86 protein-coding genes, 1 tRNA gene, 1 other RNA gene and 1 riboswitch (2 of these 89 only partly in view) are annotated in these 115343 nt (G+C 54.9%); of the genes, 39 read left to right on the top strand and 49 right to left on the bottom strand.

Translation table 11 applies throughout. From position 1 onward, the window contains the following. The 3 genes from SynBIOSE41_RS01190 to SynBIOSE41_RS01180 all read right to left on the bottom strand — a co-directional run. Positions 1 to 3844, bottom strand: partial view of a thioester reductase domain-containing protein gene (locus tag SynBIOSE41_RS01190; protein ID WP_186539333.1) — the 5' portion only. The gene continues 2684 nt to the left of window position 1, outside the view; the window shows 3844 of its 6528 coding nt (coding positions 1-3844); its start codon is at positions 3842 to 3844; its stop codon lies beyond the left edge, outside the window. Between the two features lie 340 nt (positions 3845 to 4184). Then, the gene (locus tag SynBIOSE41_RS01185) at positions 4185 to 5507 is read right to left on the bottom strand and encodes an MFS transporter (RefSeq protein ID WP_186539332.1); all 1323 of its coding nucleotides are present in this window, start codon (positions 5505 to 5507) and stop codon (positions 4185 to 4187) included. A 105-nt stretch (positions 5508 to 5612) separates the two neighbouring features. Further along, positions 5613 to 6740, bottom strand: a complete 1128-nt coding sequence (locus SynBIOSE41_RS01180; RefSeq protein WP_186539331.1) for a hypothetical protein — start codon at positions 6738 to 6740, stop codon at positions 5613 to 5615. Between the two features lie 85 nt (positions 6741 to 6825). Between SynBIOSE41_RS01180 and galE the strand changes: the two genes are divergently transcribed. Together galE and selD are read left to right on the top strand one after the other, a co-directional pair. After that, positions 6826 to 7890 carry a UDP-glucose 4-epimerase GalE gene (gene galE / locus SynBIOSE41_RS01175; protein WP_186539330.1) on the top strand — a complete coding sequence of 355 codons (1065 nt, stop codon included), beginning with the start codon at positions 6826 to 6828 and terminating at the stop codon, positions 7888 to 7890. Continuing rightward, on the top strand, positions 7887 to 10025 hold the full coding sequence (selD, locus tag SynBIOSE41_RS01170; protein WP_186539329.1) for a selenide, water dikinase SelD: 2139 nt from the start codon (positions 7887 to 7889) through the stop codon (positions 10023 to 10025). Before galE ends, selD begins: the two co-directional genes overlap by 4 nt. 12 nt (positions 10026 to 10037) lie before the next feature. Here selD and SynBIOSE41_RS01165 read toward each other — a convergent pair whose 3' ends face one another. Next, a complete protein-coding gene (locus SynBIOSE41_RS01165; protein WP_186539328.1) occupies positions 10038 to 12431 on the bottom strand; it encodes a UvrD-helicase domain-containing protein in 2394 nt (797 codons plus the stop codon). Beyond that, a complete protein-coding gene (locus SynBIOSE41_RS01160) occupies positions 12431 to 13642 on the bottom strand; it encodes an O-antigen ligase (protein WP_186539327.1) in 1212 nt (403 codons plus the stop codon). Before SynBIOSE41_RS01160 ends, SynBIOSE41_RS01165 begins: the two co-directional genes overlap by 1 nt. A gap of 92 nt (positions 13643 to 13734) precedes the next feature. Between SynBIOSE41_RS01160 and SynBIOSE41_RS01155 the strand changes: the two genes are divergently transcribed. Next, on the top strand, positions 13735 to 14721 hold the full coding sequence (locus tag SynBIOSE41_RS01155) for an SIS domain-containing protein (protein ID WP_186539326.1): 987 nt from the start codon (positions 13735 to 13737) through the stop codon (positions 14719 to 14721). A gap of 14 nt (positions 14722 to 14735) precedes the next feature. Continuing rightward, positions 14736 to 15299, top strand: a complete 564-nt coding sequence (locus SynBIOSE41_RS01150; protein WP_186539325.1) for an HAD family hydrolase — start codon at positions 14736 to 14738, stop codon at positions 15297 to 15299. Positions 15300 to 15343: 44 nt separating this feature from the next. On the opposite strand, the gene SynBIOSE41_RS01145 is transcribed toward SynBIOSE41_RS01150, so the two are convergent. From SynBIOSE41_RS01145 to SynBIOSE41_RS01135, 3 genes are read right to left on the bottom strand one after another with little or no spacing between them, the layout of a single operon-like run. Continuing rightward, the gene (locus tag SynBIOSE41_RS01145; protein ID WP_186539324.1) at positions 15344 to 16591 is read right to left on the bottom strand and encodes a CCA tRNA nucleotidyltransferase; all 1248 of its coding nucleotides are present in this window, start codon (positions 16589 to 16591) and stop codon (positions 15344 to 15346) included. Between the two features lie 3 nt (positions 16592 to 16594). Beyond that, positions 16595 to 17416, bottom strand: a complete 822-nt coding sequence (gene kdsB / locus SynBIOSE41_RS01140; protein ID WP_186539323.1) for a 3-deoxy-manno-octulosonate cytidylyltransferase — start codon at positions 17414 to 17416, stop codon at positions 16595 to 16597. Between the two features lie 7 nt (positions 17417 to 17423). Beyond that, positions 17424 to 18137 (bottom strand): hypothetical protein, encoded by a 714-nt coding sequence (locus SynBIOSE41_RS01135; protein ID WP_186539322.1) that lies wholly within the window; start codon positions 18135 to 18137, stop codon positions 17424 to 17426. 79 nt (positions 18138 to 18216) lie between these two features. Between SynBIOSE41_RS01135 and kdsA the strand changes: the two genes are divergently transcribed. Together kdsA and SynBIOSE41_RS01125 are read left to right on the top strand one after the other, a co-directional pair. Then, entirely contained in the window at positions 18217 to 19068 is an 852-nt protein-coding gene (kdsA, locus tag SynBIOSE41_RS01130) for a 3-deoxy-8-phosphooctulonate synthase (RefSeq protein WP_186539321.1), read from the top strand. 144 nt (positions 19069 to 19212) lie between these two features. After that, positions 19213 to 21072, top strand: a complete 1860-nt coding sequence (locus SynBIOSE41_RS01125; protein ID WP_186539320.1) for a hypothetical protein — start codon at positions 19213 to 19215, stop codon at positions 21070 to 21072. Here SynBIOSE41_RS01125 and SynBIOSE41_RS01120 read toward each other — a convergent pair. The 9 genes from SynBIOSE41_RS01120 to SynBIOSE41_RS01080 form a co-directional block, all read right to left on the bottom strand. Further along, entirely contained in the window at positions 21030 to 21914 is an 885-nt protein-coding gene (locus SynBIOSE41_RS01120) for a sulfotransferase (RefSeq protein ID WP_186540654.1), read from the bottom strand. The genes SynBIOSE41_RS01125 and SynBIOSE41_RS01120 overlap by 43 nt on opposite strands. After that, positions 21907 to 23085 carry a glycosyltransferase gene (locus SynBIOSE41_RS01115; RefSeq protein WP_186539319.1) on the bottom strand — a complete coding sequence of 393 codons (1179 nt, stop codon included), beginning with the start codon at positions 23083 to 23085 and terminating at the stop codon, positions 21907 to 21909. Before SynBIOSE41_RS01115 ends, SynBIOSE41_RS01120 begins: the two co-directional genes overlap by 8 nt. Then, positions 23082 to 24362: a glycosyltransferase gene (locus SynBIOSE41_RS01110; RefSeq protein ID WP_186539318.1), complete on the bottom strand. Its 1281-nt coding sequence runs from the start codon at positions 24360 to 24362 to the stop codon at positions 23082 to 23084. Before SynBIOSE41_RS01110 ends, SynBIOSE41_RS01115 begins: the two co-directional genes overlap by 4 nt. After that, a complete protein-coding gene (locus SynBIOSE41_RS01105; protein WP_186539317.1) occupies positions 24355 to 25494 on the bottom strand; it encodes a glycosyltransferase in 1140 nt (379 codons plus the stop codon). Before SynBIOSE41_RS01105 ends, SynBIOSE41_RS01110 begins: the two co-directional genes overlap by 8 nt. A 7-nt stretch (positions 25495 to 25501) precedes the next feature. Further along, positions 25502 to 27712, bottom strand: a complete 2211-nt coding sequence (locus tag SynBIOSE41_RS01100; protein ID WP_186539316.1) for a glycosyltransferase — start codon at positions 27710 to 27712, stop codon at positions 25502 to 25504. Between the two features lie 6 nt (positions 27713 to 27718). Next, complete coding sequence (locus tag SynBIOSE41_RS01095) at positions 27719 to 29536, bottom strand: ABC transporter ATP-binding protein (RefSeq protein ID WP_186539315.1); 1818 nt, start codon at positions 29534 to 29536, stop codon at positions 27719 to 27721. Between the two features lie 93 nt (positions 29537 to 29629). After that, positions 29630 to 30718 (bottom strand): glycosyltransferase, encoded by a 1089-nt coding sequence (locus tag SynBIOSE41_RS01090; protein WP_186539314.1) that lies wholly within the window; start codon positions 30716 to 30718, stop codon positions 29630 to 29632. Then, a complete protein-coding gene (locus tag SynBIOSE41_RS01085; RefSeq protein ID WP_186539313.1) occupies positions 30718 to 31431 on the bottom strand; it encodes a heme oxygenase (biliverdin-producing) in 714 nt (237 codons plus the stop codon). The genes SynBIOSE41_RS01090 and SynBIOSE41_RS01085 overlap by 1 nt, the downstream gene beginning before the upstream one ends. 70 nt (positions 31432 to 31501) lie before the next feature. Further along, complete coding sequence (locus tag SynBIOSE41_RS01080; RefSeq protein WP_186540652.1) at positions 31502 to 31957, bottom strand: hypothetical protein; 456 nt, start codon at positions 31955 to 31957, stop codon at positions 31502 to 31504. Positions 31958 to 32028: 71 nt separating this feature from the next. Between SynBIOSE41_RS01080 and SynBIOSE41_RS01075 the strand changes: the two genes are divergently transcribed. Next, positions 32029 to 33303, top strand: coding sequence for a ChbG/HpnK family deacetylase (locus SynBIOSE41_RS01075; RefSeq protein ID WP_186539312.1), 1275 nt, complete (start codon positions 32029 to 32031; stop codon positions 33301 to 33303). Here the strand turns inward: SynBIOSE41_RS01075 and SynBIOSE41_RS01070 are convergent. Further along, entirely contained in the window at positions 33291 to 34229 is a 939-nt protein-coding gene (locus tag SynBIOSE41_RS01070; protein ID WP_186539311.1) for a glycosyltransferase family 2 protein, read from the bottom strand. The two genes, SynBIOSE41_RS01075 and SynBIOSE41_RS01070, sit on opposite strands and share 13 nt — an antisense overlap. Positions 34230 to 34319: 90 nt before the next feature. Here SynBIOSE41_RS01070 and SynBIOSE41_RS01065 point away from each other — a divergent pair, with 90 nt between their 5' ends. From SynBIOSE41_RS01065 to dld, 4 genes are all read left to right on the top strand, one after another. After that, complete coding sequence (locus tag SynBIOSE41_RS01065) at positions 34320 to 35744, top strand: NADP-dependent isocitrate dehydrogenase (RefSeq protein WP_186539310.1); 1425 nt, start codon at positions 34320 to 34322, stop codon at positions 35742 to 35744. 69 nt (positions 35745 to 35813) lie between these two features. Next, positions 35814 to 37643: a hypothetical protein gene (locus SynBIOSE41_RS01060; protein WP_186539309.1), complete on the top strand. Its 1830-nt coding sequence runs from the start codon at positions 35814 to 35816 to the stop codon at positions 37641 to 37643. Between the two features lie 551 nt (positions 37644 to 38194). After that, a complete protein-coding gene (locus SynBIOSE41_RS01055; protein WP_186539308.1) occupies positions 38195 to 39136 on the top strand; it encodes a hypothetical protein in 942 nt (313 codons plus the stop codon). Between the two features lie 326 nt (positions 39137 to 39462). Further along, positions 39463 to 41154 carry a D-lactate dehydrogenase gene (gene dld / locus SynBIOSE41_RS01050; protein ID WP_255475889.1) on the top strand — a complete coding sequence of 564 codons (1692 nt, stop codon included), beginning with the start codon at positions 39463 to 39465 and terminating at the stop codon, positions 41152 to 41154. 18 nt (positions 41155 to 41172) lie between these two features. Here the strand turns inward: dld and SynBIOSE41_RS01045 are convergent, their stop codons facing one another. The 3 genes from SynBIOSE41_RS01045 to SynBIOSE41_RS01035 form a co-directional block, all read right to left on the bottom strand. After that, positions 41173 to 42648: a four-carbon acid sugar kinase family protein gene (locus SynBIOSE41_RS01045; protein WP_186540650.1), complete on the bottom strand. Its 1476-nt coding sequence runs from the start codon at positions 42646 to 42648 to the stop codon at positions 41173 to 41175. Between the two features lie 68 nt (positions 42649 to 42716). Next, on the bottom strand, positions 42717 to 43574 hold the full coding sequence (locus tag SynBIOSE41_RS01040) for a galactose mutarotase (RefSeq protein ID WP_186539306.1): 858 nt from the start codon (positions 43572 to 43574) through the stop codon (positions 42717 to 42719). Positions 43575 to 43610: 36 nt separating this feature from the next. Further along, positions 43611 to 44543: an alpha/beta fold hydrolase gene (locus SynBIOSE41_RS01035; protein WP_186539305.1), complete on the bottom strand. Its 933-nt coding sequence runs from the start codon at positions 44541 to 44543 to the stop codon at positions 43611 to 43613. Positions 44544 to 44613: 70 nt separating this feature from the next. Here SynBIOSE41_RS01035 and SynBIOSE41_RS01030 point away from each other — a divergent pair, with 70 nt between their 5' ends. Continuing rightward, positions 44614 to 44922 (top strand): hypothetical protein, encoded by a 309-nt coding sequence (locus SynBIOSE41_RS01030; protein ID WP_186539304.1) that lies wholly within the window; start codon positions 44614 to 44616, stop codon positions 44920 to 44922. Positions 44923 to 44948: 26 nt separating this feature from the next. Here the strand turns inward: SynBIOSE41_RS01030 and SynBIOSE41_RS01025 are convergent, their stop codons facing one another. Further along, positions 44949 to 46343, bottom strand: coding sequence for a cation:proton antiporter (locus SynBIOSE41_RS01025; RefSeq protein ID WP_186539303.1), 1395 nt, complete (start codon positions 46341 to 46343; stop codon positions 44949 to 44951). Between the two features lie 56 nt (positions 46344 to 46399). Then, a complete protein-coding gene (locus SynBIOSE41_RS01020; RefSeq protein WP_186539302.1) occupies positions 46400 to 46552 on the bottom strand; it encodes a hypothetical protein in 153 nt (50 codons plus the stop codon). 24 nt (positions 46553 to 46576) lie between these two features. Between SynBIOSE41_RS01020 and SynBIOSE41_RS01015 the strand changes: the two genes are divergently transcribed. Continuing rightward, on the top strand, positions 46577 to 49099 hold the full coding sequence (locus SynBIOSE41_RS01015; protein WP_186539301.1) for a glycogen/starch/alpha-glucan phosphorylase: 2523 nt from the start codon (positions 46577 to 46579) through the stop codon (positions 49097 to 49099). Positions 49100 to 49184: 85 nt separating this feature from the next. On the opposite strand, the gene SynBIOSE41_RS01010 is transcribed toward SynBIOSE41_RS01015, so the two are convergent. From SynBIOSE41_RS01010 to SynBIOSE41_RS01000, 3 genes are all read right to left on the bottom strand, one after another. Continuing rightward, positions 49185 to 49640 carry a hypothetical protein gene (locus SynBIOSE41_RS01010; RefSeq protein WP_186539300.1) on the bottom strand — a complete coding sequence of 152 codons (456 nt, stop codon included), beginning with the start codon at positions 49638 to 49640 and terminating at the stop codon, positions 49185 to 49187. Positions 49641 to 49677: 37 nt separating this feature from the next. Then, on the bottom strand, positions 49678 to 50034 hold the full coding sequence (locus tag SynBIOSE41_RS01005) for a hypothetical protein (protein ID WP_114993610.1): 357 nt from the start codon (positions 50032 to 50034) through the stop codon (positions 49678 to 49680). Positions 50035 to 50241: 207 nt separating this feature from the next. Beyond that, positions 50242 to 50315, bottom strand: a tRNA-Arg gene (locus tag SynBIOSE41_RS01000). Positions 50316 to 50337: 22 nt separating this feature from the next. Here SynBIOSE41_RS01000 and rnpB point away from each other — a divergent pair. Then, positions 50338 to 50723, top strand: an RNA gene (rnpB, locus tag SynBIOSE41_RS00995) — RNase P RNA component class A. A gap of 44 nt (positions 50724 to 50767) precedes the next feature. Further along, positions 50768 to 54382, top strand: a complete 3615-nt coding sequence (locus tag SynBIOSE41_RS00990) for a plasmid replication protein, CyRepA1 family (protein WP_186539299.1) — start codon at positions 50768 to 50770, stop codon at positions 54380 to 54382. A gap of 624 nt (positions 54383 to 55006) precedes the next feature. Here SynBIOSE41_RS00990 and SynBIOSE41_RS00985 read toward each other — a convergent pair. The 4 genes from SynBIOSE41_RS00985 to SynBIOSE41_RS00965 all read right to left on the bottom strand — a co-directional run bounded on the left by SynBIOSE41_RS00985 (position 55007) and on the right by SynBIOSE41_RS00965 (position 64261). Beyond that, positions 55007 to 62986, bottom strand: coding sequence for a S8 family serine peptidase (locus tag SynBIOSE41_RS00985; protein ID WP_370594164.1), 7980 nt, complete (start codon positions 62984 to 62986; stop codon positions 55007 to 55009). Positions 62987 to 63196: 210 nt separating this feature from the next. Further along, positions 63197 to 63394, bottom strand: a complete 198-nt coding sequence (locus SynBIOSE41_RS00975) for a hypothetical protein (RefSeq protein ID WP_186539296.1) — start codon at positions 63392 to 63394, stop codon at positions 63197 to 63199. 169 nt (positions 63395 to 63563) lie between these two features. Then, positions 63564 to 63917 carry a hypothetical protein gene (locus SynBIOSE41_RS00970; protein ID WP_186539295.1) on the bottom strand — a complete coding sequence of 118 codons (354 nt, stop codon included), beginning with the start codon at positions 63915 to 63917 and terminating at the stop codon, positions 63564 to 63566. Next, positions 63917 to 64261, bottom strand: coding sequence for a hypothetical protein (locus SynBIOSE41_RS00965; protein WP_186539294.1), 345 nt, complete (start codon positions 64259 to 64261; stop codon positions 63917 to 63919). The genes SynBIOSE41_RS00970 and SynBIOSE41_RS00965 overlap by 1 nt, the downstream gene beginning before the upstream one ends. Positions 64262 to 64429: 168 nt before the next feature. Here SynBIOSE41_RS00965 and SynBIOSE41_RS00960 point away from each other — a divergent pair, with 168 nt between their 5' ends. Next, positions 64430 to 65074 carry a hypothetical protein gene (locus tag SynBIOSE41_RS00960; protein ID WP_186539293.1) on the top strand — a complete coding sequence of 215 codons (645 nt, stop codon included), beginning with the start codon at positions 64430 to 64432 and terminating at the stop codon, positions 65072 to 65074. Here the strand turns inward: SynBIOSE41_RS00960 and SynBIOSE41_RS00955 are convergent. From SynBIOSE41_RS00955 to SynBIOSE41_RS00940, 4 genes are all read right to left on the bottom strand, one after another. Continuing rightward, positions 64968 to 65618, bottom strand: coding sequence for a hypothetical protein (locus tag SynBIOSE41_RS00955; protein WP_186539292.1), 651 nt, complete (start codon positions 65616 to 65618; stop codon positions 64968 to 64970). The genes SynBIOSE41_RS00960 and SynBIOSE41_RS00955 overlap by 107 nt on opposite strands. A gap of 123 nt (positions 65619 to 65741) precedes the next feature. After that, a complete protein-coding gene (locus SynBIOSE41_RS00950; RefSeq protein ID WP_222930563.1) occupies positions 65742 to 67076 on the bottom strand; it encodes a hypothetical protein in 1335 nt (444 codons plus the stop codon). An 81-nt stretch (positions 67077 to 67157) separates the two neighbouring features. Next, positions 67158 to 68042, bottom strand: coding sequence for a hypothetical protein (locus SynBIOSE41_RS00945; RefSeq protein ID WP_186539290.1), 885 nt, complete (start codon positions 68040 to 68042; stop codon positions 67158 to 67160). Between the two features lie 107 nt (positions 68043 to 68149). After that, on the bottom strand, positions 68150 to 69259 hold the full coding sequence (locus SynBIOSE41_RS00940; protein ID WP_186539289.1) for a site-specific integrase: 1110 nt from the start codon (positions 69257 to 69259) through the stop codon (positions 68150 to 68152). A gap of 308 nt (positions 69260 to 69567) precedes the next feature. Here SynBIOSE41_RS00940 and SynBIOSE41_RS00935 point away from each other — a divergent pair, with 308 nt between their 5' ends. Together SynBIOSE41_RS00935 and rnc are read left to right on the top strand one after the other, a co-directional pair. Next, positions 69568 to 69819, top strand: coding sequence for a hypothetical protein (locus tag SynBIOSE41_RS00935; RefSeq protein WP_186539288.1), 252 nt, complete (start codon positions 69568 to 69570; stop codon positions 69817 to 69819). Positions 69820 to 70115: 296 nt separating this feature from the next. Then, positions 70116 to 70817 (top strand): ribonuclease III, encoded by a 702-nt coding sequence (rnc, locus tag SynBIOSE41_RS00930; RefSeq protein ID WP_186539287.1) that lies wholly within the window; start codon positions 70116 to 70118, stop codon positions 70815 to 70817. Here the strand turns inward: rnc and SynBIOSE41_RS00925 are convergent. Together SynBIOSE41_RS00925 and SynBIOSE41_RS00920 are read right to left on the bottom strand one after the other, a co-directional pair. Beyond that, positions 70799 to 71626, bottom strand: a complete 828-nt coding sequence (locus tag SynBIOSE41_RS00925) for an ion transporter (protein WP_186539286.1) — start codon at positions 71624 to 71626, stop codon at positions 70799 to 70801. The genes rnc and SynBIOSE41_RS00925 overlap by 19 nt on opposite strands. A 5-nt stretch (positions 71627 to 71631) precedes the next feature. Then, the gene (locus SynBIOSE41_RS00920; RefSeq protein WP_066910270.1) at positions 71632 to 71814 is read right to left on the bottom strand and encodes an NAD(P)H dehydrogenase subunit NdhS; all 183 of its coding nucleotides are present in this window, start codon (positions 71812 to 71814) and stop codon (positions 71632 to 71634) included. 36 nt (positions 71815 to 71850) lie between these two features. On the opposite strand from SynBIOSE41_RS00920, the gene rimM reads away from it, so the two are divergent. Continuing rightward, positions 71851 to 72432 carry a ribosome maturation factor RimM gene (rimM, locus tag SynBIOSE41_RS00915; protein WP_186539285.1) on the top strand — a complete coding sequence of 194 codons (582 nt, stop codon included), beginning with the start codon at positions 71851 to 71853 and terminating at the stop codon, positions 72430 to 72432. A 63-nt stretch (positions 72433 to 72495) separates the two neighbouring features. Then, positions 72496 to 73968: a mannose-1-phosphate guanylyltransferase/mannose-6-phosphate isomerase gene (locus tag SynBIOSE41_RS00910; RefSeq protein ID WP_186540648.1), complete on the top strand. Its 1473-nt coding sequence runs from the start codon at positions 72496 to 72498 to the stop codon at positions 73966 to 73968. Here the strand turns inward: SynBIOSE41_RS00910 and glmS are convergent. Both glmS and psaC read right to left on the bottom strand, forming a co-directional pair. Next, positions 73955 to 75859, bottom strand: coding sequence for a glutamine--fructose-6-phosphate transaminase (isomerizing) (gene glmS / locus SynBIOSE41_RS00905; RefSeq protein WP_186539284.1), 1905 nt, complete (start codon positions 75857 to 75859; stop codon positions 73955 to 73957). The genes SynBIOSE41_RS00910 and glmS overlap by 14 nt on opposite strands. 64 nt (positions 75860 to 75923) lie before the next feature. Then, entirely contained in the window at positions 75924 to 76169 is a 246-nt protein-coding gene (gene psaC, locus SynBIOSE41_RS00900) for a photosystem I iron-sulfur center protein PsaC (RefSeq protein WP_006850103.1), read from the bottom strand. A gap of 169 nt (positions 76170 to 76338) precedes the next feature. Between psaC and acpP the strand changes: the two genes are divergently transcribed. From acpP to SynBIOSE41_RS00840, 12 genes are all read left to right on the top strand, one after another. After that, positions 76339 to 76581 (top strand): acyl carrier protein, encoded by a 243-nt coding sequence (gene acpP / locus SynBIOSE41_RS00895; protein ID WP_066910276.1) that lies wholly within the window; start codon positions 76339 to 76341, stop codon positions 76579 to 76581. 11 nt (positions 76582 to 76592) lie between these two features. Then, positions 76593 to 77840 (top strand): beta-ketoacyl-ACP synthase II, encoded by a 1248-nt coding sequence (fabF, locus tag SynBIOSE41_RS00890; protein ID WP_186539283.1) that lies wholly within the window; start codon positions 76593 to 76595, stop codon positions 77838 to 77840. A gap of 86 nt (positions 77841 to 77926) precedes the next feature. Next, positions 77927 to 79936, top strand: a complete 2010-nt coding sequence (gene tkt / locus SynBIOSE41_RS00885) for a transketolase (protein WP_186540646.1) — start codon at positions 77927 to 77929, stop codon at positions 79934 to 79936. A gap of 187 nt (positions 79937 to 80123) precedes the next feature. Continuing rightward, positions 80124 to 81797: a hypothetical protein gene (locus SynBIOSE41_RS00880; RefSeq protein WP_186539282.1), complete on the top strand. Its 1674-nt coding sequence runs from the start codon at positions 80124 to 80126 to the stop codon at positions 81795 to 81797. Then, complete coding sequence (locus SynBIOSE41_RS00875; protein ID WP_186539281.1) at positions 81798 to 82730, top strand: decaprenyl-phosphate phosphoribosyltransferase; 933 nt, start codon at positions 81798 to 81800, stop codon at positions 82728 to 82730. Next, positions 82727 to 83443 carry an SDR family NAD(P)-dependent oxidoreductase gene (locus tag SynBIOSE41_RS00870; RefSeq protein WP_186539280.1) on the top strand — a complete coding sequence of 239 codons (717 nt, stop codon included), beginning with the start codon at positions 82727 to 82729 and terminating at the stop codon, positions 83441 to 83443. The genes SynBIOSE41_RS00875 and SynBIOSE41_RS00870 overlap by 4 nt, the downstream gene beginning before the upstream one ends. 17 nt (positions 83444 to 83460) lie before the next feature. After that, complete coding sequence (locus SynBIOSE41_RS00865; RefSeq protein WP_186539279.1) at positions 83461 to 84828, top strand: FAD-binding oxidoreductase; 1368 nt, start codon at positions 83461 to 83463, stop codon at positions 84826 to 84828. A 15-nt stretch (positions 84829 to 84843) separates the two neighbouring features. Continuing rightward, on the top strand, positions 84844 to 85782 hold the full coding sequence (locus SynBIOSE41_RS00860; protein ID WP_186539278.1) for an NAD-dependent epimerase/dehydratase family protein: 939 nt from the start codon (positions 84844 to 84846) through the stop codon (positions 85780 to 85782). Beyond that, positions 85782 to 87086: an NAD(P)/FAD-dependent oxidoreductase gene (locus SynBIOSE41_RS00855; protein ID WP_186539277.1), complete on the top strand. Its 1305-nt coding sequence runs from the start codon at positions 85782 to 85784 to the stop codon at positions 87084 to 87086. Before SynBIOSE41_RS00860 ends, SynBIOSE41_RS00855 begins: the two co-directional genes overlap by 1 nt. Beyond that, positions 87083 to 87517 (top strand): GtrA family protein, encoded by a 435-nt coding sequence (locus SynBIOSE41_RS00850; protein ID WP_186539276.1) that lies wholly within the window; start codon positions 87083 to 87085, stop codon positions 87515 to 87517. Before SynBIOSE41_RS00855 ends, SynBIOSE41_RS00850 begins: the two co-directional genes overlap by 4 nt. Then, positions 87492 to 89048, top strand: coding sequence for an HAD-IB family phosphatase (locus SynBIOSE41_RS00845; protein WP_186539275.1), 1557 nt, complete (start codon positions 87492 to 87494; stop codon positions 89046 to 89048). Before SynBIOSE41_RS00850 ends, SynBIOSE41_RS00845 begins: the two co-directional genes overlap by 26 nt. 55 nt (positions 89049 to 89103) lie before the next feature. Continuing rightward, entirely contained in the window at positions 89104 to 90051 is a 948-nt protein-coding gene (locus SynBIOSE41_RS00840; RefSeq protein ID WP_186539274.1) for a UDP-glucuronic acid decarboxylase family protein, read from the top strand. Between the two features lie 72 nt (positions 90052 to 90123). Here SynBIOSE41_RS00840 and thiC read toward each other — a convergent pair whose 3' ends face one another. The 5 genes from thiC to SynBIOSE41_RS00815 all read right to left on the bottom strand — a co-directional run bounded on the left by thiC (position 90124) and on the right by SynBIOSE41_RS00815 (position 94528). Next, positions 90124 to 91524 (bottom strand): phosphomethylpyrimidine synthase ThiC, encoded by a 1401-nt coding sequence (gene thiC, locus SynBIOSE41_RS00835; RefSeq protein WP_066910189.1) that lies wholly within the window; start codon positions 91522 to 91524, stop codon positions 90124 to 90126. Between the two features lie 45 nt (positions 91525 to 91569). Further along, positions 91570 to 91678, bottom strand: a riboswitch (TPP riboswitch). Between the two features lie 31 nt (positions 91679 to 91709). Further along, a complete protein-coding gene (locus tag SynBIOSE41_RS00830; protein ID WP_186539273.1) occupies positions 91710 to 92336 on the bottom strand; it encodes a HEAT repeat domain-containing protein in 627 nt (208 codons plus the stop codon). Between the two features lie 13 nt (positions 92337 to 92349). Next, complete coding sequence (locus SynBIOSE41_RS00825; protein WP_186539272.1) at positions 92350 to 92571, bottom strand: DUF3188 domain-containing protein; 222 nt, start codon at positions 92569 to 92571, stop codon at positions 92350 to 92352. Next, a complete protein-coding gene (locus tag SynBIOSE41_RS00820; protein WP_186539271.1) occupies positions 92568 to 93740 on the bottom strand; it encodes an amidohydrolase in 1173 nt (390 codons plus the stop codon). The genes SynBIOSE41_RS00825 and SynBIOSE41_RS00820 overlap by 4 nt, the downstream gene beginning before the upstream one ends. Beyond that, positions 93737 to 94528: a tetratricopeptide repeat protein gene (locus SynBIOSE41_RS00815; RefSeq protein ID WP_186539270.1), complete on the bottom strand. Its 792-nt coding sequence runs from the start codon at positions 94526 to 94528 to the stop codon at positions 93737 to 93739. Before SynBIOSE41_RS00815 ends, SynBIOSE41_RS00820 begins: the two co-directional genes overlap by 4 nt. 302 nt (positions 94529 to 94830) lie before the next feature. On the opposite strand from SynBIOSE41_RS00815, the gene SynBIOSE41_RS00810 reads away from it, so the two are divergent. From SynBIOSE41_RS00810 to SynBIOSE41_RS00795, 4 genes are read left to right on the top strand one after another with little or no spacing between them, the layout of a single operon-like run. Beyond that, positions 94831 to 96300 (top strand): TolC family protein, encoded by a 1470-nt coding sequence (locus SynBIOSE41_RS00810; protein WP_186539269.1) that lies wholly within the window; start codon positions 94831 to 94833, stop codon positions 96298 to 96300. Next, positions 96297 to 97655, top strand: coding sequence for a hypothetical protein (locus SynBIOSE41_RS00805; protein WP_186539268.1), 1359 nt, complete (start codon positions 96297 to 96299; stop codon positions 97653 to 97655). Before SynBIOSE41_RS00810 ends, SynBIOSE41_RS00805 begins: the two co-directional genes overlap by 4 nt. A gap of 11 nt (positions 97656 to 97666) precedes the next feature. After that, positions 97667 to 99772 carry an ATP-binding cassette domain-containing protein gene (locus SynBIOSE41_RS00800; protein WP_186539267.1) on the top strand — a complete coding sequence of 702 codons (2106 nt, stop codon included), beginning with the start codon at positions 97667 to 97669 and terminating at the stop codon, positions 99770 to 99772. Further along, on the top strand, positions 99769 to 101904 hold the full coding sequence (locus tag SynBIOSE41_RS00795) for an ATP-binding cassette domain-containing protein (RefSeq protein WP_186539266.1): 2136 nt from the start codon (positions 99769 to 99771) through the stop codon (positions 101902 to 101904). Before SynBIOSE41_RS00800 ends, SynBIOSE41_RS00795 begins: the two co-directional genes overlap by 4 nt. Positions 101905 to 101997: 93 nt before the next feature. Here SynBIOSE41_RS00795 and ruvB read toward each other — a convergent pair whose 3' ends face one another. Continuing rightward, complete coding sequence (gene ruvB, locus SynBIOSE41_RS00790) at positions 101998 to 103062, bottom strand: Holliday junction branch migration DNA helicase RuvB (RefSeq protein WP_186539265.1); 1065 nt, start codon at positions 103060 to 103062, stop codon at positions 101998 to 102000. 64 nt (positions 103063 to 103126) lie between these two features. Between ruvB and smpB the strand changes: the two genes are divergently transcribed. Further along, entirely contained in the window at positions 103127 to 103621 is a 495-nt protein-coding gene (gene smpB / locus SynBIOSE41_RS00785; RefSeq protein WP_186540644.1) for an SsrA-binding protein SmpB, read from the top strand. A 27-nt stretch (positions 103622 to 103648) separates the two neighbouring features. On the opposite strand, the gene SynBIOSE41_RS00780 is transcribed toward smpB, so the two are convergent. Continuing rightward, on the bottom strand, positions 103649 to 105715 hold the full coding sequence (locus SynBIOSE41_RS00780; RefSeq protein WP_255476081.1) for a protein kinase: 2067 nt from the start codon (positions 105713 to 105715) through the stop codon (positions 103649 to 103651). A 94-nt stretch (positions 105716 to 105809) separates the two neighbouring features. Between SynBIOSE41_RS00780 and egtB the strand changes: the two genes are divergently transcribed. Continuing rightward, the gene (gene egtB / locus SynBIOSE41_RS00775) at positions 105810 to 107030 is read left to right on the top strand and encodes an ergothioneine biosynthesis protein EgtB (protein ID WP_186539263.1); all 1221 of its coding nucleotides are present in this window, start codon (positions 105810 to 105812) and stop codon (positions 107028 to 107030) included. A gap of 2844 nt (positions 107031 to 109874) precedes the next feature. Here the strand turns inward: egtB and SynBIOSE41_RS00770 are convergent. From SynBIOSE41_RS00770 to SynBIOSE41_RS00755, 4 genes are read right to left on the bottom strand one after another with little or no spacing between them, the layout of a single operon-like run. Then, on the bottom strand, positions 109875 to 110876 hold the full coding sequence (locus SynBIOSE41_RS00770) for a P-loop NTPase (protein ID WP_186539262.1): 1002 nt from the start codon (positions 110874 to 110876) through the stop codon (positions 109875 to 109877). Positions 110877 to 110923: 47 nt separating this feature from the next. Continuing rightward, complete coding sequence (locus SynBIOSE41_RS00765; protein WP_186539261.1) at positions 110924 to 111901, bottom strand: HEAT repeat domain-containing protein; 978 nt, start codon at positions 111899 to 111901, stop codon at positions 110924 to 110926. 8 nt (positions 111902 to 111909) lie between these two features. After that, positions 111910 to 112137 (bottom strand): ferredoxin family protein, encoded by a 228-nt coding sequence (locus SynBIOSE41_RS00760; protein WP_186539260.1) that lies wholly within the window; start codon positions 112135 to 112137, stop codon positions 111910 to 111912. Positions 112138 to 112151: 14 nt separating this feature from the next. Continuing rightward, a complete protein-coding gene (locus SynBIOSE41_RS00755; protein ID WP_186539259.1) occupies positions 112152 to 113858 on the bottom strand; it encodes a fumarate reductase/succinate dehydrogenase flavoprotein subunit in 1707 nt (568 codons plus the stop codon). A 186-nt stretch (positions 113859 to 114044) separates the two neighbouring features. Here SynBIOSE41_RS00755 and SynBIOSE41_RS00750 point away from each other — a divergent pair, with 186 nt between their 5' ends. Beyond that, positions 114045 to 115343: the 5' portion of an iron uptake porin gene (locus tag SynBIOSE41_RS00750; RefSeq protein ID WP_186539258.1), read on the top strand. It continues 375 nt past the right edge of the window; only the first 1299 of its 1674 coding nucleotides appear in the window; its start codon is at positions 114045 to 114047; its stop codon lies off the right edge, out of view.

Below are 115343 nucleotides of genomic sequence, written 5' to 3'. Positions count from 1 at the left end.
CGAAGACCGCCTCCACGCCTTGCTCCAACAATCCAGCCTGTTTGGCCTCACTGGCGGTGGCCAGGATGCGAGCACCGCAGCGCAAGGCCACCTGCACAGCTGCCTGCCCCACACCACCGGCAGCCGCATGAATCAAAACCGTTTCTCCAGCTTGAAGCCGGGCCAGCTGCTCAAGCCCATGCTCTGCCGTGAGATAGGCCGTTGAAAGGCTCGCCCCCAGCACGGGATCCAACTCTTCCGGCCAGGGCACGCAGAGCACTGCTCTGCACGTCACATGGCTTGCCAGGCTTCCAAGGGTGAGCGCGGCAAGCATTCGCTGGCCCACCAACGAGGAATCCACCCCAGGGCCGACAGCGACCACCCTCCCGACGGCTTCACCACCGAACGGCAATTGAGCATTGGCTCTCAGCCCGAGGGATTGATTGTGACTTTGCAGAAGCCCCAAAGCGTTGAGAACATCGCGAAAGTTCAGCCCCGTGGCCTCCACCGCCAACTCCAGCTCTCCTGGCAGAAGACGCGCCAGCGGCAAGGGCGCCTTCAGCAGCCCCTCAAGTCGACCAGTTCCATCGGAGAGCATGCGAAAACGCTCTTGATCAATCGGCTGAAAACTGCGGGTTTCAATGCGATCAGGACCACACCAGCGGACCTCAGCATCACCGGCGGTGGCAGCCAAAAGCTGGTGCCACTCAGCGGATGACAGCCCTGCAGCCAGGGCAGGAAGGGACGCTGTGATCGTGCTGCAACGCCATGCGGAACAGTCCTGGGACAAGGAACGCACTGCCGCCTGGACCGCCTCAGCAGCAGGGGTGGAGAAAGCCGACATCCACAACAGCACCTGGCGCGGCTGAGTTAGAGCAAGCGCCTGGAGTTGTTGCACCAGCGCTGAAGTCACCGATTGAGGATCCGCTTGTGGATCCAGTTCAAAAGGCGTGATCGCCTGCTGCTCGCTCCATTCCCTAACGGCATCTGGCAGTGGACCAATCGCAATCAGGCTGATGGGCTCAGCCGCTCCTGGGCTCCAGTCGCTGAGTGCATGTGCCGCAAGGGGTTGCCAATGCTCCTCCAGGAGTTGCGCGGCAGGTCTGGAAGGATCCTCAGGCAACATCAACTCCAGCAACGTTCGCGTCAGACGCCGGAACTGCAGGCCACGGATCGCACCGATCAGGTCCCCGGAGAGATCAAGAACATCCAAGTCAGCGGTCAAGTGCGCACGACTTCCGTCATCTCCCTGGCTGTGATCGTCCTTGCGAAGTTGTAAGCGACAACGCAGCTGGTCAGGCAATGGCCATCGCAACATCTGCATCTGCTCCACTCCCACAGGGAGTAGTAATTGGCCATTGGCATGCGTTTGGGCAAGAACCGCAGCCACCAGTTGAAAAAAACCATCGATCAGGCTGCGATCAGCCGCCGCCTCAGGACGATGCAGCAGGGCTTCGGCGCCAGTGGCGTTCGCTTGCATAGCAACAAGCGGCCGGTAGCAGTTGCCGTAATCCAGCCCAAGACTCTTCAGGGAGCGATAAAAGCTGGAGATATCAAGGTCGGCACCACCGTCAAACACCAATACCGGCAGTGGGTGGATGGATTGATCAGCAGCTGTTGTCAGCCGAAGCTGGCCATGGAGCTGCCAGCTGCCGCCGTCTTCGGCCTGAGGGGAGCGGGCATGGAAGCTGAACGCATCACCGTCGCGTACAGCCTGCAGCTGGACCGATCCAGCGTTGAGCCACAGCGGACGATCGAGATTGAAATCAGCACATTGAAGTGGCTGTTGTTGATCGTTCAACCAATCCATGAGAAGGGCGAGATAACCCGCTGCCGCAAACAGGGGATAGCCGCACAACGCATGGTCAGGAAGGTCGCGAGCATCAGCCGGATCCAACACTGTTTGCCAATGCTCTGACGCTCCTGGAAGGTCCAACTTCTGTAAAGCCAGTCCAGACTGCTCAGCGGTGACACTGCTGCCAAAGCCGACGTGATCCAACCAAAGACTGGCTTTACCTTGATCCAGCCCGTGATCACGTGGCGTCCACCAAAAACGTGAACGCAGAAAGGGATGACCTGGCGGCCGCAGCTGATGCCAGGAAGCACCTTGATGCCATGCCAACCAATCTATCGGGGCTCCCTGAGCCAAAGCCTGAACAAGCTGCTGGAGCTGCTCAAAACCAACGGCACCCTCAGACAGAGTCTGTTGTTGCAGATCTCTCAACCTCTCTGGCAACACCCCAGGTCCACGCGCAGCAACGACACCAGTCCACGCCGCAGGCTCTTGCCCGCGCAACTGGCGTACCAGGTCTTGAACACTGCTCGCAATCAACCCCAGCGCATGGGGACATTGGGAGCGTCGCAGATGAATGCTGGCGCAGAGGTCCTGCAAGCGAAAAGCAGCATGATCTTCAAGCCAATCCGCTGTTTGTGGACGAAGCAGATCAAGTGCTTCCTCGTTGCGCGCGCTCAACCAGAGCAAATGCCACGAAGGCGCTGATAACGACGTTGACGTGGGTTGAGAAAGCTCAACAGGAGCACTGCTCAAAACAGCATGAGCGTTGGTGCCACCAAATCCAAACGAGCTGACACTGACCACCAGTTCCTGCTCAGGTCTTGGGAAAGGTTGCAGCGTTGTCGCAACCTTCAGACCTAGAGCAGGCAGATCCACGCTGGGATTAGGCCGCTTGTAATGAAGGCTGGCAGGCACCATGCGCTGCCTCAGACACAACACGGCTTTGATGAAACCCGTAATGCCTGCAGCGGTTTCCGAATGACCCACATTGGTTTTCACTGAGCCCAGCAAACAAGGGTCAGTGCTTGGCCGCTCCTGCCCCAGCACCGCTCCAAGGGCCCTAAGTTCAATGGGATCCCCCTGGCGAGTGCCGGTGCCGTGGGCTTCAACCAATTGCGCTGAAGCCGGGGATAAGCCAGAGCCCTGATAGGCGGCTTGCACACAAGCGATCTGCGCTTTTTTGCTGGGTGCGGCCAGGCCCTTACTGCGCCCATCGGAATTCACCGCCGTACCACGAATCACAGCTTCAATCGGATCACCATCACGCAAAGCCGCCGCCAACGGCTTGAGCAGCACAGCCCCCGCCCCTTCAGAACGCACATAACCATCAGCCGCCGCATCAAAACTGCGGCAACGCCCCTCGGGCGACAGCAAACCGGCTTTGCAGAAACTCATCTGAATGGCGGGGTGAATCAACGCCTGAGCACCGCCAGCCAAGGCCAGCTCCGACTCACCCCTCCTCAGGCTCTCGCAAGCCAGATGCAACGCCACCAACGACGAGGAACAAGCCGTATCCACGGTGAAGCTGGGCCCTTTGAGATCAAAGGCATAGGAAATCCTGTTGGCCGCAATGGAACCGGTGTTGCCGGTAAGAATGAAAGGTTCGTTATCAGGCGTGAGGTATTGATTTTCAGAGGCCCAAAGCAGAGCTCGGTAATCCGAGCTGGAAATGCCCATAAACACTCCCACTGAGCGTCCACGCAACTGCTCCATGGGCTGGGCTCCCGCCTCCATCGCCCTCCAGCACACCTCAAGCAACAGGCGCTGCTGAGGGTCCATGCATTGGGCTTCCCTGCTGCTAATGCCAAACAAGGCTGGATCGAACTGGTCGATCCCATCCACCAAGCCCGCTCGGCGTACATGCTGGTGCAACGGCGTGCGCGGATCAGGATGATGGTGAAGCTGAAGATCCCAGCGGTCTGAGGGAATCTCAGCGATCGCCTCCCGTCCTTCAGCCAACAGTTGCCAGAACTGTTCAGGACTCTCGACCCCGCCAGGCAGACGGCAGCCCATCCCCAAAACCGCGATGGGCTCGTGCACTGAGGAAACCGGACGGATCTGCTGATTCATGCGCCGGGGACATGCAGCCCGTTCAGGCGCATGGAACGAACATCCTCACGGAAACCATTCAGTGGGTGGAGCCAGCGAGGCGAGAGCGGCAGGAGCTCCTCGACATTGCCCATGCAGCAAACAATCCCACTGACTGGCAAAGACTGAAGAGCCAACGTTCCTTGAGCCTTTTAGATCCGACTCCATTGAAAACCAGCGCCCCCCCCAGACGCCCATGCTTTGGTCACTGCGCTTGGTCGAGGAAACTTCAGGAACATCCAAAACAGTTGTTGGTAAGGGCGATTTCGGTGATCTGAGGCACTTAGCTACTACAAAGGCTGATGCAGATGCTGCATCAACTTCAAAGACCTTCCGCCTGGACATTGGATGGTTTTGCACCCAAACAAAGGTGTTTCCAAGACAGGCCGCCGGCAATCACCCAGCCAAGACCACCGATGGCAATCGCCATCACACGACCCTCCCCGGTGCCAAGACTCTCTGTTAACCAAGCTGGCCACAGAGGCCAATTGAGTGCCGGGCGCAATCCATGGTCAACCAGCAGAGGTACGCCCAGAAAGGCGCACAAACGGGTTGACCATTCGCAGCCATAGCGCAGTGAAAAGTAGCGAGGCAGTGCGTCCCGGGGAGCCAGGGTCACCCAGGCCTGGTGAAGTGCTGCCATCACAACGGGCAAGGCCGCACTGAACACCAAGACAGCTCCAAACCAAACCACGGGTCGATGCGCAAAGGCTTGCAATCCAGTGCCCATCAAGATCAGCGCCTGGATGATCAGGCTCAAGGGCAGGACAGTTCGCCACTGCTGCCCCAATCGCCATCGCCAGCCAGCAAACCCGATCAAATACCCCAAGCAGCCTGTGATCAGAACCCAACCCATCCGCTCAGGCGCATAGGCCAGCGCCACCCAAGCAGGAAAAAGCACTTCCAGAGAGGCATACACAAATGCCGTGAGCGCTGTGAAAACAAGAGCTGAGCGGGCTGGGAAGGAACGCTGCCAGAGCGCAAGCAAACGATTCCAAGTGCCAGGAGCCATGAGCTGATTGGACGCCTCAGGGACGGCCCAATCGTGCTGCTGCATGGCCTGCGACCAGGGAGCGACCAGAACACTCAGCAGGGCCAACAAAAAACTGATTCCATCAAGCAGCAGCACACCGCCCAGGCCCTGACTGGCGACAAGCCAGCTCCCCAGGAAGGGAGCCATGGTGATCACTAAGCCATCCACGGTGGCGAACAATCCATTGGCTCGCTGTAAACGCTCCTGATCGGAGATCAGCAGCGGAATCAGGCTGGAGAGACGCACCACCAACACCGCTTCAGCCACTGCGGCCAAAGCTTGAATCGCCAGAACGCCGAGCAACCGAGGTGGCTCATCAGCGGAAGAGCCAAGCAACACCACAGCCAACAAAGCAGTGCACACTGCACCCGTGGCATGGCAGAGCACCATCAAACGGCCTGGACGCCATGCCGGGAAAACGCGTAAAAACAGCGGCAACGCCAACAAACGTGCCGCCTGCACCACCATGGCCACCAGGCCAAAGTCGAGTAACTGGCCAGACTGAGCAAACAACCAAAGACCGATGCCATAGAGACTCGTCTGAGTTCCCAGATTGGAAATCAGCTGACCGCCCCAGAGGTAGCGAAACAGGCGATTGGATCTCTGAGCCACTGGAAAGATCTAAGAACAATTAGGGGAGCAATGCACTCCACTTCGAAGTGAGTGGGTGCACGTCATTCACTCCTTCAACTCACGACGAAGAAGACTGGAGCCACATCAGACCAGTGCCTGTGGACCGTTGAAGAGAAGCTGGCGAATCGCGTCCCGATTGGCGCTGAGTCGGTGACGCTGCATGCGTGCCTTCAGCTGTTGATATAGGTGTGGCTGTTCAAGCCAGCTCCGACATAGTGCAACGAGGTCTTGGGGCTGACGGATACAGCGATCGATCTCGCGAGCCTGGAAATAGCGACGGGCCAATAATTCTTGAGGCATCGTTGTGCCAAACCCATTGAAAATCAGCACACAACCAGAGGCCAGAGCCTCCGTGGATGTTCGTGCCCCTGGCCGCGCCACCATGGCCCAGGCTGTTCTGTAGAGCAATGCCATCGCTGCTGGGTCTTGAAAAACCAACGGCTCAACCTTCAGCTGAGGATGCTGCGCCGCCCAGGCCTGAACCTGTCGAAATGCCGCCTGACGACGGCCGCAGAGGGCGACAACCCTGATCTTCCCCGCCAAGGGCAGCAGGGTCTCCAGCAAACGGATGTGGTTATTGGCCCCATTAGCCCCAGCTCCCAGCACCAGAAGTGGCAGCTGCTCGATGTCACTCTCTGAAATCTCGCGCTCCAGCTCCTCCTCAAAAGCGGGATCAAACAACGGCCCAAGCGCCGGGGTCGGCAAGGAGCGGTAGCCACGTCGGCGCACGTCATCGCTGACTTCCTGGGAGAGGGTCCAGAACGCTTCAGCTCGTTGCGTCAGCCAGTTGCGACTGAAGCCAAAGCCGCCCTCCAACTCCGTGCAACAGGTGATGCAGCGGAGACCTGGAACAACCCGCTTCGCCAGATCGAAGTGACCGCGGTTGATGTGAGGGTGGGTGGAAATCAATAAATCCGGCTGCAAACGCCGCAACAGACGAATCACGTAAAAGCGCCCAGCGAGCAGGGTTCCTGGCTTGGTGACGTCTTCCCATTCCACAACACGCCAATAGATCTGATGCATCCAGGGCCCATGGCGCTGAATCCAGTTGTAGAGAGCAACTCCCGCGCGGGTAAAAACGCTGGCATTTTCCAGCACATGCTCAACCCACACCTCACCGGTTGGATCCCAGCGCTTGAGCCAGGCCTCTATCGCATAGGCGGCGGCGTCATGGGCTGTGCCACCACTCGACGTGAAAATCAAAACCCTCATCCGATCAGAGTCTCATGCCTGTTGTCTCTGACTCTGTGACCGTCATCCGTGGCCAATAGATTCGACTGGTTGAGGGGCGTGATCCATGGCACGGCTGCTGATCACAGGCGGGGCTGGATTCATTGGTAGCCACACCTGTGTCGTGCTCTTACAGGCAGGTCACAACCTGCTGGTGCTCGACAACTTCAGCAACAGCACCCCACTGGCCCTGGAACGGGTGTCTGCACTCGCCCAGCTTGACTCCCAGTCATCCCAAGCCCGCCTGCAGGTTCGACGGGGAGACATACGCGATCAGGCCTGCCTTGAAGAGCTGTTTTCCAACGCAGCTTCAGAGGGCGCACCGATTGATGCTGTGATCCACTTCGCCGGACTGAAAGCCGTTGGTGAATCAGTGCGCGATCCACTGCGCTACTGGGACGTGAATCTGACTGGCAGCCGCTGTCTGCTGGCTGCCATGAATGAGCATCAATGCCGCACCCTGGTGTTCAGCAGCAGCGCCACGCTCTACGGCTACCCAGAACGCGTACCGATCCCAGAGACAGCGCCCATTCAGCCGATCAACCCCTACGGCCACTCCAAGACAGCTGTTGAACAGCTCTTGCACGATCTGGCCGCCAGCGCTCCCAATCAATGGCGCATTGCTTGCCTGCGTTATTTCAATCCCGTGGGAGCCCACCCCAGCGGCAAAATTGGAGAAGACCCCCTCGGTAGACCCAACAACCTCTTCCCCTTCGTGAGTCAGGTGGCCGTGGGAAGGCGCAAATCTCTCCAGGTGTTTGGTGGCGACTGGCCCACCAGAGACGGCACCTGCATCCGCGATTACATCCACGTGATGGATGTGGCGGAAGGTCACCGCGCTGCCCTCGACTGTCTGTTCGCCGAACCAGCTCAACTGCTCACCCTCAATCTGGGCAGTGGTCAGGGAGCTTCGGTGCTGGAGGTGGTGCATGCCTTCGAAAGCTCCAGCGGTCGCCAAGTGCCCTTCGAACTGGTGGCCCGCCGCGATGGCGATGCAGCCATCACGGTTGCCGATCCCGGGTTGGCTCTTCAACGGCTCGGCTGGCGAACCCAACGCGGCCTTGACGAAATCTGCCGCGACGGCTGGGCCTGGCAATCGGCCAATCCAGCTGGATACGACGACCCCGGATGAGTGGTCTTGTAATGGCTGGTGGCGGGCATAGCCATGCCCTGGTGCTGCGCCGCTGGGCCATGCAACCCAGCAAACGCCCCAGCGGGCTGATCACGCTGGTGAGCCGAACCAGCACAGCCCTGTATTCAGGCATGGTGCCTGGCCTGATCGCAGGGATCTATCAACACGACCAGGTGGCAGTGGATCTACGCGACCTGGCTGATCAAGCGGGCGTGGCACTGGTCGTGGCCGAGATCACCGGTCTGGAGCTTCAGAACCAACTGCTGAGGCTGGATCAGCGGCCAGCACTGCCTTACGTGCGCCTCAGCCTCAACCTGGGCGCGGTGACTTCAGCGAACCCAGTGCCAACTTCCGGACTGGTGCCAATTAAACCGCTGGAGCCAGCGCTGGACTTTCTCGGGGAGCAGGACCGACAGATGGACGAACCGGCTGTTGCGACCTCCCCTTTTCAGGTGGTGGGCAGCGGCCTGGCTGCAGTGGAGACGGTCTTGGCTCTCAGGAAACGCTGGCCCAGGCGACCTCTGGTGCTGCAGATCCGGCCCAGGCATCTACAACCAGTCTTGATCCGAGCCCTACGGGAAGGCTCCATCCAGATCCTTGAAACAAGCGAACTGGATCCAACAGGCGAGTTCATGACTACTCCAGGACTGATTTGCACCGGCAGCCGTGCACCCCATTGGCTGGCCGAAAGCGGACTGCCCTGCTACCCAAGCAGCGGCCGGATCCGCACCGAGGCAAGCCTTCAGGTGATCGGACAGCCCAAGCTCTTTGCCGCAGGCGACTGCGCTGTGATCGATGCGCAGCCCCGCGCCCCATCGGGAGTCTGGGCTGTGCGGGCCGCCGCACCTTTGGCCCACAACCTGGAAGCCGCTTGCGAAGGACGACCTTTACAACGCTGGCGTCCCCAACGCCAGGCCCTCCAACTGCTGGGCGGGTTCAACAAGGGGCACCCCACAGCCTGGGCACTACGAGGATCACGCCTGATCGGCCCTCACCCCCTGATATGGCGCCTGAAAGCGGCCATTGATGCGCGCTTCATGGCGATGTTTCGGCGCAGCAGATCCATGGACAGCGCCGAAACAATGGCATGTAAGGGCTGTGCCGCCAAGCTTGCCGCTGGGCCCCTGGAAAGTGCTCTGCAGCAGGCCGGCATCGCAACGCTGGGGACACAACCCGAAGATGCCGCAATACTGCCGATGAACACCGCCGCGGGCTCCACGCCTGTGCTGCAAAGCGTGGATGGCTTTCCAGCCCTGGTCAGTGACCCCTGGCTGAATGGACGTCTTACGACCTTGCATGCATGCTCGGATCTCTGGGCCTGCGGTGCCCGCGTGCTGGCTGCCCAGGCGGTGGTCACCCTGCCTCAGGCCACTGAATCCACCCAAGAGACCCTGCTGGCCCAGACGTTGGCGGGCATCCGCTCCGCCCTTGATCCCCAGGGCGCCCAGCTGATCGGAGGTCACACGCTGGAGGCCCGCGATGGCCTTGCCCAGCCGCCGCCCAGCCGGGCTGTTCAGGTCACGCTGAGCGTCAGCGGCCAAGCCCTTGAACCGTTCTGGCCCAAGGCAGGACTTCAGGCCGGAGACCGACTGCTGCTCAGTCGTCCGCTGGGGACAGGAGTGCTGTTCGCCGCGGCCATGGCCGGTGCTACTCCAGCTCCTGCTCTGGATTTAGCCCTCGAACAAATGGGCACGAGCCAGCACGTCTTGCTGGAAGACCTTCTGGATCTGCAAAGCGAGCATCCAAATGGCATTCATGCGGCGACCGACATCACCGGCTTTGGGCTGCTGGGGCATCTGGGCGAAATGCTGCGCAATCCGGCCCTCAAAGTGGTGCTCAACGGCGCCCATATCCCTGCGCTGGCTGGATCTCTTTCGTTACTGGCCAAGGGCTTCGCAAGCAGCCTGGCCCCCGCCAACCGACGAGCCTGGAGCTTGCTGGACAACGGCTGCGTGGATCTGCAACTGACCGGACTGGAACCCGGCAGCAAGAGGCTTCAAGCCCTGCTTGAGCTGCTGGTGGATCCACAGACCTGCGGACCGCTTTTGATCAGCGTTCAGGCCGATATCGCTCAGGTGCTGACCACTCGACTCCAAAGCCCCTGGACGGAAATCGGCAGCGTGCAAACACGCTGATCCAGAACGAGTTCATTGATCAAGGGCTTCAATCGGGGCCAGGCGGGGATCGAGGATCTTGGGCCCCATCCCGGCAAATTTCACAGCGATCGAGACCTTCTCGCCACTGCCGAAGGTGTGGGTGACTTCGCCTTCCCCGAAGCTGCTGTGCATCACCCGGTCGCCCACACTCCAGCTCTTTCCAGGTGCAGGGCCCGCCTGACGGCGACGTACGGCGTTGGCGGGCGCACTGCTGCCATTGGGCTTATCGCGATCCACTCGGGTGAGCCGATCAAGGCGCTGTTCCCGGCGGATGGCTGCTCCTCCCGAACGAGGAATCTCACCCTGCACCAGTCCTTCCGGCAGTTCGGAGAGAAAAACACTCGGCACTGCCGGTTCGCGCATGCCACCCCAGAGACGGCGCTCACTGGCATGGGAGAGGAACAGACGCTCCTTGGCCCGGGTGATTCCCACGTAACAAAGGCGTCGCTCCTCCTCCAAAGACGCTGGATCGTCCAACGATCGATAGCTGGGAAACAAACCCTGTTCCATGCCCACCAGGCAAACCACAGGAAACTCCAGCCCCTTGCTGCTGTGCAGGGTCATCAAGGTCACCCGATCAGCTGCCGTGTCCTTGCTGTCGGCATCACTGGCCAGAGCAGCCGAGGCCAGGAAGCCCTCGAGATCGCCTTCATCGTTCTCTTCCTGATACTGCAAACCCGCATTGACCAGTTCCTGCAGGTTGCGACGACGCTCCTCCGCTTCATCGGTGCCCTCAGTGATCAGCTCGCTCACGTAGCCGCTCTGCTCCATCACCTGCTGAATCAGTTCCGAAGGCGGCGTGTTGTGAATGCGCTCGCGCAGACCATTGATCAACTCACAGAACTGCAACAGCCCTCTGGCCGATCGACCTCCCAAGGAGCGCACCGCTTCGGGATCACTCACCACATCCCAGAGCGGAATGCCCAGTTGGTTGGCGGCATCCGTGAGCCGCTGGATGGTGGTTTTACCGATGCCCCGCTTCGGCACATTGATCACCCGCAACAGGCTGACGGTGTCTGCCGGGTTGATCATCAGGCGCAAATAGCCGAGCACATCCTTGATCTCGCGCCGGTCATAGAAACGCAGACCACCCACTACCACGTAGGGGATCCGCCAACGCACCAGTGATTCCTCAAGGGCCCGCGACTGGGCGTTGGTGCGATACAGACAGGCCATATCCCCCCAGCTCAGCTCGGGGTTGGCGGCTTCCATCATGCGCAGCCGATGCACCACCGCTTCAGCCTCGGCAATCTCGTCATCGCAGCGGGTGAGTGAAATCAGCTCGCCTTCACCGCGCGTGGGACGCAGCACCTTGTCGATGCGTTCGCTGTTGTTGGCAATCAGGGCATTGGCCGCCTCCAGAATCGTGGCGGTGGAGCGATAGTTCTCCTCCAGCTTCACCATCGTGCGGGTGGCGTCATCCGGCGCCTGGTCGCCGAAGTCATCCTGAAAGCCCATCAGAATTGTGAAATCGGCAGCCCGGAAGCTATATATGCTCTGATCGGCATCGCCCACCACAAACACCGAACGCCCCGACCAGTTGTCGTAACCCTGGGGATCCTTGCCATCGGTGACCAGCAGCTTGATCAGGTCGTACTGGGTGCGGTTGGTGTCCTGGTATTCATCCACCAGCACGTGAGCGAAGCGGCGATGCCAGTAGCTGCGCACCTGCTCGTTCTGCTGCAGCAGTTGCACGGGAAGCAGCAGCAGATCATCGAAGTCGAGTGCGTTATTGGCCGCCAGGGCCTTGCGATAGCGGCGGTAAACATCCGCTGCGAGCTTGCCCCGCTGCCCTTCGGAATTGGCCTCCATCTGATCCGGAAGCCAGCCCTGATTTTTGGCATTGCTGATCGCCCAGCGCACCTTCTTGGGCTCAAAGCGCTTGGGATCGAGCTGCAGCTCCTGGGTCACGATCTCCTTGACGAGGCTCTGCGCATCGGCCTCGTCGTAGATCGAAAACTGCTTCGTCCAGGTGAGCCCCTCCTTGTCTTTGAACTTGTCGATGTCGTAGCGCAGCATGCGCGCAAACAACGCATGAAAGGTGCCGATCCACAGCTCCTTGGTGACCTCGCGGTAGATGCGTGATCGCAGCTGACGCTGCTCCACCGGAGGCAACGTGCTCCAGGGCTGCCCGAACTGACTCTGCGCCAGCCGCTGAGCCAGCAACAACTCCAGCCGCTCCTTCATCTCCCGGGCCGCCTTGTTGGTGAAGGTCACCGCAAGGATCTGGGATGGGTCGGCACCGTGTTCACCGATCAGATGGGCGATGCGATGGGTGAGGGCGCGGGTCTTGCCGCTGCCTGCTCCGGCAACCACCAGCAAGGGCCCTTCATGGTGATCCACCGCCCGGCGCTGGGCGTCGTTAAGACCGGCAAGAAAACTCATCAGCCGATGGTACGGAAGTTCTCCTGTTTCGACGGCGTTGGAGCCACCCAGGCAATCGCCAGCAAGTAACCGCTGATCACTTGCTGGAGAGATGTTTTCAGCAGCGTGGACTCCACCAATGAGGCAGCCAGAATGAACAAAGCACAGGCCAGACCTGTCCTGCAGAGTGATTCAGCCTCTCCTGCCAGACCCAGAAACAGACGCTGAAACACCAGCCACACCGCCATGAGCATCAAGATCAGAGCCACCAATCCCTGATCGGCCAGGGCATGCAGGAACACGTTGTGAGCATGGGGAATACCGCTGGAGCGACCGGGGAGAAACACTTTCTTGGCGCAGTGATCGGAGACCCGGTCATAACCCTGTCCCATCAATAAATCAGGCAGAGAACTTAGCGATTGGCTCACAAAACACTGAGCCACCTGTGCACGCCCAACATCGCTCGGCTCTTCAGCGACAATCGGACTTCCTGGCCAATACAAAGCCAGGTTGAACAGCAAAGACAGAACCAAAACAAACGCTGCCAATGATCTGGCACGCCTCGCAACCCATTGTCGATTCCGCCAGCACAGTTCAGTGACGATCACTGCTGCGAGGGGAAACAGAAAGGCCGCACGTGATGCCGCTCCCAGAGCCAGAACGAAACTCAACATCGCGACAACCGCAGCCAATCGCGACAGCCAGGGACGGATTTCACTCACAAAAAGACCGTATCCAACTAAGGCGAACAATCCATAGAGATACCCGGTGCGATTGATCGTGATCCTTTGGATCCGAACCGCCTCCTGTGGCAAAACGTCCCGCACGACGGACCAGGGGATGGCGGTGAGATTGCTGTTGAACCGATCGAATTCCACAAAGGGCAGCGAAACGATCACCGTGGCCAGGATCAACCAGAGTCCAACTCTCCACTGATCTTTGGACTGCTTCAGGCCAGCCGCGAAGGCCAGCAACACCACAATGAGATCTGTGGGGGCAGACCCGCTGATCGGATGAATGACGGCACTGAGGCTGACAACCAGCACGCCGACCAACACGCCATACACCGGCTCCACCGGCAGCCAGCGCAGAAATTTGAGCCCACACCAGATCGCCAGGATCAAGACCATCCCGGCTGGATTTCCACTTCGCTCCCACAGCAGCCCTGAGAGCGAAAGGGGAAGCAAGAGATCCAGCCAGGGAGAAGTCAGTCGTTCAGTCAGTCCTGTCAAGAGGGACGGGTCTTTAGGCCTCTCAGATTGCCAGATCTGACTGAACAGATCCCAAGCGTGTTCAAGAATGAGGCAAGTTTTACGGTTTAAGCGTGTCCGCACTCACCCGCTGTCTTCAGGAAGAGGCGGCTGCCATTGCCGCGGCTTCGGAGCGCCTGAGTGCCGTCCAGGTTGAGGGAGCCTTAAACCTGCTGGAGCGTTGTGCCGACCGCAAGGCAAAGCTGGTGATCACCGGTGTTGGCAAGAGCGGGATCGTGGCACGAAAGATCGCCGCGACTTTTTCGTCGATCGGGCTCATGGCCCTCTACCTCAACCCCCTGGATGCGCTCCATGGCGACCTGGGAGTCGTTGCCCCGGATGATGTCTGTTTACTGCTTTCAAACAGTGGCGAAACCGCTGAATTACTGGAACTGATGCCACATCTGAGGCGACGAGGCACTGCGCGCATTGCCCTGGTGGGCAGTGCTCATTCTTCTCTGGCCCATGGCAGCGATGTGGTGCTGGAGGCGTCCGTGGATCGAGAGGTGTGCCCTCTGAACCTGGCTCCAACCGCCAGCACGGCCGTCGCCATGGCCATCGGCGATGCCCTGGCAGCCGTCTGGATGGAAAAGCGAGGCATCTCACCAGCCGATTTCGCCATCAATCATCCAGCCGGATCACTCGGCAAGCAGCTCACCATGACCGTGGCCGATCTGATGGTGCCGGTGTCGAACCTGCAACCGATCAGCCCAGACACTCCTCTACCTGAAGTGATCAGCCGACTCACCCAGGGAGCCATCGGCAGCAGTTGGGTGGAGGATCCGCAAACTCCCAGACGCCTTTTAGGCCTGATCACCGATGGCGATCTGCGTCGGGCGCTACGCGACCACGGCCCTGAACGCTGGCCGAATCTCAGCGCTCAAGATCTGATGACCTCTGACCCGATCACCGTCTCCACCGACCTGCTGGCGGTTGATGCCATCAAACGCATGGAGCACAACCGGCGCAAACCAATCTCGGTGCTGCCAGTGGTGGACCAGCAAGACTTGCTGCTCGGCCTGCTGCGTCTGCATGACCTGGTGCAGGCGGGGCTCGCCTGAACACAAGCCAACCGATGCAACGACTGCTGCGCGAGTGGAACTGGTACCGGCAACGCAGCCCACTGGCTGCACTGGAACTGCTGGTGATGGATGTGGATGGTGTCCTCACCGATGGTGGGCTCTGGTTCGATGCACAAGGGGAACTGCAGAAGCGATTCGATGTACGCGATGGTCTGGGCCTGCGTCTGCTGCAGCAACAAGGCCTGCAGCTGGCGTTCCTCAGCGGCGGCCAGGGCGGAGCCACCGAAGTACGGGCTCGCCAGCTGGATATCCAGCACTGCCTGGTGGGCATCAAGGACAAACCACCAGCACTCATGCACCTGCAGCAGCAACTGGGAGTGAGCAAGGCGCGCACCGCATTCCTGGGAGACGATCTCAATGACCTTGCGCTGCGCGACAGCGTTGGCTTGCTGATCGCACCCCTTGACGCCTGTCGTCCTCTGCGTCATCAGGCCGACGCCGTGCTCCACCGCCCCGGTGGACACGGCGCCGTGCGCGAGCTGGCGGAACGAATCCTGCAGGCCCGTGGAGACTGGAATGCTCTGCGCAAAAACGGTTGGAGAGATCGCAACGACTGAGCTGACAGAAGACAATCGAGCTCAGGTCAACCAGCCATGAGACATCAACGCATTCCCGCCAGAAGCTGCGCACGCGCCTGACGCAAGGCCTCCCCCAGTTCAGGACCGGGACGCAAGCCCTCAGCCATCAACTCCCTGGCACTGATCGGAGAGACGACATGTCGCCAGCGCCCCCACCAGCACAGCAGCGATCGACGGCATGGAGGGTTGTCGAGCACGGCAAGCGCAACCGCCTCAGCGGACCAGCGACCGGCCTCGATTCTTTGGGTCCAATCCAAGGCAGTCCATTCAGCCCAGGGATGCGAGATCACCTCCTGTAACAGCCAGGACCGCAGCTCGATCAACTCCTCCAGCCAACGCTGCTGCTGCTCAGGAATCTGCAGGCGCCGAGCCAGAGCGACGGGATCAGACGCTGCAGCTACAAAAGCAGCCATGGCTGGAAGGCCCAGACGCACGGCCCAACCCAGACGCCGCTTCAGCCTTGAGTCACATTGCAACCAGGGATCCAGCAACGGCATGGCAGTCCATTCCTGAAGAAGTCCCAGAGCCTCAGGCCATGGTTCCTGGTCCAGCAGAAGATCCAGTTCCATGCGCAACCGGGTTCCCAGAGCCGGCGGAACAGCAGCCACAGGGTCGCCGTGTCGCCAGGTCCAGGGCCATTCCGTCAGGGTGGACTTCAGCTGACTCAGTGCCTCGGGCGCAAGACGAAAGCCCAGACGTGCGCCATAGCGTGCGGCTCGGATCACTCTGGTGGGATCATCCTTGACGCTGCCTTCATGCAGGAAAGCAAGTTGCCGCTTGACCAGATGCTCCTGGCCACCGTGAGGATCCATCAGCAACCGACGGCCATCAGGCTGCAGCAGCACCGCCATGGCATTCACGGTGAAGTCGCGACGAGCTAGATCCTTCTCAAGGGAACCGGGCTCAACCAGTGGATTAAGCCCGGGGGCCGGATAGATCTCCGTCCGTGCACGAGCCAAATCGATCGACAAACCGTCGATCTGCAACTCTGCGGTCCCAAAATTCTGATGAAGTTGAAGGTGCGACAAACGCTCGCGCCCCAGCATCTGCTGGAGCCTCTGAGCGAGATCAAAACAGGAACCTTCAAACACAAAATCAATATCCAGCAATTCCTGGTGAGGATCTCGATTCACTTGATGCAACAGCGCATCGCGGACCGCCCCACCCACAAGAGCCAGCCGCCCCTTCCGTTCAGTGCGGATACACGCCAAAAGAACACTGACGAGATCCGATGTATTTCCAGGCAGAGCAACAACAGGCTCTGAAGTCATGACCTAAACGTGCACCAAACGTCGAGCTTCGTCCAGCTGTTCCTGCGTATCCACGGACAGTGACGTGCCTTCAACAGTGAACGTGTCAATGGTGTATCCAGCCTCGATTAAACGAAGCTGCTCCAGACGTTCCAGATCTTCAAGCGGTGATGCTGGCAACTGATTCCATCCCGCCAGTACATCCCCACGGAAGCCATACATCCCCACGTGCCCCCAGTAGGGAGCGTGGTGATGCCACTCACCAGGCTCGACATCCCTGACATGGGGAATCGCTGATCGAGAAAAATAAAGAGCGCGGCCGTCATGGGCCAGCAGGGTTTTGACGACCGCCGGATTGTGAATTGTGGCCGCTGTGAGGCGATAGACAGGTGTGACCACCGCAGGCAACGGATCACGACGTTCAAACTCGGCCGCCATCTGGGTGATCACTGCAGGTTCGAGAAACGGCTGATCTCCCTGCACATTGATCACTGAAGTGCTTTGCAGTCGTTGCTGCCGTTGAACGACATCCCACGCCGCAGGCCGCTCGCCCCAAGCGAGTGCCACCAGCTGATCAGCAACCGAAGCGATGCGCTCACTGCCAGAACTGCAGGTTTCAGAGGTCATCAAGACGGGATAGCCCCAGCCGGATGCAAGATCATGAAGGCGAACACTGTCGGTGCAGAGCACCACCGCGGAGATCCCTTCAGCCCGCGAACAGCGTTCTAAAACACGCTGAATCATCGGCTGACCGCCGATTTCGGCAAGAACCTTATCTGGCAATCGTGATGAGGCCAGCCGCGCTGGCACCGCAACCACTGATCGCTGAATGATCGCAGAAGGCATCACCGAATCATTCCCAGAACTTCATGGCGTCTTCACGAGCGCCGAACCACTCAGCTGCGAGAACACCACCCATCGTGCGCTGCTGACGGAACCAGGGCCCACCCAAAGTCCAATGCAGCAAGCGCGGACCCCCATTACTTGCTGAAGCAGCGGGTGCCTCCTGGACATCGACCAGATGATTCCATCCCGAATCAAGCGCACCGATCTCGTGATCCCCTTCCAGCCAATGGAAGCGATGCAACTCAAGCCCGGTGGCCGTATTGACATAATCCACCGTGAGTTTTTTGCAGCGACTGCAGTTCAACAGCATCAACGAGCTCCAGTTTTTCTTGGGGTAGGCGCTCTGCACTTCACCGAGGAACTTGACCGTCTCCCCTGGAACATGCTCATGCTGAACGCACATGGCCCCGAAGCGATCGTCCCGCAGCTCCCATAAAGCCTTGATATCGCCACGACAGAGCATGTCGCAGTCCATGAACAGGGCCCAGCCCTGATAGCCCATCAGGTAAGGCACCAGAAAACGTGTGAACGAAAAGGCAGTGCTCTGCTTCGGATCGCGTTCTCGCCTGAAGAGACCCTGAGCTTCCAGCTGTGGCGTGACCAGTGGCGTGATCGCAAGCGGAGCCGAGCTGTGCTGATAAAGGCTGTCGATCAGCACATTCGTCGCAGCCCGCTCACGCGGGTCGTAACCGATGAAAATCGGGATCGGACTCACCGTCACCGCTGATTGCGCTAGCTGACGCGCAGGTTACGGCCAACTCAGGCATGAGACGTAAGCTTTCGCCCGCAGCTCAGTCAGCATGGCCGCTCGAAAGGTCACTCTCGGATCGATCAGCTTCGCCAACAACGCTCCGTTTGTCCTGATCGGTGGCGTCAATGTGCTGGAGTCAAAGGCATTCGCATTGGAGGTCTCCGGGGTCTACAAGGAGATCTGCCAGAAGCTCAACATCCCGTTGGTCTTCAAAGCCTCGTACGACAAAGCGAACCGGTCGTCAATCCATTCCTATCGCGGCCCCGGCCTGAGTGAAGGTCTTGAGATCCTCAGAGCGGTCAAGGACACCCACTCAATCCCTGTCATCAGCGACGTTCACAGTCCTGAACAGGCAGCGCCCGCGGCCGCGGTCTGCGACATCATCCAACTACCGGCCTTTCTGGCCCGCCAGACCGATCTGGTGGAAGCGATGGCACGCACAGGATCGGTGATCAACATCAAAAAACCGCAATTCCTAAGCCCTTCCCAGATGGCCAATCTCGTGGAGAAGTTCAAGGAATGCGGCAACGATCAACTTCTGATCTGCGAACGGGGCAGCAACTTCGGTTACGACAACCTTGTGGTGGACATGCTGGGCTTTGGGGTGATGAGGCAGTGCTGTGATGAACTGCCTTTGATCTTCGATGTCACCCACGCCCTCCAGTGCCGTGATCCCGGTGGCGCGGCCTCAGGTGGGCGTCGCAGTCAGATTGTCGATCTCGCCAGAGCGGGGATGGCCGTGGGTCTGGCTGGACTGTTTGTGGAGGCCCACCCGGATCCAGAACAGGCGCGTTGCGACGGACCCAGCGCCTTGCCACTGGACCGACTGGAGCCGTTTTTAATCCAGGTGAAGGCGATCGACGACCTGGTGAAAGCCATGCCGACTCTCAGCATCGAATGACGGCTGAATCGATCAAGGTCAATCAACCAGCCGGCATGAAATGAAATCCCTGCCCTGAACCAAAGGCATCGCCTTCCACATCAGCATGCATGGGCCAAAGAGACCCCACTTTCGTTAACGCCTTCACTCAAGAACATTCCGACCATGAGCCAAACGACGCCGATCAGTCAGTGGAGGCCCTGGACTGTATTCACCGTTCTGACAACCACTCTCGGACTCGGAGTGATTGCCGCCTGGGTATGGCTCAATCAATCCCTGAGCTGGCTACCGAATCCCGACAGCCAGGAAGGCAAGGATCTGCTTTATGACTACAACCGAATCTCTCATGGACTGGTTTTTGCGCTGCTTGGCCTGGCCGTGCTGGTGCTGCTCCGAAACGGGCTCCGGCCTGAAATTGAAGGCTCGAATGCAGATCTTTCGGTCAAGCCGAAACCCTGGTGGAAGCATCTGATCACCTTCGCAAGGGAACACCCGCTGGTGCTGATGCTCTGGGCTGGATACACGGTGGCGATGGTGGATGGCAGCAGCTGGCTTTTCCCTGAGTTAGTGGGCTGGTACGACTCGGTGAATGATCACAACCTCCTCTACAACTTCTCGATCCGATGGGACTTCATCAAGGAGACGATGCTGCGCAATGACTACCGGTTCTTTCCTCTCGCCCATCAGGACCTGCACATCCTGAGCTGGTTTACGCCTTACGTCACAATCTGGATGCTGGTCAGTGCCGCTGAGCTGTTCACAATCCTGCTGCTGACAACACAAACAGTGCGTGGAGTGGTAGGTCGAGCAAAACCTCATCACTTGCTCTTGATGATCAGCTTGCTGCTGCTGTTCACTCCCGCCACAGGCTTTGCATTTTTTCAGCTAATCTACTCCGAGCGCATCCTCACCCTTTGCTTTGCAGCATTTGGTTTTTTCTACCTGCGTTATCAACAAACTCATAGCCGTCAGGCTTGGTCTTTCACACTCTTGTTCGCTCTCGTCGGACTTTTTTTCAAAGATATCGGGGTGCTGCTTTTTACGACACCTGCAGTCTTCACATTGGCTACAGGCGCAGCAGGGCTGCTGGACAACTACCCAGCGCTACCCAAGCAGAGCTTGAATCGCAAGAAACTGATCTACTGGCTTGAAGCCTACGGACTTGAGTGCGCACTGACAGCTCTATTAATTGTGTTCGCGCTTGCATACGCTTATCTGAGCTACTTGCCTAGTTATTATCACGATGGTGGCGCTTATGCAGCTGACAAAGGATTCGATTTTAGTCCCGACCTCAGATTTTGGTTTCTGCTCGCATTTATCAGCATCAGGATTGCATTAATCGGCGCACAGCGTTGTCGCCCAAACCTGATTGACGGCCTGAATACTGCAGCATTGCTCTACGGATTCATGCTGTTTTATGCCGTTGGGTATGACGGCTCTAGCTATATGAGCCTGCCAGTTCAACTGGTCACCGTGATGGACCTCGCCTTCATATGGTGCGCCTGGCTTGCCCCAGCAATCAGCAGATACGTTCCTTCAGCTATGGGCTTGAGCCTCGCAGCCGTAGCGACCAGCAGTGGCTTGATCGCTCTTGAAGAGCTGCAAAGCAAGAGCTTCCTCCACCGCGTCAGCGACATTAAGACCAAACAGGACTCATGGCTACAGACCATCAATGAAATCGAAAAAGTCATCCGAGACAAGCGAAAAAACGGTGAGCCAGTCAATCTCATCTATACAAAATCATGGTTCCGAAAAAAACGTTATTTAGATCAATTCAATGTAGATCGACTTATCTTTCTAGACCCCGAAGATTCCACCTACTCAACTGTGTCTGGAATCAGACCTGGAAAAAATTATAAACCGAACGCTGGGGATTTTTTGATCAGCATCGACCGTGGAAATCTTGATTTTCTAGGCAGCGAACTTGACCGCTACGAAAAAATCTACCAATACAGCCGAAGGGGTAATGGTCAGATTTATCTCTATCGCGGAGATTTGACAGCATCCACTTCCGAGCAGGAATAAACAAGACGTCGATTCAGTGACGATACCCAGGGCAGCATCAATGCCATCTGAGCGAGAACTGACGTTTCCTTCATCCAGGCGCCGTCGTACTGAATCGCGCCGCTTCGCTGGGCATCAAACCGAACGCGGTTTCCTGCCAGCTGATGGCTGCTGCTGTGACGATGGGGGCGAAGCATGCGTGCATCGAAGGGAATCTGGAGCCAACAGCAGAGGCGCCGCAGTGTTGCCTCTGGATCAAGAGCCAGTTCTTCGTAACCCAACCGGAAGACAGGCTTACCGCAGCGCAGCAGCCAGCTCTCATAGCGGGCATTGATTCGGCACCAGCGCAGGAGAGGTTTCAGCCCAGGCCACCAATGGCCTCGTCGACGGCCGTCGCGGGAGCGGGAATGCACCCAGGAACGCAGATCACGGGTCAGATGAATGATGCGAATCTCGAGGTCATCAGCATGATGAAACGGCAGATGGAAATCATCCTGAAAGGAATCAACAACCCAAGTGGGAGTGGTCCCGGAGGCATTGTCCACCGCCTCCAGCAAGCGCTGCATCTTGATCGTCAGCGGTAATCGATCATTAGCGGGCAACCACTCCAGAAGATCGCCCCAGACAGGACAGTCGGCCGCGATTGCACCACAGCTGCAACGACGTTCGAAACGAAGCGCACCTCGCAGCTGAGATGGACCACGGTTCTCCTCCCCAGGCCCCGGTGATTGAAGAATACGAGCAGCCTCTCCAAGACCGATCAGTTGAGGATGTGCCCCAAGTGCCAAATCAAGAATCGTGGTACCGCTGTGACCAAGGCCACGGATCAGCAGCAGTCTGCGCTTGAGAACCGCTTCACGCATCACAACGAAGATCTCGCCGGTTTCCAACAACCTGCCTCAGCAGTTGCGTCACCTGTTCGAGGTGATGCTCGATTGTGAACAGCTTCTGAACGCGTCGGCGTCCGCATTCACCCAGACGCGCCGCCAAACAAGGATCCAGCGCCAAACGAGCCATGGCATCAGCCATCGCGCGTTCATCGCCTTCGTCGACAAGCAGACCAGTCTCCTCCTCGACAACCACCTCGGGAATTCCCGCATGACGGGTCGCGATCACAGGCAGACCACTCAGTTGGGCCTCCATCACCGCAACGGGACTGCCTTCACTGTCACCATCAGGCGCCACAACTGAATGCTGAACAAACAGCCTCACCTCACGCATCAGCTCTGCAACCCGGGTCTGGGAGCACACACCGAGGAACCGAACAGAGTGGTTCAGCCCAAGCTCCTTGACCAGCGACCGGGCAGCAGCCAGCAAGGGCCCGTCTCCCACCATCCAAAGCTCGGGAGCCAGAGTCTCAGGACTGAGCTCACGACAGAGCAAAGAGAAAGCTCGAATCGTATGCAGAGGTCCTTTCTTCGCAACAAAACGACCAACAGCGAGCAGCACAGGGGGGCTCTGCTCTGGCGAGCTGCCGTAAAACAGCGTGGTGTTAGCTCCCGATGGACTGATTAACAGACAATCGGACCGTGCACCCAGCTCGAGAAGAGTGTCCGCCATCGGCCTCGACTTAACGATGACGCCCGCAGAAATCTTGAGAAGACGCCGATAGCGCTTTTTAAGCAGGCCAAGGCTGACTTGCGCTGAAGCATCAGAGCCACGGAAATGCACCACAAAAGGAACACCAGACCAGGCACAGGCATTCATGACCCGCACGGCTTCAAAGCCGAATTCCACCAACACGGCATCGGGCCTGTGGCGACGGATTAACCCCCATGCCACCAGTGCAGCAGGTAGGCCTGCAAGACGCAGACAATGAAGACGGGTCAGAAGTTTGCTGCAACCAACCGAGCAGCTGTAAAGGAACCTGGTGGGAGCTGAAATGCTGAACTCATCTCCGAAGTAGGCCGTCATCTCAAAAGGCAATCCCTTCAGATTCGCCCTCACAAAAGTCTCACTCGTGGCCCGGGCCGTGGGGGCGAGCACCAGCAGTCGTCCCCCCCCTCCGAGGGAATGCGGATCGCACGCCTTCATGCCTTAGCCGGAAGAGCCAACACTGAACGCCAATGAGGCTCCACCACATCCCACTCAAGAGATCTCAACGTGGCCTTGGCTGCAAGACCGCAGCGTTCGCGCAGTTCAGGATCAAGCATGAGCAGCTCAAGCGCTTCGGCAAAGGCTTTGACGTCGTCAGTAGGAACCACTAAGCCCTCGATGCGGTGGCGCACCATTTCCAGAGGACCGGGCGAGGCGTCACTCACCACGGAAGGGAGCCCTGAGGCCATCGCCTCCAACAGTGCATTCGGCATGCCCTCGAACCGTGACGGCAGGGCAAAGATTGACGACCTCCGCATAAACATGACCGGGTCAGAACGAAACCCCTGGAAGCTCACCTGTTCACTCAGCCCCTCTTCGGCCACCAGATCAACCAATGCCTGGCGTTCGGGGCCGTCGCCAACGACGATCAGTGTCCACGCGCCGCGGATGGATTCCGGCAGTGATCCGAAAGCTCGGATCAAGACATCCAGACCTTTCTGTGGGACTAAACGGGCAACGGACAAAATCTCAAGCTGACGCTGGGACTGCAAAGCCTTCGACCTGTCCAAACTCAGACCTCCTGGCAAGGGATTAGGGAGCAGAGCCAATCGCTGCCAAGTCCCCATCATCTGCAGGGCCTGCAGCACACCCTCGGTGTTGGCGGTCACCACATTGGCTCTGCGGTAGAAGACAGCTCGCAGGCGATTCCAGAGTGGCTCCAGTCGCTGCAAGCGGGGATCATTGCGCTCGGACACCACAAGATGCACAGGCAAATCCCAGACAGCTGCGCAACACATCACATTCGTTTTGGTCAAGAGAGAGAGAACACGTTTTGGGCGTTTTTGCTCAACAATTTTTCGGAGCCGGACGTAGCGATGGCCTGCCAGGGATGCAATGCCGTAACAAAGCAATAGCGTTGCGCAGGTTTTGCGTCCTGGATACATCTGCCGATCGATCAGCCACCAGGACGCTGAAACAGCCAAACGCACTGCCAGTCGATGCAGCTTGAGAATTTGAGCCAGGGTGAAACGCCGCAACCTGGACAGAAATGCACGATCCTCGGCATTGGTTAACCACGGATGCACGACTTCATCCGGACCCAGGTCAAAAACCTCGACGCCTTTGGGGAGCACGTGTTTAACAGGGTGATCTCGGCGCAGAGACAACACCCGCACCTTCAAGCCTTGTTCGGCGAAATGGGCAGCGGCCAGTAATCCAACCTTCTGAGCACCACCAGCGCCGAGATGGGGAAGCACAACCCAAAGATCATCCATGGCGCAACCGGCGCAAGGCCTCTAGACAATCACGCCGCAGACGTTCCGGAGCATATCGATCACGCACTGCAGTCGCCCTCTCACCCATCGCGCGGCGCCGATCGGGAGCGAGAAGAAGCGACTCAATCGCCTCGACCCACTGCTTGGTACTGGCCTGAGGGGAGAGCAGTAACCCATTCTCCTCGTGATCAATCAGATCCGCAGGGCCCGTAAGGCAGTCACTGGCAATACAGGCGCACCCCGCAGCCATGGCTTCGAGCAAAACGTTGGGGAAGCCCTCGTAGCGGGACGGAAGCACGAACACTGTTGCCCGTTCGTACCAGCTCGCCATGGTTCCGCTCACCCCTGGAAGCAACAGCCGCTGCTGAAGATCGTTGGCATCACCAAGAAGAGCGCGCAACTCCGCCTGCTGGTCACTGCCGTGATAAAGGCCCGGGGCAAGTCCCAGCAACGCAAGATGCAGATGCGGCTGATGCTTCACCAGTTCAACAAACACCGGTATCAAGCGATCAAAGCCCTTTTGATGCGCTTTGGTGCCTGCTGCCAAAATCAGGGGAGCGTCAGGAGGCAGCCAATCGTCAGGAGTCAGCCTCGGTTCCCGGTCTGGCAATGGCCAAATAACGGGGTTGGGGAGCAACAGCTGACGATGAACGCCACAGTGCTGACGCAGCCACTCAGCTGTGGGTCGGGTCTGCACCAGATGCAAATCAGCCCATGGATACGTCAGACGCCGAAGCAATCGCCACGAAAGAGAAGGTGGCTTAGCCGGCGGATAGTTGCGTTCCGACACGACGGTGCTCAGACGGAGACCAGCACTGGCGAGAAGCAACTTCACCGCAGGAAGTGTGGTCACTCCTACCGCAAGATCAGTCCCATGGCGGCGCAGCAGTGATCTCAGTGCGAGGACTCTTACGGGAAAGGCGAACCAGCCGAGCCACTCAATTACAACCGGCAATTGCGGCTCCACCGATCGATTCACACCATCGGGCAACGCATAGAAATCTCGTTCAGGGCCATGACGGGTAATGACCAGGACATCCCAGCCCTCATCCCTGCACCAACGAGCCCACTGCAGAAGGATTCTCTCAGCACCTCCAAGCTTGAGCGAATCGATGGTGAAGGTGATCCGCATTCCAGGATCAGTTCGCGCTGATGGCCAGCAAAAAATCCTCAGCCTTCTCAACGCGAGCCCGACCTAGGTTCGGGAAATAGACCAGTGATACAGGATCCACCAGCTGTCGGAACGAAGGACGCCCGGAGGAATCCAAGCTTGACCAACGACAACCCTGAAGCATCTGCACCACTGCATCTGCGAAACCACGGTGATCCTCTTGGGTCTTTTTAGAGATTGGATCAAAGCGATCAGCATGGCAGGCCTGCCGCAACCGTTCCATCTCAGCTACGACCGCATCAAAGCGACTTGCATCTTGCGCATTCCAGGCCATCACTGCGGCGATCGTGAGACTGCGCATGATGTTGCGCGTCATCCGCGTGGCTGTATTGCGATCGATCGCGAATGGGTCATAACGACGTGCACTAGCCAGAACATGAATCGATGCCTGGTCAAGCGCCGCAACATCCTCGAGAGCCATCAAGGCACGCAGCCTTGTGAGTTGGGTCGAGATGAGCAGCTTTGCTCTGTTTTCCCGGTTGGGCTTTAAGCAGCGGTATGTGTTTGGATCGGCTTCCAAAACAGTGAGGATCTCTTCAAGACCTTGCACTCCTTTTTCGATAGCCAGCGAATCCTTCGCATCGATCGCCCGATAGGTGCGCACAACTCGGCAGTAACCGGAGTAATGAAGAGGCAAAACTTTGCTGGCTGCCAATACATCAAACAGCGCAAGTTGATCCACACGATTACCGGGGCGCGATCCACGACGAAACAGCAGCTGGTGCAAAATCGCCGCCTCTCCGTCTTGCTGCCAAATCAACTCAATCAGACGACATCCCTCGGTGTTATCTCCTCTCGCCAAACGGCGACTGGCCAGATCACTCAGTAAAACCACATTGGTCGGTTCCCACTGAAGCCAGCGCCTTAAAAAGCGTTCTGACCTTTCACAACCGCCAAAAGGTTCCAGAAAGCGAAGTGCAGCAAGTCGTGCCTGAGACCAGCGATAGGTGGGACTCCACAGGGTGCGGATCTCGTGAAAAGTAGGAGCCTGTGGTGCGAAAGGCTCGTCCGGCATCAGCCCATGAGCATGCAGGCGATCCAACATCGATTGAGTACGCAGCCGATAGGTTTTTTGACCAGCACGGTCAAGCCGCTGCGCCAAGTCCGCCCCCTCTCCATTAAGGGAAGATTGGATTGCCGCTTCGAAATCATTCACCTCTGGCTTGCAAAGCATGGCCACATCTTTTTGATCGAGAAGCGAAGGAATTTCGGTGGCAACAATGGGACATCCAGCAGCGAGATACTCAAAAAACTTCATCGGATACATATGACGTGTGTAGTCGTTGACTCGAAGGGGCAACAAAGCCACATCCGCATGAGCCAAATAACTGGGAAGAGCGCTATACGGTCGCGAACCCAAAAGGTGAACATGAGAGAAGCGATTCCAGCTGCTAACGTCAGTACTTTGGTCCGTTTCGCCCACCGGACCCACAAAGAGATATGTCCACTTCGGTGTGCGCTCCATGAGCGCTTCAAGCATGCTCAGATCAAGCTTGTAGGCATCAATCGCTCCTACAAAGATCAAAACCGGACTCTCAGTCTGAGGCCAATCAGAAGGCTTGGAAAGGAGTCCTTGATGAGCTTGGCCAAAGTGATCAGCATCAGCAACATTACTGAAGGGATAACTCCCGGCATTGAGAGGCCCAAGCTCTTGATGCAACTGAGGAGATGTGGTGAACAAAGCATCAACCGAAGAGCAAAGATCCCGCTCAGCCGCTTCAATTATTTGAGCTGGCATTCCTGGCTGTGCCTGAATACGATCAACGCACAGATACACGGATGCCTGGAACTTACCTAAGCCCAGGTAGGCGCGCGTTTGTGGATTGAAGGTCCACAGCAGAGGGCGACGCAGATCGAGCTTTATATCAGCAATAAACAAACTGACATTGAGACTCCATCGGTTGAATCTGGCCGCCAAACCACTGCGCTGGCCAGGCAGCACCAAAGGAGATAACACCCAGATCCCCTGCTTCACCTGCCTGGGGAAACGCAAACCATTCTTCAGACGACGCCAGATTCGACCGCTGTCTGTCTTATCAACTCGCGGACCTCTGAGCCCGAGTGAGTCGACATAAAGCACACGATGACCAAGCTCAGCGAGAGCACAAGCAACATGTTGCTTGTTCGTCCAGAGAGGGTGATCCCAATCGGCAGTAGAAAGAATGACAAAATCAGCCATCCCTTTTTAAGTTGAGCCAAACAAAGTCATTTCACGGAAACTATCAGAGCGATCACAAAGCTCATCAAAGCTGCCGCTGGCAACAATGCGACCATCAACAATCTCATAGATGCAATCGCACTTTTTCACCGTGGACAGACGATGTGCAATGACGACTGTGGTGCAGCGTCGACCAACAATATCCAGGGCCTGCATAACGTCGTGTTCAGTCTTGTTATCGAGAGCACTTGTGGCTTCATCGAGGACAAGCACCTTTGCCTCCCGATAAAAGGCACGGGCAAGAGCAAGTCTTTGGCGCTGACCTCCAGAAAGCTTAGCGCCATCTTCACCAACCATTGTATACAGTCCATATTGCATTCCCGCCACAACTTCATCAAACTGTGCCGCCTCCAGAGATGCCCAAACGCGAGAATCATCGATCAGTTCTGAATGCTGACCAAAGGCAACATTGTCTCTGACACTGCCATTCGTCAATCGCACATTTTGAGGAACAAATGAACAATTCGCCTGCCACGCAGGAAGCTCCTGAGCCGTAACAGGGATTCCATCAATACACAATGAACCTCGCGAGGGGTGATATAAACCCAGGATCAAGTGGGCCAGTGTCGTTTTACCACTTCCTGTCTTGCCCACAAAGGCAATCCTTGAACCACTGGGAATCGCAAGATCAACATCAGAAATAACATCAACTCCTGGCTGACGGAACGAAAAACTGACATTTTTGAGTTGTATTAAATTACGGGGGATCAGAGCATCAGACGATGGCACGCCAGCAGAGCTGAGAAGCAGTCGGTCGGGCTTCAACTCCAGCAGATCAAGGGCTTCCTGCATAAAAGGTAAACCGCCGCGTAATTTATTGATTCCACGAAACATTGACTGCAAAGGCCCTGAAATCCTCAATAAGGCGACGAGAATGGCTGCGATTTCAGGCAATGTTTCCTGGAAAGAGTTAATATCCTGAGCAAAAAACGAAGGAATCACGAACACGGCAAACAAAATCGTTATTCCCATCGGCTCAATCACTAATCGAGGAATGTCAGGGAGGAGACGACTGATCCGGTCATAGCGCTTGGCAATCCCTCCATCCCTTGCAAACCTGGTCGCAAAAAACTCCTCAGCGCCATACAGCTGAACTTCTCGCATTGACCCAATTGATTCACCTAGAATCATGGAAATACGTTTTCGATAACGTATCTTCTGTTTCGTAGCCAGACGCAGATAAGGAGTGATCAGCTTCGACGCAATCACATAAGAGATCACCATCAAAGAAAAAATAATGAATGCCTTAATACCCAAAACAAGGACTATCCCCGATATCAGAGAGAGGATCGAGACAAGATTTCCAGAACTGGTGATTAAAGGTGCAATCACTCCAGTGGAGACGTTGTTGAAAATTCGATTGAACTGCAGAGCAATTCCTTTCGAGCGACCCCCAACAAAAAACTCATACTCCTGACGCATCAGCGTGAGGTAGACGCGATTCACCAGGTCATTCCAGATTTCTGCACTGAGCAGGCTCTGCATCAGCGATACCCCGAAGCGAACAGCGGATGCCAACCAAAAGGCAAGGATCAACAGACCAACGATCCAGCCCGCCTGGTCCAGCAAGGCTCCACCAAAAACTTTGATCCCAGGGATCTTGTCCTGCAGGTTGTTACCGGCGAGCAATCCAACCAGGCGTGCCAGCAAGGCAACCAGAAAAACATCCATCACCCCCTGAAAGAAGGCGGCCACCATCACCACAATCAACTGCTGGTTCCGCCGGCGAGGCAGATAAGCCAGCAGCTTGCGCAGGTTGGTCAAGGTCTGGCTTTGAAACGGCATTGAAGCCCTCAGCTTTCAACCTTGAGCGTTCAAGGCGCTATCCATGTGCTTGAAACCTTAATTCGCAGCCATCAGTCAGCCTTGACGCCAAGGTCAGCCGGACAACCGATTGGCCACCTTGTCGCGCAAGCGATGCCAGCGCAGAGTCCAGCGCAGCCGCCGGGTGGACGGCGATCGCAACACATGCGCAGACGACAAACCGATGGCGCCGTGTGCAACCAGATCATCCAGCTGCGACAGAAGCACTCTCCAACGCTCGCACCACCTGGCCTCACTGGATTCCGCCAGAAGCTCCTCGATCGTCGAAGCCGCTGGCAGCCACTGTTTGGGGCTGGCAACGGCCGCAGAGATCCGCACCAGATCATTCTCCAGAGTGCCCTGACCGATCTGATGGGCGGTCACACCAGGCGTCAGTGTGTCGGCAAGAGCATGATTGAAACTGCCGAACACCACGCAACCGCAGGCCAGAGCTTCCAGGGGAGGCAACCCGAAGCCCTCACTTACACCCTGGCCTCGCCAGTACTCCGCCGAGTCATAGAGATAGACCTTGGAGCGATTGAACAGATCAACCAAATCATCCACCCAGCCGCCCTGGACCTCCACTCTCAGGCCCTGTGCCTTGAGGGCTGGCACCAGCTGGTTCAACACATAGGGGCTGCTCTTGCGCTTCTGCACCAGCACATCAATCGGTCGCTCGGTGAACGTGTTCCGGTCGGATGATGACGGACGGGCACCCCGCTCCAGCCACTGTGGCTCCAGTGCATTGGGCACCCAGAACAACGGGTTGCGTGGAGCACGGTCGCCCCAGTAACCGAGAGTGTTGCGACTCACCGCCACCACCGGCACACCCGGGGGAAGAGTAAAACCGTATCCACTGCTGTGCGCCTGATAGACGACCGGTCGTCCACGCAGTCGGGAGAGTGAACGAGGCACGTCAAAGCCCCAGCTCACAATCCAAAGAGATCTGCCGGGAGACTGTTCCACCTGCAGCACGTCATCCAGGTATGGATGGCCATCACTGCGTTCCCTGTAGGTGACCACCTCTGTAGGACGCAGAGTTGAGAGCAGGCGTGCCGTCTGCAAAGCCACACTCAATCCGCCACAACGAAAACGGGTTCCGGTGCCAGGCACCAGAACCCGAATGGAGTTGAACCCCCCAGACGAAGGCTCAGTGGATGACATCAAGCAGCGGCAGTTTCTGTGCTGCCACTGCGCTGACGGCGGGTCAGGAAGCCGAACAGCACCTTGCCAATGGCCGCCACCAGATTTCCTTCAAGCTCTTTGAACATGTGCATGTTCATGTGAAAGGCGTTGTTCGCCTCCTCAACGATGCGGTCAGCGGTGTCCTGATCGATTGGCAGCTCATCCATGGTGGCGCGGTAGGTCGTCTTGAAAGCCTTCTCGTCAGCGATTTCGTCGAAGACGTAGAAACGCAGACCGTCATCTCCATCCATGTTCATCGCTTTCTGAGCGATGTTCTTGAGGATCTGACCACCTGAGAGGTCACCCATGTAACGGGTGTAGTGATGACCAACCAGCAGTTCGGGGGACTCCTTCGCCACTTTGTGGATCCGCTCGACGTAAGCCACGGCGGAAGGTGAAGGCTGGATCTCATCTTTCCAGTTTTCACCGAAGTAATACACAAGATCCTTCTCCAGAGACTCGCGTCGGTTCAGCTGCTCCATCCCCACAGGGCCCACCACAGGGTGATCCTTGAGTTGATCCACCTCTTCCTCCATGGCGGAGTAAACGAAGTAGAGGTCAGCAACGAGCTTGCGATAGCTGGATTTATCGACGACACCCTTGAGGAAGCAGCTAACGAAACCGGTGTTCTCGGCCATCGTGTGAGCCTTCTTGGTGCCTTCACGGAGCTGAGCAGCCAGAGCTACGGACATGGGATGGACTTGATGGTGTAGGCAACCATAAAATCGAACTTCGCCGAAGAGCCCGAAGGGTTGCGAAGGGTTACGCCGCTGTGCCCGTCGCTGCCGGATTGGCGAACAAATCAAACAAGTCCCGGCAGATTCCACGCAACTGCTGAACCTGCTCGGGTTGCGGCAGGTGCGAACCCTCGGGCTGCCAATCGCCCATCGTTACCAGACGCCAGCGTTCTCCGTCGTAGGTCATGCCGCGCATCAACACCCCCAGCAGATCCGGCGAAGCCATCGCACCATCCTGCTTGGACGTCTGCTGTAGCTGTAACTGCAGAAGCAGACTGCGGCATTCGAGACGTGGACTCCAACCAGGGAAGTGAAACGCCAAGTCAAGGGTCTGATCCTCCTGCCAGCGGCGCGTCTGGGGATCATCCCGCCAGGGGTTGAGATTGACACTCGCGGCCGGGAAACGATCTCTCACCAGGGTCACGGCCGAAGCCAGAGTCTGGGCGAGCTGCACGCTGTCTACTGCTTCTCCTGCGTTCACCAGTTCATCGTCGATGCTCACAGGTTGAAGGCTGCTGACCCGAAGCGCCAGTGGCCGTTACGGTTGCGACCATGATTCCGAGCACTCTCAGCTCCAGACTCAGCCTTTACGGACTGGTGGGTGTGGCGGCGGCAGCCGTCCATGCCCTGGTGCTGTTGGCACTGGGCCTAGTCATGCCGCTCTGGCTGGCGAATCCCCTGGCCTTTCTCGCCGCATCGCTGGCCGGCTATCTGGGGCATGCAAGGTTCACCTTCCGCCAGGAAACCGGTGGCCAGCGCTTCGCTCGGCGTTGGCTAGTGATTCAGTACGCGATCAACCTCACGGTAAGCGGCGTTTTGCCTCTGGCCCTGCCAAACTCCCTGGGCGAGCCGGTGCGCGTTGCCATTCTGGTGTTCACCCCCACAGCACTGAATGCCCTGATCTGGTCGCGGGCCGCACGCTTCAGCCGGCGTCGCAGGGATCACCTCATCACTCCCCTGCGCCACGCAGATGATCTCGGCCTGAGCCCAGCCACCAACAAGGCCATTCTCGAGCTGGCCAGTCTGGGACGGCTGGATAGCAGCAGTCTGCTGGTGAATGGCCCGGTCGCTGCCGAGGGCTTTCACGCCTGGCAGAAGCTGAAGCAGACCCATCCTCAACTGCAGATCTGTCTGCACCTCTGCCTGACCGAAGGACCTTCGAGTGCTGACCCAGCATTGCTGCCTGACCTCGTGGACGCACACGGTTATCTGAAGCGATCGTTCGGACAATGGTTGTTGCTGTCGCTGCTGCCGCGCCGCCATCCTTCCCGCATCCGGATCGAAAAGCAACTTGGACTGGAAATCGACGCCCAGATTCAAAAATTCCGCAACTTCTGCGCTGATGCACCGATTCATCTGGATGGCCATCAGCACATTCACTTGGTGCCGATCGTGCTGAAGGCGGCTCTGGCGAGAGCTGCTGACAACGGCATCACCTGGATGCGCCTGACGGAGGAACCGCTGCCCACTGGCCTGCCCTTGCGCTTTTGGGGAGATGCGATTCGTCAATTGGGCCTGCTGAAGTGGCTGGTGCTCCAACTGCTCAGTCGAAAAGCCCGGCCAGCCATCCATCGCTGCGGTCTTGCCAGCAATCAGAGCTTCGCCGGCGTTCTCTTCACTGGCCAGATGGCAGGAGCTCCGATGCTTGCGGCCTGGAAAGAGCTCAGCAGCGCGGATCCACAACCAGGTTCCACCCCTCCGCTGCTGCTGGCCCATCCCGCTGGTCCTCTCGACATTGATCTGGCGACAGTGGGATTTGCTGTTTCCCAGCCCTTTGCGGCCTCAACCTGGCGACAGCGTGAGTGGCGCGCTCTTCAGGACTTGTGAATGCGACGGATGAAGTAGTGAGGGCGTGACTTCGCCTCCACATAGATGCGGCCGACATATTCACCGAGCACTCCAATGCCGATCAACTGAATTCCTCCGATGAACAGCACCGCCACCATCAATGAGGCGTAACCCTCGACATCCACACCGAAGATCGCTGTGCGCAGAATGATCGCGAGAGCATAAAGAAGACTGAGCGACGAAACCAGAACTCCAATGCCCGTCCACATCTTCAGGGGCAGAACCGAGAAGGAAAAAATGCCGTCAAAGGCATAACTGAACAGCTTGAGCGGGCTCCAGGAGGTCTGGCCTCCCACCCGACTGACCCGTTGATAGGACAGCTCAACACTTGAATAGCCCGTCCAGGGAAGCAGCCCTTTGGAGAAACGACTGGACTCGCGCAACTGAGTGACTGCATCAAGAACAGCTGCATCAAGCAGGCGGTAATCGCCTGCTCCCTCCTGGAGCTCGATGGAATCCACCACCTTGTTGAACACGCGATAGAACCAATGAGCACTGGCCACCTTCAGGCGCGATTCCTGATCCTGGTCATCTCGCACTGCGGTGACCACTTCAGCTCCGGCCCGCCACTCATGCACCATCTGTTCAATCAGTTCAGGGGGGTGCTGCAGATCGGAGTCAATCAGCACTGCTGCGCCGCAGCGACCATTGACGTGATCAAGGCCGGCAAGCATCGCCGCTTCCTTGCCGAAATTACGCGTGAGCTCCAGGAGAGTCACAGGCGAACCGGCATGAGCCTGCATCCAGGCGCGGATGCGTTCCACCGTGGCATCGGACGAGCCATCGTCGATCAGCACCAGCTTGTCGACTCCGGGGACCGGCAGCACACGCTCCACAAAACGCGTGATGACATCCTCCTCGTTGAAACAGGCCGCCACAACGCACACACCCTCTGACTTCGGCATGGGAATGGGGGCGGATCGAAATGACTTTAGGGATTGCCTATCGAGTCATAGGCTCGCCACAAAGTGAAGTCGCCCCGCGGCAACCAAGCCATGGCCCAGTTCGAGAAGATCACAGCCCCCGCAGAGGGAACACCGATTCACTTCGAAAACGGACAACCCGTGGTGGCCCACAACCCGATCATTCCCTTCATCCGCGGTGATGGCACAGGCATCGACATCTGGCCCGCGACGCAGAAAGTCCTCGATGCTGCTGTGAACAAGGCCTACGCAGGCAGCAAGCAGATTCAGTGGTTCAAGGTCTACGCCGGCGATGAAGCCTGTGATCTCTACGGCACCTACCAGTATCTGCCAGAAGACACCCTCGAAGCGATCCGCAGCTATGGCGTTGCCATCAAAGGCCCCCTGACGACCCCCGTGGGTGGAGGCATCCGCTCGCTGAACGTGGCCCTGCGCCAGATCTTCGATCTTTATTCATGTGTGCGTCCCTGCCGCTACTACGCAGGAACGCCGAGCCCACACAGGCGTCCGCAGGATCTTGATGTGATCGTTTATCGGGAAAACACAGAAGACATCTATATGGGCGTGGAATGGGAAGCTGACGATGCTGTTGGTCAGGAGCTTCGCAAGCACCTCAATGAGGTGGTGATCCCAGCCAACGGCAAACTCGGAAAACGACAGATCCCGGAGGGATCAGGTATCGGTATCAAACCTGTCAGCAAGCACGGGAGCCAACGTCACATCCGCAAAGCGATCCAACACGCCCTGAGGCTTGAGGGAAACAAACGCCATGTCACCCTGGTGCACAAGGGCAACATTATGAAATTCACAGAAGGTGCATTTCGCGACTGGGGATATGAACTAGCAACCACTGAATTCCGTGACGTTTGCATCACCGAGCGGGAAAGCTGGATCCTGGGCAACCTGGAAAAGGACTCAGGCTTAAGCGTGCAGGCCAATGCCCGCATGATTGAACCTGGCTACGACAGCCTCACCGACGAAAAGAAAGCCAACATCGATTCAGAAGTGCGAGCCGTGATCGACTCCATCGGCAACAGCCACGGCAACGGGCAGTGGCACTCCATGGTGATGGTGGATGATCGAATTGCCGACAGTATCTTCCAGCAAATCCAGACCAGACCTCAGGAATATTCAATCCTGGCCACCCTCAATCTCAACGGTGACTACATCTCTGATGCTGCTGCTGCAATGGTGGGCGGACTTGGCATGGCGCCGGGCGCAAACATCGGTGAAAAAGCTGCGATTTTTGAGGCAACCCACGGCACCGCACCGAAACATGCAGGCCTGGATCGCATCAATCCCGGTTCAGTGATTCTGAGTGGAGTGATGATGCTCGAGTTTCTTGGATGGCAGGAAGCTGCTGAACTGATCACCAAGGGCCTAAGCGCTGCCATCGCCGATAAACAAGTGACCTATGACTTGGCTCGTCTAATGGAACCCCAAGTGGATCCCGTGAGCTGCAGCGGATTTGCCAGCTCAATCATCGAACGTTTCTGAACAGAAAACAGGTTGATTATCAAGCACCGCTGACATCAATCAAATCAACCTCAACGGAAATCACCATTCATGAGTGATCAGTCACAAGAGAGTCCTCAACATCGCACTCCCAATGTTGTCATCTGGCTCACAATCACACTAGGGGCAATAGGTCTCGGCCTCTGGTGGTGGGTGAATCAAAATTCAAGCTCTCTGCCATCACCAGAGTCCAAACCAGGGAGAGCACTGCTGCGCCAGTACCAAGGAACCGTACATGACATCTGGCTGATCCTGCTGGTGATCTCACTGGGATATCTGATCAACCGCATCTACACGTACACACGCAGGGAATCTCTCAACCCTCAAGAGAAACCAAGAGGCCCTATTGAATCGATGCTGGGCTTCATCAGAAATAACCCAATCACCTCAATTATCTTCATCGCCTACACGGTGGCGATGATTACAGGAACAACTTATATCTATAAAGATATGGTCGGTTGGTACCCTGACTTAGTCCAAGGACATTTCCTCGACAACTTCTCAATCCGAGGAAGCTTCATTGGTGAAACGATGCGGAGAAGCGACTATCGCTTCTTTCCTCTTGCCCATCAAGACCTTCATATCCTGAGCTGGTTTACCATCCACATCAAAACATGGATGCTGTTTAGCGCTGCTGAATTAATTGGAATTGTGGTACTGATCACCAAATTCCTGAACGGCCTACAGCTTAGGGAAACAGCTCAACAGTCAACAATCCTTTTAATAACATGCCTGCTACTGATTCACCCTTCAACAGGAACCACGTTCTTTCATGTGATCTATTGCGAGCGACTACTTTGCCTTATTTTCATGCTCTACGCAACATCCTATGTTGACTATCGCAGAACGGGGAAAACGTCAAAATTTTATCTCACCTTCCTCTGGGCATTGCTGGGTATATATATAAAAGATATTGCGATCCTGCTCTTCATCATTCCAGCGGCAAGCCTATGGCTCACTGACAACATCAGCAGGCACAATGATCAGAACAACATCATCAGTCAAAACCTGTCATCACAAAGAAACAACCTCGAGAAATGGATTTGCAGCCTTACACTGATTTTCTCAGTAAGCTATATTTTTCTAGCATTAATACCAAGCAGCTATGCAGCAGAAGGGGCATACAACGAAGATGCGGCATACAAAATCATCCTTGACTTCCGTTTTTATATCTTTGCAATTATCGCATCCACGCGCATAGCACTCATCTTAAGACATAAGATTACTTTCAATCTTTTAGACGCAATCAATGTTGCCGGCTTCGCTTACGCTGCAGCACTGGGAATTACCTACGAGTTCGATGCAAGCAGCTATCTCTCACTTCCTTTTCAACTCATCGCAACCATCAACATCGGATGGGTATGGATTCAGACAATTGAACTCAACAGAGGGCTAAAAGCTAAGCCCGGAATCAAGGTCGCCGGAGCAGCCCTAGCCTCATCGATGATTGTGGGAATCGACCATGCGACAGCGAAAAACACCTTTTTAAACAATATCTCAGAACAAAAATTTGAACAGGCTTACATACAATCAATTTACGAAGAACTCTATAAAATTAGCAGGAAAATTCGCGAATCAGGTGATAACGTCAATATCATCATTAATCAAAAATCAAGACTTTCAGCCAAACGGCATCTCAATAGAATCCCCTACAAATCATTGATCGAATATGAACCCGATCGTGATCAATTTATCGTCAAAGACGGGGCGGGCAAACGGATGCTATATACACCAAAAGTTGGAGACATTGTTGCCAACCTCGACAAGAGCACGGAGCTGCTCAACCCGATCCTCGAAAACATCAAAACTGAATTGATTTATCGCCATAATCCAAGCCAGCGAAGCGGCCTGATTCTCAGAATCACTGGCATCGAATCATGACCCAACCCATTCACATTGAAGCATGACGATCAGAAATTGAGACATGACTTTTCAGATATGAGTGATACCCCAAAACAGACAGAAGCAATGCCAGACATGGATCAAGCATCAGATTACTCCAACAAAAGGACTGCATCATTCATTCCTCAAAGTGATAAAATAAGATCAAGTATTCCAGGCGCAATGCCAAACTTCACCAAAATATCCTCATAACATGCATTAACGAAGCAGCAAGCAGATGTGCATCAATGAAACAATCATCATTGGTTGACAATTTTTATTTGCATCGTGCAGTGAGCAACAGCAAGCATCTCGCCGCTGGCTCAGCGAGAATCAACCATGCAGAACCAATCCCTCGCAAGCAAAAAGGACATCGGAAAACGCATATTCGCAAATAAATGACTCAATAATTGCTAAGACAAACAGCCTACCCAAAGGACAAACCAACGATGAAATCTAAGAGAACTTTTCTTGTATTTGTTGGAATCACGCTGATTATCGTAACCATCTTCGTGCATTATGCATGGGGGCTAAAAGGCACAGAACGACTATTGAGCGAAGACATTTATCACGTCTGGGAAGAAGGCAAAAAAATCACAAACCATCTCAACCCTTACACAAGAATCATAGGAAATTCGCTAAGAGAAAACAGCAAATATCCAACCTACCTTCCACTAAGCTATTACTTTGCCAGCATACTCAATCACTTTGGCATATCGAGGTTTGTAGATTTTATCAACACATGGAAACCAATAAACTTATTGCTCCACTTATGCATCGGCGTCGTCACTTTCAGCATCTACTATCAACAACGCAAACCGATATCAGGAATCATCGCTTGCAGCATTCTGCTTTTAGGACGCTGGAGCGCATACATCATCGATGTCCAACATCTTGAATTTGCAGCCATTTTGCCCATTCTTATCGCAGGCCAACAACTTAACCGCAAACCCAAACTCTCCGCGCTGATGTTCGGTCTTTCCCTGAGTATCAAGCACGTCGGCATCGTTCTTCTACCGAGCTTTCTCTTAGGGCTCAAGGCAAATTCGAGTTCAGGCAACAGCATCTCAAGCAGAAAAAGAATCCTGACCTACAGCGCAGTGGCACTGATCATTCCACTGATCATCTCGATACCATTTCTGCTGGATCAACCATCAGGATTCCTGCTCAACATGCTTTTCTCGACCACACGGGAATTTGGCGATCATGGCAAAGCAACAGGGACCAGAATGATCTTGACCGGAGTCGATGGCACAAGGCTGATCATGCTTGCCTTAATTATCATGAATTGGGTAGCGCAGGCCAAGGAAAAAATCAATTTCTGGCTGGCCAGTACACTGACATTATTGATATTCCTGCAATTCAATGCTGTGGTCTTCGCGCAGTATTACATTTGGCTGGCGACATTCCTACTGATTTCCTGTGCATATTTAACACCAACAACCCCTAGACATCCCACACCGGAGAATTCCACAGTACGAGATCCGCATTGATCCAAGACGACTGAATAAAAAGGAGCGCAGCCAGTCAGACCTCAAGACGATCCCAAGCAAACAATTCGTCTCAAAGATGTTCGGATCTAGCTCTGAGACATCAGTGCATTAATATTCGGGGACATTTCAACATCAAAAACTGGATGCTGAATAAGGCCGTCCCCATCCATAGTCCTGGATGTCTCCAGAAGGCTGTAGACCTGCGTCGCTTTCAAGCCTGATGAAGCCAGGTGAGCAGCAGTGCAGAACACACTGACGCTGATCCAATAGATTCTTCATAGGCTCAAGTTGCGGACAGAAGCCGCATCACGATGAGACAGGACCGATTGCAGGAACTGGAGAACGGCTTGGTGGCCCTGGTTGGGCAGCAGCAGGTCTTAACCAGCAGTGAGCAGACCAAGCCCTACACAACCGGCATACGCGTCGGTCAGGGCATGGCCTGTGCAGTGGTCATGCCGAAGACTCTGTTGCAGCTTTGGAAAACGCTTGAATTATGCGTCAAGCTCGACAAAATCATCATTCTCCAAGCAGCCAATACCGGGCTGACAGGGGGGTCCACACCTGATGGAAACAACTACGACAGGGATGTCGTCATCATTAATACTCTAAATTTAGATCAATTAATTTTACTCAATGGCGGCAATCAAGTGATTGCTTTCGCGGGATCAAGTTTATATCAGCTGGAGGAAAAGTTATCACCACTGGGACGAGGTCCTCACTCCGTGATCGGCTCATCGTGCATTGGTGCGTCCGTTGTGGGAGGCATCTGCAATAACTCTGGCGGTAATTTGGTCAATCGCGGTCCTGCATACACGGAATATTCACTCTTTGCCCAACTCAATCAAACCGGGCAGCTTGAGCTGGTCAATCATCTCGGGATTGAACTCGGCACATGTCCGGAAGAGATCTTAACCACACTTCAGAAGTCTGATTTCAACACTGAACATTTAGCGCCTTGTGAGCGATTAGCCTCAGACCATGATTATCAGAAACGGGTCAGGGATGTCACATCATCAATTCCTGCTCGATTCAATGCCGATCAACGACGCTTGCGTGAGGCCAGTGGGTGCGCAGGCAAGCTGGCAGTTTTTGCTGTCAGACTTGACACGTTTCCAAAACCAAAAACAGAAAAAATTTTCTATCTGGGCACCAACAAACCGGAACAGCTCACGGAACTGCGCAAGCAGATTCTCACAGGATTTCAACACCTGCCTGACATGGGAGAATATATGCATCGCAGTTATTTTGACGGTGCAGATATTTACTGTAAAGACGCTTATCTAGCCATCAAATATTTCGGCACAGGCTTCATCCCCAAACTTTTTGGCATCAAGCGGAATGTTGATCGAATCGTCTCTCAGTGGCCGACATCACTCTTTCAGGATCACTTTTCCGACCGAACTCTGCAGTGCATCTCTCAGATGGTTCCAGACCATCTACCAGCCAGGATGAGAGCTTTTCGCGATCAATATGAACACCATATGATTATTCTAGCGAGCGATCAATCCATTCAAGAAACGCAGAATTTATTAGAAACAAACTGGGAAAGCGATGACGATCATGCTTATTTTGAATGTAGCGAATCCGAAGGAAAAGCCGCCTTACTCCATCGCTATGTTGCCGGGAATGCCCCAGCACGGTATCAGATTTTAAACCAAAACGACTCTGGAGAATTGCTCCCACTGGATATTGCACTGCCACGCAACTGCGAAACGTGGCATAAAATTCTCCCCGAAGAAATTCTTTCTCAGATGGCCGAATCGTTTCAGATGGCACACTTCCTTTGCATGGTCTTCCACTGGGATTTTGTCGTTAAAAAAGGAGTGGATTCTGATCAATTGAAGCGGAAGATTCTCGATCTGCTCGATCAATCAGGCGCCAAGTACCCTGCCGAACACAATGTTGGCCATCTATACAAAGCCGAAACTGATCTATCAAACTTCTACAAAAAGATTGATCCAACCAACAGTTTCAATCCTGGAATCGGGAAGATGTCAAAACTGAAAAACTATAAGTAACTCAGAACGAAAAGGCTCTTACTCCGCTCCATCAAGCTCCATCAATGCCCACGCCTTAGCAAGAGTATCTGCGTCGCCAAGATTGCCGGGGAAGGTGATTACGGGAAGGGTATTCACACCCGCAATGCCTTCCCCAGCGATCGGACGCACCATCGAAAGACCGGGCATCAACTGGCCCTCCAGCAGAACAGTCCCCAGGCCCAGTCCATCAGCCAGAACAGAGCCGGTCGTGATACCACCCTTACTGATCAAGTAGCCAAGCCGAGGGACCACCCCAGCCACCAACCGGGCGGTGAGCTGAGCCAGGGCAAGACCGAAGTCCAAGCGGCGACGGTCAGCCGTTGGCCCCTCACCAAAACAAAGTTCGCCGCGGCTGGTGTACAGCACAGGAGTTTGATTCCGATCCAGCACTGCCAGCATCCACTCCACCCACTCGTTCTCCAGATCAGCCAGAAGCACATCCGGGATGCCACCCTCAAGCACCCTCGCAATCCGATGCACCGGCAATTCAAGGCCAGCGCAACGTGACTCGCTGAGCAACCTCTCCAGCTGCTGATCGGCCAACGGCACGTGAGAACCCACCAACACAAGTCCAGGGCAAGGCTGGCCACCTGAATCACGGCGCCGAAGCTTCACTAAATCCTCGGCCTTGATGGGCTGAGGACCAAGTGGTCTCAAGCCGCCATCAACCAACCCGTTGATCAGGCTCGCAGCTGAGCGAAACAGGAAGCGACGCCTTCCCTGCAGCTGTTGCACAGCCGCACCAAGAGCATCCAGTTGCTCCTGCCTCTCTGCATCCACGATCACTGAACAATTGCCATCCAGCGCCTCAAGCCAGACCACAAGCTCTGTGAAGCCGCTTGACCCGTCAGCGAAAAGATCCGCACTGCGTTGCTCAGCAGCACGGTCGAGCAGCTCTCCCTGCAAACGCAGCACTGAAGCAGCTGGAATGGCACCGTCACTCTTTTCCTCCAGCCAGGCGTCCAGACAACTGGTGCTGAAACCAAAGCTGCGGTCGCGAGCGAAAGCGGTCGTATGGACCGGTTGACCATTCAGCAGATGGACTCCATTCACCGTGGTACGTCCACCGGGAAGAAAAGCGGGCACATGCAGCGTGGCGTGCACCGCACCGAAGCGGTCACCCAGCTCTTCAGCCAGAACAGCGGGCTCAAGCACACCATGACCGCGCAGGGTGGAGTCCCCCCTGCTGACCAGCAGCAACTGCTGATCACGGATCCCCTCCGCAGCCAGAGCTTGCTCAAGCGAAGCAACGATCTCACGATTGCGCTCCGCTGCGGCCTCCGGTGACAGAGCCCTGGTGTTGGCCAACACGAACAGCAGCGGAGAAGGATGACGCAGTCCCTGACGCAGAGTCTGCACATCCCAGCGCAGCAGCAACGGACAACTGTGCACCGTCTGAGATCCGGTGGGATCGTCGTCGATCACCACAATCTTGCGGGCAGCCTCAGCCGCTGCAGCTTGAGCCGCGCTCACAACAGCGTTCCGCCAGTGGCCATAGGACTTGGGCTTGGCCAAAGCCTGTTCCTGTGCATGAACATGCGTCAGCTGACGCTGTAGCGGCAGGACAGCGTGGTGCTCTTGCCAGAGTGCAACTCCAGCCTTCGATCACCGCTGATCAGGGCCTGCCGAGGGCCTGTCCAGGGCTCAAGACAGACCATGGCTCGTGGAGGGTCGGTCCACACCACAGTGAGATCCATCGGTTCCTGATGCTGAAGCTGCACCCTGGTGCCTGCCTGCTCATCGACCAGCGTCACCGGTCCTGCCGCGTGCGTGAGGAAATCGACCCCCTCAGCCAGCTGATTCAACTGGTTTGCCGTCTGCGCTTCGGCCATCTCCAGATGATTGAAGCAACGGCCAGGCAGACCTTCCACAGACGTGCGAGCGGGATCAGTCACATTGAAGTAGGGATGGAGGCCGAAGCTGAACGGCATCGGCTCACTCTCAGACTCGGAGGTATTGCTGATGGTGATGGTGATGTCGAGCGCAGCACTGAGCGGTCGAATCGCCATTTCGATCCTGAATCCGAAGGGGTAGGCCTTCCGGGTTTCGGCACCATCGCTCAACGTGAGCGTCACGCCACTCTGATCGCCGAGCAATGCGATCTGCCAGGGAATGTCACGGGCAAATCCATGTTGCTTGAGGGTGAAGTCACCGCTGGCGAGCGGCAGGCAATCATTGGGCAGATTGCCGCAGATCGGAAACAACACTGGAATGCCTCCGCGGATGCTCTTGGCTGGGTCAGCGAAGCGCTCCTGGTCGAAATAGAGCATCTCGCGGCCATTGCACAACCACTCGGTGACTAGGCCACCGCGCTCGGGCACCACCCGCAGGCGATCACCACTGCCGGGATGCACAAACTCCCAGTGGGGATAGGGAGCGGACTGTTGGCGAAAGGTCATGGCCACAGGACCGGGACACCCAAGATTGGCCAGAAACTACCGAGAAGGCTGCAGATCCTGCTTGTTTTCACCGGCAAGAGTGGTCAACCACTCCAGCAATGCCGCGTTCACCTGATCGGGGACTTCATCGTGTGGACAGTGACCGGCTTCAAGAATCACCTCCGTGGTGGCCTCAGGAGCATGACGCTTGAAACTGGCACGACGACCGGCGGCATTGATCCAGGGGTCACGGATCCCCCAGAGCAACAGCAAGGGAGATTTCAGACATGCGAACAATTCATCCAGCGGCTGGCCGCGGGGAATATCAAAGACGGTGCGAAACACTCCGAAAGCGCCGGCATCGAGAGAGGGGCGGCGAATTGCCTCGACCAACCAGTCATCGACGTTGGTCTTATCGATGTACACCTGATTGAGGGTGCGTCGAATCGTGGCGGGGCGCCTGAGGTTTTCAAACAGCAAGCGCTGCAACACAGCATTTTTCAGCAGTGCCGAGCTGATCGAGCGACGTGCGCTCGGCCACCAGCCTTTGGGCTTCGCGGACTGTTCGTCGCTGAAAGGGCCGGCTGCATTGAGCAACACAACGCCGGCCGCCTCATCCCCCAACTCAGCACCTGCAGCAAGCGCGGCGAAACCACCCAGAGAATTGCCCGCGATCACCGTGGGCCGGCCGATGCGTTCGCGCACGTAGGCCACCAGCTGATCCCGCCAGAGAGCACCGCCATAGGACAAACCAGCTGGCTTGGCACTACGGCCGAAACCGAGCAGATCGATGGCATGCACCTCATGGGTGCTGGCCAGCACAGGAATGTTGTGGCGCCAGTGATCGGTGGAAGCGCCAAAACCATGCACAAGAAGCACAGCGGGACGCTTGAGATCAACCGCATCCGAGTCCGATTCAGGTCCGACACAGAGACCGTGCACGTCATGACCTTGGAACTGCCACCAGGGCTGCTGTGTCTCGCTCACCACACCTTCCGCTTGTGGCGGCGATGCTAAGCATCCTTTTTCGCCAGCGCCCTGCCGGGCCGATTTCGCCGCGATGCTCGATCAGACCACAGGCCTGCTTCTGCAGAGCAGCACACTCAGCGGTGGCTTGTTCTGGGCTATTGCCCTCTATCTGCCGCTGAGCGCACCACTCAGCCGCTTTGAAGCGAGCCTTGAAAGTGGACCCCTGAGCGCACCGTGGAAACAGGCGGCTTTGGTGATCAGCAGTCTGCTGCTGGCACTCGCCGTTGGTGTGCTGGTTCAGCTGCTGCTGGGCTGGGCTCTCGGGCCTGGCTGGGCTTCAAGCCTGGCGCTGATCACCATCGGCTGGAGTCTGTTTCTGACGTTGGCGCGTAAGGACTGAACTTCGCGCCGAAACGGCCCGTCAGCTCAGAGCAGACCCACCGGATCAGCGGCGACCTCATCATCAACCTTGTCGTCGTCGTCTGGTTTGTCGCCACCGATCACAAGACGCAGAAGAATCGGAGCCAGGAAAGTGGTGCCGATCACCATCAACAGGATTGCCGCCTCCAGGGAAGGAGACAGCAACTTGGCGCTGGTTCCAAGACCCAGGAAAATCAGGCCGACTTCACCGCGGGGCATCATGCCCAAGCCCACCACCAGGCGACGGGTGGGTTGCTTGCTGACAAAGGCCCAGCCAGAGGCGATCTTGCCGATGATCGACACCACCAGCAGAAAGCCGGCAACGATCAGAGCCGTTTTGCTGGAGGGATCGGAGGGATTGATCACAGAGAGATCCATCCCGGCGCCCACCAGCACAAAAAACACCGTGGCGAACAGGGTCACAATCGGCAGAACCGCCTCCTGAATGGCGCGGTTGTGCTTAGAGCTGCTCAGGATCAGACCGGCAGCGAATGCGCCCAGGGCAGCTTCCAGGCCGATCGCTGTTGCTGTGAAGCAACTGATGGCCAGGATCACAAAGGACCCCACCAGCACTTCCCCGGGGGCCTTCAGCTTGTCGATCAACCAGTCGAAGGCTGGCGCAGCGCTGCGGCTGAGGCCAATGGCCGCCACTACGAACACAGCGGCAGCAGCCACCAGCTTCACGATCGGACCGATCTCCAGAGAGCCGCCGGAAGCCAGGCCCACCACAACGGCCAGAATCACAATGCCGAGAATGTCATCGAGAATGGCAGCGCCGATCACGATCTGACCTTCGCGTGTCTTGAGGAATCCCAGCTCGCCGAACACGCTGGCAGTGATGCCGATGCTGGTGGCGGTCATCGAGGCTCCGGCAAAGATCGCCGGTATCACATCGACTTGGAAAATCGCCATCAGTCCCCAGGTTCCCAGAGCGAAGGGCAGCACCACCCCAACAACGGCCACGGTGAAAGCCTGACCACCGACAGCAATCAGTTCCTCCAACTCACTCTCCAGACCAGTGAGAAACAACAGCGCATAAAGACCAAGCTCAGCCACTGACTCGAGCGAGGGAAAACTTTCGCTGTAGATCTCAGGAACCGCTTCCGGCGGAACATTGACCAGACCACTGACCAAGGCCACCAGCCCCTGACTGAGTTCCACCTGGGTTTCCGGAGGCACCAGCAGATGCAGTCCCGAAGCACCAATCAGCACACCAGCCAGCAGCTCACCCAGGATCGTGGGCAACTGCATACGCACCAGCACTTCCGCGAGAATGCGGGCTGCCACAAAGATCAGCACAAATCGGGCCACCCCGATCAGGGTCTCCGCCATCTCCAGGTCGTGAGCCGAGATCTCAGCGAGCAAGGGCGTGAGTAGTGGCGGCATCGCAGCAGCGAGCATCAGAAATGTCGATTCCTCTCGGTGGGACCTTATCCCTAAACGGGTTTCCGCAATGCTCAAGCTGAAGCTTCAGCCGAAGCATCACGCCGTGAGCTGATCCTGAGAGTGCGACTGCAGAGCGGCAGTTGTCTCCAAACTTTCGCCGCAACGGCACCACGGTCTGACTGGAAACCCTGAATTTCCTGCATTCCCGGTGCGATCCGAGCCAACCTCAAGACATCTCACCAGAAGCGATGAGCACCTCCGAGCCCCTCGACCTGCGATTACCGACTCCGGGATGCTCCGTCGATCCTGAACGCTCGGGTCTCGATGCCGATTCCGTGTTTGACGGGATGACGGAGCATCTGTTCTTCACGCTCGGCAAACTCGCTCCCTCAGCAAGCCCCCATGACCTGTACATGGCACTGAGCTATGCGGTGCGTGACCGGCTGATGACACGCTTTCTGGCCAGTAAGGAAGCGATCCGAGCCCGGCCCCAGAAAACCGTGGCCTATCTCTCGGCTGAGTTTCTGATCGGCCCGCAGCTGGCCAACAATCTGCTCAACCTTGGGATTCAGAAGGAAGCTGAAGAAGCCCTGAAGCGCTTCGGTATCGAATCGCTTCAGCCGATTCTTGAGGTGGAGGAGGAACCCGGCCTGGGCAATGGCGGGCTCGGCCGTCTCGCGGCCTGCTACATGGAATCGCTGGCCAGCCTTGAAATTCCCGCCACGGGCTATGGCATTCGCTATGAGTTCGGCATCTTCGACCAGCTGATCCGCGACGGCTGGCAGGTGGAGGTCACCGACAAGTGGCTGAAGGGAGGTTGGCCCTGGGAACTGCCCCAACCCGACGAAGCCTGCTTCGTGGGCTTCGGCGGCCGCACGGAGAGCTACATCGACGACAAGGGCAGCTACCGCTCGCGCTGGATCCCCTCAGAACATGCGATTGGTGTGCCTCACGATGTGCCGGTGCTGGGATACCGCGTCAACACCTGCGATCGTCTACGTCTGTGGCGCGCGGATGCCACCGAGAGTTTCGACTTCTATGCCTTCAACATCGGCGATTACTACGGCGCCGTGGAGGAGAAGGTGGGCAGTGAAACCCTCTCCAAGGTTTTGTACCCCAACGACGGCACTGATGAGGGGCGTCGCCTGCGCCTGAAGCAACAGCACTTCTTCGTGTCCTGCTCACTGCAGGACATGCTGCGCAGCCTCGACAGCCGTGGCCTGCCTGTGGAGGACTTCCCCCTGCACTGGACCGTTCAGCTGAACGATACGCACCCTGCCATCGCCGTAGCTGAGCTGATGCGTCTGCTGATCGACGATCGCCACCTGGAGTGGGACAGGGCCTGGGACATCACCAACCGGTCTGTGGCCTACACCAACCACACCCTGCTGCCTGAGGCGCTGGAGAAGTGGGACCTGGACCTGTTCAGCAGCCTGCTGCCGCGCCATCTCGAGCTGATCTATGAGATCAACCGCCGCTTCCTGCAGCAGGTGCGGCTGCGCTATCCCGGCAACGACGCGATCCAGCGCAAACTGTCGATCATTGATGAAGAAGGTGGCAAAGCCGTACGCATGGCCCACCTGGCCACCATCGGCGCGCACCATGTGAATGGCGTGGCTGCTCTTCATTCCGACCTGGTCAAAAACCAGCTGATGCCGGAATTCGCAGCGCTCTGGCCTGAGAAGTTCACGAACGTGACCAATGGCGTGACGCCACGTCGCTGGGTGGCCCTTTCCAATCCCGAGCTTTCAGCCCTGCTTGATGAGCACGTTGGGCCGGACTGGATCACCGACATGGATCGGCTGCGCTGCCTTGAGGAACGTCAGCATGACCACGGCTTCCTCGAACAATGGGGGGACACCAAGCTTTCCGTGAAGCGGAAGCTTTCCGGCTACATCCACCGCAATACCGGCGTCCTGGTGGATCCCTCCAGCCTGTTTGATGTGCAGGTGAAGCGCATCCACGAATACAAGCGTCAGCACCTGAATGCGCTGCAGATCATCACCCACTACCTGCGCATCAAGAACGGGCAGGCCGACGGGCTGGCTCCACGCACGGTGATCTTCGGCGGCAAAGCGGCTCCCGGCTACTACATGGCCAAACTGATCATCCGCTTCATCAACGGCATCGCCGAAACGATCAACGCCGATCCCGATATGGACGGTCGCCTGCGGGTGGTCTTCCTGCCGGATTACAACGTGAAGCTCGGCGAGCAGGTGTATCCAGCCTCTGATCTCTCCGAACAGATCTCGACGGCCGGCAAGGAAGCCTCCGGCACCGGCAACATGAAATTCGCCATGAACGGGGCGCTCACCATTGGAACCCTTGATGGTGCCAATGTGGAGATCCGCGACCGTGTGGGTTCAGAGAACTTCTTCCTGTTCGGCAAGACAGTGGAAGAAATCGCTGCACTCAAAAAGAGTGGCTACCGCCCTCGCGAAGTGATCGGAGCGATTCCGGAACTGGCAGAAGCGATCCGACTGATTGAGATGGGTCACTTCAGCAATGGCGACGGAGAACTGTTCAGACCGCTGCTGGACAATCTCACCGGCAACGATCCTTTCTTCGTGATGGCCGACTTCGCGGCCTATCTGCGGGCCCAGGATGCGGTCAGCCGCGCCTGGACGGATCGCATGCACTGGAACCGGATGAGTGTGCTGAACGTGGCCCGTACCGGTTTCTTCTCCTCCGACCGATCCATTCGCGATTACTGCCGCGAAATCTGGAACGTGGAAGCGATGCCTGTGGAGATCACCTGCGACATTCGCTGAGGCCAAGCCCATAAATAAGGCCCCGATTCAATCACCGGGGCCTATCAAAAACAGAAGTCTCTAATCGACCCGAGAGTTCGAAGAGTCAACCTCGATCGGGCAGATCAGGAGTCTGGTGCAACAGACGGTTCAGACGCAGGCGATCTGCATTGAGTGGATCGGGCGCAAGCTCACCGGCAAGCTCACGGAATTTCTGCTCGATTTCCTCGGGCACACGAACATCAAAAATGCGTTCCATCAACGCCTCGATCGAGAAGAGGTGGGCATTGATGTTTTCCATGTCGGCCATCGCCTGCTGAAGCGCATCCGTGGGCTCGTCACTGCTGCCAACTGGAGTTGCATGCACCTGTGCGTCGCCAGTACGAGAACCATGCTGCTTCTGCAGATCCTCGAGCACACGACCAGAGAGTGTTCGAAATGCCTGAAGAGCGGCCCAACTGAGTTCCTGCTGCTGACGAAGCGTGGGATTCTCGCGAATCAACCTGTCGTGCTCTCTATAAAAGCGTTGACAGTCAGGACATTGGCAGGGCTCTTCTGGCACGTGGAACCCGAAGCTCGTTAACCATCATGACATCCAATCAGGCTGCAAGCGGCGGTTCAGACGAAAATCCACCGTCGCTGTCGCCACCTCCGTCAAAACGGTTGTCACCATCTCCCTCTGTAAGACCTGGCAGAGGGATTTCAATCGAGGTGACCACCTGGATCACATCCCTCAAACGCATGGAATCGGCAAACCAACCCATGGCCTGCTCCGTATCACCACGACGCTCAGCGTCACTGGCCTGATCATCATGGGCTTCTGCAAGAAGAGCCAGCCAACAGAGGCATCGTGCCTGAACCACTGACAGATCGAGTTCAGTGGGCTGGGAGTCGGCAATGCGCTCGCTTTCCTGCTGCACCAGAAGCTGAAGCCGTAGATCGTGAAGCTGGGTCATGGAGCCGGATTCACTACACCAACGCTAGCGAGGGCGTCGAGCATGGCTACCCCACTAAATGTAGTGTTAACTACCGCCAAGAGTTTGCACTAGCCCAGATATAGCGTCTGACCAACAATCAAAATCGACAAACGCACCACAAACATCCAATGACCTTGGGAACAGACCTGAGATCATCCCTAAAGCAGAGAAGACAAAGCTGAATCACGGGGCTGGCGGGACTCGAACCCACGACCTACGGTTTAGGAAACCGTCGCTCTATCCAGCTGAGCTACAGCCCCATCAAAAGTCATTATGGGGTTTGAAAGCAGGAGAGGTGATCGCAACCGAAGACCAGCCTCGTGCTGAGCTGCGGTTGAGGAAAGTCCGGGCTCCCCGATGGCCAGGCTTGCTGGGTAACGCCCAGTGCGGGTGACCGTGAGGAGAGTGCCACAGAAATACACCGCCGATGGCCGGTTCGCCGGCACAGGCAAGGGTGCAAGGGTGCGGTAAGAGCGCACCAGCAGCATCGAGAGGTGCTGGCTAGGTAAACCCCGGCCGGGAGCAAGGCCAAGGAACGACGACTGGCCATCTGTCCCGTTCCGATGTGTGAGCCGCTAGAGGCCGCCGGAGACGACGGTCCCAGATAGATGATCACCCCCTTCCCTTGGGAAGGAGAACAGAACCCGGCTTACGACCTGCTTTCAACCCACTACCAGTCAAAGAGTCAGGTGGGCCACCCCCTACACCACCCATGGTGGTCCCTGTCTCTGACTGCGATTCGAAAGGTTCAAACTGTCAACCAGCTGGTCAAACCTCAGAACGTCATATTCCGCGACTTCGCGTCGGGGATTTAACGCCTGCCGAGTTATCCCACCTGAAGCGGACGTGTTCATATTTCACGGACTTTGAGCATCTACCAAGGGACACCCGTTCGTTTCATCGTCAGCAGACGCAGCGCCGTCACGAACAGGCCGGGATTAAGGGGCCTGATGAAGCATTAGCGGCAGGGATTGCGAAAATCGCCCTGGAACGGCAGAAGGCCAGCGGTCGCTGTCAGCAGTCCACGCTCGATTTTGGGGCGGTCGAAAGTCTTCCCAGAACGTCACAGAACACCGCTTCTGTCACCAGCAAGAAACCCGCCAAGGCGGCAACCCTGGACCCGAAGCACCTGAAGGAATGGGTCGAAGGTTCTGGCATCGATGAACAGCTGGCCCGCATGAACCTGCGGTCGCTGGCCGGTGACACCGTCTACAAACTGCTTCGCCCGCTCGACGATGGACGCGATGTTGAAAAGGACCACCAGCGTCTGAAGGATGTCCTTCGCGGTGGCTGGTTTTGTTCGACTCTGTCCCTGCAGCCGCAGGAACAGCTGAAGTCTTGGGGATGCTTCAAGCCAGACCATCCACGGCCAGGGTTCAAGAAAGACCCTGAAACCGGGCGCTACTTCCCAAAGGTGAACGACAACGGGAAGCCAGTCCCGATGAAGTACGAACACCCGGCCAAGGTGCCGACCCGTGAGTTCGTTCTGGCCTTTCCCCGCCACATCGGTGAACGCATCGCCGCGAACCACCGTTTATTGGCTGCATATAAGAAGTGGGAAGACGACACCGAATGGGATCAGAAGCCCCGCACCCCTGAAGATCGCTGGCGCTGGTTTCTCCGCCATGGCGTCCCTTTGTTCGTCACCGAAGGCGCCAAGAAAACCGCTGCACTTCTGACCGGGGGCTATCTCGCAATCGGGCTGTCTGGCGTTTGGAACGGCTGCGAAAAGGACAAGCGCGGCTGGTCACACCTGAAACCCGGTCTTCGGCACCTGTTGCGCGATTACGCCGTCGACCGTGTCATCGCGATGTTCGACTGGTCGGAACCCGACTCCAAAGGCGAAGCCGCTGTTCGTGGGGCCATCGACCGCCTGGGGATGGTCATCCGGTCAGAAGCGAAGCAATCGGGCGCTGATGTCAGTTTCTTTGTGGTGGACCTTCCCGGTCCCGAGAAAGGCTGCGACGACATCCTGGTTTCAAAGGGAATCGACGGTCTGAAAGCTGTTCGGACGCTGGCGAAACCATTTCGAGAATGGCAACGGTGCAACAACACCAAGGCCATCGCACGACGGCTGAATGTCCCCATGGCGGGGGACACCAAGCGGCCAACGAAGGTGATCACAACCCAGTTCTTTCAGGCGTCAGACATCCCGACTGACGCGAAGTTGGTGGCGATCATCGGCGGCATGGGCACGAACAAGACTGGTGCCCTGGTCGATTACGCCAACAGCAACGACGCACCGTTTCACACCGTCCTTCACCGTCGCGGGCTTGGTGGCAACTGCGCCCAGCGTTCGAGACGCATCTTTCACAACGACGGAAAACTGATTCGCCCATGGCTGAACAACCGTCATCGGGAAGTCACCATGCCGCCAGCTGATCTCAGCGGTGGTGGCCGCATTTACTGGGCAGTATCAATCGAAGCCCAACGCGAAATCGAAGAACGCGGAAAGGTCGTGGTGCTGGATTCTTCGCACGCTGCCGGTTCAAGCCACCTGGACCCCGAAGAGTGCAAAGGCGCAATCGTGAATCTCGAAGAGTGGGACGCCAGCTGCTGGCACCTGTTCACCAGCGAAACGGAGATCAACAAACACCGTGCTGATGTTCTGTCGAACCTGACGGCCTGCCTTCGAAACGCGAAACAGGTCATCTGTTCATCAGCCCACTTAAGCGATCAGGTCGTCGGCTACCTGGAACAGCTACTGGCCATCAAGGCGCACGTTCTGGTGAATGACCACAAGCCAGCGGCAGGGCGAAAGTGCCATTGGTTCGAATCGCACAAGTCTTCCCATTGGCTCGAAGCCTTGGAATCACGCATCAGGAAAGGCGACAACGTCTTCGTGACCGTGACGGCACAAAACGCTTCTTCTGTTCACAGCGCGAAGAACATCGGCCACAAGATCCACCGTGACCTGAAGGTTCCACTCCACGAAATTCTGGTCGTGGATGCCGAGACCACACGAACCAAGGATCACGACGCGAAAGGGGTCATCACTGACCCGTCATTGCTTCTGAAATACAGAGTGGTGATCGCGACGCCCTGCATCGAAACTGGCGTCAGCATCGATGACCCAAACGGGCACTTCGACGCAGCCTTCTCGTTTAACTCTGGCTGCACCACGCCACAGGCAGCAGTTCAGGCCGTTGGCCGTGTGCGTTCATCGGTCGACCGTTTCGTCTGCATTGCACGCAACGGGAAGACCTATTTCGGCGGCTACACCACCGCCCGTGAAGTCATCCGCCAAGTCGGGAAAAAGGCAGCGCAACAGCGTGATGAGCTTGTCCGCGCTGGCATTGCCGAAGCCGACCTGCCAGACACCTGCAGCGACAACATCCGCGCCTGGGGCGAACTGGTGGCCGATCACAACATCCTGGCCAAAGAGTTCGATTTCAGCGTTCGAACCCTGCTTGCACTGGAGGGCTACGAAGTAACCGACACCGAAAGCGCCGACGAAGAAATTGCCAATGCGATCAAGGACCAGCTGAAGGGTATTGCCGAAGAAACCAACGCTGAAGAGTGTCGAAGCATCAGTCGCACCACACCAGCCGGTGAAGACGAAATCGATGAACTGTCGAAAAAGGCTGAACTGACCCAGCAGCAGCAGCAGGAACTTGAACACGCGAAGGTCTGCCGCGATTACGGCATCGAACAGGCTGACGAAAGACAGGTTCTGTCCCACCGCCAAGGCGGTTTCCAAGTCCTTCGAAATGAATGCCTGCTGGAAGACATGTCCCCGTCGGGCGGGACATCGACACTCGTTCGCAAGCTGGATTCGCTGACCGCCATGAAGCGGAATGGCATCACGAAGAATCCATTCCTTGGCGATTACGTCCACGCATTCCGCCAGCCACAGATTCAGCTGCTGCATGAATACGGCGTTCTGGGACTGTCGCGGCGACGCGATGAATTCACCATGCGCGACGCTGACATCGTCGAACTGCATGAACGAGCCAAGCGGGATGCGAACCGCTGGCGTACCGTGTTCAACATCAACCCGGCCACCTGGAAGTTGCCCCGTGGCTTCATTGACTTCGTCCTGGAAAAGATTGGTTATCGGCTGCTGAAGCTGTCCCAGCAGCGACGATTCACCAATGGGAAGCAGGCACGCCTGTACGTGATCCAAACCCGTTTCCACGGCATCGACTGCCGTTCGATCAAGGCGCACATCAGCGACAACATCACCAGACGGTTCGATCAGGCCATGGCCGACGCCATCGGCGAACACCACGACCCCGCGTGTTCCGAACAACAGGTCAGCGTGGCCAGGTTTATCGAAGCAGCTGAAAAGCCAGTCATAGACTCAAATGCCACCTTTTCCCTATAGGTAGTAAGTAAGTCAGTCCAGATAAAACACATCAGTGATTCAGACACAGTGATTCTCGAAGCAGTGTGTTTTCCTGACCCGTCTTTGAATAACCGTCGCCCGACGACGGCCACATAAAATGAGTTTGTGTGCAGTGGACAGCTTGGAGCCGATGCACCTTCAGGGACCATGATTGGGTGGTCCCTAAGTATTCAGGAAATCCAACTTTTTTACATAATTAAAGTTGACCATAAGCTTTTATCTGAATTGCGCTGGAGATGACCCCACGGCAAGGGACATCTACGAATTACAAAAATCACGACCGACCCGAAGTGGTTTCGTCAGAAATCCAGACGTGCCTTATAAGTAACCGATTTCCAGAAGCCGTTCGGCGCGGCATTGGCATGAAATGAACAGAAGGAGGCTTACGTAAACGGCTGAACCTCCTACATGCGGGAACTGTCCGGGTTCAGCTGGATAGTCATGAGAGTAGGTTTGAATCTTTTTTGATGCTGCTTCCTAATAGCGATGCATCTACCTGACATTTTTCACTTCTGCAAGCTCGGGTTGATGGAAGGGTGAGAACAGTGTTCTCGCCCTTCCTCAGACTATTTGCGACTGGCTCATTGAGTTCCCTGTCAAAGATTAGGCCAGCAAATTCGTGTTAACTAACGAGTCAAGATTAAAGCCAGATAGTGAAGACATAGCTGAAAAATCAATGTCGCTTGAATGCGCAAATGAGGTGGATCCTGTTTTACTTGTCGTCACTCCGTTCTCGCCATAAGCTTCAAGGACTTCTGGATCAAACAAGTCTGAGTTTGTCAGCTCCGATTGAGTGCTAGAAATTTTGCTGGTGGTTCGACTGTCGATCGATGATGAAGCAATTGATTCATTGAAGCTTGCTTGCAGAAGACCCCCTCCAATAATAGAGTCTTTATTGAAGTCAACCCCAAAGTCAGATTCAGCTTTTTCATAGTCGGCTGAGTTGTAGTCAACGAATGCAGCACCTGTGAAGTTCCAATCCGCATTAAGCTGCCAGCGGTAGAGATCACCGTTTTGATGCTGGTTAATGGCTTCATTGGTGCCGTCAATGGTTTCAGCAGCAGCCAGATCCCATTCCTGCCAGGTATCAGTGCTGACCTGGCTATTACTGAACTTGATGCTGCTCAGTTCCCCTGAAGAGATGTCTTTGGCGTAAAAATCGCCCGATCCATCTTTGATGAGGCTGATGGAGCCCGCTGTTTCAAGGTCCGTGACGGCTGAACCAACGACACCATCGCTATTGAAGTCAACCCCAAAGTCAGATTCAGCTTTTTCATAGTCGGCTGAGTTGTAGTCAACGAATGCAGCACCTGTGAAGTTCCAATCCGCATTAAGCTGCCAGCGGTAGAGATCACCGTTTTGATGCTGGTTAATGGCTTCATTGGTGCCGTCAATGGTTTCAGCAGCAGCCAGATCCCATTCCTGCCAGGTATCAGTGCTGACCTGGCTATTACTGAACTTGATGCTGCTCAGTTCCCCTGAAGAGATGTCTTTGGCGTAAAAATCGCCCGATCCATCTTTGATGAGGCTGATGGAGCCCGCTGTTTCAAGGTCCGTGACGGCTGAACCAACGACACCATCGCTATTGAAGTCAACCCCAAAGTCAGATTCAGCTTTTTCATAGTCGGCTGAGTTGTAGTCAACGAATGCAGCACCTGTGAAGTTCCAATCCGCATTAAGCTGCCAGCGGTAGAGATCACCGTTTTGATGCTGGTTAATGGCTTCATTGGTGCCGTCAATGGTTTCAGCAGCAGCCAGATCCCATTCCTGCCAGGTATCAGTGCTGACCTGGCTATTACTGAACTTGATGCTGCTCAGTTCCCCTGAAGAGATGTCTTTGGCGTAAAAATCGCCCGATCCATCTTTGATGAGGCTGATGGAGCCCGCTGTTTCAAGGTCCGTGACGGCTGAACCAACGACACCATCGCTATTGAAGTCAACCCCAAAGTCAGATTCAGCTTTTTCATAGTCGGCTGAGTTGTAGTCAACGAATGCAGCACCTGTGAAGTTCCAATCCGCATTAAGCTGCCAGCGGTAGAGATCACCGTTTTGATGCTGGTTAATGGCTTCATTGGTGCCGTCAATGGTTTCAGCAGCAGCCAGATCCCATTCCTGCCAGGTATCAGTGCTGACCTGGCTATTACTGAACTTGATGCTGCTCAGTTCCCCTGAAGAGATGTCTTTGGCGTAAAAATCGCCCGATCCATCTTTGATGAGGCTGATGGAGCCCGCTGTTTCAAGGTCCGTGACGGCTGAACCAACGACACCATCGCTATTGAAGTCAACCCCAAAGTCAGATTCAGCTTTTTCATAGTCGGCTGAGTTGTAGTCAACGAATGCAGCACCTGTGAAGTTCCAATCCGCATTAAGCTGCCAGCGGTAGAGATCACCGTTTTGATGCTGGTTAATGGCTTCATTGGTGCCGTCAATGGTTTCAGCAGCAGCCAGATCCCATTCCTGCCAGGTATCAGTGCTGACCTGGCTATTACTGAACTTGATGCTGCTCAGTTCCCCTGAAGAGATGTCTTTGGCGTAAAAATCGCCCGATCCATCTTTGATGAGGCCGATGTTTCCACTCAGATCGTCTGCATCAAAGTCGCTAAAAGAGAATGATTCAATACTTTTCAGGGTATCGCTTCCATCCCTGCCGTCTTGCTTATCCGTTATCTGAATGGCAGAACCTGAATTATTGATCTTGTAGTCGCCCATTGTTCCTTTAAAGACAGCAGTATCTCTACCAGAACCACCGTCGATCACATCATTCCCCTTCTCGCCGGTGAAGGTGTTATCAGCAGCATCACCAATCAGTTGATCGTTGTGATTACCGCCGATGACATTTTCAATCTTGGAGAGTATGTCAGAGCCAATCCCCGCCTTATCGGCGCCATAGGTTGATGTTGCTGTGCCTTTGGAAAGGTCAACCGTGATGTTATCAGTCGCTGATGTGTATTGAACGGTGTCAATGCCTGAGCCGCCGTCATAGACATCATCTCCAGCACCATCGCCTCCGATGATCAGGTCATTACCCGCACCAGCTTCCACTTTGTCGTTTCCGGAAGCGGTGTAGATAATGTCATCACCAGCACCTGCGATCACAGCATCATTGCTATCACCCGTTGAAATATCATTGCTTGCTTGATTCCCCATCACCGTCAGACTTTTCGCGCTGACAAAGCTGGGAAGAACAACCTTCTCAATGCCATCGCCCATCACGTACTTGTCTGAGACATAGCGATAGATCACCGTATCGATTCCGGAATCAGTGCCGGTGTCTTTGATCGTGTCGCGCTCATCATCAACGATGTAGGTATCGCTGCCATTACCGCCATCGAGATAATCAGCACCATCGCCAGCCGTCAGGCGGTCGTCACCATCGCCGCCCAGCAGGGTGTCATCGTCCATTTCGCCGTACAGCTCATCGTCGCCAGCGCCACCACTGAGGGTGTCGTTGCCATAGCCGCCATAAAGCCGATCATCCCCGCCCTTGGCATTGACGTTGTCAAAGCCGTTGTAGGCATAGATCCATTCACCTTCATCGCTGCCATTGATCCGCTCGGAGCGATTGGTGCCCTGAATGGTCGGAGGCGGGATCTCAAAGGCGGGATTGAAGTTGGTTTTATCGAGATCAGTGCGTTTGGTGTTTTTCAGTAGTGCAATCGTTACCGCGCTGAAAGCTGTATCGAATGCACCGTCTCCATCAAATTGCAGCTTGACATCATCGACATCTTTCACCAGGTCGATGTAGCCGTTGAGGATGGGATTACTTCCATCAAAGCCAACCGCAACATCAGTGAACAGTTCACTGAGATCCAACAGGTCACCCAGCTTGCCCGCACTGAAGTCAGTAATAGTGAGAGCTTCTGCACCACTGTTAGAGAGAGAGTCGTAATAGGTTTTGGTGAAGGTAATTGTGTCCTGACCGGCGCCTGTGATCACCGTGGTGCTGCCATCATTGGCATTGATGACCGTGATGATGTCGTTGCCACTGCCGGCATCAATGGTGTCTTTGCCGCCACCACTTTTGATGGTGTCGTTGCCACTGTCACCAATCAGATTATTGCTCTTGTTGTCACCAACAATCACATCGTCGAGCTTGGTGCCGCGCACATTCTCAAAACTCACCACCTTGGCGCTGACATTGCCCTTGCCAGGAATGCCTTTGACCATGAGCGTTTGAGTGCTCAGGTTGGCATCAAGACTGGCAACAGTTCCTTGATCCCCATCAATCCAATCGCCCTTTTCCGCAGAACCAACAATCGTTTCCGCGAAATCCTTGAGCGTGTCGTTTCCTGATGTGCCTTTGTCAACGGAACCACCTTTTTTGAACGTAATGGTCTGGGCAAGGCCCGAGTAATCGAGCGTGTCGCTACCGGAGCCAAAGGTGTAGGTATCGTTGCCGGCGCTGGCGAGCATGACGTCGTTGCCGCCATTGCCTTTGAGTTCGTTGTTGTTGCTGTCGCCCTTCAGCCTGTCTGCAGTGTCGCTGCCATCGATATTTTCGAAGTTCTCCACCTTGAGGCTGACACTTCCCACTCCTGGAAGACCGGTGAGCTTGAGCGAGTTTGCGGATAGATCGGCATTGAGGCTGGCAATTTGACCTCCTCCGGTGATTCCATCAATCCAGTCGCCTTGACCTGTGCTGGCTTTGATCGTTTCGTAGAAATCCGTGAAGGTGTCTGTACCAGCACTGCCTTTATCAACCGTTCCCCCGCGCACCAACCGAACGGACTGGCCCATGCCGGAATAGTCAATGGTGTCGCTTCCTGATCCAAAGGTGTAGGTGTCATTACCTGTGCTGGCGACCATGACGTCGTTACCGCCATTGCCGATCAGGATGTTGTTATTTCCATCTCCCTCGACGCGGTCAGCTTTATCACTGCCTTTGATGTGCTCAAAATTCTGAACATTGATGCTGGCCGTGCCAACGCCCGGCAACCCGCTGAGCTTGAGCGATTGCTTTTTGAGACTGACATCAAGGCTGGCTGTTGAACCGCCCGAGGCATCAATCCAGTCGTTGGAGCGCTTGGTGGCTTTAACCGTTTCGGTGAAGTCTTTAAAGGTGTCTTTGCCCAACCCGCCTTTATCAACCGATCCACCTTTGATCAGGGTGATATCGCGATAGAAATCGGTGTAGTCGGCGGTGTCGTTACCGGAGCCAAAGGTATAGCTGTCGTTTCCGACACTGGCGCGCATCACATCATCGCCATTACCGCCACTGATCGTGTCATTACCGGAGCCACCATCCATCACATCGGCACCATCACCCCCGGTGAGGCTGTCTTTACCGGTACCGCCTTTGAGGTTGTCGTTACCAGCACCGCCCTGGATGTCATCACTGCCGGAACCACCATCAATGGTGTCGTTGCCGCCGTTGCCGTAGAGCTTGTTGCCGAGGGCACTTCCGACCAGTTTGTCGGCGGTGTCGCTACCCGCCACGTGCTCAAAATCTTTGATGTTGAGTGCTGCGGAACCAATACCAGGGATGCCAGAAACTTTGAGCGTTTCTGATGCCAGATTCACGTCAAGGCTGGCAATCTTGCCGCCACCTGTTAAACCATCAACCCAGTCACGAGTGGTTTCTGTGCCAATGATTTCATCGGCAAAATCCTTGAAGGTGTCAGTGCCATTACGTCCTTTGTCAACAGTTCCACCCCGGATCAGAGTGATGGGCGATGACATCGTGGAATAATCCATGATGTCATATCCTTTTTTGAATTCAAAAATATAGTTTCCGCGTTCACCTGCTAAATAATCATCAGCATCTGTGCCATTAATTGGCGCAAGAATTGGATCTCCAAAGCGGGAGTCGAACGACAACTCATCAAAAACTGAGGAGGCTTTAACAACGCCGCTTTGAAGCCCTGATGTGTTGCTGTTATTGCTAGAAGTATTGCCGCCATGGTAAGAGGAACCCCAGGCCTTGACTGATCCATCCTCCATTGTTGCCACAAAGGAGTATTGATTAGCCGTGACTTCTTTGACACCTTCTGAGAATTTAATCCCATTGATACCTCCGTCATAGCTATTGCCCCAAGTAACGAGTGATCCATCTTCTTTTAAGGCTGCGAAGGCACCCCGGTTACTGATGACTTCAGTAACTCCACTTGTTAGATAATTTGAAACGTATCTTGTATCCGCTCCATATGATGAGTTGCCCCAAGTCTCGACAGAGCCATCGTCTTTAAGCGCGGCGAATGCATACGAAGTTGCAGCAATATCAATCACACCACTCTCAAGATTTTTTGAATCTCCGTTGACAGAAGTATTTCCTCCATGGCTATAATTGCCCCAGGCCTGCACAGATCCATCATCTTTAACGGCAGCAAAAGCATAGTCATTGGCAACTACTTTCTGAGCACCGCTACTAATTTCGACTCGATTGGTGCCCCCAAGAGATGATCTGTAGCCCCATGAAACAACAGAGCCATCCTTTTTGAGTGCCGCAAAGGCGTATGGATTAGAAGTAATACTCTCTACACCACTTTGTAAATAGCGATTGACGCTTCTGCTATTACCTCCGTAGGAACTGCTTCCCCAGGTCACGACTGAGCCGTCGTCTTTAGTCGCTGCATAGGCGTAGTAAGTTGACTGGATATCAACAACGCCGCTGCTAAGCTCCGAACTAACTGATGAACTATTGCCGCCGTTATAATTATCCCCCCAGGTAACAACAGAGCCATCATCTTTTAGAGCCGCAAATGAGGCGTAATTGGAATAGACATCTTCAACGCCTGAATTCAGTTTCGACTGAACCGATGAACTATTACCGCCGTAGTAGTAATACCCCCAGGTAATGACTGACCCATCGTCTTTGATAGCTGCATAGGCATGAGAGCTTGATGATATATCCGTAACACCACTCTTAAGACCGGCGGTATTGCTGTTGTTGATTGACTGATTGCCGCCATAAGAGCTATTCCCCCAAGTGACGACAGAACCATCGTCTTTCAGGGCGGCAAAAGAGTAGTAATTAGAATAGACATCTTCAACGCCTGAATTCAGTTTCGACTGAACTGAGGAACTGTTACCGCCATAAGAGCTATTCCCCCAAGCAATGACAGAACCATCATCTTTTACGACTGCCTGTGCAGCCTGATTCTGATATTCCTTATTAGTAGCTCTGGCTCCTCCACCCATTCTGCGGGTTGTGGATGAATTATTGCCTCCTTTGCCAGTTTCAGTTGATTGGTTTTTTAACACGCCTAATGCAAATGGGTCGGCGTAGCCAGCGCTGTTGGCTTTCACCATGTCTCCCTTTTTCACATCACCTACCAGCAGCAAACCCGCCACATGGGGAGCGGCCATTGAGGTGCCGCTGAGATCCGCTAATTTGCCGCCCTTGTAGTAAGACCGCACCGCAACACCGGGTGCGGCAACATCCACATCATCTCCGCCACCGGCATCATCCCAGTTGGAGAAACTGGCCATCTGGTAGTTGTTGTTGACCGCGGAAACGCAATACACATTGGCGTGATCGCCAGCGCTGGCAGGCGTGAAACCATCAGCATCAGCGCCGCTGTTTCCAGCCGCAATCGCAAATTTAATGCCTTGATCAGCGGCTGCTTTCACAGCACTGTCGAGTCCGGAGCTGAATCCGCCGCCCAGGCTCATGTTGATCACGCATTTTGTCTCATCAAGACCGTTGTTCTTGATGATGTTGGTGGCGTAATTGACGGCATCGATGATGGTGCTGTAACTCGCACCGCCGCCAGCGCTATTGAAGACTTTTAGCGACACAACCTCAGCACCTGGGGCAACGCCGACAACTCCCTTGCCGTTGGCGAGTGCAGCAATCGTTGCGGCGACATGGGTGCCATGGCCGTTGCCGTCGCTGAATGCTCCCTCTCCACTCACCCAACTCTTGGACCAGGTTTTGTTGATCAGCAGGTCACCGGTGGTGTCAAGCACCCCCGAATCGATCACAAAGGCGTAACTGCCGCTGCCGACGTTGCCCTGGCTGCTGACATCAGCACCTCCCCAGACGGCCTTCACGCCGTATGTGAGTGTTTCGCCTGTGCTGGCCGTGCCATTGCGGTACACCGGCAGAGCCGATGTGGAGAAATCTGCTTGAGCGCTGAGATCAGACTCGTCGCTTTCGATCACGTCACCAACAAAGACGTTCTCCAGGCGCACTTCTTGCTCCAGTGCACTGCTCTGGGCTGAGGCTTCGGTTTCCTGGGATTCAGGATTGGAATTGATCACCGGGTGGATCTCAACCGGTGGGGTCAACGGCAGAGGTTGATCTGTTTCAACGCTCTGGATGGCTGGCACAGCCTTCAATCGATCCGCTTCGTCGTCGTCCAGATCGACCGTGAATCCATTCACCGCTTCAAAAACCTTTTTGACGGGACAGGCCGCTCCTGCCTCCTGAACTGCGGCCTCGGCTCTCTGAGCAACTGACTCTTCAGTCTTTTCCTGGTTGAGAATGGCGATATGTTCTGATCGTTCAGCCTGTGCTGAGTTGGCGTCTGCCGATTCTTGGCAAGCCGACTCTTGATTCAGCACATGTGCTTCATTTTTTTCTTGGTTCCCGCTTTCTGATTGCTTCTCAATTTGCCATGAAAGATCTGATGAGATCGACATGGTTGAAGCCTCCTAAAAAGTCTGGATTGTTGAGAGCAATAAGAATCTTTTATCAAATGCGAAGCACTTGACGTGAAGCTTGAACTCTCTGTGATTTCGATGAGAAGACCCTATGCCATTTCTCAGACTTTTCGATCAAACGGTGAACTTATTTGTCTTTATTGGCTAAGCATGCTTGTCATGCTCAAAAGAATCAATGCATTGCATCGCTTATGCAATGGGAGCTTTGTGATGCTCAAGCAGCAACTCATTCAGCAGGTTGGTAATACCTTCCTGGAAGCTGATTCCATAACCACCCTCCGCCAAAGCAGCAATGATGCTCTGCTTGGCTTCCGGCTTCACGAAGATGCAGATTGCCGACTTTCCCTGTCTGCTTGCTTGGGTGACTTTCCCGTAACTCTTGGCCATCTTTGAATGCTTAGTCTTCAATCAATCTCGTGCTCAAGGACATGAAGCACATCACCCATATGGGGGGAGTACGTCTCGTGTGCCTCCCCCGTTGGGGGTTCAGCTCAGCCTGAAACCAATTACACCAATGCTTCTGGACATGAGGCGGGTAAGCCCGAAAAGGTCTTCTTCAGCCTTGCGACGGAGCTGTCTGGTTAGTCCTGCTGGCGCGTGAGGTCAGCAGATCCAGCGAAAACTCGTAGTCGATACAGCTCAGCATCTGTTCAGTGCATCCATGAGCACTGCCGTGCCCAACTTCAAATTGCTCTGCGAATTCCTCCTTACTCAGCTTTGCTTGCCAGGCGAGTGCATTACGCCGTATCCAGGCCGATAGCTCTTCTGGGGTATGACAGCGCAGCAGCTCTTTGGGCGCAGCATCGCTGATGTGGTCAATAACGATCAGTGCATAGAGATGAGTTGCTTCTTCCAGCTCTCCTTTTCCTGATAGCTCCTCGATGTGTTGAAGAGCCTGTGATCGATTCATCAATGCGTTCCTGGCTTCTGTCCTGCTCCAAAGCCCACAAGTTCATTCAGCAACCGGATTGCGCCGATGGCATTGCTTTCCCTGCCTGCAGCCACAGCATCAGTGGCGATCTGTTCCAACATTTGGACTTTGCTGGCGAGCATGTCAACGCGATCAATGTCGCTGAGGTCAGCCTTCACCACATCTCTGGCTTCTCGGACGTATCGATGAGCCTGTTCTGCTGAGAGCCCCCAGGAAGTGGTCACATGGTGCATCAGCTGTCGTTGGGATAACCCCTTCACAATCAGATTGGCCAGCTCTTCAGTTCGGCGAATCTTCTCCTGCTTGGTGCACTTCTTTCCCATTCATCAATTCTGACAGAAGTGATTTGGCGAGACGATGGGTTCAATCAATGTTTTGAAGGTTGAGCCACTGATGTCATCAAATTGTGGTGTTGGATGCTGCTTGCCTATGGCCAGCGCCCTCTCCAGGTGGATCCGACAAGCAAGCCAGTGATCTGATGACTGCGGAAGATGATTTTCCAACCCGGCACCGACAACGTCGACAAGATCAGCGATCCGGGCATGGGGTCACAGGTTTACGGAATGTTGGTTCTATGGATTTCCGTCCTGGCGGTTCCGCTTACGCTGGCCACACTGCACACACATAAATTGCCCCGGCCTAAGAAGGAGCAGAAGCCCGACGCTGTCGAAGCCGGGAATATTCCTGTGACGCGGAAGCGTGGGAACCCCGATTATCAGGTCAGCAGCTACTACATCCCAAAGGGGCTGAACCTGAAGTTCGACCGTGCTGTGTTGGCCCTGAAGGCTGCTGGTTTCGAGACCGACAAAAGCGACGTTCTTTCAGCCCTGATTTCACGCTTCATCATTCAGGTCGACGTGGCCGAGAAGGCAGCGACTATCGAAAAGGGAATGAACCTGAAATCGATCCTGGACGCTGCCGGGGAAGGTTCCCTGGGAGAGACCGCTGAAGTCTCGGTTCTGAAAGACCAGCTGAAATCGACGATTTCTTCTGTTGAGAAGGCAGGCGAGGACTATCAGAACTCTTCGATTACTCTTGCCGACGGACAAGATTTAGAGGATCGTTTTTCCCAGATTGATTCGCGGTTTTCCGAGATCGAATCTCTGTTGAAGAAGTTGGTCGACCAGCTGGGGTGATCACTTTCCACGGACGTACGACAAGCGTTCCGTCAGCAGCCAAGCCACATTCGAACAGCACCTTTGAATGAAGTGCCGGTGGCTTGCCCGCCAGCATTCCCGTGACGCGCCAGGACAGGTCATGACCGCCGACAGTGGCTTTCACCTTCACCTGAATCAGACCATCTCTCAGTTCCCGGACTCGGCCACACAGGAACAACTGGTTCGGCTGAAACTTCCTTGAGAGCGGCAACGGGCCATCGGGTTCTGGTGAACCGGGGACATGGAAGCTCACCATTTCCAACCTTTCGATGACTCCGGCATCACTGGTGCGCGGATAGCCGTAGACGTTGACCACAGCATCGGGAAACGCTTCATGGTTCCGGTATGCAGCGCGCAACGGTCGTTTCCCCGTCTTGCCTTGTCGTGGGTAAAGGCGAAGCAGGCCAAAAGGTGTTTGCAGCCGGATGATGCCGTCGTCCGTGACGAAGACGCCCTGAAGTACGCCGTGAAAACGATGGTTCCTGATGGTGTCAGCGGGAAAGGGGAAGGGGAAGTCAGTCATGGGTTGTCACTTGTGCGGGCTTGGAACAAAGGGAGATTTCTTGTTGAATTCGGGCAAGCGAAACGGATTGCGCCCCCTTGGAACGGGGCGCTTTTTCCGTGAACAGAAGTCGGATTCCGTCTGTCATGCGACGGCCTCCCGAAGTCGCTTCATGTGGCGTGAAAGCAAGTCGCCGCGCTTGTGGCCGAAACGCTGTTTCGCGAACTCCGCCTTCGTGACCTTCTGGGCCTTGGCTTCGGCCAGGTCTGTTTCCAGCTGCGCCAGCGACACCGCAGGACTGTTCAGCGGATAGACCTTCGCCAGCGTTGGTTTGTCCCCTTCGGCGGGGACATCCCCCAGGCCGATGTCGGACATGAACTCGTCGATTATGTGAACGCTGCCGTCGACGCATTCGACCTTGGATTCTTCTGCACTGGCGGAATGAGGGACATCCCGCGACCCAAGCGAAATCCCGAACTTGCCCAGCGTTGTTTCCAGCTGACCCTCAGTAATCAGGAACCTGACCGCATTGGTGATCAACGCTGCTGCGATGGTGGTGCCATTGGCGATGTCGAACGCAGCCAGCTCGTTCACGCAGACATCGAAACTGCTTTCGTCGAACGGTGCTTCGAAGGTCTTCAGTGCTGGCGCTTCGGTCTCCACCAAGGTGACGGCACCGTCGTACCAAGCCAGCGCCTGGGCCATGCGGGCTTCGTTTTCACGAAGCTGTTCATCGGTCAGCCCATCTGCTTCGGGGTCCCACACGAAGAACATGTCGAGAGTGCCGAACCAGCTGCAACTGGGACGCTGACGGTCTGCGGGTGGCGCGTGCCGGGGTTTGTAGTGGCGAAGCCTGGAGGGCTCGAACTTGTTGCCCAGCAACGGCATCCCGAAAGTGTCATTCAGCCAGTTCGCATGATTCGCGAACACAGTGCCGTGACCCTTGTAGGTCTTGAATTCGCCGCCGTTGGCAGCTGCACCACTGCTGGTTTGGTGGGTGTATTCCCGACGAATGCCTTCGGGCGCTGCTTCGACCAGATACTGCTGAAGCAGCTGGTGAACGATCAGCCGTTCGATGTATCGGGTTCTCAGGATGTGGTCCTTCTTGAGAACCAAACGGCGTTCACCATCACCTGACTTCCAGATGGTCAGGTCTGACGTGGCCATCAGCAGGTTGTGCCGAATGGCGATGACAGATGGCTGTCCCTGGCTGCCGAACAACTTGTAGGCCGCTGGTTTTTCGTTGCTGCCAGCCTGTCCCTGAGCTTCGAAGAACGGGAACAGCAGCGGGCGTTCGCACCGTTTGTTCGGGAAGTATTCACGGCGATGCTGGTCCCAGACATCGACGCACCACAGCACCTTCTGAATCAGGTTGTCGCGGTCGTCGTCGTCCTGGAGGGACAGCAAGTAATCGCGGAAAGCGCTCTTGAAGGCGTCGGTTTCAACGCCCCAGACCGAACGGTCAATGGGCATGTTCATTGTGTGCAGCGTTTGTGTCCCCGTCCGTGGGGTTATGGCCTCAGGTTAAGCAACCTGGCGGAATGAGGGAAATCCCGTTGCTCACAGAACAGTGATTCCTTCCAGTGCCTCCACCAACTGATCGCGGAGTTCATCCTGACGGTCGACAGCCTCATTCCAGAGGTCCATGTCGATGTTCCGTTCGATGGCTTCACGAACGATGGTTGCCAGGACATCAGGCGGAAGTGCTTCTGCCTGAACCGTGAAGTCGTACGGAAACTCGCGGGCGTCATCCTTCTTCGGGACGCCGGTTGGCAGGTTGTAGGTCTGCTGATGTTCTGCCGTGACAGCGATTCGCTCGACCGTCAGTTCCCCGCCGTAATGACTGGTAAACGCACCAACGTCTTCGTTCAGATTCCGGTGAATGTGTTCGCCTGAAGGGTCCAGGTCGCCGACATGCAGAACGATCACAGGCTTACCCATCTCGCCGTAAAACTTGCCCAGGCTGTGTTTCACGGTGGTGCTGTCGAACCCACCTGATGACCTGACGGGGATGCCATAACGGCTGGCGACGCGATTCAGCTGGGGCACCATGCCCGCCGCTTCGCAAAGGACTTCGACATAAGCGGGCTGATCCTGCTGAAGGTCCAGCTGGAAAACCTTCGCGAAAGCCTTCGTCGATTCGATGAATTCTTGAGCGTCGTCATAACGACCCAGCCCAACAGCCTTCGCACCGTCATCACGGATTGAATCCATGGGAACCAGCCCAGCGCGACGGGCACGATTCATGAACTCCAGAAGGCGCTTGTTCGCCTTTTCCGTTTTCTCAAAATCGAACCTGACGACCAGGCGGTAATACACCTGGCGGGCAGTGACTGGCAGCTGTGCCCTGTAGTCCTCCAAAACCTGATTTACCTGATCCAGAAGGACCCTGGACTTCTGTTGTGGGTTCCATTCAGCGAACCCCCGTGGCCTGTTTGAAGCCATGGCGTGTGCGCAGTGGGAAATCCGGGAAATCCCGATACAGCATTTCTAGCACCTTTTCCGCCCTGGCGGAATGAGGGAAATCCCAGTGAACACAAAATCACTTCTGTTCACAGCAGATGGCTGATGTGCCGGGTGCTGCTGTCACCATCGTTTTCGTCGACGTACAAACCCAAGGTGGTGGAAACGTCGCTGTGGCCCAGCGTGGCCTGAACTAGCTTCGGGTCCTTCGTCTCGCGATAGCTGATGGTCGCGTGGCTGTGACGCATCAGGTGCGGGTAAACGTGAATCCCTGATTCCTTGCCAGACCGGTGCGTGAGCTTCCAAAGCCCTTGGCGGGTGATGTGTTTCGACGGGTCCCGCATTTTCGGCAGCAGCCATTCCGAAGACGGCTGAAGTTCCCGCAGCTGGGACAGACGTTCCAGAACGATGTCGTCCAGCGCCACCCATCTTTCCTTCGAGCCCTTGCCCTTGCGGATGTGCAGCCGTGGCACTTCACCGTCTAAATGGATGTCATCCCAGCGGATGTTCACCATCTCGGTTGCACGACAGCCGAAACCCAACAGCAGCCGCAGAACAACTTCGTCCCGATGCTTGGTGGGGCTGGTCTTGGATGTGCGGGCACCATCGAAGACTCGAACCAACTGTTCGATGTTCAGCGACTTGGCCTTCCGCTGGTCCTTCTTCATCTGCAGCTTCGTTGGCATCGGCGACGAATAGATGCCAGTCATGGCCCTGCGGGCGGGGTCCCCGCACCATTTGTAGAAACTGCTCAGTGATGCAACGATGCAGTTATAAGTCGACTTGGCCATCAGCGGCTTGCCCGTCTCAGGGTCAGTCGTGTTCACCAAGTTGCGAAGCGACTGCGCGAAGGCATCGATGGCAGGTGTGTCGCCGGGAGACAGGAAGTGTTCACCAGGCTGTTCGCGTTCGCCCAGTTCCAGGCGAGAACGCATGAAGGACCGAAAGCGGTTCCGATGCCGCATGTAGGTCTTCTTTGTTTCGGCGCTGCCGGTGGCCGAACACTCTTCAAGAAAGCCTTCGACCAGCTGATAGTCGTTGTAAAGCTCGACGCCTTCAAGCCAGGCTTCCCGTGCATCCATCGCAGCCGCGACGAACGTGGCTCGGTCACTGGCGATGACCTGGGGCGAAAGGAACGCCGGTCGCTGCTTGCTGGGGACCCTGATCCCAGTCGACGGACGGGACGGTGTGATGGTCATAACTGTGTGTGCAGTGGTGCCCTGTTGCGATCACGCCTGTTCAGTCGTCATAGGCCCGACCGCAAAACGTGAGAGTAGGGAAATTCGGGATTTCCCGCATGCGCCGAATGTAGGCACAGAACATCCCTTATGTCGACAGTACGGACATACACATAACTTTTAATGTGTCCCTGCGTGTGGGGACATGAAAGATATTTGAGTTCTATTTGTGTCCCTTTGGGCGGGGACATTCTATTAGCAAGTCTTGGAAATTAGGCAGGTGTTGTTGTTATTAGCCGTTAGGATCTAGGAAATCACTTGTTTCGTGCATGGCTTCAGCTGCAGACAGAAACGAAATCGAGACCGCAAACGCAGACAGCGTTTCGCGCATCGCTTCTGAACTGTCTTCAGCACGGTCTGGTTATGGCGAAGGTCGCGGTAAGCCCGTGATGCTTCGTCTGTCGCCAACCGTTGAAGGTCTTCTGAATCTTGCGAAACCGGAGGATCAACCGATGTCCGCATTCCTAAGGGAATGTGCCGTCAGTTGCGCCCTGCGGAAGCTCGAAGACATTCAGAAGTGACCTTCGTCGTTGTCTGAAACCTTGTCTGCGCGTCGCCCCTGGCGCAAAGACAAAAGAAAGGACCGACGGGTCACTACCCCCTTCGGCCCTGCACGAAACCAATTTCGTTGAGCTCATCATGGCAGATTTCCGGGAAGTAGAAAAGGATGTACCCCCCGCAGGGGACACGCCGAAAAATGCGGAACTGTCAACCAATCAGTCGCTGAAAACGCAGTTCACGACTGAAAACGGCGAGGTGTTTACGCAACCCGGCTTACGACCTGCTTTCACACTTTTAAGCGAACTGCTCAGAGCACATGAGCCAAACACCACGGCCACTGCAGCAGCTCTGGGACGCGCTCAATCAGTCCTCCAAAACCCATGAACCGGCCGACCTTGCCCTGTTGCAGGAGGCACTCACCCACACCTCCAGCGGTCTGAACCCTCATCACGAGCAGTTGGAATTTCTCGGCGATGCGGTGTTGCGGCTCACCGCCAGTGAATTCATCGCCTCCGCCTATCCCCAGATGCCTGTAGGCGAACGATCCAGCCTCAGGGCCCAATTGGTGAGCGATCGCTGGCTGGCGGAGCTGGGCTCAGCCATCGAGATCGAACGCTGGTGGCAGATCGGCCCCAAAGCCAGCGGCGATGCCACTGCGGCAGCCACCATCCGCGCAGAACTCAGCGAAGCGCTGATCGGCGCTTTGTACAGAATCAACGGGCTGACCGCCGTGCAGCAATGGCTGACGCCTCACTGGCAGCGCAGCGCAGAGACGGTTCTCTCTGACCCGCACCGCGGCAACTGCAAATCCGCCCTGCAGGAGTGGAGTCAGGGCGAGGGCCTAGGCCTGCCCACCTACAGCAGCGAAGAGATGAGCCAAGGCCATGGTGACCCGCGCCGTTTTCGCTGCAGGGTGACCCTGCCGCCGCAACTGGCAGCGGAAGGATGGGGCCGCTCAAGGCGAGACGCCGAACAGCAGGCCGCACGCGCTGCCCTGGATCAGCTGACTGGCAACTGAGCGGAGCCCTGCAACTCAGCCCCGCACTGATCGCAATGGCTGGCCTCGCGGCGATGGTCGCGATGACCGCAGCGGCTGCAGGGGCGCCTGTCTTGACGGGCCTGCTGAATCGATTCCACCGTGACGATGCCAGTGGGGATGGCGATGATCCCGAAACCCAGCAACATCACCACCGCCGCCAGCAGACGGCCGAGCACGGTCTGGGGCACGAAATCGCCGTAGCCCACCGTGGTCATGGTCACGATGGCCCAGTACACGCCCTGACCAACGGTCTGGAACTGGGTGTCGGGATGACCGCTCTCGATCACCACCATCAGATAACCAAGCACCACTTGCGCCATCACCACAAAAAACAGAAACACGCCGATGCGACGTGCACTGGCACGCAGGGCACGGCCCAGCATCTGTGCCTCATCGAGAAAGCGCAGCAGCTTGAACACACGCAGCACGCGGGCGAACTTGAAGACCCACAGCACCAGGCCACTGCGGATCTGCGGCACGAAAAAAAACAGAACCGCTGAAAGATCAATCAGCCCGTAAAAGCTGCGCGCATACACCCATGGCTTCGGCGACACCCACAGATGCAGCAGGTAATCCGCCATGAACACCAGCAGGCAGAAGTTTTCGAGCGTTTCCACCCAGGCAGGAATTTCCCCGGGCATTGCCACACGCATCGGGTGCGGTTCAACCAGAAGTCCTGCCACGCTGAGCAGGATCGTCCCAAAAATCACCAGGTTGTAGATCCTGCCTGGACGGGTATCGGAATCGAGAACGACTCGCCGGAGCCGCTGGCGTAGAGCGACCTCCATCGGCGTCAGTCGGCGCTGAGATCTTTAAGCCGCAGGGTGACGAGCTTGTCCCAGTTGCCACCTTCAAACAACACGGCGGCCCGATCGCCGCTGATGCGCTGCACGAAACCGGTGTAGCCGTTGTAGATGGAGCGCTGATCCACCACCGTCACCGTGGCACCGGGCAGGATCGGAGCGGCGGAAGCCATGCAAACAAGAGGCAGTCGTGGGGTCATTATCGACAAATGACTGAACAGCTGTCATCCGTGGCCCCAGACTCCGATTCCCAGAAAGCGTCAGCTGATGAAGAGTGGCTGGCCGTGGGCAAAGTTGTGGGGGCTCAGGGGCTGCGCGGCGAGCTGCGCGTGAACCCAGCCAGTGATTTCCCCGAACGCTTCACCAAGCCAGGGCCTCGTTGGCTTCAGCGCAAGGGCGCAGCACCACAGGAGATGACGCTGACCAGCGGTCGGCAACTCCCCGGCCGCAGTCTGTTCATCGTGCGTTTCAAGGGGATCGACAGCCGCAGCGCTGCCGAAGCGCTGGTGGGTCAGACGCTTCTGGTGAGCCCCAACGACAGGCCCGAGCTTGAGGAGGGAGAGTTCCACCTGCTCGACCTGGTGGGCCTGGAAGCCCGTCTGAATCGTCACGACAACACCGCTATTGGCAGCGTGAGCGATCTGATCAGCGGAGGCAACGACTTGCTGGAAATCACCCGGCCAGATGGGCGAAAGTTGTTGATTCCTTTTGTGGAGCAGATCGTTCCTGAAGTGCATCAACAGGAAGGCTGGCTGCTGATCACCCCTCCGCCGGGACTGCTGGACCTGTGATACCCGCGGGTGACAGCAACAAAAAAGCTGCGCAACAATGGCGCCAAACACCGCGTGTGTGCCGTGACCACCCCTCTGATTCCGGTGATCCTCTGTGGCGGCACAGGAACGCGCCTCTGGCCCCTCTCCCGAGCCAGTTACCCGAAGCAATACTGGCCCCTGGGCGGCAATGGCGATGAAACCCTGCTGCAGCAGACCCAGCAACGTCTGGAAGGGATCAAAGCGCTGGGTGATCCTCTGCTGATCTGCAACGACGACCACCGTTTCATCGTGGCCGAACAGATGCGCCAGATCGGCATCCAACCGGGTGCCATCCTGCTGGAACCGATGGGGCGCAACACGGCTCCAGCGGTGGCGGTGGCCGCACTGCAAGCCACAGCCGACGGCGAGGATCCTCTGCTGCTGGTGTTATCGGCTGACCATGTGATTCGCGACGCCGCACACTTCCGCAGCGCCATCGAGGCCGGTCGCAAGACCGCTGAGGCAGGCCGTCTGGTGACCTTCGGAATCGTGCCAACGGCTCCGGAAACGGGCTACGGCTACATCGAGGCCGCCGAATCGCTGCAGACAGGCACGCTCACACCGGTGCCAATCGCCCGCTTTGTGGAAAAGCCGGACCAGGCCACCGCCGAACAGTTCCTGGCCAGCGGACGCTTCACTTGGAACAGCGGCATGTTTCTGTTCAGGGCGAGCGCCATGCTCTCGGAGCTGGAACGTCTGGCACCGGAAGTGGTGAGCTGTTGCAGAGCTGCCCTTGAGCAGGACGTGGCAGACCTCGACTTCCTGCGACTGGAGCGTGAAGCCTTCGCCAAATGTCCCAACGTGGCCATTGATGTGGCTGTGATGGAGCAGACCCAGCTTGGATCTGTGATTCCCCTGGCTGCAGGCTGGAGTGATGTCGGCAGCTGGAGTGCGCTTTGGGAAACCGCTGACCGCGACGACGACGGCAACGTGCTGCGCGGCAGGGTGATCAGTGAGGGCAGCCGCAACTGCTACCTGCGCAGCGAACACCGTCTGGTGGTGGGCCTGGGTGTGGAGAATCTGGTGGTGGTCGAAACCGACGACGCCGTGCTGATCGCGGAACGCGACCAGGCACAGAATGTGAAGACGATCGTGAAGCAACTGGAGGCCGCTGGCAGCCGGGAAGGCAAGGCCCATCGCAAGATTTATCGCCCCTGGGGCCACTACACAGGCGTGGTGGAAGACAGCCGCTGGCAGGTGAAACGCATTTCAGTGAAGCCAGGCGCCAGCCTCTCCCTGCAGATGCACCATCACCGAGCCGAACACTGGATCGTGGTGAAAGGCACGGCGGTCGTAGAGCGCGACGGCGAGTCTCAGCTGCTGGGTGAGAACCAGAGCACTTACATCCCGATGGGCTGCAAGCACCGACTCAGCAACCCTGGCCGGATTCCTGTGGAGCTGATCGAAGTCCAGAGCGGGGCCTATCTGGGCGAAGACGACATCGTGCGCTTCGACGATGTGTATGGCCGCAGTGATGTGGAAGCAGCGGCTCGGGCTGCACTCACTCGACAGTGACGCTCTTGGCCAGATTGCGTGGCTGATCGACATCCAGGCCTCGATGGGCCGCAATGTGATAGCTGAGCAGTTGCATCGGCACCACCGTGAGCAAAGGGCTGATCCATTCGCTCACCTCAGGCACCGGCAGCAGTTCATCAAATAGTTCCGTGTCTGCGCAGATGGGGGCAACACCGATCAACTGGGCATCGCGGGCTTTGGCCTCCTGGGCATTGCTGAGCACTTTTTCGAACACCGCCCCTGGCACGGCAATGGAGATCACCGGCACATGGGTGTCGAGCAAGGCGATCGGGCCGTGTTTCATCTCCCCTGCGGGATAGCCCTCCGCATGGATGTAACTGATTTCCTTGAGCTTGAGAGCCCCTTCCAGTGCGATCGGGTAATTGATGCCACGCCCGAGGAAGATCACATCCTGGGTTTCCGCGAAGCGGTGGGCCATCGCCTCCGAACGCTGGTCGTGCTGCTCGATCAAGGCATCGAGCTGCTGGGGAAGACCACGCAGCTCGTTCACCAATGCAGCAATCTCGGCTTCGCTGCGGGCGCCGCGCCGTGCCGCAAAGGCCAAAGCCAGCGCATAAAACGCTAGAAGCTGACCCAGGAAGGTCTTGGTGGCTGCAACCCCCACTTCGATGCCAGCACCAATGTCAAGGATGTAGGGCACCTGACGAGCCAGAGAGCTCTCCACCCGATTGGTCACGCCCAGTTGACGCGGGGCATAGACGGGATCGTTCTGGTCCCGTCGCCGGTCGGCATCCATGGCCAGGGCCGCAAGAGTATCCGCCGTTTCACCGGATTGGGTAACGCCAATTGTGAGCGTGTTGGCAGCCAGCGGTGGGGGGGCGTAGCGGAACTCACTGGCGTAATGAACACTGGCTGGCACCCCCGCAAACTGCTCCAGCAGATGGGCTCCGACAAGCGCCGCATGTCGGCTCGTCCCACAGGCCAGGATCTGGATGCGCTCGATATCGGCGTAGAACGCATCGTCGAAGGGCAAGGCCACCGGATTGGCAGCCTGCAAATTCAACGGCAGGTGCCTCTCCACCCACAGACGTGCTGTCTCCGGCTGCTCATGGATCTCCTTCAGCATGAAGTGGCGGAACTGACGCTTATCGGCCACATGCTCCTGGCCGCTGAGCAACGACGGACTGCGCTGCTGACGCTCACCGACATCGTTGTAGAGCTCGATGCCAAGCGGACTGAGCAACGCCACCTCTCCGTCCTCCATGGGCAGCACGGTGCGGGTGAAACCTGCCAGTGCAGGCGTGTCACTTGCACACATGAATTCGCCTTCGCCTAAACCGATCAGCAGGGGTGCCGCCTTGCGAGCCACCACAAGAGCCCCTGGTGCCGCTGCCCACAACACTGCCAGGGCATAGGCTCCTTGAAGCTTTGGCAACACGGCCTGCACGGCCCGCAACAGAGTGTTTCCATCAGCAGGCTGGCCAGCCGCACACTGTTGCCGCAGTTGCGCGGAGAGCAGATGCGGAATCACCTCGGTGTCGGTGTCTGAGCGGAAGCTGACACCGGCACTGGTCAGCTCTTCACGCAGAGCCCGATGGTTTTCGATGATGCCGTTCTGCACCACGGCCACATCACCAGCACCATCGCAGTGGGGATGGGCGTTATGCACCTCGGGCTTGCCATGCGTCGCCCAGCGGGTATGGCCGATGCCACAAAAACCGGGTGCTCCCTCCTGCTCGACCCTTGCGCTGAGATTGACCAGCTTGCCCTTGGCGCGAAGGCAGTGCAGCTTGGCAGTCGCCTCGTTCACCGACTCTTCGATGGTGGCGATGCCGGCGGAGTCGTAACCGCGATATTCCAGTTGCCGCAGCCCTTCAAGCAGGAGCGGCGCTGCCTCTCTGGAGCCAATCACCGCAACGATTCCGCACATACAAAAAAGCCCGGCAATGCCGGGCTGAGCTTATGGGTTATTGAACTGAAAACGAACGTGGCGATCAATACGCCAGGCCCATGCTTCGAGTGGTCTCATCACCGAGATAAACGCGAATGCTGAGGAAATCTGTTGGGCAGGCGGTTTCACAGCGCTTGCAGCCAACGCAATCTTCCGTGCGTGGAGAGGACGCGATCTGGCCGGCCTTGCAGCCATCCCAGGGAACCATTTCGAGCACATCCAGAGGGCAGGCCCGCACGCACTGAGTGCAGCCAATGCAGGTGTCGTAGATCTTGACGGCGTGGGACATGAATCCCTCTGGGAACAGGTGACTTCGAAACAACCTACCGGGGCTAGGCAACACTTAGGCCAAGCGCGCGCCACGCCGTCACCGTTGTTAACTCCAGGCGGATGTAAAGGCTCAGAGATTGGAAAGGCCGAGGCCAGCCCGTAAGATGCGGCGTCCCGTCTTCACGGCCATGTCCCAGGAAGCGATCCTCGAAAAAGTCCGTTCGATCGTGGCGGAGCAGCTCAGCGTCGACGCCGGCGAAGTCAAGCCCGAATCAAATTTCCAGAATGATCTCGGTGCTGACTCCCTCGACACCGTCGAGCTGGTGATGGCATTGGAAGAAGCCTTTGACATCGAAATTCCAGACGAAGCCGCTGAAGGCATCGCCACCGTCGGCGACGCCGTCAAGTACATCGAAGACAAGCAGGCCTGAGGATCGGCAGCATGGTGGAGGGTCTCCAACGCGTCGTGGTCACGGGCCTCGGCGCGGTGACACCGATCGGCAACAGCGTTTCCGACTATTGGTCCGGGCTCACCTCCGGCAGGAACGGGGTGGCATTGATTTCACTGTTTGATGCCTCCAGGCACGCCTGTCGATTTGCAGCGGAAGTGAAGGACTTCGATCCGACGGGATTCCTCGAGCCCAAGGAAGCGAAGCGCTGGGATCGGTACTGCAAATTCGGTGTTGTCGCAGCCAAACAAGCTCTTGCCGATGCAGGGCTGGAGATCAGCGAAGCCAACGCCGATCGGATCGGCGTCAGCATCGGCTCCGGCGTTGGTGGGCTGCTCACCATGGAGACCCAGGCCCACGTGCTTGAGGGCAAGGGACCTGGTCGGGTGAGCCCTTTCACCGTGCCGATGATGATTCCCAACATGGCCACAGGCCTGGCTGCAATTGCCCTCGGCGCCAAAGGGCCAAGCTCTGCGGTCGCAACGGCCTGTGCCGCGGGATCGAATGCCATCGGGGATGCCTTCCGTCTGCTGCAGCTGGGCAAGGCTGACGCCATGATCTGCGGCGGCGCAGAGTCGGCCATCACCCCGCTGGGAGTGGCCGGCTTCGCCAGCGCCAAGGCATTGTCGTTCCGCAACGATGATCCAGGCAGCGCCAGCCGACCGTTCGACAAGGAACGCGACGGCTTTGTGATCGGCGAGGGATCAGGCGTGCTGGTGCTTGAAACCCTCAGCCATGCCAAGGCCCGCGACGCCACGATCCTGGCCGAAATCGTCGGCTATGGAACCACCTGCGATGCACACCACATCACCTCGCCAACACCCGGAGGTTTCGGTGGAGCGGCCGCCATGCGCCTGGCCTTGGAGGACGGTGCGCTCAGTGCTGACAGCATCGATTACGTCAATGCCCACGGCACCAGCACGCCGGCGAACGACAGCAACGAAACCGCAGCGATCAAGAGCGCTCTCGGCCAACGCGCCTACAAGATTCCCGTGAGCTCAACCAAGTCGATGACAGGCCATCTCCTGGGTGGCTCCGGCGGCATCGAAGCCGTGGCCTGTGTGCTAGCGCTGCAGCACAATATTGTTCCTCCCACCATCAACTACTCCAATCCCGATCCCGACTGTGATCTGGATGTGGTGCCTAACTCCGCCCGCGAGCACACACTGGGAACAGTGTTATCCAACTCGTTCGGTTTCGGCGGCCACAACGTCTGCCTTGCCTTCCAGCGCATGAACTGAATCCTGAGGTCAGGTTCACCTCGGTGACGCTGACCACGCTGTTTCAGACTGAATCCACTCCTAACTGCTTCTCCAAATCTCACGCCATGGTTGCCGCGCCCGCTTCTCTCGACACCCTCTGCATCAACAGCATTCGCATGCTGGCCGTTGATGCTGTCAACAAGTCCAAAAGCGGCCACCCCGGCCTGCCCATGGGGGCCGCCCCGATGGGCTACACGCTGTGGGACAAGTTCCTGCACCACAATCCCAAGAACCCCAAGTGGTTCAACAGAGATCGCTTTGTTCTGTCGGCCGGTCACGGCTGCATGCTGCTGTACGCACTGCTACATCTCACCGGCTACGACTCCGTCTCGATTGACGACATCAAACAATTTCGGCAATGGGGATCCAGGACCCCTGGCCACCCTGAAACCTTTGAAACCCCTGGCATTGAAGTGACCACAGGTCCCCTGGGTGCCGGTATTTCCAATGCTGTGGGTCTGGCCATCGCCGAGTCTCACCTTGCCGCGAAGTTCAACAAGCCCGATGCCGCTGTTGTTGATCACTACACCTACGTGATCATGGGTGATGGCTGCAATCAGGAGGGTGTGTCCTCTGAGGCCTGTTCCCTGGCCGGACACCTGAAGCTGGGCAAGCTGATCGCCCTCTACGACGACAACCACATCACGATCGACGGACGCACCAACGTGTCCTTCACCGAGGACGTGCTCAAGCGCTACGAGGCCTATGGCTGGCACGTACAGCATGTGCCTGACGGCAACACCGATGTCGATGCCATTGCCAAGGCCATCGAAGCTGCCAAAGCTGTCACCGACAAGCCCTCGATCATCAAGATCACAACCACCATCGGGTTCGGCTCACCGAACAAGAGCGACACCGCCGGTGTGCACGGCGCCCCCCTCGGCGACGAGGAAACTGAACTGACCCGTAAGCAGCTGGGCTGGAACTACGGTCCTTTTGAAGTGCCCCAGGACGCTTACGACCAGTTCCGTCAGGCCATCGATCGCGGTGCAAGCCTTGAGGCCGAATGGAATCAAACTCTTGCGACGTATCGCTCCAAGTACCCCGCGGAAGCAGCAGAGTTTGAGCGCATGCTGCGCGGTGAACTCCCCCAAGGCTGGGACAAGGATCTGCCCACCTACACACCAGACGACAAAGGGCTCGCCACCCGCAAACATTCCCAGATCTGTTTGGGTGCTCTTGGCCCCAATCTGCCTGAGCTGATTGGTGGTTCTGCTGACCTCACCCACTCCAATTACACCGACATCAAGGGCGAAACAGGTTCCTACCAACCGGAAACACCAGAAAAGCGCTATCTGCACTTTGGAGTGCGCGAACACGCCATGGCAGCCGTTTTGAACGGCATCGCTTATCACAACAGCGGGCTGATCCCATACGGCGGTACCTTCCTGGTCTTCGCCGACTACATGCGTGGCTCGATGCGCCTATCGGCGCTGAGCGAACTGGGTGTGATCTACGTTCTCACCCACGACTCGATCGGTGTTGGCGAAGACGGACCCACACACCAACCAGTCGAGACGATCCCCTCCCTGCGAGCCATGCCTGGACTGCTGGTGTTCCGACCCGGCGACGGCAACGAAACCAGCGGTGCCTACAAATTGGCCATCGAAAACCGACACCGTCCCAGCGCCCTCTGCCTCAGCCGACAGGGGATGGCCAATCAGGCCAATTCCTCCATCGAGAAAGTAGCACTGGGTGGTTACATCCTCGAAGACTGTGACGGAACCCCTGATCTGATCCTGATCGGCACCGGAACCGAGCTCGACCTCTGCGTGCAAGCCGCCAAACAGCTCAGCGCTAATGGCAAAAAAGTGCGCGTCGTCTCCATGCCCTGCGTGGAGCTGTTTGACGAGCAAAGTGACGCTTACAAGGAAGAAGTACTTCCCAGCTCTGTTCGCAAGCGCATCGTTGTGGAAGCAGCCGAATCCTTCGGCTGGCACCGTTTCATCGGTCTTGACGGTGACAGCGTCACGATGAACCGTTTCGGTGCATCCGCTCCAGGCGGCACCTGCATGGAGAAATTCGGCTTCACGGTCGACAATGTTGTCGCCAAATCCAAAGCACTACTGATGTGATTGACTAACAACAATTTGCTCGGAAAAATGATGCAATAGAAGTAAAGCAATTTTATTGCATCATTTTTATCAAGCCAGGCAGTATTAATCAACAATTAATTGCATTCGGAACAATTGCATCAACAATGCAGGTCTGGCGCTCAACTTATAATTAAGTTACTATTGGTCGCTTCTAAACAGATCCAGAGTGAATCGCAAAAAAAATAGCTCTTCATTATCGCTGAGAGGCAAGTTCATAATCGGATTGATTTTTATTCCAACTATTATTTATTGGCTGACCACCAGCGGCCAGCCAATTATCGACAACTATTCCTTCAGACAAGCCCAAACCGCTATCTCGGCAGACTATTTATTTGAGAATGGAGTCAACCTTTTTAATTACCAAACACCCGTCCTTGGGAAACCATGGGCCATTCCCTTTGAATTTCCAATCTACCAGGCACTTGTCAAAATAATCAGCACGGCAACAAGCCAATCCTTAACCCAAGTAGGGAGACTAACGAATAGCGCTTCAATATTACTGTCTGCAATGGTTTGCGTTTCAATTCTTTCCCGGAATAGAGTCAAACAGCTATACATTATAATTTTTTCATTACTGCTGGCAACATCGCAAGTATACCTATATTACGGAAGAACTTTTCTCATAGATGGCACTGCTTTGCTCTTCACACTAGCAGCCGCTTTCTATTATATTCAGCTTCGTTTTATCTGGACTCAAGAAGCATTTAATGCCCCTAAAAAATATAATTTATTTCCTTTGGCTAAAACTTTGCTATTCAGCACATTCTTAATTCTTGGCATGCTGATAAAAGCAACAACGTCTTTGCCTTTGATTTGCTTTATTGCAATAGATCAAATTCACCTTGCGTGCACTTCGCTGCTTGCAAGAGAACAATTTTTTAAAGCCATAAAAAATGGAATATTTTTTGGGATTATCTCTTTATTTACCATTTTTTTAACAAAGTCTTGGGTGAATCATGCTGACAAATTGAAAGAATTAAATTCCAACGCGGCTTTCATACTTTCCAAAAATTTAACGGGCTGGAACTTTGGCTCATTAAATGACCGCTTGGAACCTGGGAAATGGTCATTTTTGTTGAGTGCTACTAGCACAAAAATACTCAATTTCGGCATATTGCTGCCAATGATTATTTTCGCTGCATTTGCTGTAGCCAATATATTGACAATGCGTTGCAAAAACTCAGCTGCCCGCAGATCAACCTACATTTGCAACTTTGGTTTTTTCATGTATGCGGCAGGACCGCTTATATTTTTTAATCTATACTTTATTCACGAATATTATGCTACAGCTAATCTAGCCTTTGGATATCTTTCTCTTGCCGCATCCTTAAATACGATAAGCCAATGCATAGAAAGAAAAAATCTGCTTAAGTTGATGAAAATATTTTCTGTTTTCATCACCGGATTGATCGGCGCTTTGCAGCTATATTCGTTCAACATAAGATACTGGCCTTCATCAACTCAAACATCCAGCGATGCCCTTGAAATCGCTAACTATGTAAAAAATCATTCCAGCAGTCACGATCGTTTACTGACTATCGGATGCGATGATTGGAGCTCACAACTTTTTTACTTGTCAGGACTGAAAGGTCTGGCTGTGAGAAGTTTCAGCCATCCAGAGAACAAGCAATCGATAAGAATAGAAATACAAAAAATGATTAATAGCAATACAAAATCTATTTTCATCATCGAAAATACAAAATTTTTAGGCATGGTTTCTCTCGGCTACTTAAGTGCATCCAGCAAGCAAGGCTGCAGTCCCATACATAAAGCAGGCGACTATTATGCGTACAAATGCAATCTTGAACAATTCAAAAATCCAACCCTTACAAACAAGTAAATGAGTTTCTATGATTCAATTTTAATAGGCCTTGAAGCAAGTCGCGTGCGGCAGTGGAGTAAAAACTTTCTGGTTTTCGCTGCGGCAATATTCACAAAAGATCAATCTATTTTTTTATGGACAAACTGCATCAAAGCCTTTGCCAGCTTTTGCTTTATCTCGAGTTTTATTTATATCGTCAACGATATTATTGACCTCGAGGCAGACAGGCAGCATCCTCGCAAACGTTTCAGGCCAATTGCATCAGGTCGAATGAGAATGTTCGATGCAATCGCCTTGGCAATCGTTTGGCTAATTTTAAGTTTGGCGATTAGCGCATCAGTTGATTTTTCACTTCTTGCAGCAATTTTAATATATTTAGCTATTCAAATCGCATATTGTTTTGGCCTGAAGCGTCAACCATTACTAGATCTTTTTTGCATAGCATCAGGGTTTTTGTTACGCGCCATTGCAGGGGTTGTTGCTTCCCAAGGACATTGGTCGCCTTGGTTCCTGCTGACAGTCGGCTTACTTGCCTTATTTCTGGCAGTAGAGAAACGCAAAGCTGAATTACGAACCGCGATTGATCGTGGTGTGATCACCCGCAAAGTGCTTTTACGCTATTCATTACCTCTGCTTCAACGGCTCGAGTCCCTTGTGGCAAGCACCAGCTTTATGGCATATGCACTTTGGAGTGCTGGTCCCGCTCTTCAAGGTGCAGAAACCAGCTGGATGCTTCTCAGTGTTCCTTTTGTACTGGTTGGAATTTTCAGATACCAACTTCTGAGTGATCCTGATGAAGCGGAGCGTCGACTACAGGCTTCGCCTGACCAAACAACAGAGAAACCTGAGGAGATTCTTCTGAATGACAGAGGCATTCAGGTGACTCTGATTGCTTGGTTGATCACCGTGATCACTGTTAATTTACTAAATCGATTTGGGCTGCTGCCATGACCTTTTCATCAGCCTGGATTCTAGGCAGCACCAGCACAACAGCCAAAGCGATCATCACTGAGCTCGCCCGTCAAGGCTGCAGTCGATTTCATCTGATTGCCCGCAACCAGCAACACAATGAGCAGTTGGCCCAAACACTGAGATCAGATCACCCCGGTGTCGATGTCACCACCGATTCAGTGGATCTAGCCTCGCCCAAGCCCATCGAGCCTCCCGAACCATTTGATCTTTACCTGATCACAGCGGGCGTCATGGGGGATGCCGAACAAGCTCGCGTCGACAGCGATCAAGCCCAATGGATCACTCAGGTGAATTTCACCGGTCTCATCCCCTGGCTGACGGCGATTGTCTCCGAAGAAAGGATTCAACAGCCGGGAGCTCTTTGGGTCTTCTCTTCCGTCGCCGCTGATCGCGGCAGGCCTTCGAACTACCACTACGGCGCCGCTAAGGCAGGATTGACGCGTTTCTGCGAGGGTCTCCTTCTTCGCTGTCAGGGCCATCCCTTTGCTGTGCGCATTCTCAAAGCGGGCTTCATCACATCCCCGATGACGGAGGGCAAAGCTCCGCCTTTGCTCTGCACTGCACCAGAAACAATCGCTAAAGACCTCCTGCGTCACCCGCAACGTCGGGGAATTGAATACATCCCCTGGTGGTGGGATCCCGTGATGAAACTCGTCCGTCGACTACCAGCTCCATTGGCTTCCAAACTCTGAGTCTCCAACCGTCTGCAATGACCAGCTGCCTTCCAGCAAAGGAACAATCCCTCACTGGGTGGGGTTGCACAGATGCCACCAACGCCGAAGTGGTGCGACCGGAACGTCTTGATCAAATCAGCCATTTGCTCCAGAACGCACCGCCTCGCAGCGTGATCAGCCGCGGGCTGGGTCGCGCCTACGGCAATCCCGCACAGTGCGAAGCAGGCTCTGTGATTGATCTGTCCCAGTTCAACCACATCCAGCTTGACTCCGAAAACGGAACCCTATTGGCAGGAAGTGGCGCCAGTCTTGACGCCATCCTCCAGGTGATCGTTCCTGCTGGCTTCTTCTTACCGGTGACCCCTGGAACTCGTTTCGTCACCGTGGGTGGCGCGATCGCAGCCGATGTGCATGGAAAAAATCATCACCGCGAAGGAAGCTTCGCGAACCATGTGTTGGAAGTGAGGTTGTTAGACGGTGAAGGGCATGAACACCTGCTGACCCCCAACAACCCAACCACTTCCGCTGCTTTCTGGGCCACCTGCGGTGGGATGGGACTCACTGGGGTGATTGTTGAAGCACGCTTTCAGCTCATCCCTATCACGACATCGCTCATCAGCGTGGACACGCAGCGATATGGAGATCTCGAAAACCTGATGGCAGCCATGGTTGAGGGCGACGACCATTACCGCTACAGCGTGGCCTGGGTCGACAGCTTGCATGGACCAGGCCGAGGTGTACTGACACGGGGGGATCACGCCAACCTGGATCAATGGAAAGACCAGAATTCAGCCAGCGATAACCCTCTTTTTTATGACCCAAAAGCTTTAGGGACTGCGCCATCACTGTTACCGGGGGGCCTCCTCAACAATTGGACCGTTAGAGCTTTCAACGAAGCTTGGTTCCGAAAAGCGCCGCGAAGCAGACAGGGAGAACTACAGGCCATCACGCCGTTTTTTCATCCTTTAGACGGGGTGAACAACTGGAACCGCATTTATGGTCCTAGTGGATTTCTCCAGTACCAGTTCGTGGTGCCAGACAGTGCTGGAGACCTTGTGAGTCGCTGTCTCGGTGCCTTGCGCAAAATCGGTGCTCCAAGTTTCTTGACTGTGCTGAAACGCTTCGGTGAAGCCAATCAAGGTCCTTTGTCCTTTCCAATGCCCGGATGGACTTTGGCGGCAGACGTCCCAGCGGCAGTTCCAGGCCTGATGGAAACTCTCGACGAGCTGGATCAACTGGTTGCTGATGCCGGTGGTCGTCTCTACCTCGCAAAGGATTCCAGGCAATCCGCCGCGATGTTCGCCCGCTCTTATCCCGGTCTTGAAGCCTGGAAACGAGAGCGAGACCAATTGGATCCACGCCATGTGTTCGAGTCCGACCTCTCTCGCCGTCTGGCGATCTGATTTTTCCGCCCTGTCATGAAGATCTTCATTCCCGGCGGTGCCGGACTCGTCGGCCTCAATCTGATCGCCAGGCTGCAAGAAAATCACCCAGATTGGCATTTAATTGTGGTCGACAAAAAAGGTGAAGCTGTTGCGATCGCGCAGGATTTATTTCCAAAGGTCACCTTTATTGAGGAAGACCTATGTTGCCTAGAGGGACAGGATTGGCCTCACCAACTTCAAGGCTGTTCAGCCTGCGTGATGCTCCAAGCTGAAATTGGCAACACCGACAGCAGCCAGTTTGAACGCAACAACGTGCAAAGCACGATCACGGTGCTGAAAGCCCTCAAACATCATCCGGTCCCAAGGCTCATCCACATCAGTAGTTCTGTGGTCAACTCCGTGGCGACAGACCTGTACACCAGCACGAAACGACGACAGGAGGAGTTAGTGCGCGAAGCCCGGCCGGATGCTGTTGTTCTGCGTCCCACCCTGATGTTCGGCTGGTTTGACCGGAAGCACCTGGGCTGGCTTGCACGGTTCATGCACAAACTGCCCGTGTTTCCCATTCCCGGATCTGGACGATTCATTCGCCAGCCCCTCTACGTCGGAGATTTCTGCCGTTTGATCGAACGCTGCCTTGAATCTCCCGAATTACGCGGCAGCTATGACATCACCGGATTGGAGAAAGTGAGTTACATCAGCTTGATGCGTCAGCTGAGACGTGCTGTTCGGGCTCGCACCTTGATGATTCATCTGCCGATCCCTCTGTTCGGATTTCTCCTTCAATGCTGGGCATTCATCTCCAGACAGCCTGCCTTCACCCGATCTCAACTCAAGGCGCTGACGGCTGGCGATGAATTTGATGTCATCGACTGGCCAGGCATCTTTCGAGTCACACCAACACCCTTAGCTGAGGCACTAAGGATCACGTATCAAGATGCTCGTTATTCCCAACTGGAGATGCCGTTCTAATGACATCCATCGCTGTGATTGGTGGCGGCCCCATGGGGCTGGCTGTTGCCTATGAACTTTGTCTTCAAGGTCATGCTCCAGTGCTATTCGAAGCCGATGACCGCTTAGGTGGAATGGCCGCCAGCTTTGACTTTGATGGTCTTCAGTTGGAGCGTTATTACCACTTTCACTGCCTCAGCGACCATGCGTTCTTCGAAATTCTGGAAGAGCTCAATCTCAGCGATCAGCTTTTCTGGCGACAAACCAGCATGGGATTCTTCTTTAACAATCGCCTCTATTCCTGGGGATCAGTTGGAAGTGTGTTGTCATTTCGCCACCTGCCCCTGCTGACCCGATTCCGTTACTTACTCCACGCAGCCCGATGTCTCACCATCCGTGACTGGAGACATCTTGATTCAATCACAGCCACAAGATGGCTGCGCAAATGGCTTGGTGAGCGTGGATATCAGCTGCTTTGGTATAAACTTTTCGCCTTCAAATTCTTCCAATTTAGTGATCAGATTTCCGCAGCCTGGATCTGGAGCCGAGTCCGCCGACTGGGGCAATCCCGCAAGAAGCTGAAAGAAACCCTTGGTTTCTTGAAAGGTGGGTCCCAACAACTAGTGGATGCCCTGGAAGCCTCCATCCGAAACCGCGGTGGTGAGATCCGTTGCAATTCACCAGTGCAATCGATCCAGCCCGGCCCTGAAGGTGGCGCCAAGTTGCAGACACCCGACCATGCTCAACACTTTGATCGAGTGATTTCAACGGTGCCATTGCCCTTGGTCGCACCCATGCTCGAAACCGGAGGGACGAAGCCCGAGCTCGTGAACCGCTACAGCAGTCAACCCTCCGTGGCCTGCGCCTGCGTGGTGTTTCAGACCAGTCGCGCAATCACAGGCAATTTCTGGACGAACGTCAATGATGACCGTTTTGCCATTCCGGGAGTCATCGAAATGAGCAACCTGCGGCCGTTATCACCCCATGTGAGCTACGTGCCTTTCTATATCCCGGCCGATCACCCTGATTACCAGCGAAACAACCAAGCCTTCATCGACGATGCCTGGGATTGCCTCAAAGCCATCAATCCCGATTTGCGAGATGAGCATCGACTGGCAAGCCATTGCAGCAGGTACCGCTTCGCCCAACCGGTTTGCCGCATCAACTTTCAAGCCACACTGCCACCCCTGGAGCCATACCCCGGAGTGATCACCGCAGACACCACCGTCTATTACCCAGAAGACCGAGGCATCAGTGAGAGCGTTGGCTATGGACGATCGCTGGCGCGTCGTGCGCTGGCCAACGCCGCGGCAGCCGCGCCATGAATCAACCCACAACTGCCTCACCCAAACGTCAATTTTTTCTTTTCTTGATCACGGGCGGAATCGCTGCTCTGATCAACATCGGAAGTCGTATCGGATTTTCTCAGGTTCTTCGTTTCGAGCTCGCCGTGCTCGCGGCGTACGCAATCGGAATGGTGACTGCTTATGCATTAGCCCGCCGCTATGTCTTCATCCAAACCCAACAATCGGTCAAGCGATCGTTCGCGGCGTTTGCGCTCATCAACCTCGCGGCCGTGCTTCAAACCTGGTTGGTGAGCATCGGAATCCGCACTTGGCTCTTACCCGTGATCGGAGTGGCCGCACTCGTTGATCTGATTGCTCACAGCTTCGGAGTGGTCGTCCCTGTGGTCACAAGCTTCTTCGGACACAAATACGTGAGTTTCCGCGATGTCTCCAGCGATCGCCGCCTTTGACTGTGACGGCACCCTGATCAAGGGAGACGCCACGCGCTGTTGTTTGCTTCTACTCCAAGGTCCACTCGGACTCATACGGCTACTGCCCAGGCTTCTGCCGCATCTGGTGGCTTGGCAGTTCAAACGCTGCAGTACCGGGCGAATGAAGGAGATCCTCCTCGATGTCGTGCTCCAGGCCACACCACGGGAGCATCGGCAGCGAGTTCTGGAAGAACAACTGCCCATCAAACTGCGATCGCGATTAAGACCTGATGCCCTGAAACGACTGCAATGGCATCGCCAACAAGGGGACCGCTGCATGATCATCACAGCCTCGCCGGAACCGTTCATCCGCCCGCTGGCGGAGCTTCTGAAGATCGAACTGATCGGGACCTGCTGCCAGGATCCTCTTGAAGTGAGCCCTGGCCAACCGTTCAGGCTGCTGTCAGCCAACTGCAAAGGGCCAGAAAAACTCAAACGACTGGAGTTAGCGCTTGGTGAACTGCCATGCCCAGAGAAGCTGGAGGCCTATGGAGATAGCTCTGGTGATCGCGAACTTCTTCAAGCCAGTGGGCGTCCGCATTACCGCAGCTTTTCCGCTGAACCCCGCGCCTACCGCCAATCCCGTTCGTGGCTCCAACGGCTGCTTCCCTGGCTAGCACTGGCTCTACTGGGTCTTGGAATACAGACCTGGTTCGGTCTTCCCAGCACAACGAAATCGCAGCTCATTGAGGCCTGCAGGCGGCTCTTGGTGTGGTTGCCAGTCATTTATGCACTTCTGATTCTCAGTTATTTCGGGCGCTACAGCCGCTGGCGGGTTCTTCTGCGATCGGTTCGAGTCGGTCACTGGAACTGGGCCGATGCCGTGGGCTGGTTTCAAGGATTTGCCCTAACAGCTACTCCAGGAAAGATTGGGGAGCTCAGTCGAGTCGAGCAATTACATGTCGAACTTGGATATCCACGGTTACCTCTAACCCACGCCTTTATCGCCGAGCGTCTCTGCGATGGCGCCGCAGTGCTGGTCTGGCTGAGCGTGATCACACCGGCGATGGTGGCCCAATTACTGCCGCAAGCAGGACCCACTTGGTGGTGGGTGCTCATCCTCACGGGCTTCATCCTGATCAGCCTCAGCTTGCGGCGACAGCGCAGAGTTCGCTCTGGATGGCACACCCTCAAAAAAGCCTGGGACAAGCATCGACCCCGTGGTGCCATGGCGCGCGCCTGCCTACCTGCTCTGTTTTTAAGCCTGCTCTTCTGGGCTATGGAAGCAATGATTCTCTGGCTCCTAGTGATGGTTTTATCCCCAACATCGATCACCCCACTCCAGGGAATTGGCATTTATTTGTTGTCAGGAACAGCGGGGCTGATCAGCAACAGTCCCGGTGGCATCGGCATCAACGAGGCCGCAACCACGCTTCTGCTTCAAGATGCAGGAATTGACGTGCTCGTTGCCCTACCGATCGCAATCCTGCGGAGGGTGCTCACGATCTGGACGATTACAGCAGCTGCAGGTCTGAGCCAGTTGATCCAGGGTCCATTCACACAACGCTGAAGAGCATCCGGCAAGCCAGGCCTGATAACTTCAGCTGAGATGCAACTGGCTTCCCTTGTCCAGCACCCGCAATCTGATCACAGGCGGCGCCGGATTCCTTGGGTCTCACTTAGTAGATCGCTTGATGCAAGCTGGTGAAGAAGTGATCTGCCTGGACAATTACTTCACAGGTAGAAAGGCAAATATCAGCAATTGGATTGGCCATCCAAACTTTGAATTAATTCGCCACGACGTCACAGAACCCATCAAATTAGAAGTTGATCGAATCTGGCATCTAGCATGCCCTGCCTCTCCAATTCACTATCAATTCAACCCAATCAAAACAGCTAAAACAAGTTTCCTTGGCACCTACAACATGTTGGGCCTGGCAAGACGCGTAGGAGCGCGCTTCCTGTTGGCCAGCACAAGCGAAATTTACGGAGATCCAGAAATTCATCCCCAACCGGAAAGTTATCGAGGCTGCGTGAATACCATCGGGATTCGCAGCTGTTACGACGAGGGCAAACGCATTGCCGAAACCCTCTGTTTCGACTACCAGCGCATGCACGGAACGGAGATTCGAGTCATGCGCATCTTCAATACTTATGGCCCTCGCATGCTTCCAGACGATGGGCGGGTTGTCAGCAACTTCATCGTTCAAGCTCTGCAGGGAAAACCTCTGACGCTCTATGGAAATGGCAGTCAAACCAGATCTTTTTGCTACGTGGATGACCTGATTGAAGGCATGATCCGACTGATGAATAGGCACAACACAGGGCCTATCAACATTGGCAACCCCAATGAATTCACCATCCGCCAGTTAGCGGAGCTCGTGCGCGATCGAATCAATCCCAACCTGGAACTGATCAACAAGCCCCTACCCCAGGACGATCCACTGCAACGTCAACCCGTGATTGCTCTTGCCAGACAGGAACTGGGCTGGGAACCCAAGATTTCTCTTGAAGAAGGTCTCGAACCCACAATCAACTGGTTCCGAAAGGCACTGGGAAAGAAAGCCGAATAAACCACGAACCCAATACATCACCACCAAAAGCAATTAATCTTGCTTTTGGTGGTGATGCAGAGCGGAGCTCAATCATTCAGCTTTATCCATCTTCACCCCGGACAATTCAGCGCCACCTTTAACCTCCAACACTTTTTCCAAACCTTCCAGATCCTCATCGGTGATCTTGGTCTGCATCGGACAGTGCTTGGGTCCACACATCGAACAGAATTCAGCCTGCTTGTAGATATCTGCCGGCAGAGTTTCATCGTGGTACTGCTTGGCCCGCTCGGGATCAAGAGACAACTCAAACTGCCTGTTCCAATCAAAGGCATAACGCGCCCGGCTGAGCTCATCATCCCGATCACGAGCGCCTGGGCGATGTCGGGCGATATCAGCAGCATGCGCTGCGATCTTGTAAGCAATCAAGCCCTCACGCACATCGTCGGCATTGGGAAGACCCAGGTGCTCTTTCGGAGTCACATAACAGAGCATCGCAGTGCCATGCCAGCCGGCCATGGCCGCACCGATCGCTGAGGTGATGTGGTCATAACCAGGTGCAATATCGGTCACCAAGGGGCCGAGCACATAGAAGGGTGCCTCGTTGCACTCCTCCATCTGCTTCTTCACGTTGAACTCGATCTGATCCATCGGCACATGGCCTGGACCCTCAACCATCACCTGAATGTCTTTCTCCCAGGCACGACGCGTCAGTTCACCAAGCGTGTGGAGCTCAGCCAACTGAGCCGCATCGGAAGCATCGTGCTGACAACCCGGCCGCAAAGAATCACCCAGTGAAAACGTGCAGTCGTAGCGCTTGAAAATTTCGCAGATGTCGTCGAAACGCGTGTATAGCGGGTTCTGACGATGGTGGTAAAGCATCCACTGGGCGAGGATGCCGCCGCCACGGCTGACGATCCCGGTGATGCGTCCTTTCACCTTGACCAGATGTTCGATCAGCAGGCCGGCATGAATGGTCTGATAGTCGACACCCTGCTGACAGTGCTTCTCGATGATGTGGAGGAAATCATCCTCCGAGAGACGTTCAATCGAACCATGCACACTTTCCAGCGCCTGGTAGACGGGAACGGTGCCGATCGGCACCGGTGAGGCCTTGATAATCGCGGTGCGAACGTCATCCAGGTTGACGCCGCCTGTGGACAGGTCCATCACGGTGTCGGCACCGTATTTCACCGCCAGATTCAGCTTTTTGACCTCTTCCTCGGCATCCGAGGCATTGGGAGATGCGCCGATATTGGCATTCACCTTGCACTTGCTGGCGATCCCAATCGCCATGGGCTCAAGATTTTCATGGTTGATGTTGGCAGGGATCACCATGCGGCCCCGTGCCACCTCCTCCATCACCAAGGTCTCGGGCAGGTTCTCTCTCCTGGCCACATAGACCATCTCCTCGGTCACCACGCCCTGACGGGCGAAATGCATCTGGGACACGTTGGCCTGTCCGCGACGGGACTGAACCCAGGAAGCACGCATGATCCATTCAGCGAAGGAACTGCCAGGAGTCGGCCAGGTAGCCGCGGATCACATTGGTCACTTCCCTAGCGCCGGAATAACCCGGATCAGGTTCAGAGGGTGTGATCTCAGCCAAGAGGATCGCGAACGATCCAAGGCACCCCTAGTGGTGTCCAATTACTAGCAACGCCGTTGAGAACACACCGTCAACGCAGCTGCAAGCCGTTCAGTGCCGCAGCCACAACCCGGTGGTCTCCGTCCTGCTGGAGTGGCTGCAACAAAGCTCTGGCTTGCTCACCAATCGGCTGATCCGCACGCTCGCGAACGATCCGTCCAAGAATCTCGGCACCGCTGACGCGAACCGTGCCATCTGCATCAGTGATCGCGGCACTGGCCAGGTCCAGCAGCCATTCAAAATCAATCTCAGGCTGTTCGGCCAGAGCAGAAAGAATGCTGCAGCGCACAAGCCATGCACTGTCGGCCTCGAAGGCTGCCCTCAGTAAGGGCCAGGCTCGGTCAACGCCGTAGCTCGCAAGGGCATTGGCGGCTTCGGCGCGCACATTCGCATCAGCATCGCTGCGCAGAAGCCGCTCCAAGACAGTCCAACCCTGCTCGGTGCGCTTGTAGCCCAAGCCGCTGCAGCTCAGGGAGCGCACCAGAAAGGCCTCCTGCTCACTGCCCAGCACCAACAGAGGAACCGCATCCTCATCACTGCAGAATCGCAACTGGGTGAGAGCCGGCATGGCCTGCAATGGATCACCAGAACCGATCGCCTCCCTGAGGACGTTGAGATCAGGTTCACCTCCCTGGGGCTGCTCTGGTGTGGAAGCCATGAACTCAATTCTCCTAAAAACGACTGCTCCGCAAAGCCACCAGCAGCCTGTAGCGGCGGCGGCGGCGGCCCACTACAGCGTGGATCATTAAGCCGGAGCCAACCAGGATGGCAGGAACAGACTGCCAACGCTCCGTGCCCTCCCTCTGGACAAGCGCCAGCACCCCAAGGCACACCAGCAGTGGCGCTGCCAAGGACAACAACACATGCAAACGGGTGCGGGGAGGACGGTTCATCTCATCGGTTCCCAAGCCAGCATCGCCGCGGTGAGCACCCGGATCCCAACCTCCAGGCAGCGTTCATCCGGAAGAAAATGGCCGTTGTGCAGCGGCGCACAGCCATCAGGACCCGCAACACCGATGCGAAACATCATGCCCGGCACATCCCTGATCAACTCTGCGAAATCCTCAGCCCCCAAAGAGGGTTGCTCCAAGCGCAGGACCTGGTCAGCGCCCAGTTGCTCGATGGCACAGCGCTCAAGCAGGGCCGTGAGCTTGGGGTCGTTATCAACCGGTGGAGCAATGCAGCGATAGCGAACCGTTGCCGTGGCACCGAAACCCTCGCAAAGAGCCCGCACCGTCTGCTCGATCCAATCGGGCAGATGGTCGTGCAGCTCGTTGGAGAGACAGCGCACCGTTCCCAGCAACGTGACCCGATCGGCAATCACATTGAACGCCTTGCCTCCTTCGATACGCCCGAAGCTCACCACCACTGGCTGTAAGGCATCAAGCCTGCGACTGATGGCTTCCTGGAGGCCAGTGACCACCCTCGAAGCGATCCAGATCGCGTCCACCGACTGATGAGGCCTGGCACCGTGGCCAGCCTGACCGTTGATCTCAATCTCCAACTCACCCGCCGCGGCCGTCAGACTGCCACTGCGCAAACCCACGCTGCCCACAGGCAAAGAGGGGAACACATGCAAACCGAACAACGCTTGAAGGCCATCGGTGGCTCCCGCCTCGCGCATCCAGCGAGCGCCCTGAGCGATTTCCTCAGCCGGCTGAAACAACAGGCGCATCCCAACAGGTAATTGCCGCTCAGCCGCCAGCAGTCGGGCCACCCCCAAACCAACCGTGCTGTGCAGGTCATGCCCACAGGCATGCATCACTCCCTGCCGCATGGATGCATAAGGCAAGTCCGTTAGCTCCTCAATGGGCAGTGCATCCATATCCACGCGCAAGCCGAGTTTGGGACCCTGTTCGGGGCCAAGATCAGCCACCACACCCGTGCGGCCAACGCCTTCACGAACGCGCCAACCGGCCTGACGCAGATCGCCCGCGATCAATGCAGCGGTTTGGTGCTCTTCCCCACTGAGCTCAGGATGGGCATGCAGATGACGGCGAAACTCGATCAACTCCGGCAACAGGGCATCCAGGCGCTCTATCCAGGTGGCAGTGAGGTTCATGACACCTCCAGAGCAAGAAAGCGCTCAAGATCAGCAATCGGCCGTGGCGGCCAACGACGCACCTCGGCCAGCCAGGCGGCATCGCGATAACTGGGGTCAAGACCAGAGGCAGCGGCCCAATGGCTTTCCGCTTCACCACGCGAACCTTCACTCCAGAGCAAAGCACTCAAAGCCGCTCTCGCATCAGCGAACAGTGGGTAGCGCCGGATCAGATTGCGCAGGTTTCGCTCTGCTTCTTTCAGATCATTGAGCTGATAAAGAGCCAGAGCATCACTCGATCGAGCCATCGCGAATCCTGGCCTGGCGTCGGCAGCCAAACGATAGAGACGCTGGGCTTCCTGCCATTCACCTTCGGATCCACGCACATTGCCAAGGTTGTAAAGGGCTGAGGCATCGCTCGGGTCTCTTTCCAAAATCCAGTCGTAATCGGCTGCTGCCTCAGACCAGCGCTGCAACGCCTCTTCTGCTGTGCCGCGATTGAGACGGGGGTCAGCATCCTCAGGAGCAAGCTCAATCGATCGGGTTTGATCGGCGATGGCCCCCTCTGGATCACCAAGCATCAGACGCACATTGCCGCGATTACTCCAGGCCGCAGCATCGTTTGGAGCGAGATCCAGCACCTGATCCCAGACCGGAAGTGCCTGCTGCGGATCCCCGGCACGGCTGAGCGCGAGAGCACGATCGAACAGCTGCGGCAGCGAATCCACCTCAGTGGCCTCTGCGGAGATGGGAAACAAAACCACCAGCAGAGACAGGCACCAGCCGAGCAGGAGTTGCTTCCACCTCATCTCAAAAGCCCCTGTTCATCCATTAACTGCTGATGATCAAGCCCCCGAACCATGACCGTCGCTCTGTCAAAAAATGCGCCCTAGAACCTCAAGCTGCAAGCGAAAGGAAACCCCTCGCAGGAAGACATTCCAAAGGTTTTAGTATCGTATCGAGATCAACCCGGTGAAAGTGAGTTGGCGATCTTGAAGTTCGGAACCAGGAGAGTCACAAGCCTCAAACAATGATCATGGAGCGTCTTGCCAGCTCATAAAGCAACCATTAAGTTCCAGAGACTGTCCGGAAGCCGATCCTCACTTCGCGGATGAAAAAATCTGTCTTCAGATTGTGTCTCGGAGGGTGTGCAGCCGTGCTGGGACTTGGGCACTCGCAACCTCCAGTCCCCTCGGAACTGCAGCCTGCACGGGAACTGCTGAATCAGTCAGAACAGATCAACCTCGCAGATGCGATCGAGGCGACATTGCGTAACAACCCACAACTCTTGGCAGCTGTGGAAACAATCAGGGCTCGCCGCTCTCTGCTCGCCTCCGAACAACGCCGCTGGTCTCCAACAGCGGGCTTTTTCACATACAGCGAATCAACACCGCTACTAGGTCAATACTTCGAGACTGACATCATTTCCTACCCCCAAGGCAGCGATGAAAGCTCCACCTATGAATTCAATAATTACAGCCTGGGATCTCTTGGACTGCAGGTAAGCTGGAGCTTTTTAGAACCAACTCGCCAGCCGGCAATCAATCGGTCTAACTCCTTACTTAAGGCAGAACAATTTACCTTTGACGTGATTGCTCGAAGCATTGTTCTTGACACCCAAATCAGCTACTACGAACTACAAGAAAATCAACGATTAATTCAGATTTATGAAAAGATTTATGAGCGCAACCTCAGGCAACTTGACATCATCGAGGAGCAATTCAGAGGCGGTCTACTTCACATTGGAGACGTGTCTCAGCAGAAAACGCTGCTGCTCAGCCAGCTCACTGAACTGGACGGATTTTATAGGTCACAACTACAGATCGCATCCGATCTTGCACGCATCATGGGGCGGCCTCCAGGAAGTTCTGTGATTCCAGCGGAGCTCAGCAGCAACGATTTTGCCAACTGGGAGCTCTCCTTGCCGCAAACGATTGATGAGGGTTTAGCCCTGCGAGAGGAGATTCGCCTTTCTCTGGCAGAAGCGGAAGCAGATGATTGGGAGGCAAGGCGGCTTCTCAACCTTTACCTACCTGTGCTGTCCCTCACAGCCAATGGATACGCAACCTATTCAGAAGGAATCATCGATGGCCCGATTGGCACCAGCAACTCCGGAGACCGTGGCAACTCAACCGACACCGATCTGGCGATTGGCCTCGGCTTCAACTGGAACTTCTTCGATGGTGGTGTACAGACAGCACGCGCCGCGGCCAATCGCAGCTTGGCAAAAGCGCAGAGACAAAAAGCCCAACAGGAACGCGACCGGGTGGGGAACCAGATCCGTCGCAGTTACTCCTCTTATCTGACGTCCAGACTGGCCCTGCCTCAGTCGCAAGAAGCTCTGGAGACAGCAAGGGAGGCAGTGAATGTCGCATCAGCGCGCTATGCAGCCGGCGTTGGTGACATCACCACAGTGGTGCAGGCCACCGAGTTGCTTGGTGATGCTGCGGAACAGAACAAATCCTTGCGTCTGATTTATCGCAATGCGATCGCAGAGCTCTACCGCTACTCCGCACAGTGGCCGAAACCATTTCAGCCACAGATCCGCGCCCTGATGAAGTCAAGGACAACTGATCCATGAACAAGCCCTCCACCAGCGAATACACCTCGGTCCGTCTGATCTCATCGCCCTTAAGAGCGGCGATCATCATCACGCTGTTGATCAGCACTGGAGGGCTGCTTTGGGCCTGTTTTGCAAAGGTTCCGATCTACGTGGACGGATTCGGCCTGATGATCCGCAAGGGCAATAATCGCCGGCTGCTCAGCCTCAGCGAGGGTGAACTCCACCACAATTTCAACGCCGATGGCGTGGCAGCCAGTCAGCGCGACCGAGAGCTGTTTGAGATCAGTCAGCTCGGAATCCAAAAAACCGCTGCTCAGACCGCTGAGCTGGCAGCGCAGGTGCTGGCACTGACAGACACGCCCAACCTCGATCGAACCGGCAGTTTGAGCACAGAACAAATCGCACGCGGATCTTTACTGAGCTGGGTGGAAGCACCGGCTCAATGGGCTGCCTTGCAGGACAGCCTGGATGCCTATCGGCTCAGTGAAAAAACCCTGCGTTTAACCGAAAAGGAACTCACGACGATCGACCTCGCATTGAAGAGAAAAATCGAGCTTCTGAAGAACGAAGTCGAGACGCAGAACGAATTCTTGGAAACCATTCGTGAGCTGAATTCCCGCGGCTATGCAAGCCGGGCGAAGTATCTGAGCCAGCAAAGTCGCGTGGATGCCATCCGCAGCGAAGTGTTGTCTCATCAGGAGCGACTGGCAGTGAACCAGGCCCAATTGCTGCAATCCAAAATCGCGGTGGATTCGGCCGAGACAGAACTCGTCAAGGCACTGCGAACCTATGCCGACGTCAGCCTGATCTTTGCCAAACACGATTTATTCATCACCGATGTTCTGGCACCCCACCTGAGTGAGGTGCAGCAAAACGATGCTGTGCTCAGGGTCTCCAGGCAATCTCTCAGCAAACTTCCTGAACAGATCCCAGGCTTTCTCTCGCAGGCTTCAGCCCAACAGGTCCGTCCAGGCATGAAGGTTCTGGCGACTCCCACAGGCATGAGCCAGGCACAGTACGGAGGTCTGCTGGCCAAGGTGAAGAGCGTGGAAGTGTTACCTGCCTCTCTCACTGAAATCAGGCAGAGCCTTGGTAGTGAAGGAGAGGCCATCGAAATCTCCAACCTGATTCCTGAACCAATTCTGATCACGATCCAACTTGAAGAAGACCCGAAGAGCACCGACAGCAATAAGGAAGGACTGAAGTGGTCCTCAGCAGGACGCATCCCCTATCCGGTCCGTGAAGGTGATCTGCTCAGTCTGCAGATCACCACCCAAACAGTGCGTCCAATCAGTTTGCTGATTCCGTGGCTCCGGCAATTCAGCGGAACCAGTGCACCAATGCTCACTCCTCAGCGCGGCGGCGCAACATAACGCGGAGAACGATGCCAGAAAAGCCTCCGTACAAATTGCCCCAACTTCTGCAAAATGTGGAGGCTGAATCCGGAGCAGTGGCTCTCGGCATTGCCCTGGCTTGCCATGGGAAAACTTGCACCCTTCGAGAACTGAGCTCAGCCTCTGGCGTCACCCGCGATGGCATCACTCCAGAGAAGCTGTTGAAGGCTGCCGAATCCTTTGGACTGGCAGGGCAATGGGAAAACCTAAACAACGACGAAACCGCCGACAAACGCATCCAAAACTTGAGAGAGCCGGCCATCAGCATCGACAGCCGCAACTGTTATGGCGTCATTCTCGCGAGCCACCAGGATTGCGCAGAGATCTACAACACGGCCAATGGCAGACAACAACAAGAGCTCAAAGAGTTCAGAGGAACTCTGCTTCTGCCGTTAACAACAACGGCAGGTTTCAGCCGTAGCCAACGTACGCCGTTCTGGCAAAGCACTTTCAAATCGGTGATACCGCTGCGAAGATCAGTGCTGGCCTTGTTTTTACTGTCAACAGGATCGGTGATTCCGACCTTGATGATTGCGGCCTGCTCTTCGCAGTTCATCGATCAGTTTCTGCAACAAAACCGTCTTTCATTCGGCATCCCGATCGTCTGGCTCTCACTGATCGCACTCTCACTGAGTGTCTGCATGGCTCTGCTCTCCAACTTGTTGCTGAGAAGGATGGTCTTCGTACTTGAAAGACGAATGGCCGATGAAGTCTTCGAGACTCTATTCACGCGTAGCTACGACTTCCTGACACTGCGCAAGAGTGGCGATCTGGCTTCCCGACTGATGTACCCCTACTACATGCCATATACAGGAATTTTTTCGTTCCTTTCGCCAATTCTTGGTTTGTGGACTGCTTTGCTGATTGTAGTCTTCTCAGCTTTTATTTCCTTCCCTTTATTCCTGCTGCTCCTGCTGGGTTTTGTGGTGATTCTGAGAGCTTCCTACGTGGTCACGAGCAAGACTTCTGACAATCTGACGATCCGTCAAAAAGCCAACAATTCACGCTATGCAACAGCATTTCAACTGATCAATAATCTTTACTCCTTCAAAGGCAGCGGCACTGAATTCAGCATGCTGCAGAAGTGGCAAAGTTTTTTTGCAGAAGGAGTTTACGAGAATCAGATCATTGGCGAGCAGAAGGTCAAACGCAATGTGACCATCAATGGAACAATCTTCGCCACACAAGTCTTGCTTCTCGGAGTTGGCGGCCTGCTGATCATCCAGGGCAGCGTTTCTCTCGGCAGCCTGCTTGCCTTCGTCTTTATCCAAGGACAGATCAGCGACTCTCTGCAATCGATTCCAGCCATCAGCAATGGCTGGCAATCACTTCAGGGCTTGCTGTTGCTCTACGACGACCTTTGCCAGGGGGAACAAGATTCCTGGCATCGCGCCCTCGATCGTGCTGACGATGACAACACGAGCAAAGAGTCATCCGACGACATGAACAGCCTGGACATCAGAATGAATGATCTTGGCTGCCGTTTCAGTCAGTTCGATGATCCCGTCCTCAAAGATTTCAGCGATCACATCAGTCAAGGTGAACAGATCTTGCTGTGTGGCGAAAGTGGCTCAGGAAAAACAGTGTTACTGAGAATCATCAGCGGACTGCTTGAACATACTGAAGGAGAGCTCCTTGTGAATGGCAAGCCCATCACGTCAATCGACAGCAGGCAGTGGCACAGCAAAGTTAGTTATGTCGACGAAAATCCAAGCTTGTTTTCAGGAAATCTACTTGAGAACATCACCGCGTGGCGGATGGATTGTCATCGCAGCGATGCAACACGTGCTGCAGATATTGTTGGCTTAACAGATTGGATCGAACGCTTTGAAGCAGGTTTCGAGCATCATCTCGAAAATGCTGAACAGATCCTCTGCAGCAGCCAGAAAATTCAATTCTCGATTGCAAGGGCGCTATGTGGGCATCCACGGGTCCTACTGCTGGATGTCGACACCAGCAAACTTCGCAAGCAGGATGAGCAACGGATTCACGCTTATTGCCGAGAGGAAGGCATCACTCTTGTGAGCCTTTCGGAACGAGGCATGGCCAAGGGCTACGACCGCGTGATGACGCTTGAGCGAAGAGCCCTGACATGAGTAAAAGCGACGGAGGCTATCTCAACCGACTTGACCGACAGATTTATTCTCTGCGCCCAAGACAAACAGATGTTTCGCGCACAGCCGGTGATTCAGTGATGTTGATCAGCGCTGCGCTGCGCCTGCTCAATATGCCTAACAAACGACTGGATCGAGTGGAAGGCGACATCCTCACCTGCCTCGATTTCAACAATATTTACTACAGAACAGTGTCCCTACCGGGGGATCTTGAAAAGGGCGAATACCCCCTTTTAGTCATTCATAAAGCTGACGATCGCCAGCCTTACTTGCTTTACAGGGATGGACAGAAGAACAGCCTGATCACCATCCGTAACGGTCGCACCATTCGAATCACGAAGGCGCCATGGCCCGTCTTCGCTGATACCGCACAGGAACTGCATCGCAGCTTTCGCGATCAGATTGACGGGGTCACTGAGATTGCCCGTCTCGCTTACCAGCCGGAATTGGGTGCCATAGGGCTGCTTCTGCTGATCTCCCTGATCGTGCTGATGTTCAGCCTTTCCATTCCCATCCTCACGAACACACTGGTCTCCTCGGTGCTCCCGCAAAGCGATCTCTGGTGGCTGGCTGAAAGTCTCCTGGTCGTCGCCATGGTCGTGGTGGCTTCAATCACCAGCCAGTACCTGCAAGGGCTGATGATCCTGCGGCTGGAAACCATTGGCAACCAACGCCTACAGATCGGGGTCTGGGAGCATTTCCTCAAGCTTCCATCAGGATTTACAGCTGATCACAGCAAAGGTGAGATCTACGTCGGGCTCAGCGCCATCTCCAAAATCCGCAGCTACATCGGAGCTGGCGCGCTGACCTCGGCACTCTCCGCGTTGTTTTCCTTCGCCTTCCTGGCGCTGATGATCAAGTACAGCCCAGGCCTTGCCGTCTGGATGGTTCTTGTCGTCATGGTGGCGCTGGTGGTGGTGTTCCAAATCGCCAGACAATCCATTGAGCTCAATGAGGAGGTGTTTGAACTCAAGGCGGAACTCAACACCATGAGCAATGAGATCAGCTCTAACGCCTTTGCCATCCGGTCAATGTCATCGGAGATTCCGATGCTGCGGCGCTGGATGCAGCGCTACACGACGATGGCCAACATCTCGCTCAAGCTGAATGGCTTGGAGCAGGCCATCGATGTCATCCTGATCTTCCTGTCTCCACTGGGTTCCGTTGTTCTGTTCGCGGTGGCAGTCGTACAGGTGCTCAATGCACCGCAGTCCACCGGCGACCCAAAACTTGTCGGCAGTTTCATCGCCTTTTACTCGGCCTTCACCGCCTTCACAGGATCAGTCGCAGGAGCCGCTTCTAACCTCACCACGGTGTTTGCCACGGTTTCGGTTCTCTGGAAAAAAGCCAGAACGATCCTGGATGAGCCGATCGAGCAGGGCTGGCGAGTTGACGCCATCAACCATGTCTTTGAAGGCGAAATCAGTCTCAGAGACATTCGAATCCAACCATCAGGACTGCGATCACCACTGCTCAACAAAATCAGCCTGACAGTGGACATCGGCAAGATTCTTGTGATCGCTGGGCAGAGAGCCTCCGGAAAATCATTGCTGCTGAAAACCATGATCGGTATGACTACTCCCGACCTGGGAGAGGTGCTGATCGACTCCACTCCCATCAGCAAAATATCGATCCGAGGATTACGGCGGCAGGTCGGCTATCTGCCTCAGGAGATCGTGCTTGAGACCCTATGCCTCAGAGACTTACTGCGTGAACATCGCGATGACAGCGATGACGTGCTCTGGGCGATGCTCCAAGAAGTGGGCCTCCAAGAGCGAATCCGAGCTCTACCTCAACAACTGGATACCCAGCTCGATGGCGAGGAAGAACCCCTCAACAGCGCGGAATGCAAGCTGCTGGCACTTGCCAGAGCTCTTCTGAGGCAGCCATCAGCTCTCCTGCTGGATGAATTTCTGGTGGGAATTCCCGAGGAAGCGCATGCTGATCTGCTCACTCTGATCCAAAAGCAAGGATGCACAACTGTGCTGGTGGCAAGCCATGAGAGTGAATTAGAGATCGCCAACACAATTGTGTTGATTGAGGACGGAACGATCGGATGCCAGGGCAAGCTCGGATCTCCTGGACTGGAGCGCGAGGTTTTTGACCTGGATTGAGATGCAGATGGGGTTGTTCAGCGGTCCGTCAGGGAGCAATCCAAACGTCATCCCTGATCGGCCAGGTCGGTCTGCGGGAATGGACAGAAGCGATCAAGCAGCAGCGAGATGGTCACGGCCCGCAGCCGTCACGACCCGACCACGCGGTGTGCGCTGCAGGAAGCCGAGCTGAAGCAGATACGGTTCAACCACTGACTCCAAGGTGGTGGGATCTTCTCCAAGGGCCGCGGCAAGGGTATCCAGTCCAGCGGGACCGCCTCCATGGGACTGAAGCAGCAGCTCCAGCAGCCGGCGATCACTGGCGTCTAGTCCACGGCCGTCCACCCGATGCAAGGTGAGGGCCTCATCAACCAACATCCGATCGATCGGTCCGGAGCAGTCACGCACACAGGCCACATCTCGCACCCGGCGCAACAGTCGGTTGGCAATGCGAGGCGTCCCCCTGCAGCGGAGTGCAATCTCAGCGCACGCATCCGCCGTGAGATCGAGGTCAAGCAAACCTGCGGCCCGCTCCACAATCGACTTCAAGTCATCCAAGCCGTAGAACTCAAGCCGCTGAATCAAGCCAAAGCGATCACGCAGCGGAGAACTCAGTGCACCTGCACGGGTTGTGGCGCCAACCAGTGTGAATGGCGGTAATTCCAGTGCGCGGGTTCGGGCGGTACTTCCCTTCCCCACGGTGAGGTCGAGTCGACGATCCTCCATGGCGGGATAGAGCAGCTCCTCGGCCACGCGACTGAGGCGATGGATTTCATCAATGAACAGCAGCTCCCTTGGCTGCAGATTCACCAACAGACCAACGATGTCGCGGGGGCGCTCCAGAGCCGGGGCACTGGTGATGCGGCATTTCACCCCCAACTCCTGCGCCAGCACCATGGCCATGGTCGTTTTGCCCAGACCCGGCGGGCCGTAGAGCAGCACATGATCGAGAGCATCACCGCGGCCAAGGGCGGCCTGTACCGCAATTCCGAGCACCTGCTTGAGCTCACGCTGACCGATGTAGTCCTGCAGACACTTGGGCCTTAAGCCGTCGTCGCGAGAGGCCATCGCCGCAGGATCGAGATCGTCTCCTGGCTGCCGGGCTGCGTCGATCACCCGATTGGGCTCACGCTCCTTGCGTGGACGAGGGGATCCTGCGCTTGAGGAAACAATGGCCATGTGGGAAGAGTACCGAGACCTGGATAGGGTCGGAGCATCAAGCGGCCGAAAGGCCAAACAGGCAATGGCCAAAGGTGGAGCCAAGAAAAACGCGGCAGCTCGCGCGGCGGCCAAGCGCTTACTGGCCGACAACAGGCTGGCCAGGCATCAATACGACATCCTGGAAACTCTGGAAACCGGCATTGAACTGGTGGGGACTGAAGTGAAATCAATCCGAGCCGGCCAGGCCAATCTCCGAGATGGTTTCTGCCTGATCCGCAACGGCGAAATGCAGCTGCACAACGTGCACATCTCACCGCACACCCATGCAAGCGGCTACTACAACCATGACCCCCTGCGCGTGCGCAGGTTGCTGGCCCACCGACGCGAGATCGACAAACTGCGCGGGCAACTTGATCAGAAAGGACTGACGCTGATCCCGCTCAACATGCATCTGCAGGGGTCCTGGATCAAGCTCACCATCGGTCTCGGCAAAGGCCGCAAGTTGCATGACAAGCGCGCTGCCGAAAAGGACAAGCAGATCAAGAAAGAGACACGTGCTGCCATCGCCCGCTACTGAGTCAGCACCGCCTTAATCATGACCTCTTCAAGGAGCCTGATTGCTGTCCTGCCGAGAAGGTGCGGTGAATTCAGGGGTTGATTCACCAGTCGGTGCAATGGCTGCGTCGGCCTCTTCACCAGGAGGATCTTGAGCACCTGCGGGACGGGGACCGGGGGGTTCCGGAAGCTCCTCGACAGGGCCATCAGCCCCTGTGGCCGGATCGGGGATCGGGTTGAGATCAACCTCCGGCAAGGGCTTCGGTGCCGGCGCATCGGCACGGCAGGAGAGCGTCAACAAACCGGAGGACACGCCGTCGTTGGTGACCAGCACCTGCACTGGCGATCCTGCCTCCACAGGCAGGGTCACAACGCGCAGCGGTCCGCGATCGGCAGCCACCTCCCCATCGGAGCCATAGACAGTCATCTGCATCAATGGCGTGCCGTTGATGCCCAACACCAGGCGGCGCCCAGCTGGAACCGAGATCGAGATCAGGCGAGCACCACCAGCGGACACACGACTGGACAGAACCGTGGGCTCCTGCACACGAGCTTTGACCTGTTCAATTCGCACGTCCTCAAGGCTGCGTAATGCAGCTGCGATCCACAGCTGACGGAAGGGCTCAGGCGGCTTCACCCCTGCCGGCACACCGGGCAGCAACGCCTGTGCCGAAGCGCTGACCAACTGCTCCACCACCTTGTTGTTCACGCCCTGCGACACAAGGGCCTGGCGTTGCGTCTGCCAATCGCCGGGCTTGAGCTGTCCCAGGCGACTGCGCAGCGCCGGCGGCAGTTGCTCCACCCTGGCCAGCCACTCCTCAGCGAGTTCATTCCAGACAATTCTCAAAGGCGCGTCTTCAAGAGAGTCGCTGGGCAGGCGACCGCCACGCTCCGGGAAACGGGCCATCAGGCTTGCATCCACCAACTGCAGAAACCAACTGCGATCGACCTGCAGAGCTCGCAGACGACTGAGCAGCTGCTGACGTTGATCAACCTCCGCAGGTGGAAGGCTCGCGGAAGGGGAACGCCCGATCACATCACGATCCGTGGAAGGGGCGCCAGCGGGGGGATTACCACGAGTCAGCAGAAACCAACCGATGGCTGTGCCCACAAGAGCCGAGACCAACAAGGCACCGACCACAGGCCATAAGCGGCCTTCCGCCGCAAGCTGGCGCTGCTCCGCCGAAGGCCGACGCCGGGCTTCCTGCCGAGACGGGTTGGCGATCCTTGGCAGATCCGGAGACCCACTCGCTGCGGGCGGGGAGTCATCCGACACCGCTGGAGCCAGTACCAGAGTGCGGTCAGCCCGCGCCTGGGGGCCTGTTGTTTCAGGCATCGACACAGCCTGCAGAGCCTGGAGGGCATCCGCAGCGAGCTCAAAGCGTTGTCCAGGCTGTTCAGACAGCAAGCGCTCCAACACCTCCCGATAGGAGGAATCCAGATCAAGATCGTTGGGCAGCAGCCAATCCTTTGCATCAGCCTGCAACAGCTGCGCGGGAGGACGGCCGGTGAGCAGGGTCAGAGCCGACACTCCGAGACCATGCAGATCCATCCAGGCCGCTGCAGGGTCCTGCCGCACCTGGGAGCGAGGCGCAAAGACCGGTGACGCTGCCGTCAGCGGCTGCTGACCGCAGCGCTGCAGCAAGCCAAAATCCAACAGCACAGGCAAACAATCCTGATCGCGCCGCAGCAGATTGCGGGGATTGATATCGCCATGGACCAGCTCCTGACCGTGCAGCACTGCGAGGGGTGGCAGCAGCTGCCTCATCAGCAGAAGGACCTCTCCGGAACCAAACACCAACTGACGCTGCAGGCGTTGATTCTGGATCTGGCTCAGACTTGAGCCCTCCTGCCACTCCCGCACCAGCCAGAGACTGCCCTGCTCTTCAAGCAACCCTCCAAAGCGCGGGATCTGCGGATGCAGAAGGGACTGCATCGCCGGCCAAAGACTGCGAAAGCGATCCTGAGTCGCCTGATCGTTGAGTTGCCGCAACGCAACGGGTGCATTAGCCGCCATCTGATCTGCGGCACGCCAGAGAGTCCCCTGGGGATGGTCCGGATCAGAGGACAGACAACAGTCCAGGCGATACCTGTCGGCCAGCAACGTGCCGATCACAAAGGAGTTGCGATGTGGGCCGATGGTAGGGGCAGTCCAGCGCTGACACCCGAGCGGGATCCCACTAACGTCACCGCCAGCATGATTCCCCTCCATGGCCTCCGGCTCACTGCTGAACCGATTGATGGAGGTGCGTCGTACCAGTGAGGCGCTGATTGAGCCCCTCAATACCGAAGACCTCAACCTGCAGGGCATGGCCGATGCCAGTCCACCCAAATGGCACCTGGCTCACACCACCTGGTTTTTCGAAACCTTCGTGCTGAAGCCCAACCATCCGCGCTATGTGCCTGCTGACCCTCGCTGGAGTTATCTGTTCAACTCCTATTACGAAGCTGTTGGCCCGCGACAGCCACGGCCACAGCGAGGACTGCTCAGCCGACCACCAATGGAGGAAGTCTCAGCCTGGCGCAAGCGGGTGAACCTTGCTCTGGAAGAGCTTTTGGAGCACCACAGCGAAGCACCGTGGCTGGACCTGGTGGAACTGGGCCTTCACCATGAGCAACAGCATCAGGAACTGATGCTGATGGACCTGCTGGATGGATTCAGCCGTCAGCCACTCGAACCGGCCTATCGCAGCGACTGGCGTGAACAGTGTGATGACCAGCCCATCACCAGTTGCAGACCAACAGACTTACCGATGCAGGGATCCTGGCTCAAGTGCCGCGGAGGCCTGGTGGAGGTGGGCCACAACGGTGATTCCTTCCACTTCGACAACGAAGGACCGCGACATCGAACCTGGCTGGAACCCTTCAGCATCGCGGCTCGACTGGTGAACAATGCTGATTACCGATGCTTCATCGACGATGACGGTTACCAGCGTCCTGAGCTCTGGATGAGTGAGGGCTGGGCTGAGCGCAGTCAGCGCAACTGGGAAGCACCCCGCTACTGGCGACGAGACCCCGATGGCCAAGGTCCCTGGCGCTGGGAGTTCACCCTGGCTGGCCGTTGCCCACTGGAAGACCACCTGCCGGTGCGTCACCTCAGCTGGTTCGAAGCGGATGCCTATGCACGCTGGGCCGGCGCCCGCCTACCCAGCGAAGCGGAATGGGAGCTGGCCAGTTCTGATCATGGCGAATTACTTCAACAGAGCCATGGCCATCTCTGGCAGTGGACCTCAAGCCCCTATCGCCCCTACCCGGGCTTTCAACCTGCCGCAGGTGCGGTTGGCGAATACAACGGCAAATTCATGACCTCCCAGTTCGTACTGCGGGGCAGCAGCCGGCTCACACCCAAAGGGCATTCCCGCGACACTTACCGGAACTTTTTCACCCCGGCCAGCCGCTGGATGGCGGCAGGTCTACGCCTGGCCCAATGACGTCAAAAATTCTGCGTTATCTCAGCGAAATGATCGGCGCAAAACGATCACAACATTGCATCTACAAACAATACATATACTACATTAGTATAGCCAGCAAAGCCAGATTATAAGCGCAAAATAATTAATATTTTAGACAGAAAATTGCGCTTGCAGTCAAATAAAAAAACAGTGCACAAGTAAATGCAATCGAAAAACACAAACAATCCTACGACTTTCAAAAGCCTTCACGCGGCACGACCATAATGCATCAAATCATTCAATCGAATCAACTCAAACACAACAACACGTTCAGACGAGAACATGCAGAATGATCCACAACCGCATAATACATTGCAAAGAGGCAATAATCAAAGAATACATAAAAGGTGTTGAAGAATAACTTACCCCCCGTCATTGACATCCAAAATAATTTGATAAAACAATCAATCCTCCAACAGGTCGCAATAAACCAAAGACAATAAATAATAAAATTAGGTGGATAGGACGATTACCGCAGAGACTCAATATCATCTTCTTTGAAAACCAATTAATCAACCCATGACACGACCTATGTTGCGTCAAAAGGTAATCGCAAATAACCTAAAAAATTCCCAAAACCAACGATTAATCAACTGATTTCAAGGGGAGTGATATTTTAAATATAGTAATAAAACCACATCAAACACGATTTAGCTGCATGAACAAATTGACAAGAAGATTGCTTCTTATGAGCCGAAGCCAACGAAGTTCAAGCCATAAACAAGATCCCTATAGGGCAATTAAAAAAATTAATAACTACAAAGCAATGCTAAACAAAAATGATCAAGTGATTGTGCTATTTTTATAGGGCTCCAATCGGTTCCAAGTACCACACAGAGAAAAAGTTCCACAAAGTCCCCTTGAGCAAGGGACATTTATTAAGAAGCTCCTTGAATCATGGCTGTTTTTACGCTAGTGAAACTAAATCTACAAACATATTTCTTTAGGACTATGTATTTTATATCTAACTGCTTTTTCATGAAAAATCATCCATCAATCGAAAATGTTTCATCAATCCTACCTAAATGTACCAAATATTAATTTTTAGATTTTGTCTTTATGTACCAATAAATAATTCCTTCAAATCAATTGCATTAAACAAACTAGTTGCTATACAGTTTAATTATATAGAAAGACGCATAATTATTTCGACAACTTTTAACACTGTTCATATGATTCAATTACTCCCAAGAATTCAAATTTCGAATAAAACTGCTCAAATAGTAGAAAGGTATCCGCGATTAGAAATATGCATATCCTGAAAAAATTATTAATATCAAAAATCACTCACCTAAGTTTGCTGGGTTATTCAGTAGTTCTCATTCTCCAGCTATGTACTAATAGTAATTTTTCGTCAGAACTTGACGGAAAATCACCTGAAACAAATTCAATAATTGTAAATACCAACCTCACAAAAAGAAAAAGACTGACAACATCGCGAATATTAACATTCAATTCAAAAACTGATTAAAATTTAGAAAGGCAAGCTATAAAATCCTATTATTTACTTGTTTAATAAAATTACTAGTAAATAAAACTTGCTTTTTTAAAGCCAAATATTCATTATTCAGGAACTCGTTAGCTGATAGTATTAAAGATTTTTTAAGCTGCTGATCATCAACTTGTTGAGACAACGCTTTATAGTAATAATACTTGGATAAGCTTGTATTCATGATAATTTTTTTGAATAAACGCTTTCCCTATGGTAACGGAGGTTATGACACATTTGCGCTAGAAAGAAGCGATGCCCAGTGATTAATTATACTCAAAGCCCAGATTAAACAATCTTCCCAGCTCAAGGGAGCCTGCACTGCAGCGTAGGCAAGAGTGCAGAAGTCATCAATATATTGGATTGAGCAGAAAAAACTGAATGAACCAGCAGTAATACTTGGGCTTTAACACTTAAAAATAGTGCAAACAAATATCGATTAACAATATTACATTATAAGTTTTTCAGGAAATATATTACATTAAAGCAAGAAACATAAACCCATAGTCCTCTCAGAGCTGGGACGCATTAATTGAACTCTAACCGGAATTAATCTTAAATAACAAAAAATCGCCAAATGCACGCAGCTTGATTATCATATGTCTAGATGAGGTTCTTAAGGCTGCAGGCTCGACTCAGTCATAGCAAGATTGATTGATACATCTCTGAAAGAGTAAACTAAATATCAAGCAAGCTAAAATTTGAAGAAAGTACTACCACTTGAAAATACCAAAAAAACAAAATCAAATATTTTCCAAATTCATACGTCACGAATATTATTACGAGTTTTTTTGCGTCTGACTTACGAGGCCTAAACAGCCCCCTCAAGGCAACTACAGCGTGGAGCAAAAGAGCAGAGCACTACAAATAACGTGGAGGAATTAATGCACAGGGGCTGATAGAGCCCATAAGATAAGAGCGGACACTCAAGTGAGTTAACTTAAAACCAGATACAACATAGAGTTCAGCTCTTTTTGGTGGAAAGTACTTCAGCGCTAAAAGGCCAGGCAACATTAAGTAGCATCCAATACCAAATTGTGCTATAGTTGACAAAAGAAAGACCGCTATGGACATTCGAAAAATTTTTCTTAGCAAACTTATCAAAGTTTGCGATATTGATTGGATTGCTGATTCTGACGCACTTTACGGAGAGCAGGAGTTTTCACCAAGTCCTCGTAGAGAACTCAAGAAACTTGTCTACAAGCATCAAGGGCGTGAAAACTTGAATTCAAGGTACATGACTAAAAATAGTCTGCGAAGCACAGACAGAAATAGAATTATCCAAAAGATACGATCCTCTATGTTCAAAGAGTGAAGCCAAATTTTTATAGCATTTATACAAGTAGTTCCTTGCATTTATTGGCTACTTTTAAAAAAGATTCGGGATATATATTGCCAAGTGTGTGTTCAACATTTTGACAACTTTTCGTCAAGACGTCAGGTTGAACAGGAAGATGCACTAAAACTTCAAGGTCTTTTATGTCAGCCATGGCTTGATCTTCAGGAAGATAGTCTAAAAGAAATGGAAAGACATTTCCGCAATTAGGGCATTCAATAGAAGAAAAATTTTCAACATAACCGAGTATAGTTAAATCAAACTGTTTATACATTGCAATTGTACGTACCAAGTCTGCTTGGGAAGAAGTTCCAGGTACCCCAACGAGTAGAACTCCTGCAAGTGGACATTCCTGAAGTATTGTTATTTGAGCATCTCCTGTTCCTGGCGGGAGATCAATAAGCAAAAAGTCAAGCTCTCCCCATTCAACATCAAAGAGAAATTGCTTCAACAATTTAGTCAGAATTGGACCACGCCATGCAAGGGACTGAGAAGCGTCGGCCAGCATACCAACTGACATAACTTTTAGGTCTCGAATGGTGGCTGGGATAAAGCGAGTTCTATTATTACTTACGAAAGTGTCTACTTCAATAGAATCGACGCCTAAAAGTGTAGATACATTTGGACCATAAATGTCAGCATCAAGTATTCCAACGTTATAACCACTTTTACTTAAAGAATTAGCAAGTCCTACAGTAACTGTCGTTTTCCCAACCCCTCCTTTACCGCTGCCAATAGCAATAGTTCGTTTAACACCTGGAATAGATCTTGGATCAACAATAATTCGATTTGACCAGGCTAATGCTGATAAAGCATTTTGCGTGTTTAAAACAAGTTCGATCTGATCGGAGCCATGAAAAAGACGAACATAGATATCATCTTGAATAACTCTAATATTGCGGGCCAAAGCCGCCTTGATAATAGATAGTTGAGAGCCAGGTAGCTTCACACAATCCAGGCAATCCCGTACTTCTTTGAGACGAAATTCTTCCTGAGTCAAACAATTTAAATCCACAAACAGAGTCCTCCAAACTTACACAAAACAATCTATGCTTGCAAGCGAGCTAGAGATTTTTCAGAAGCAATTCTGACCTCAATATCCGTGTCATTGAGAGATTGCGATAGTGCAGCCTTGGCCTGTTCAGAATCAATTCCCCCTAGAGCGAGTGCAGCTTCTTTACGAACATCAGAATACTCGTCGCAAAGAAGTGAAATGATTGTGGGAGAAAATTCATCCAAAACGTGAGGTTGAAGCGCTCTAAGCGCAAATTTTCTTACTTGCCAATGCTTATCCTGAATGGCGACTGCCAATGATGTAGAGGTCGAAGGGTTAGATTTACGTTCAAGTGCTTGAGCGGCGTTACGTCTTACCTCCCATGAATCGTCATTAAGCAATGATGACTCAAGAATATCTATAACATCAGGCTGATCTAGATGAGCCAAGGTCAACATAGTTTCCTTTCGAACATTTACGCTAGAATCACTCGCAAGTTTAAGTGCTGGTGGAAAATGTGTTAGCTGATTAAGATAGCGGAGCGTCATTACAGATTCCTTACGCAATACTTCATGGTCTGATTCTAAAAAGATTGCTACAGATGGTAATGCCTGAACATCATGGATCTTGCGGAGGAGCACTAATATTGATGCCTGTAATTTTATGTCGCTTTCATCAAGATAGTCAAGCAATTTCATAAGATGATCTTGATTGACTAATTCCTTAAGTGCATTCAATGCTTCTTGTCGAATGCGCTCTGCTTTCGAATCACGCAAGCAATCTATAAGGGGAATCACAGCTTCTTGACTAGCAATCTCCCACAAAGAGGTAACCGCAGTAAAGACAACATCGTCAGAGGTGTCGCTAAGAGCATGAATTAAGAATGGAACGGAGTCTTCGTCACAAAGATGTTGCAAAGAAACAACAGCAACAAGACGGTCTTCATCAGATTCGGAAAAAACCATCTCAGCTGGCCCTTTTAGTTCATCATCTAAAGCCTCAAAAGCCAGAGAAAAAGTGTTGGGAATCATTTGCATACTTAACGAAGCAAAAATGGAATTTGAACACTAACAGCACCGGTTGGGCATTCTTTCTCACAAGGTAAGCAGAACCAGCACTCGTCATACTTCATGTATGCCTTTCCAGTATCAGGATTTTTAGCTAATACATCAAGAGGACATACCTCAATACAAGCATTACATTTTTCGAGACATTTGGATTCGTCAACAATGACGGGAACGTCAGAACGGTTGAAAGCAAGAGACATGATAATAAGAGGGATTAAACTGGAACAGCAACGTCATACTGCTCTTCTGAAACATTCACGTCAATAATATAAGGTTGAAGTGGTTGCTTGCAGAGGAGCATTGATGAATCTGAAGCTTTTTGAACAATGCAATTACAAAGCCATTCATCATCATTGCGATCTGGGAAATCAAGACGATAATGGTAGAGACCCCATCGACTTTCCTTCCTGAAAAGTGAAGCACGTGCAGCCATTTCAGCACAGTCACGAATAAAATGAATTTCCATACAACGCATTAACTCATGCGGGTCACGTGCACCAAGCTCAGCCAAGACAGAATTGTAAGCCACGAATTTATCAAGCCCTATTTGCATATTGTGCGGAGCTTTTGGTGGCTGTAAGTAATCATTAACAAAACGACGGAGTTTGTATTCAACTTGAGTATGAGGGATGCCGTCAGGATTAGATATAGGGGCATAAATTCTTTTCTGCTCCTCCATTAAAAAAGATTCATCAGGTTCTTGATGCTCAAAATCACGTATTGCATCTATCGCATGCTCGGCCGCAACCCTGCCAGAAACAAAAGCACCGATCATATAATTATGAGGAACACTAGCCATATCCCCCGCAGCATAAAGGCCGGTTACTGAAGTTTGCATATTTTCATCAACCTGAACTCCTGAGGCAGAATGTCCGCTACATAGACCAATTTCAGATATACTCATTTCAACTCCGTGGGTTCTATAATTTTCATTGCGTCCAGCATGAAAACGTTCTCGACTCGGACGCTCATTAGCGAAAAGAACAGTTTCAATTTCCGAAATAGTTGCTTCGTCCAAATGGTACATTTTTAGATGTACAGGTCCGGATCCCGAATTGAGTTCTTTCCACATTTCGAGCATCATCTGACCACTCCAGTAATCGCAACTTATAAAACGATTACCTTCAGCATTTGCTGTATAAGCTCCGAACGGACTTGCCACATATGCACAAGCAGGACCATTGTAGTCCTTAATTAAAGGATTAATTTGAAAACATTCTAGGTTTGATAATTTTGCTCCGGCATGATAGGCCATAGAATAACCATCACCAGCATTAGTTGGATTTTCGTAAGTTCCATATAAATATCCTGAAGACGGTAATCCAAGACGACCGCAAGCCCCAGTGCAAAGAAGTACCGCTTTCGCTTGAATAACATGAAAATCACCAGAACGAACATCCAAACCTGTAACGCCGGCTACACGATCGTTTTGTACAACAACACGAGTCGCCATTACGCGATTAATCACTTTAACTTTATGGCGCTTAACCTGACGAGAAAGAATCTTTTTAAGATCTTTACCCTCAGGCATTGGTAAAACATATTTACCAACGCGATGAACTTGTTTAAGATCGTAGTTTCCTTCATTATCTTTTTGAAATTTCACTCCCCAACTTTCGAGTTCCTGAATAACACTGAAACCCAATTCACCAGTTTTATACACAGACTTTTGATCAAGGATTCCATCATTCGCAATCGTGATTTCCTTGACATATTGTTCAGGTGTGGAATTACCAGGAATAACAGCAGTATTAACACCATCCATTCCCATTGCAATTGCACCACTGCGTCGGATATTTGCCTTTTCTAAAACCAATACATTGGCATCAGGATTCCTTTGTTTGGCTTTGATAGCTGCCATACATCCAGCTGTACCACCACCTACGACTAAAAAATCAACTTGATGACGTTGGATGTCCATGAAAGATTTATATTGACACCAATAACTATATACGAATCTGTCCTAATTACAGGTCCATATAGATTGAAATAACGAATAAGGCTATTAAAAATATCAATAATAAAGTTCAATATTTTTTCGCTATCAAGAATAAATTTATGTCGAGTTGTTTTGCCAGCTCAATTACACAGTGTGAGGCCATCATCAATGAAACTAGCTCATCAATTCCTTGCCTGCCAAGCGGTAGTAGCGCTTTTAGCACAGACTTCTGCAACAAACGCTACAGAACTGAGTATTGATCGCATCTCATCTTATGTTCCCTTATCAAAAGATGCGGTGTCGGTCGAGCAGGTCACCAGCATCACCCAGTTCTCTGATGTCTACCCGACCGACTGGGCCTATCAGGCTCTCAGCAACCTGATTGAGCGCTACGGCTGTGTCGCCGGTTATCCCAACGGCACCTACCGCGGCAACCGTGCCATGACCCGCTTTGAGGCGGCCGCACTGCTGAATGCCTGTCTCGACCGCGTCACCGAAGTGACCGACGAGCTCAAGCGTCTGATGAAGGAGTTCGAAAAGGAACTCGCCATCGTCAAGGGCCGTGTTGACGGTCTGGAAGCTCGCGTTGGCGAACTGGAAGCAACCCAGTTCTCCACCACGACCAAGCTGAAAGGTAAAACAACTTTCGTCATTGGTGGGGTCAATGCTAATGGTGACAGTCAAAATGGCATATCTTTCGATCAAGTTGGAACCGGTGGAGCAGATGCATATAACGAAGAATTTGGCGCACTAACATTTAATTACAATCTTGATTTATTTCTCGATACGAGCTTTACCGGAAAGGATTTACTACGAACAAAGTTACGCGCTGGCAACTTCGGGCAATCAGCTTTCGGTGGAAGAGGAGTTAACCTAACAGGACTAAACATCGCGTTTGCAAGCGAAGATAATGTCAAAGTTGATCGACTCTTTTACAAGTTTCCAATTGGGGAAAGCTTCACATTCATCGCGGGTGCAAAAGCGAGAAATACTGAAGTATTAGCAATGTGGCCATCTGTATATACAAAAGGGGGGGCCACTATCCTTGACTATACTGCTGTTGCCGGTGTGCCAGGAGTTTATAACAAAGCAACAGGACAATTAATTGGAGGTTACTGGCAGCAAAAAGTTGATAAAGGTGAGCCTAATTTAAATGTCAGCATCAACTATGTGACTGGTAATAAAGCAGGGTCTAATTCAAACCCTGGAGAAGGAGGATTTATGACTGAAAATTCAGCAGCAAATCTTACAGCTCAGGTAGGTTGGGGAAATGGAAATTATGGCATAGCAGGTGCGTATCGATATGGCCAGTGTGATTCAAATTTTAGAAAAGGCACTTCTTTCGTACAGAACGAGAAATACAATCTTAAGTGCACGACTGAGAATGGAGAGCGCACAACGCGTTCCTCCAACAGTTATGCGTTAAACGCTTATTGGCAGCCAGAGAAAAGTGGATTAATTCCATCC

Source organism: Synechococcus sp. BIOS-E4-1 (assembly GCF_014279995.1).
Classification (GTDB): Bacteria; Cyanobacteriota; Cyanobacteriia; order PCC-6307; family Cyanobiaceae; genus Synechococcus_C.
The sequence above is the reverse complement of the archived record's forward strand: the minus strand, read 5'-3'. Positions and strand labels throughout refer to the sequence as shown.

What these genes read in the sequence shown, in the direction of transcription:
- acpP (WP_066910276.1), top strand. Translation starts at nt 76,339, where the DNA reads ATGTCCCAGGAAGCGATCCTCGAAAAAGTCCGTTCGATCGTGGCGGAG.
- tkt (WP_186540646.1), top strand. Translation starts at nt 77,927, where the DNA reads ATGGTTGCCGCGCCCGCTTCTCTCGACACCCTCTGCATCAACAGCATT.
- SynBIOSE41_RS01165 (WP_186539328.1), bottom strand. Translation starts at nt 12,431, where the DNA reads ATGAGTTTTCTTGCCGGTCTTAACGACGCCCAGCGCCGGGCGGTGGAT.
- SynBIOSE41_RS01030 (WP_186539304.1), top strand. Translation starts at nt 44,614, where the DNA reads ATGCTCGATCAGACCACAGGCCTGCTTCTGCAGAGCAGCACACTCAGC.
- SynBIOSE41_RS00975 (WP_186539296.1), bottom strand. Translation starts at nt 63,394, where the DNA reads ATGGCCAAGAGTTACGGGAAAGTCACCCAAGCAAGCAGACAGGGAAAG.
- SynBIOSE41_RS01085 (WP_186539313.1), bottom strand. Translation starts at nt 31,431, where the DNA reads ATGTCCGTAGCTCTGGCTGCTCAGCTCCGTGAAGGCACCAAGAAGGCT.
- psaC (WP_006850103.1), bottom strand. Translation starts at nt 76,169, where the DNA reads ATGTCCCACGCCGTCAAGATCTACGACACCTGCATTGGCTGCACTCAG.
- SynBIOSE41_RS01120 (WP_186540654.1), bottom strand. Translation starts at nt 21,914, where the DNA reads ATGCGTGAAGCGGTTCTCAAGCGCAGACTGCTGCTGATCCGTGGCCTT.
- SynBIOSE41_RS00795 (WP_186539266.1), top strand. Translation starts at nt 99,769, where the DNA reads ATGAGTAAAAGCGACGGAGGCTATCTCAACCGACTTGACCGACAGATT.
- SynBIOSE41_RS00950 (WP_222930563.1), bottom strand. Translation starts at nt 67,076, where the DNA reads ATGAACATGCCCATTGACCGTTCGGTCTGGGGCGTTGAAACCGACGCC.
- SynBIOSE41_RS00955 (WP_186539292.1), bottom strand. Translation starts at nt 65,618, where the DNA reads ATGACTGACTTCCCCTTCCCCTTTCCCGCTGACACCATCAGGAACCAT.
- SynBIOSE41_RS01065 (WP_186539310.1), top strand. Translation starts at nt 34,320, where the DNA reads ATGGCCCAGTTCGAGAAGATCACAGCCCCCGCAGAGGGAACACCGATT.
- SynBIOSE41_RS00970 (WP_186539295.1), bottom strand. Translation starts at nt 63,917, where the DNA reads ATGAATCGATCACAGGCTCTTCAACACATCGAGGAGCTATCAGGAAAA.
- SynBIOSE41_RS00830 (WP_186539273.1), bottom strand. Translation starts at nt 92,336, where the DNA reads ATGGCTTCCACACCAGAGCAGCCCCAGGGAGGTGAACCTGATCTCAAC.
- SynBIOSE41_RS00935 (WP_186539288.1), top strand. Translation starts at nt 69,568, where the DNA reads ATGGCTTCAGCTGCAGACAGAAACGAAATCGAGACCGCAAACGCAGAC.
- SynBIOSE41_RS00985 (WP_370594164.1), bottom strand. Translation starts at nt 62,986, where the DNA reads ATGTCGATCTCATCAGATCTTTCATGGCAAATTGAGAAGCAATCAGAA.
- SynBIOSE41_RS00965 (WP_186539294.1), bottom strand. Translation starts at nt 64,261, where the DNA reads ATGGGAAAGAAGTGCACCAAGCAGGAGAAGATTCGCCGAACTGAAGAG.
- rnc (WP_186539287.1), top strand. Translation starts at nt 70,116, where the DNA reads ATGAGCCAAACACCACGGCCACTGCAGCAGCTCTGGGACGCGCTCAAT.
- SynBIOSE41_RS00810 (WP_186539269.1), top strand. Translation starts at nt 94,831, where the DNA reads ATGAAAAAATCTGTCTTCAGATTGTGTCTCGGAGGGTGTGCAGCCGTG.
- SynBIOSE41_RS01125 (WP_186539320.1), top strand. Translation starts at nt 19,213, where the DNA reads ATGAGCCAAACGACGCCGATCAGTCAGTGGAGGCCCTGGACTGTATTC.
- SynBIOSE41_RS01180 (WP_186539331.1), bottom strand. Translation starts at nt 6,740, where the DNA reads ATGAGGGTTTTGATTTTCACGTCGAGTGGTGGCACAGCCCATGACGCC.
- rimM (WP_186539285.1), top strand. Translation starts at nt 71,851, where the DNA reads ATGACTGAACAGCTGTCATCCGTGGCCCCAGACTCCGATTCCCAGAAA.
- fabF (WP_186539283.1), top strand. Translation starts at nt 76,593, where the DNA reads ATGGTGGAGGGTCTCCAACGCGTCGTGGTCACGGGCCTCGGCGCGGTG.
- kdsB (WP_186539323.1), bottom strand. Translation starts at nt 17,416, where the DNA reads ATGCCTTCTGCGATCATTCAGCGATCAGTGGTTGCGGTGCCAGCGCGG.
- SynBIOSE41_RS01040 (WP_186539306.1), bottom strand. Translation starts at nt 43,574, where the DNA reads ATGACCTTTCGCCAACAGTCCGCTCCCTATCCCCACTGGGAGTTTGTG.
- SynBIOSE41_RS01100 (WP_186539316.1), bottom strand. Translation starts at nt 27,712, where the DNA reads ATGGCTGATTTTGTCATTCTTTCTACTGCCGATTGGGATCACCCTCTC.
- ruvB (WP_186539265.1), bottom strand. Translation starts at nt 103,062, where the DNA reads ATGGCCATTGTTTCCTCAAGCGCAGGATCCCCTCGTCCACGCAAGGAG.
- SynBIOSE41_RS01060 (WP_186539309.1), top strand. Translation starts at nt 35,814, where the DNA reads ATGAGTGATCAGTCACAAGAGAGTCCTCAACATCGCACTCCCAATGTT.
- SynBIOSE41_RS01115 (WP_186539319.1), bottom strand. Translation starts at nt 23,085, where the DNA reads ATGAAGGCGTGCGATCCGCATTCCCTCGGAGGGGGGGGACGACTGCTG.
- SynBIOSE41_RS00855 (WP_186539277.1), top strand. Translation starts at nt 85,782, where the DNA reads ATGACATCCATCGCTGTGATTGGTGGCGGCCCCATGGGGCTGGCTGTT.
- SynBIOSE41_RS01015 (WP_186539301.1), top strand. Translation starts at nt 46,577, where the DNA reads ATGAGCACCTCCGAGCCCCTCGACCTGCGATTACCGACTCCGGGATGC.
- SynBIOSE41_RS00850 (WP_186539276.1), top strand. Translation starts at nt 87,083, where the DNA reads ATGAATCAACCCACAACTGCCTCACCCAAACGTCAATTTTTTCTTTTC.
- SynBIOSE41_RS00920 (WP_066910270.1), bottom strand. Translation starts at nt 71,814, where the DNA reads ATGGCTTCCGCCGCTCCGATCCTGCCCGGTGCCACGGTGACGGTGGTG.
- glmS (WP_186539284.1), bottom strand. Translation starts at nt 75,859, where the DNA reads ATGTGCGGAATCGTTGCGGTGATTGGCTCCAGAGAGGCAGCGCCGCTC.
- galE (WP_186539330.1), top strand. Translation starts at nt 6,826, where the DNA reads ATGGCACGGCTGCTGATCACAGGCGGGGCTGGATTCATTGGTAGCCAC.
- kdsA (WP_186539321.1), top strand. Translation starts at nt 18,217, where the DNA reads ATGGCCGCTCGAAAGGTCACTCTCGGATCGATCAGCTTCGCCAACAAC.
- SynBIOSE41_RS00760 (WP_186539260.1), bottom strand. Translation starts at nt 112,137, where the DNA reads ATGTCTCTTGCTTTCAACCGTTCTGACGTTCCCGTCATTGTTGACGAA.
- SynBIOSE41_RS00820 (WP_186539271.1), bottom strand. Translation starts at nt 93,740, where the DNA reads ATGAACCTCACTGCCACCTGGATAGAGCGCCTGGATGCCCTGTTGCCG.
- SynBIOSE41_RS01095 (WP_186539315.1), bottom strand. Translation starts at nt 29,536, where the DNA reads ATGCCGTTTCAAAGCCAGACCTTGACCAACCTGCGCAAGCTGCTGGCT.
- SynBIOSE41_RS01090 (WP_186539314.1), bottom strand. Translation starts at nt 30,718, where the DNA reads ATGTCATCCACTGAGCCTTCGTCTGGGGGGTTCAACTCCATTCGGGTT.
- SynBIOSE41_RS00865 (WP_186539279.1), top strand. Translation starts at nt 83,461, where the DNA reads ATGACCAGCTGCCTTCCAGCAAAGGAACAATCCCTCACTGGGTGGGGT.
- thiC (WP_066910189.1), bottom strand. Translation starts at nt 91,524, where the DNA reads ATGCGTGCTTCCTGGGTTCAGTCCCGTCGCGGACAGGCCAACGTGTCC.
- smpB (WP_186540644.1), top strand. Translation starts at nt 103,127, where the DNA reads ATGGCCAAAGGTGGAGCCAAGAAAAACGCGGCAGCTCGCGCGGCGGCC.
- SynBIOSE41_RS01075 (WP_186539312.1), top strand. Translation starts at nt 32,029, where the DNA reads ATGATTCCGAGCACTCTCAGCTCCAGACTCAGCCTTTACGGACTGGTG.
- SynBIOSE41_RS01145 (WP_186539324.1), bottom strand. Translation starts at nt 16,591, where the DNA reads ATGACTTCAGAGCCTGTTGTTGCTCTGCCTGGAAATACATCGGATCTC.
- SynBIOSE41_RS00990 (WP_186539299.1), top strand. Translation starts at nt 50,768, where the DNA reads ATGGTGGTCCCTGTCTCTGACTGCGATTCGAAAGGTTCAAACTGTCAA.
- egtB (WP_186539263.1), top strand. Translation starts at nt 105,810, where the DNA reads ATGGCCTCCGGCTCACTGCTGAACCGATTGATGGAGGTGCGTCGTACC.
- SynBIOSE41_RS01105 (WP_186539317.1), bottom strand. Translation starts at nt 25,494, where the DNA reads ATGCGGATCACCTTCACCATCGATTCGCTCAAGCTTGGAGGTGCTGAG.
- SynBIOSE41_RS00875 (WP_186539281.1), top strand. Translation starts at nt 81,798, where the DNA reads ATGAGTTTCTATGATTCAATTTTAATAGGCCTTGAAGCAAGTCGCGTG.
- SynBIOSE41_RS00940 (WP_186539289.1), bottom strand. Translation starts at nt 69,259, where the DNA reads ATGACCATCACACCGTCCCGTCCGTCGACTGGGATCAGGGTCCCCAGC.
- SynBIOSE41_RS00960 (WP_186539293.1), top strand. Translation starts at nt 64,430, where the DNA reads ATGATTTTCCAACCCGGCACCGACAACGTCGACAAGATCAGCGATCCG.
- SynBIOSE41_RS00870 (WP_186539280.1), top strand. Translation starts at nt 82,727, where the DNA reads ATGACCTTTTCATCAGCCTGGATTCTAGGCAGCACCAGCACAACAGCC.
- SynBIOSE41_RS01070 (WP_186539311.1), bottom strand. Translation starts at nt 34,229, where the DNA reads ATGCCGAAGTCAGAGGGTGTGTGCGTTGTGGCGGCCTGTTTCAACGAG.
- SynBIOSE41_RS00825 (WP_186539272.1), bottom strand. Translation starts at nt 92,571, where the DNA reads ATGAACCGTCCTCCCCGCACCCGTTTGCATGTGTTGTTGTCCTTGGCA.
- SynBIOSE41_RS00815 (WP_186539270.1), bottom strand. Translation starts at nt 94,528, where the DNA reads ATGAGGTGGAAGCAACTCCTGCTCGGCTGGTGCCTGTCTCTGCTGGTG.
- SynBIOSE41_RS00755 (WP_186539259.1), bottom strand. Translation starts at nt 113,858, where the DNA reads ATGGACATCCAACGTCATCAAGTTGATTTTTTAGTCGTAGGTGGTGGT.
- SynBIOSE41_RS01025 (WP_186539303.1), bottom strand. Translation starts at nt 46,343, where the DNA reads ATGCTCGCTGCTGCGATGCCGCCACTACTCACGCCCTTGCTCGCTGAG.
- SynBIOSE41_RS00805 (WP_186539268.1), top strand. Translation starts at nt 96,297, where the DNA reads ATGAACAAGCCCTCCACCAGCGAATACACCTCGGTCCGTCTGATCTCA.
- SynBIOSE41_RS01110 (WP_186539318.1), bottom strand. Translation starts at nt 24,362, where the DNA reads ATGGATGATCTTTGGGTTGTGCTTCCCCATCTCGGCGCTGGTGGTGCT.
- SynBIOSE41_RS00945 (WP_186539290.1), bottom strand. Translation starts at nt 68,042, where the DNA reads ATGGCTTCAAACAGGCCACGGGGGTTCGCTGAATGGAACCCACAACAG.
- selD (WP_186539329.1), top strand. Translation starts at nt 7,887, where the DNA reads ATGAGTGGTCTTGTAATGGCTGGTGGCGGGCATAGCCATGCCCTGGTG.
- SynBIOSE41_RS01150 (WP_186539325.1), top strand. Translation starts at nt 14,736, where the DNA reads ATGCAACGACTGCTGCGCGAGTGGAACTGGTACCGGCAACGCAGCCCA.
- SynBIOSE41_RS00765 (WP_186539261.1), bottom strand. Translation starts at nt 111,901, where the DNA reads ATGATTCCCAACACTTTTTCTCTGGCTTTTGAGGCTTTAGATGATGAA.
- SynBIOSE41_RS01005 (WP_114993610.1), bottom strand. Translation starts at nt 50,034, where the DNA reads ATGACCCAGCTTCACGATCTACGGCTTCAGCTTCTGGTGCAGCAGGAA.
- SynBIOSE41_RS00800 (WP_186539267.1), top strand. Translation starts at nt 97,667, where the DNA reads ATGCCAGAAAAGCCTCCGTACAAATTGCCCCAACTTCTGCAAAATGTG.
- SynBIOSE41_RS00860 (WP_186539278.1), top strand. Translation starts at nt 84,844, where the DNA reads ATGAAGATCTTCATTCCCGGCGGTGCCGGACTCGTCGGCCTCAATCTG.
- SynBIOSE41_RS00845 (WP_186539275.1), top strand. Translation starts at nt 87,492, where the DNA reads ATGTCTCCAGCGATCGCCGCCTTTGACTGTGACGGCACCCTGATCAAG.
- SynBIOSE41_RS00925 (WP_186539286.1), bottom strand. Translation starts at nt 71,626, where the DNA reads ATGGAGGTCGCTCTACGCCAGCGGCTCCGGCGAGTCGTTCTCGATTCC.